107 protein-coding genes, 1 tRNA gene and 1 other RNA gene (1 of these 109 cut by a window edge) are annotated in these 106,111 nt (G+C 59.9%); 61 read left to right on the top strand and 48 right to left on the bottom strand.

Translation table 11 applies throughout. From position 1 onward, the window contains the following. The 4 genes in view from ACUXUR_RS10380 to ACUXUR_RS10395 are tightly spaced (at most 3 nt apart) and all read left to right on the top strand, a layout consistent with a single transcriptional unit that may run on beyond the window. Positions 1 to 263: the 3' end of a purine-nucleoside phosphorylase gene (locus ACUXUR_RS10380; RefSeq protein ID WP_445502272.1), read on the top strand. 544 nt of this gene lie to the left of the window's left edge; 263 of the gene's 807 nt are visible here — the last part of the coding sequence; its start codon lies beyond the left edge, outside the window; it ends in the stop codon at positions 261 to 263. A gap of 3 nt (positions 264 to 266) precedes the next feature. Continuing rightward, positions 267 to 1,028: a deoxyribose-phosphate aldolase gene (gene deoC, locus ACUXUR_RS10385; RefSeq protein ID WP_445502273.1), complete on the top strand. Its 762-nt coding sequence runs from the start codon at positions 267 to 269 to the stop codon at positions 1,026 to 1,028. A gap of 1 nt (position 1,029) precedes the next feature. Continuing rightward, positions 1,030 to 2,352 (top strand): thymidine phosphorylase, encoded by a 1,323-nt coding sequence (gene deoA, locus ACUXUR_RS10390; RefSeq protein ID WP_445502274.1) that lies wholly within the window; start codon positions 1,030 to 1,032, stop codon positions 2,350 to 2,352. Next, positions 2,349 to 3,290 (top strand): 2-hydroxyacid dehydrogenase, encoded by a 942-nt coding sequence (locus ACUXUR_RS10395; RefSeq protein WP_445502275.1) that lies wholly within the window; start codon positions 2,349 to 2,351, stop codon positions 3,288 to 3,290. Before deoA ends, ACUXUR_RS10395 begins: the two co-directional genes overlap by 4 nt. 12 nt (positions 3,291 to 3,302) lie before the next feature. On the opposite strand, the gene ACUXUR_RS10400 is transcribed toward ACUXUR_RS10395, so the two are convergent. The 16 genes from ACUXUR_RS10400 to ACUXUR_RS10475 all read right to left on the bottom strand — a co-directional run bounded on the left by ACUXUR_RS10400 (position 3,303) and on the right by ACUXUR_RS10475 (position 21,926). After that, positions 3,303 to 4,070 carry a sulfite exporter TauE/SafE family protein gene (locus tag ACUXUR_RS10400; RefSeq protein ID WP_445502276.1) on the bottom strand — a complete coding sequence of 256 codons (768 nt, stop codon included), beginning with the start codon at positions 4,068 to 4,070 and terminating at the stop codon, positions 3,303 to 3,305. Between the two features lie 6 nt (positions 4,071 to 4,076). Beyond that, positions 4,077 to 4,925, bottom strand: coding sequence for a C40 family peptidase (locus ACUXUR_RS10405; protein WP_445502277.1), 849 nt, complete (start codon positions 4,923 to 4,925; stop codon positions 4,077 to 4,079). Between the two features lie 77 nt (positions 4,926 to 5,002). Continuing rightward, complete coding sequence (locus ACUXUR_RS10410) at positions 5,003 to 6,385, bottom strand: leucyl aminopeptidase family protein (RefSeq protein WP_445502278.1); 1,383 nt, start codon at positions 6,383 to 6,385, stop codon at positions 5,003 to 5,005. Between the two features lie 29 nt (positions 6,386 to 6,414). Further along, positions 6,415 to 7,326 carry a 2-dehydro-3-deoxygalactonokinase gene (locus ACUXUR_RS10415; protein WP_445502279.1) on the bottom strand — a complete coding sequence of 304 codons (912 nt, stop codon included), beginning with the start codon at positions 7,324 to 7,326 and terminating at the stop codon, positions 6,415 to 6,417. A gap of 48 nt (positions 7,327 to 7,374) precedes the next feature. Further along, entirely contained in the window at positions 7,375 to 8,004 is a 630-nt protein-coding gene (upp, locus tag ACUXUR_RS10420) for a uracil phosphoribosyltransferase (protein ID WP_445502375.1), read from the bottom strand. Positions 8,005 to 8,039: 35 nt separating this feature from the next. Beyond that, positions 8,040 to 9,293: a URC4/urg3 family protein gene (locus ACUXUR_RS10425; protein ID WP_445502280.1), complete on the bottom strand. Its 1,254-nt coding sequence runs from the start codon at positions 9,291 to 9,293 to the stop codon at positions 8,040 to 8,042. Positions 9,294 to 9,380: 87 nt separating this feature from the next. After that, entirely contained in the window at positions 9,381 to 10,643 is a 1,263-nt protein-coding gene (locus tag ACUXUR_RS10430; RefSeq protein ID WP_445502281.1) for a GTP cyclohydrolase II, read from the bottom strand. A gap of 128 nt (positions 10,644 to 10,771) precedes the next feature. Continuing rightward, on the bottom strand, positions 10,772 to 11,992 hold the full coding sequence (locus tag ACUXUR_RS10435; protein ID WP_445502282.1) for a phosphopentomutase: 1,221 nt from the start codon (positions 11,990 to 11,992) through the stop codon (positions 10,772 to 10,774). Positions 11,993 to 12,036: 44 nt separating this feature from the next. Continuing rightward, entirely contained in the window at positions 12,037 to 13,056 is a 1,020-nt protein-coding gene (locus ACUXUR_RS10440; protein WP_445502283.1) for a cation diffusion facilitator family transporter, read from the bottom strand. Between the two features lie 17 nt (positions 13,057 to 13,073). Further along, positions 13,074 to 14,702, bottom strand: coding sequence for an ABC transporter ATP-binding protein (locus ACUXUR_RS10445; RefSeq protein WP_445502284.1), 1,629 nt, complete (start codon positions 14,700 to 14,702; stop codon positions 13,074 to 13,076). After that, positions 14,699 to 15,862, bottom strand: a complete 1,164-nt coding sequence (locus ACUXUR_RS10450) for an ABC transporter permease (RefSeq protein ID WP_445502285.1) — start codon at positions 15,860 to 15,862, stop codon at positions 14,699 to 14,701. The genes ACUXUR_RS10445 and ACUXUR_RS10450 overlap by 4 nt, the downstream gene beginning before the upstream one ends. A 159-nt stretch (positions 15,863 to 16,021) precedes the next feature. Further along, complete coding sequence (locus tag ACUXUR_RS10455) at positions 16,022 to 17,134, bottom strand: microcin C ABC transporter permease YejB (RefSeq protein ID WP_445502286.1); 1,113 nt, start codon at positions 17,132 to 17,134, stop codon at positions 16,022 to 16,024. Next, a complete protein-coding gene (locus ACUXUR_RS10460) occupies positions 17,134 to 17,526 on the bottom strand; it encodes a DUF4260 domain-containing protein (protein WP_445502287.1) in 393 nt (130 codons plus the stop codon). Before ACUXUR_RS10460 ends, ACUXUR_RS10455 begins: the two co-directional genes overlap by 1 nt. Positions 17,527 to 17,541: 15 nt before the next feature. Continuing rightward, on the bottom strand, positions 17,542 to 19,404 hold the full coding sequence (locus tag ACUXUR_RS10465) for an extracellular solute-binding protein (protein ID WP_445502288.1): 1,863 nt from the start codon (positions 19,402 to 19,404) through the stop codon (positions 17,542 to 17,544). After that, entirely contained in the window at positions 19,401 to 21,245 is a 1,845-nt protein-coding gene (locus ACUXUR_RS10470; RefSeq protein ID WP_445502289.1) for an extracellular solute-binding protein, read from the bottom strand. Before ACUXUR_RS10470 ends, ACUXUR_RS10465 begins: the two co-directional genes overlap by 4 nt. Positions 21,246 to 21,383: 138 nt before the next feature. Further along, positions 21,384 to 21,926, bottom strand: a complete 543-nt coding sequence (locus ACUXUR_RS10475; protein WP_445502290.1) for a c-type cytochrome — start codon at positions 21,924 to 21,926, stop codon at positions 21,384 to 21,386. Positions 21,927 to 22,195: 269 nt separating this feature from the next. Here ACUXUR_RS10475 and ACUXUR_RS10480 point away from each other — a divergent pair, with 269 nt between their 5' ends. From ACUXUR_RS10480 to ACUXUR_RS10490, 3 genes are read left to right on the top strand one after another with little or no spacing between them, the layout of a single operon-like run. Further along, positions 22,196 to 22,939, top strand: coding sequence for a 3-deoxy-manno-octulosonate cytidylyltransferase (locus tag ACUXUR_RS10480; protein WP_445502291.1), 744 nt, complete (start codon positions 22,196 to 22,198; stop codon positions 22,937 to 22,939). Beyond that, positions 22,936 to 23,790, top strand: a complete 855-nt coding sequence (locus tag ACUXUR_RS10485) for a prephenate dehydratase (RefSeq protein ID WP_445502292.1) — start codon at positions 22,936 to 22,938, stop codon at positions 23,788 to 23,790. Before ACUXUR_RS10480 ends, ACUXUR_RS10485 begins: the two co-directional genes overlap by 4 nt. After that, positions 23,787 to 24,356, top strand: coding sequence for a GNAT family N-acetyltransferase (locus ACUXUR_RS10490; RefSeq protein WP_445502293.1), 570 nt, complete (start codon positions 23,787 to 23,789; stop codon positions 24,354 to 24,356). The genes ACUXUR_RS10485 and ACUXUR_RS10490 overlap by 4 nt, the downstream gene beginning before the upstream one ends. On the opposite strand, the gene nudC is transcribed toward ACUXUR_RS10490, so the two are convergent. From nudC to ACUXUR_RS10505, 3 genes are all read right to left on the bottom strand, one after another. Next, the gene (nudC, locus tag ACUXUR_RS10495) at positions 24,331 to 25,233 is read right to left on the bottom strand and encodes an NAD(+) diphosphatase (RefSeq protein ID WP_445502294.1); all 903 of its coding nucleotides are present in this window, start codon (positions 25,231 to 25,233) and stop codon (positions 24,331 to 24,333) included. The genes ACUXUR_RS10490 and nudC overlap by 26 nt on opposite strands. 4 nt (positions 25,234 to 25,237) lie before the next feature. Further along, positions 25,238 to 25,648, bottom strand: a complete 411-nt coding sequence (locus ACUXUR_RS10500) for an HIT domain-containing protein (RefSeq protein ID WP_116527394.1) — start codon at positions 25,646 to 25,648, stop codon at positions 25,238 to 25,240. Positions 25,649 to 26,262: 614 nt separating this feature from the next. After that, positions 26,263 to 26,433, bottom strand: a complete 171-nt coding sequence (locus tag ACUXUR_RS10505) for a hypothetical protein (RefSeq protein WP_445502295.1) — start codon at positions 26,431 to 26,433, stop codon at positions 26,263 to 26,265. Between the two features lie 36 nt (positions 26,434 to 26,469). Between ACUXUR_RS10505 and ffs the strand changes: the two genes are divergently transcribed. From ffs to recR, 4 genes are all read left to right on the top strand, one after another. Continuing rightward, an RNA gene (gene ffs, locus ACUXUR_RS10510) (signal recognition particle sRNA small type) lies at positions 26,470 to 26,566 on the top strand. A gap of 28 nt (positions 26,567 to 26,594) precedes the next feature. After that, on the top strand, positions 26,595 to 28,409 hold the full coding sequence (locus ACUXUR_RS10515; protein WP_445502296.1) for a DNA polymerase III subunit gamma/tau: 1,815 nt from the start codon (positions 26,595 to 26,597) through the stop codon (positions 28,407 to 28,409). Positions 28,410 to 28,424: 15 nt separating this feature from the next. After that, a complete protein-coding gene (locus ACUXUR_RS10520; RefSeq protein ID WP_445502297.1) occupies positions 28,425 to 28,745 on the top strand; it encodes a YbaB/EbfC family nucleoid-associated protein in 321 nt (106 codons plus the stop codon). 9 nt (positions 28,746 to 28,754) lie between these two features. Further along, the gene (gene recR, locus ACUXUR_RS10525; RefSeq protein WP_445502298.1) at positions 28,755 to 29,360 is read left to right on the top strand and encodes a recombination mediator RecR; all 606 of its coding nucleotides are present in this window, start codon (positions 28,755 to 28,757) and stop codon (positions 29,358 to 29,360) included. A gap of 15 nt (positions 29,361 to 29,375) precedes the next feature. On the opposite strand, the gene ACUXUR_RS10530 is transcribed toward recR, so the two are convergent. Beyond that, a complete protein-coding gene (locus ACUXUR_RS10530; RefSeq protein WP_445502299.1) occupies positions 29,376 to 30,956 on the bottom strand; it encodes a sensor histidine kinase in 1,581 nt (526 codons plus the stop codon). A 155-nt stretch (positions 30,957 to 31,111) separates the two neighbouring features. On the opposite strand from ACUXUR_RS10530, the gene dapD reads away from it, so the two are divergent. From dapD to ACUXUR_RS10545, 3 genes are all read left to right on the top strand, one after another. Continuing rightward, entirely contained in the window at positions 31,112 to 31,957 is an 846-nt protein-coding gene (dapD, locus tag ACUXUR_RS10535; RefSeq protein ID WP_445502300.1) for a 2,3,4,5-tetrahydropyridine-2,6-dicarboxylate N-succinyltransferase, read from the top strand. 3 nt (positions 31,958 to 31,960) lie between these two features. Then, the gene (dapE, locus tag ACUXUR_RS10540; RefSeq protein WP_445502301.1) at positions 31,961 to 33,124 is read left to right on the top strand and encodes a succinyl-diaminopimelate desuccinylase; all 1,164 of its coding nucleotides are present in this window, start codon (positions 31,961 to 31,963) and stop codon (positions 33,122 to 33,124) included. A gap of 100 nt (positions 33,125 to 33,224) precedes the next feature. After that, positions 33,225 to 33,815: a hypothetical protein gene (locus tag ACUXUR_RS10545; protein WP_445502302.1), complete on the top strand. Its 591-nt coding sequence runs from the start codon at positions 33,225 to 33,227 to the stop codon at positions 33,813 to 33,815. On the opposite strand, the gene truA is transcribed toward ACUXUR_RS10545, so the two are convergent. Genes truA through def form a run of 4 tightly spaced genes read right to left on the bottom strand, consistent with a single transcriptional unit; the run spans position 33,812 to position 36,508 of the window. Further along, positions 33,812 to 34,555: a tRNA pseudouridine(38-40) synthase TruA gene (truA, locus tag ACUXUR_RS10550; RefSeq protein ID WP_445502303.1), complete on the bottom strand. Its 744-nt coding sequence runs from the start codon at positions 34,553 to 34,555 to the stop codon at positions 33,812 to 33,814. The two genes, ACUXUR_RS10545 and truA, sit on opposite strands and share 4 nt — an antisense overlap. 1 nt (position 34,556) lies before the next feature. Next, the gene (locus tag ACUXUR_RS10555; protein ID WP_445502304.1) at positions 34,557 to 35,051 is read right to left on the bottom strand and encodes a GNAT family N-acetyltransferase; all 495 of its coding nucleotides are present in this window, start codon (positions 35,049 to 35,051) and stop codon (positions 34,557 to 34,559) included. A 9-nt stretch (positions 35,052 to 35,060) separates the two neighbouring features. After that, positions 35,061 to 35,993, bottom strand: a complete 933-nt coding sequence (gene fmt, locus ACUXUR_RS10560) for a methionyl-tRNA formyltransferase (RefSeq protein ID WP_445502305.1) — start codon at positions 35,991 to 35,993, stop codon at positions 35,061 to 35,063. Then, positions 35,990 to 36,508 (bottom strand): peptide deformylase, encoded by a 519-nt coding sequence (def, locus tag ACUXUR_RS10565; protein WP_047187655.1) that lies wholly within the window; start codon positions 36,506 to 36,508, stop codon positions 35,990 to 35,992. The genes fmt and def overlap by 4 nt, the downstream gene beginning before the upstream one ends. Before the next feature lie 84 nt (positions 36,509 to 36,592). Between def and ACUXUR_RS10570 the strand changes: the two genes are divergently transcribed. Then, positions 36,593 to 37,780 (top strand): DNA recombination protein RmuC, encoded by a 1,188-nt coding sequence (locus ACUXUR_RS10570; protein ID WP_445502306.1) that lies wholly within the window; start codon positions 36,593 to 36,595, stop codon positions 37,778 to 37,780. A 109-nt stretch (positions 37,781 to 37,889) separates the two neighbouring features. Then, a complete protein-coding gene (locus ACUXUR_RS10575) occupies positions 37,890 to 38,393 on the top strand; it encodes a YciE/YciF ferroxidase family protein (RefSeq protein WP_445502307.1) in 504 nt (167 codons plus the stop codon). Positions 38,394 to 38,450: 57 nt separating this feature from the next. Here ACUXUR_RS10575 and ACUXUR_RS10580 read toward each other — a convergent pair whose 3' ends face one another. From ACUXUR_RS10580 to yihA, 4 genes are all read right to left on the bottom strand, one after another. Beyond that, positions 38,451 to 39,182, bottom strand: coding sequence for a pyrimidine 5'-nucleotidase (locus ACUXUR_RS10580; protein ID WP_445502308.1), 732 nt, complete (start codon positions 39,180 to 39,182; stop codon positions 38,451 to 38,453). A gap of 197 nt (positions 39,183 to 39,379) precedes the next feature. Beyond that, the gene (argB, locus tag ACUXUR_RS10585) at positions 39,380 to 40,282 is read right to left on the bottom strand and encodes an acetylglutamate kinase (RefSeq protein ID WP_445502309.1); all 903 of its coding nucleotides are present in this window, start codon (positions 40,280 to 40,282) and stop codon (positions 39,380 to 39,382) included. 77 nt (positions 40,283 to 40,359) lie between these two features. After that, positions 40,360 to 40,728, bottom strand: coding sequence for a DUF423 domain-containing protein (locus ACUXUR_RS10590; RefSeq protein WP_445502310.1), 369 nt, complete (start codon positions 40,726 to 40,728; stop codon positions 40,360 to 40,362). After that, on the bottom strand, positions 40,725 to 41,381 hold the full coding sequence (gene yihA, locus ACUXUR_RS10595; RefSeq protein ID WP_445502311.1) for a ribosome biogenesis GTP-binding protein YihA/YsxC: 657 nt from the start codon (positions 41,379 to 41,381) through the stop codon (positions 40,725 to 40,727). Before yihA ends, ACUXUR_RS10590 begins: the two co-directional genes overlap by 4 nt. An 894-nt stretch (positions 41,382 to 42,275) precedes the next feature. Here yihA and ACUXUR_RS10600 point away from each other — a divergent pair. Beyond that, positions 42,276 to 42,524, top strand: a complete 249-nt coding sequence (locus ACUXUR_RS10600; RefSeq protein ID WP_445502312.1) for a hypothetical protein — start codon at positions 42,276 to 42,278, stop codon at positions 42,522 to 42,524. A 213-nt stretch (positions 42,525 to 42,737) separates the two neighbouring features. Here the strand turns inward: ACUXUR_RS10600 and ACUXUR_RS10605 are convergent, their stop codons facing one another. The 4 genes from ACUXUR_RS10605 to rpmH all read right to left on the bottom strand — a co-directional run bounded on the left by ACUXUR_RS10605 (position 42,738) and on the right by rpmH (position 46,895). Beyond that, on the bottom strand, positions 42,738 to 44,282 hold the full coding sequence (locus ACUXUR_RS10605; protein WP_445502313.1) for a CYTH and CHAD domain-containing protein: 1,545 nt from the start codon (positions 44,280 to 44,282) through the stop codon (positions 42,738 to 42,740). A gap of 166 nt (positions 44,283 to 44,448) precedes the next feature. Beyond that, positions 44,449 to 46,299 carry a membrane protein insertase YidC gene (gene yidC, locus ACUXUR_RS10610; RefSeq protein ID WP_445502314.1) on the bottom strand — a complete coding sequence of 617 codons (1,851 nt, stop codon included), beginning with the start codon at positions 46,297 to 46,299 and terminating at the stop codon, positions 44,449 to 44,451. Then, positions 46,292 to 46,741 (bottom strand): ribonuclease P protein component, encoded by a 450-nt coding sequence (rnpA, locus tag ACUXUR_RS10615; RefSeq protein WP_445502315.1) that lies wholly within the window; start codon positions 46,739 to 46,741, stop codon positions 46,292 to 46,294. Before rnpA ends, yidC begins: the two co-directional genes overlap by 8 nt. Positions 46,742 to 46,760: 19 nt before the next feature. Beyond that, positions 46,761 to 46,895, bottom strand: a complete 135-nt coding sequence (rpmH, locus tag ACUXUR_RS10620) for a 50S ribosomal protein L34 (protein WP_027314822.1) — start codon at positions 46,893 to 46,895, stop codon at positions 46,761 to 46,763. 279 nt (positions 46,896 to 47,174) lie between these two features. Between rpmH and ACUXUR_RS10625 the strand changes: the two genes are divergently transcribed. The 4 genes from ACUXUR_RS10625 (at position 47,175) to ACUXUR_RS10640 (ending at position 51,042) form a co-directional block, all read left to right on the top strand. Next, entirely contained in the window at positions 47,175 to 47,984 is an 810-nt protein-coding gene (locus tag ACUXUR_RS10625) for a TVP38/TMEM64 family protein (RefSeq protein WP_445502316.1), read from the top strand. Beyond that, positions 47,959 to 49,416: a dihydrolipoyl dehydrogenase family protein gene (locus ACUXUR_RS10630; RefSeq protein WP_445502317.1), complete on the top strand. Its 1,458-nt coding sequence runs from the start codon at positions 47,959 to 47,961 to the stop codon at positions 49,414 to 49,416. Before ACUXUR_RS10625 ends, ACUXUR_RS10630 begins: the two co-directional genes overlap by 26 nt. Positions 49,417 to 49,422: 6 nt before the next feature. Then, positions 49,423 to 50,862, top strand: a complete 1,440-nt coding sequence (locus ACUXUR_RS10635) for a sensor histidine kinase (protein WP_445502318.1) — start codon at positions 49,423 to 49,425, stop codon at positions 50,860 to 50,862. A gap of 103 nt (positions 50,863 to 50,965) precedes the next feature. Beyond that, positions 50,966 to 51,042, top strand: a tRNA-Arg gene (locus ACUXUR_RS10640). 130 nt (positions 51,043 to 51,172) lie between these two features. Here the strand turns inward: ACUXUR_RS10640 and ACUXUR_RS10645 are convergent. The 6 genes from ACUXUR_RS10645 to ACUXUR_RS10670 all read right to left on the bottom strand — a co-directional run bounded on the left by ACUXUR_RS10645 (position 51,173) and on the right by ACUXUR_RS10670 (position 59,950). Next, entirely contained in the window at positions 51,173 to 52,024 is an 852-nt protein-coding gene (locus ACUXUR_RS10645) for a class I SAM-dependent methyltransferase (protein WP_445502319.1), read from the bottom strand. 124 nt (positions 52,025 to 52,148) lie between these two features. Continuing rightward, positions 52,149 to 52,619, bottom strand: coding sequence for a cupin domain-containing protein (locus ACUXUR_RS10650; RefSeq protein WP_445502320.1), 471 nt, complete (start codon positions 52,617 to 52,619; stop codon positions 52,149 to 52,151). 477 nt (positions 52,620 to 53,096) lie between these two features. Next, positions 53,097 to 53,429: an SMR family transporter gene (locus ACUXUR_RS10655; protein ID WP_445502321.1), complete on the bottom strand. Its 333-nt coding sequence runs from the start codon at positions 53,427 to 53,429 to the stop codon at positions 53,097 to 53,099. Positions 53,430 to 53,541: 112 nt separating this feature from the next. After that, the gene (locus ACUXUR_RS10660) at positions 53,542 to 53,823 is read right to left on the bottom strand and encodes a hypothetical protein (RefSeq protein ID WP_445502322.1); all 282 of its coding nucleotides are present in this window, start codon (positions 53,821 to 53,823) and stop codon (positions 53,542 to 53,544) included. A 207-nt stretch (positions 53,824 to 54,030) separates the two neighbouring features. Beyond that, positions 54,031 to 56,553: a PAS domain S-box protein gene (locus ACUXUR_RS10665; RefSeq protein ID WP_445502323.1), complete on the bottom strand. Its 2,523-nt coding sequence runs from the start codon at positions 56,551 to 56,553 to the stop codon at positions 54,031 to 54,033. Positions 56,554 to 56,950: 397 nt separating this feature from the next. Continuing rightward, positions 56,951 to 59,950: a bifunctional diguanylate cyclase/phosphodiesterase gene (locus tag ACUXUR_RS10670; protein ID WP_445502324.1), complete on the bottom strand. Its 3,000-nt coding sequence runs from the start codon at positions 59,948 to 59,950 to the stop codon at positions 56,951 to 56,953. An 893-nt stretch (positions 59,951 to 60,843) separates the two neighbouring features. On the opposite strand from ACUXUR_RS10670, the gene ACUXUR_RS10675 reads away from it, so the two are divergent. From ACUXUR_RS10675 to ACUXUR_RS10700, 6 genes are all read left to right on the top strand, one after another. Then, positions 60,844 to 61,530, top strand: a complete 687-nt coding sequence (locus ACUXUR_RS10675) for a winged helix-turn-helix domain-containing protein (RefSeq protein ID WP_445502325.1) — start codon at positions 60,844 to 60,846, stop codon at positions 61,528 to 61,530. Positions 61,531 to 61,964: 434 nt separating this feature from the next. Next, positions 61,965 to 63,602 carry a methyl-accepting chemotaxis protein gene (locus tag ACUXUR_RS10680; protein ID WP_445502326.1) on the top strand — a complete coding sequence of 546 codons (1,638 nt, stop codon included), beginning with the start codon at positions 61,965 to 61,967 and terminating at the stop codon, positions 63,600 to 63,602. 60 nt (positions 63,603 to 63,662) lie between these two features. Next, on the top strand, positions 63,663 to 66,452 hold the full coding sequence (locus ACUXUR_RS10685; protein ID WP_445502327.1) for a hybrid sensor histidine kinase/response regulator: 2,790 nt from the start codon (positions 63,663 to 63,665) through the stop codon (positions 66,450 to 66,452). 2 nt (positions 66,453 to 66,454) lie between these two features. Beyond that, positions 66,455 to 66,946: a chemotaxis protein CheW gene (locus ACUXUR_RS10690; RefSeq protein ID WP_445502376.1), complete on the top strand. Its 492-nt coding sequence runs from the start codon at positions 66,455 to 66,457 to the stop codon at positions 66,944 to 66,946. Positions 66,947 to 66,995: 49 nt separating this feature from the next. Beyond that, a complete protein-coding gene (locus ACUXUR_RS10695) occupies positions 66,996 to 67,379 on the top strand; it encodes a response regulator (protein ID WP_047187635.1) in 384 nt (127 codons plus the stop codon). A gap of 19 nt (positions 67,380 to 67,398) precedes the next feature. Continuing rightward, entirely contained in the window at positions 67,399 to 68,097 is a 699-nt protein-coding gene (locus tag ACUXUR_RS10700) for a protein phosphatase CheZ (protein ID WP_445502328.1), read from the top strand. Between the two features lie 124 nt (positions 68,098 to 68,221). Here the strand turns inward: ACUXUR_RS10700 and ACUXUR_RS10705 are convergent, their stop codons facing one another. Continuing rightward, positions 68,222 to 70,375 carry a heparinase II/III domain-containing protein gene (locus ACUXUR_RS10705; protein WP_445502329.1) on the bottom strand — a complete coding sequence of 718 codons (2,154 nt, stop codon included), beginning with the start codon at positions 70,373 to 70,375 and terminating at the stop codon, positions 68,222 to 68,224. A 725-nt stretch (positions 70,376 to 71,100) separates the two neighbouring features. Then, the gene (fixJ, locus tag ACUXUR_RS10710; protein WP_445502377.1) at positions 71,101 to 71,721 is read right to left on the bottom strand and encodes a response regulator FixJ; all 621 of its coding nucleotides are present in this window, start codon (positions 71,719 to 71,721) and stop codon (positions 71,101 to 71,103) included. Positions 71,722 to 72,194: 473 nt separating this feature from the next. On the opposite strand from fixJ, the gene flgB reads away from it, so the two are divergent. The 16 genes from flgB to ACUXUR_RS10790 all read left to right on the top strand — a co-directional run bounded on the left by flgB (position 72,195) and on the right by ACUXUR_RS10790 (position 85,054). Next, positions 72,195 to 72,581 carry a flagellar basal body rod protein FlgB gene (gene flgB / locus ACUXUR_RS10715; RefSeq protein ID WP_445502330.1) on the top strand — a complete coding sequence of 129 codons (387 nt, stop codon included), beginning with the start codon at positions 72,195 to 72,197 and terminating at the stop codon, positions 72,579 to 72,581. Continuing rightward, complete coding sequence (gene flgC / locus ACUXUR_RS10720; protein ID WP_445502378.1) at positions 72,581 to 72,997, top strand: flagellar basal body rod protein FlgC; 417 nt, start codon at positions 72,581 to 72,583, stop codon at positions 72,995 to 72,997. Before flgB ends, flgC begins: the two co-directional genes overlap by 1 nt. A gap of 1 nt (position 72,998) precedes the next feature. Continuing rightward, positions 72,999 to 73,331, top strand: coding sequence for a flagellar hook-basal body complex protein FliE (gene fliE, locus ACUXUR_RS10725; protein ID WP_445502331.1), 333 nt, complete (start codon positions 72,999 to 73,001; stop codon positions 73,329 to 73,331). A gap of 10 nt (positions 73,332 to 73,341) precedes the next feature. Next, positions 73,342 to 74,136, top strand: coding sequence for a flagellar basal-body rod protein FlgG (gene flgG / locus ACUXUR_RS10730; RefSeq protein ID WP_445502332.1), 795 nt, complete (start codon positions 73,342 to 73,344; stop codon positions 74,134 to 74,136). A 24-nt stretch (positions 74,137 to 74,160) separates the two neighbouring features. Beyond that, positions 74,161 to 74,622 (top strand): flagellar basal body P-ring formation chaperone FlgA, encoded by a 462-nt coding sequence (gene flgA / locus ACUXUR_RS10735; protein ID WP_445502333.1) that lies wholly within the window; start codon positions 74,161 to 74,163, stop codon positions 74,620 to 74,622. Then, entirely contained in the window at positions 74,619 to 75,719 is a 1,101-nt protein-coding gene (gene flgI, locus ACUXUR_RS10740) for a flagellar basal body P-ring protein FlgI (RefSeq protein WP_445502334.1), read from the top strand. Before flgA ends, flgI begins: the two co-directional genes overlap by 4 nt. 62 nt (positions 75,720 to 75,781) lie before the next feature. Continuing rightward, positions 75,782 to 76,225: a MotE family protein gene (locus ACUXUR_RS10745; RefSeq protein WP_445502335.1), complete on the top strand. Its 444-nt coding sequence runs from the start codon at positions 75,782 to 75,784 to the stop codon at positions 76,223 to 76,225. Continuing rightward, positions 76,222 to 76,920 (top strand): flagellar basal body L-ring protein FlgH, encoded by a 699-nt coding sequence (gene flgH / locus ACUXUR_RS10750; protein ID WP_445502336.1) that lies wholly within the window; start codon positions 76,222 to 76,224, stop codon positions 76,918 to 76,920. Before ACUXUR_RS10745 ends, flgH begins: the two co-directional genes overlap by 4 nt. A 21-nt stretch (positions 76,921 to 76,941) precedes the next feature. Then, positions 76,942 to 77,451, top strand: a complete 510-nt coding sequence (locus ACUXUR_RS10755; protein ID WP_445502337.1) for a flagellar basal body-associated FliL family protein — start codon at positions 76,942 to 76,944, stop codon at positions 77,449 to 77,451. A gap of 74 nt (positions 77,452 to 77,525) precedes the next feature. Next, positions 77,526 to 78,269: a flagellar type III secretion system pore protein FliP gene (fliP, locus tag ACUXUR_RS10760; protein WP_445502338.1), complete on the top strand. Its 744-nt coding sequence runs from the start codon at positions 77,526 to 77,528 to the stop codon at positions 78,267 to 78,269. Between the two features lie 119 nt (positions 78,270 to 78,388). Continuing rightward, entirely contained in the window at positions 78,389 to 80,038 is a 1,650-nt protein-coding gene (gene fliF, locus ACUXUR_RS10765) for a flagellar basal-body MS-ring/collar protein FliF (protein WP_445502339.1), read from the top strand. Beyond that, the gene (locus ACUXUR_RS10770) at positions 80,035 to 80,685 is read left to right on the top strand and encodes a hypothetical protein (RefSeq protein WP_445502340.1); all 651 of its coding nucleotides are present in this window, start codon (positions 80,035 to 80,037) and stop codon (positions 80,683 to 80,685) included. Before fliF ends, ACUXUR_RS10770 begins: the two co-directional genes overlap by 4 nt. Before the next feature lie 2 nt (positions 80,686 to 80,687). After that, entirely contained in the window at positions 80,688 to 81,908 is a 1,221-nt protein-coding gene (locus ACUXUR_RS10775; protein ID WP_445502341.1) for a MotB family protein, read from the top strand. A gap of 173 nt (positions 81,909 to 82,081) precedes the next feature. Then, complete coding sequence (locus ACUXUR_RS10780) at positions 82,082 to 83,173, top strand: chemotaxis protein MotC (protein ID WP_445502342.1); 1,092 nt, start codon at positions 82,082 to 82,084, stop codon at positions 83,171 to 83,173. 125 nt (positions 83,174 to 83,298) lie between these two features. After that, positions 83,299 to 84,486 (top strand): flagellar hook-length control protein FliK, encoded by a 1,188-nt coding sequence (fliK, locus tag ACUXUR_RS10785; protein WP_445502343.1) that lies wholly within the window; start codon positions 83,299 to 83,301, stop codon positions 84,484 to 84,486. A gap of 58 nt (positions 84,487 to 84,544) precedes the next feature. Then, positions 84,545 to 85,054: a transglycosylase SLT domain-containing protein gene (locus ACUXUR_RS10790; protein WP_445502344.1), complete on the top strand. Its 510-nt coding sequence runs from the start codon at positions 84,545 to 84,547 to the stop codon at positions 85,052 to 85,054. A 23-nt stretch (positions 85,055 to 85,077) separates the two neighbouring features. Here the strand turns inward: ACUXUR_RS10790 and ACUXUR_RS10795 are convergent, their stop codons facing one another. Genes ACUXUR_RS10795 through motA form a run of 8 tightly spaced genes read right to left on the bottom strand, consistent with a single transcriptional unit; the run spans position 85,078 to position 90,931 of the window. Then, positions 85,078 to 85,752 carry an AprI/Inh family metalloprotease inhibitor gene (locus tag ACUXUR_RS10795; protein WP_445502345.1) on the bottom strand — a complete coding sequence of 225 codons (675 nt, stop codon included), beginning with the start codon at positions 85,750 to 85,752 and terminating at the stop codon, positions 85,078 to 85,080. A 58-nt stretch (positions 85,753 to 85,810) separates the two neighbouring features. Then, the gene (locus tag ACUXUR_RS10800; RefSeq protein ID WP_445502346.1) at positions 85,811 to 86,311 is read right to left on the bottom strand and encodes a hypothetical protein; all 501 of its coding nucleotides are present in this window, start codon (positions 86,309 to 86,311) and stop codon (positions 85,811 to 85,813) included. After that, positions 86,308 to 87,372: a flagellar biosynthesis protein FlhB gene (gene flhB, locus ACUXUR_RS10805; RefSeq protein WP_445502347.1), complete on the bottom strand. Its 1,065-nt coding sequence runs from the start codon at positions 87,370 to 87,372 to the stop codon at positions 86,308 to 86,310. Before flhB ends, ACUXUR_RS10800 begins: the two co-directional genes overlap by 4 nt. 16 nt (positions 87,373 to 87,388) lie before the next feature. Beyond that, positions 87,389 to 88,420 carry a flagellar motor switch protein FliG gene (locus ACUXUR_RS10810; RefSeq protein ID WP_445502348.1) on the bottom strand — a complete coding sequence of 344 codons (1,032 nt, stop codon included), beginning with the start codon at positions 88,418 to 88,420 and terminating at the stop codon, positions 87,389 to 87,391. A gap of 13 nt (positions 88,421 to 88,433) precedes the next feature. Next, the gene (gene fliN, locus ACUXUR_RS10815; protein WP_116530587.1) at positions 88,434 to 88,811 is read right to left on the bottom strand and encodes a flagellar motor switch protein FliN; all 378 of its coding nucleotides are present in this window, start codon (positions 88,809 to 88,811) and stop codon (positions 88,434 to 88,436) included. A gap of 11 nt (positions 88,812 to 88,822) precedes the next feature. Then, entirely contained in the window at positions 88,823 to 89,134 is a 312-nt protein-coding gene (locus ACUXUR_RS10820) for a hypothetical protein (protein WP_445502349.1), read from the bottom strand. Continuing rightward, a complete protein-coding gene (locus ACUXUR_RS10825) occupies positions 89,118 to 90,047 on the bottom strand; it encodes a flagellar motor switch protein FliM (RefSeq protein ID WP_445502350.1) in 930 nt (309 codons plus the stop codon). Before ACUXUR_RS10825 ends, ACUXUR_RS10820 begins: the two co-directional genes overlap by 17 nt. 2 nt (positions 90,048 to 90,049) lie before the next feature. Beyond that, positions 90,050 to 90,931, bottom strand: coding sequence for a flagellar motor stator protein MotA (motA, locus tag ACUXUR_RS10830; protein WP_445502351.1), 882 nt, complete (start codon positions 90,929 to 90,931; stop codon positions 90,050 to 90,052). Positions 90,932 to 91,131: 200 nt separating this feature from the next. On the opposite strand from motA, the gene flgF reads away from it, so the two are divergent. The 18 genes from flgF to ACUXUR_RS10920 all read left to right on the top strand — a co-directional run bounded on the left by flgF (position 91,132) and on the right by ACUXUR_RS10920 (position 105,789). Then, positions 91,132 to 91,857: a flagellar basal-body rod protein FlgF gene (gene flgF, locus ACUXUR_RS10835; RefSeq protein WP_445502352.1), complete on the top strand. Its 726-nt coding sequence runs from the start codon at positions 91,132 to 91,134 to the stop codon at positions 91,855 to 91,857. A gap of 8 nt (positions 91,858 to 91,865) precedes the next feature. Then, entirely contained in the window at positions 91,866 to 93,185 is a 1,320-nt protein-coding gene (gene fliI / locus ACUXUR_RS10840; RefSeq protein ID WP_445502353.1) for a flagellar protein export ATPase FliI, read from the top strand. Positions 93,186 to 93,278: 93 nt separating this feature from the next. Further along, a complete protein-coding gene (locus tag ACUXUR_RS10845; RefSeq protein WP_445502354.1) occupies positions 93,279 to 94,751 on the top strand; it encodes a flagellar hook protein FlgE in 1,473 nt (490 codons plus the stop codon). A gap of 30 nt (positions 94,752 to 94,781) precedes the next feature. Continuing rightward, positions 94,782 to 96,236, top strand: coding sequence for a flagellar hook-associated protein FlgK (flgK, locus tag ACUXUR_RS10850; protein WP_445502355.1), 1,455 nt, complete (start codon positions 94,782 to 94,784; stop codon positions 96,234 to 96,236). 3 nt (positions 96,237 to 96,239) lie between these two features. Then, positions 96,240 to 97,274, top strand: coding sequence for a flagellar hook-associated family protein (locus tag ACUXUR_RS10855; protein ID WP_445502356.1), 1,035 nt, complete (start codon positions 96,240 to 96,242; stop codon positions 97,272 to 97,274). A 17-nt stretch (positions 97,275 to 97,291) separates the two neighbouring features. After that, a complete protein-coding gene (gene flaF, locus ACUXUR_RS10860; protein ID WP_445502357.1) occupies positions 97,292 to 97,639 on the top strand; it encodes a flagellar biosynthesis regulator FlaF in 348 nt (115 codons plus the stop codon). Next, positions 97,636 to 98,058: a flagellar biosynthesis repressor FlbT gene (gene flbT / locus ACUXUR_RS10865; protein ID WP_445502358.1), complete on the top strand. Its 423-nt coding sequence runs from the start codon at positions 97,636 to 97,638 to the stop codon at positions 98,056 to 98,058. The genes flaF and flbT overlap by 4 nt, the downstream gene beginning before the upstream one ends. 15 nt (positions 98,059 to 98,073) lie before the next feature. Further along, the gene (gene flgD, locus ACUXUR_RS10870) at positions 98,074 to 98,469 is read left to right on the top strand and encodes a flagellar hook assembly protein FlgD (protein WP_445502359.1); all 396 of its coding nucleotides are present in this window, start codon (positions 98,074 to 98,076) and stop codon (positions 98,467 to 98,469) included. A 2-nt stretch (positions 98,470 to 98,471) separates the two neighbouring features. Then, positions 98,472 to 98,738 (top strand): flagellar biosynthetic protein FliQ, encoded by a 267-nt coding sequence (locus ACUXUR_RS10875; protein ID WP_047187604.1) that lies wholly within the window; start codon positions 98,472 to 98,474, stop codon positions 98,736 to 98,738. A gap of 125 nt (positions 98,739 to 98,863) precedes the next feature. Beyond that, positions 98,864 to 100,939, top strand: a complete 2,076-nt coding sequence (flhA, locus tag ACUXUR_RS10880) for a flagellar biosynthesis protein FlhA (protein WP_445502360.1) — start codon at positions 98,864 to 98,866, stop codon at positions 100,937 to 100,939. Further along, positions 100,936 to 101,688 (top strand): flagellar biosynthesis protein FliR, encoded by a 753-nt coding sequence (fliR, locus tag ACUXUR_RS10885; protein ID WP_445502361.1) that lies wholly within the window; start codon positions 100,936 to 100,938, stop codon positions 101,686 to 101,688. The genes flhA and fliR overlap by 4 nt, the downstream gene beginning before the upstream one ends. A gap of 6 nt (positions 101,689 to 101,694) precedes the next feature. Continuing rightward, positions 101,695 to 102,093, top strand: coding sequence for a hypothetical protein (locus ACUXUR_RS10890; protein WP_445502362.1), 399 nt, complete (start codon positions 101,695 to 101,697; stop codon positions 102,091 to 102,093). Positions 102,094 to 102,430: 337 nt separating this feature from the next. Continuing rightward, positions 102,431 to 102,577, top strand: a complete 147-nt coding sequence (locus ACUXUR_RS10895; protein WP_445502363.1) for a rod-binding protein — start codon at positions 102,431 to 102,433, stop codon at positions 102,575 to 102,577. A 10-nt stretch (positions 102,578 to 102,587) separates the two neighbouring features. Then, on the top strand, positions 102,588 to 102,932 hold the full coding sequence (locus tag ACUXUR_RS10900) for a flagellar protein FlgN (RefSeq protein WP_445502364.1): 345 nt from the start codon (positions 102,588 to 102,590) through the stop codon (positions 102,930 to 102,932). After that, positions 102,929 to 103,378 carry a hypothetical protein gene (locus tag ACUXUR_RS10905; protein WP_445502365.1) on the top strand — a complete coding sequence of 150 codons (450 nt, stop codon included), beginning with the start codon at positions 102,929 to 102,931 and terminating at the stop codon, positions 103,376 to 103,378. Before ACUXUR_RS10900 ends, ACUXUR_RS10905 begins: the two co-directional genes overlap by 4 nt. A 56-nt stretch (positions 103,379 to 103,434) precedes the next feature. Continuing rightward, the gene (locus tag ACUXUR_RS10910) at positions 103,435 to 103,818 is read left to right on the top strand and encodes a response regulator (RefSeq protein ID WP_445502366.1); all 384 of its coding nucleotides are present in this window, start codon (positions 103,435 to 103,437) and stop codon (positions 103,816 to 103,818) included. A gap of 61 nt (positions 103,819 to 103,879) precedes the next feature. Next, the gene (locus ACUXUR_RS10915) at positions 103,880 to 104,938 is read left to right on the top strand and encodes a protein-glutamate methylesterase/protein-glutamine glutaminase (protein WP_445502367.1); all 1,059 of its coding nucleotides are present in this window, start codon (positions 103,880 to 103,882) and stop codon (positions 104,936 to 104,938) included. Then, on the top strand, positions 104,935 to 105,789 hold the full coding sequence (locus tag ACUXUR_RS10920; protein WP_445502368.1) for a CheR family methyltransferase: 855 nt from the start codon (positions 104,935 to 104,937) through the stop codon (positions 105,787 to 105,789). Before ACUXUR_RS10915 ends, ACUXUR_RS10920 begins: the two co-directional genes overlap by 4 nt. The last annotated feature ends 322 nt before the right edge of the window (positions 105,790 to 106,111 follow it).

A 106,111-nucleotide genomic window follows, 5' to 3' on the forward strand; every position in this document is an offset into this window, starting at 1 on the left:
GGCTGTCCGGCCCGAGCTTCGAGACGCCTGCCGAAATCAAGATGGTGCAGGTCCTCGGCGGCGATCTCGTCGGCATGTCCACGGTGCCGGAGGTCATCCTCGCGCGCTATTACGGCCTGCGGGTTGCCGCGATCTCCGTCGTCACCAACCTGGCCGCCGGTATCGAAGGCGCTTCGCCCTCACACCAGGAAACCAAGGATACAGCGGCGGAAGTCTCTGAGAAGTTCAAGCGCCTCATCCGTTCCTTCGTCGCGGAGCTTTAAGAAATGTCTGACGCGCAAATTGCCCAGCGTGCCCTGCGCTGCCTCGATCTCACCGACCTGACGGATAATTGTACCGATCAGGCCATCGATGCGCTTTGCAAGAAAGCGCTCGATTCCCGCGGCCCTGTCGCCGCCGTCTGCGTATGGCCCCAGTTCGTGAAGCGCGCGCAGGAGAACCTCAGAGGTTCTCCTGTCCGCATCGCAACGGTGGTGAACTTCCCCGCCGGCGGCGAGGAGGTGGATCGCGTCACGGATGATGTGCAGGAGGCTCTCTCCGATGGCGCGAACGAGATCGATCTCGTTCTGCCTTATGGGGCGGTCCGCCGTGGCGATCTGGCGATTGCGACGGAAATGGTCGAAGCCGTGCGCGATCTCGTCGATCAGGGGCGGCTTCTCAAGGTCATTCTTGAAACCGGCGAGTTGAAGGATGCGCAGCTGATCGAAACAGCAAGCCGTCTCTCCATCGGGGCCGGTGCCGATTTCATTAAGACTTCGACCGGCAAGACATCTGTTTCCGCGACTCCGGAAGCGGCGGAGATCATGCTCAACACGATCAAGGAATCCGGGCGCAATGTGGGTCTCAAACCCTCGGGCGGCATTCGGACTGTTGCCGATGCGAGGATCTATCTCGATCTCGCCGACCGCATCATGGGCCCGGGATGGGCGACGCCGAAGACCTTCCGCATTGGCGCAAGCAGCGTCTACGACACCCTGATTGCAGCCATCGAAGGACGTGCAGGCGAAGCCGCCACCGGAGCTTACTGACATGAGCCTCCTTCCGCAGGAAATCATCCGTCGCAAGCGCGACGGCGGTACGCTGGATGCTGTCGAGATCGAGAGCTTCATCCAAGGGCTCACCTCTGGCGCTGTTTCCGAAGGCCAGGCCGCGTCCTTCGCCATGGCGGTCTTCTTTCGTGGCCTCTCCGTGCCGGAGCGCGTGGCGCTGACGCGAGCCATGATGCATTCGGGCGAGGTGCTAACATGGGATCTGCCGGGCCCCGTGCTCGACAAGCACTCCACCGGCGGCGTGGGCGACACGGTGAGCCTGGCGCTCGGTCCGGCTGTCGCGGCCTGCGGCGGCTATGTGCCGATGATTTCCGGTCGTGGTCTCGGCCACACGGGCGGCACGCTCGACAAGTTCGATTCCATTCCGGGCTACGTCACGCAGCCTGACATCGACACCTTCCGTCGTGTCACGCGTGAGGTCGGCTGCGCCATCATCGGTCAGACCTCCGATCTCGCACCGGCCGACAAGCGCCTCTACGCCATCCGCGACGTGACGGCGACGGTGGAATCCATCGATCTCATCACCGCATCCATTCTCTCGAAGAAGCTGTCAGCCGGCCTTCAGGGCCTCGTGATGGACGTGAAGTTCGGCTCCGGCGCGTTCATGGACAATGCGAAGGATGCGCGCGCGCTCGCCGAGAGCCTCGTGCTCGTTGCCAATGGCGCAGGCCTGCCGACGAGCGCTCTGCTCACCGACATGAACCAGCCCCTCGCTTCCGCGGCCGGCAATGCGGTGGAGATGGCCTATGCGGTCGATTACCTCACGGATCGTCGCCGCGAGAAGCGGTTTCACGAGGTGACGGTGGCGCTCTCTGCCGAGATGCTGGTGCTCGGCAAGATCGCCGCTGATATCGATGAAGCACGCGCGAAGATCGAGAACGCGATCTCCTCCGGCAAGGCGGCCGAGGTGTTCCAGCGCATGGTGACGGCGCTCGGTGGCCCTGCTGATTTCCTGGAGAACCACGAGAAACATCTCCAGGCAGCACCTGTGGTCCGCCCCATTCATGCGGAGCGTTCCGGCATCGTGCAGAGCATCGCCACGCGCGATGTGGGCGTTGCGGTTGTCGCGCTCGGCGGAGGGCGCACGCGTCCGCAGGATCCGATCGACCACGCGGTCGGCCTGACCCGGCTTGCCGAGATCGGCGAGACGGTCGCTGCCGCTCGCCCGCTCGCCATCGTGCATGCGCGCAGCGAAGAAGCCGCCAAGGCGGCCGAACGCATGGTGCGCGCTGCCTACACCCTCGGCGATGGGAAAGCTGAACCCGGAACGCTGATCCTCGAACGCATTGGAGCGAAATCGTGAGCCTGCTTGTCGCCGTCACGTGGGAAACGCAGCCCTGGGTCGAACGCTTCACGCGCCACTTGCCGGGCAGCGAGATCGCGGTGCTGGGCGAGGATTTCGACAGAAGCAGGGTCCGTTATGTCGCAACCTGGGGACCGAAACCGGGAAGCCTGGATGACCTGCCGAACCTGGAGGCGATCTTCTCGCTCGGTGCCGGTGTCGATCATCTGATGGGCTATCCCGGTCTTCCGGACGTGCCGATCGTGCGTGTGGCGCAGGACGATCTCACACATCGCATGAGTGAATACATGGTGATGCATTGTCTCATGTACCTGCGCGATCATGCGCGCTTTGCCGAGGCTCAGCGGGCCAAGCGCTGGGAGCAGGATCGCTCGCCGCCGATCGCAGCGGATGTGCGCGTCGGCATCATGGGTTTCGGCGTGCTCGGACAGGATGCTGCGGCAAAGCTCAAGATGATGGGCTTCGACGTGGCAGGCTGGAGCCGCACGCCGAAATCAGTCGAGGGGTTCAAGGTTTATTCGGACGAGAGCGGGCTCGATGAGTTTCTTGCACGCACGGACATTCTGGTGAGCCTCATCCCGCTCACGCCCGACACGCGCGGTATTCTCAACCGCGGCCTGTTCAGAAAGCTCGCACAGGATGGCAGGCTCGGCGGCCCGATCCTCATCAATGCGGGCCGGGGCGGCTTGCAGGTGGAGGCGGATATTCTCGCCTGCCTCGACGACGGAACGCTGAAAGCGGCAACCCTCGATGTGTTCGAGAAGGAGCCGCTGCCGGAGGATTCCGCACTCTGGGCGCATCCGGGCGTCACGATCACGCCGCACAACGCTGCCGTAAGCGAGCCCGAGGCGACGGCGCGCTACATTGCAAGGCAGATTCTGCGCCACGAGGCAGGAGAGCCGTTCGAGAACGTCGTTGATCGAGTGCGGGGCTATTGAAGGTATGGGGCGTCAGAACGCCCCATAGCCACGCATGCCGTCCCACAGCAGCTTGAAGGCTGTCACGGTGAGAAGGGCATAGCAGAGGCGGTAGAGCTGCTTCTGGTCCAAGCGCTCATGCAAGGCATATCCGGCCCATACACCTAGCGGGATGATGGGCAGGCACAACCCCATCAATGTCCAAAGCTCGGCGCCTGGTTTTGCGAGCGCGAGCCACGGCACGACCTTCATCAGATTGCCTGCCGCAAAGAAGCTGCTGCTCGTTCCGGCATAGACTGCTTTGGGGAGACCGAGCGGCAGAAGATACATCGCGACCGGCGGACCGCCGGAATGCGCCATCATGGATGAAACGCCCGATGCCGTACCTGCAATGACGGCTTTGGCCTTCGAGCGCGGGCGCTGCACGATCTTGCCGCCACCACGAAACCATAAGCCCGTGAAGGCCAGAGTGATGGTGGCGATGATGATTGCCACCACGCTGCGGTCGATCACCTTCAACAGCAGGAAGCCGATGGCCGTGCCGCAGGCAAGGCCGGGGAGAAGCAGGCCTAGGTCGATCTTCGACCATGTGCTCGGCCGCCAGTAATAGAGCGCTGCCATATCCATCAGCACGAAGAGCGGCGCGAGAACCGCTCCGGCGCTGATGGGGTCCATCACCAGCGACAAGACGGGGATGCCGACAATGGCGAGTCCGCCGCCGAAGGCGCCCTTCATGAAGGCGATGAGAAAGACCCCGAAGCCTGCCACGAGCAGAACGGACAGATCGGGCAGATAACTCATCAGCGATTACAGACGCTTGATCGAGCTGATCGGGCCGTAGCTCGTCCGGCGGATGCGTTCCTCCGCGACAGACAGCGGTTCGATCATGACGGTCATGCTGTGGCCGGTGGCATGGATGAAGTTCGTTTCATCCATCATCAGGCCCACATGGCCCTTCCAGAACACCAGGTCGCCACGGCGCAAGCCGCTGAGATCGGCCTTCACGTCGATGGCGGTGCCGAGCGCTCTTTCCTGCATGTCGGTGTCACGCGGCGCCTTGATGCCCGCTGCGGTCAGAACGGTCTGAACGAGACCGGAACAGTCAAGGCCAAGGCTCGTCCTTCCGCCCCAGAGATAAGGCGTATTCAGGAACCGCTGGGCCACGCTCACGTAATCAGCCTCACGCGCATCGATGGTGGCGAGATGCGCAGCATAGACCCAGCCGCCGTCGGCAATTTGTGCGTAATCGCCTTGCGTGCCCACGACGGCAACCTTCGAGTTCATGGTCAGAAGGTCGCTGTGCGGCAGCTTCAGGTTGGGGCCCGGATAGATGAAGGTGCGAATGGCCGCGACCTTGTGCGTCGCCTGCGGTCTAGGCTCGCCAAGCACGACACTCGGCAGATAGCCCACATAGCCGTCGTCGCGCAGCTGCACCCAGGCCCAGCCCTCGTGGTCGTCGTAAACCGTGACGGCTTCTCCAAAGATGGCCTGCGTGTCGACAGGGGCTTCCCGTGAGGGATGGCGATGGAGGGGGGCGAAGGAGGCGACAACGCGCTTCGCCGTTCCGGTCGTGAAGCGCTCGGCCTTGACTTGGCCGCGAAGCTTCTCGTCCGCCAGATCGGCGCGGAACGGGGTGATGCGGCGGTCGAAACTCATCGAGGCAGCTCCTTGTCACGGGTAGTGATAGTGTCTCCTAGCCGTTCCACAGCCAAAGCGCCAGCGACCGTTATCTCTCAGGAAGCGTAGCGCTTCTTCAGGAGGGCATAGATCAGGCGCGCGGCCTGGACCTCGCCGCCTTCAGGGCGGGCCGGGCGAGGGGCGTTGTTCCAGGCGAAGATGTCGAAATGCACATGCGCCTTGGCCTCGGAGACGAAGCGACGCAGGAAAAGGGCCGCCGTGATAGAGCCAGCCATAGGCCCACCCGTGTTGTTCATGTCGGCGTATTTCGAATCGAGCTGGCTCATATAGGGAGACCACAGCGGCATGCGCCACACGGGATCGTTCACGTCCATGCCGGTGCGGGTGATCTCGGCAGCGAGATCCTCATCATCCGTGTAGAAGGGCGGAAGCTCGGGGCCCAGCGCCACGCGGGCCGCACCGGTGAGCGTGGCAAAATCGACGATGAGATCCGGCTTCTCTTCATCCGCCAGGGCCAGCGCGTCGGCGAGGATGAGACGGCCCTCCGCGTCCGTATTGCCGATTTCCACCGTGATGCCCTTGCGGCTGGTGAGAATGTCGCCGGGGCGGAAGGCGTTGCTCGAGATTGCGTTCTCGACGGCGGGAATGAGCACGCGCAGGCGCACCGGGAGCTTCGCGCCCATGATCATGTCTGCGAGCGCCAGCGTTGCCGCAGCACCACCCATATCCTTGCGCATCAGCAGCATGGAGGAGGACGGCTTGATATCGAGGCCGCCGGTGTCGAAGGCGACACCTTTGCCTACAAGCGTGATGCGCGGTGCATTCGCATGGCCCCAGGTGAAGTCGATGAGGCGCGGCGGCGTCGCGGAGGCGCGGCCGACTGCATGGATCATCGGAAAGTTTTGCTTCAGCAGGTCATCTCCGACGATGCTGATGAAGGTTGCACCATGTGCTTCCGCAATCTGGCGCGCAGCGGCTTCGATGCCATCGGGTCCGAGATCGCTTGTCGGCGTATTGACGAGATCGCGGCTGCGGAAGATTGCATTGGCGATGCGCGTCACCTCTTCCGCATCGACGCCCTTCGGCGTGACGAGGCGAACGGATCTGTCATTGCGCTTGCGATAGCGGGTGAAGCTGTAGGAGCCCAGGATCCATGCAAGTGCGGCAAGCGTTGCATCCGGTGCGTCGGTTTCGAAACGATAGATGCCATCCGGCAAAATCGTCGGCAGCTTGCCGACGGCGAAAAGATCGCGCTGCCTGGCGTCTTCATTCGCAAGGCCGAAGGCCACGCCGAACAGGTTGCCGTCCGTGTCCGGCAGCAGGCAATGGCTTCCAGCCTTTCCCTCGAACCCCTGAGCCTTCGCAAAGCCTTGTGCCACCTTCGGTAGTTGCGAGGAAACGGTGCTCCATGTGCTTTCTGTCACGAGCCAGATCGGAAGCGAGTTCTCATTGGACGTGGCGAGAAGAGGGTGAGGCATGAGCTTTGACCTGAGTGGGAGTTGAGCGCTTAGCTCTGGGAATGCTGGCGCACGATCCGCGCCAGGCCGGCAAGCAGCGCTTGCTTGGGGTTCTTAAATTCCGTCTTGATGCCGTGGCGTGCGAGCGCGTGCGCGTAAAGATCTGCACGGTCCTGATCGGCGAGAATGGTGATGGAGGCAGGACGCCCAAATTGCGCAAGCGCGCCGTTGATCTCATCGCCCGTCAGGAGGCCGGAGAGATAAGGCGTCAGCAGATTGCTCGCCATGCGGCCCGAAACCACGGCGGCTCGCGCGCCGAAGAGCAGATGGAGCAGACCCACGCGCGCTGTGCCGTCAGCGCCACCGTTGCGCTCTGCCGCATCGAGGCCCATGTCGAAGCCCTTTTGATCTGAAGGCTCCGTGGCAGCGCGTCCGATCATGGAATGCTCGCGCAACAGCGCATACATCTCGCCCGTCAGGTAGGTGGCGAAGCGCTCGATGCGCCCGTCGCGCATCAGGATCCATTTGGGATGCGTGCCGGCCGAGCAGACGAGGCCGTTCTCGACGCCTGCGCCCAGCGCCAGCGTTTCCTCGCCACGCATCACGTCGGCTGCGCCGGGAGCGGGTTCGCAGAAGAGGCCAGGAATGATGTGAGCCTTTCGGCCATTGGCGAGATCGACCGGCATCAATGCTTTCGCGATCTCAGACGGGCCTGCAGGACAGGAGGCATAGGGTGCCTCCACCCAGCCTTCGCGGCTGCCGACCATGCCGACGAGCAGCACGGGGGCATTCGGTTCGGCAGCGAGCCAGTGCCCGCAATGCTTCAGGAAAACATCGCGATGCTGGCCCTTTTGCAGGGCGGAAACGCCCTCATCCGACGAGACCTGATCGAGAATCGTTTCATGCTCGATCAGATAGCCACGAAAGCGGGTCGTTCCCCAGTCGGCGACGATGAAGCGCAAAGCCTTAATCCAGTGTTTTACAAAGTCACACCGCTAACAGCGCGAGCGTTAGCGCGTTCCATACATACGGTCGCCGGCGTCACCCAGACCCGGCACGATATAGCCATGGTCGTTGAGCCTCTCATCGACGGCCGCGGTCCAGATATGCACGTCGGGATGAGCGCTGCGCAGGCGCTCGATGCCCTCGGGCGCCGCGAGCAGGCAGACGAAGCGGAGGTCCTTCGCGCCGCGCTCCTTCAGGCGCTCGATGGCGGCCACGGCCGAATTGGCGGTGGCGAGCATCGGATCGAGCACCAGCACCATGCGGTCGGCAAGATCGGACGGGGCCTTGAAATAGTATTCGACCGCCTGGAGCGATTCCGGATCACGGTAGAGGCCGATATGGGCCACGCGGGCGGCGGGAACGAGGGTAAGCATGCCATCGAGGAAGCCGACGCCCGCGCGCAGGATGGGAGCGAAGACCAGCTTCTTGCCGGCGATCTGCACGCCTTCCATCTTGGTCAGCGGCGTCTCGATCTCGATCCGCTCCATGGGCAGGTTGCGGGTGACCTCATAGCAGAGGAGCATGCCGATTTCGTTGAGGAGCTGGCGGAAGCCTTTCGTCGAGCGCTGCTTGTCCCGCATCAGGGTCAGCTTGTGCTGAACCAGCGGATGATCGACCACCGTCACGCCTTCCATGCTCTTTCCTCCCTTGGTCGTCGTATGCTGATTCATCAAAATACCGTTCCGTCACTGATGATGCTGAGAGGCGGCGAGCCGTCGCCACGCTTCTCCTTGGCCAATCTGCGCCCTGTCGCCCAGGTTCCGCCTTCGAGTGCCTTCGCGAGGGGAAAGTCCTCTGCGGAAAGCTCAAGCCGGGCACGGATCGGATCGGCAATGCGGTCCAAAAGGGCAACCGTCAAGGCCCGCCACTCCACGACGAGGAGGGAATCCACCGCATGTGCCTGTTTGGCCTCATCCGGGTTCTTTAGGCCGATGACCCTGGTATCGAGGAAAAGCCCGCCATTGCGGTATTCCGGCAGACCTGTGAGTCCGTTGATATCGGCAACAGTGTAGCCGGCCCATTCCAGAGGCTCGATGAGCGAATAGGAGAGCCACTGGGAGAGCTTATGGAAAGGGATGAGCCCTTTCGTGGCGTCCGGGGCCTCCACCAGCGGGTGACGCCAGGTATCGCCCAGATCGATGCCGCCCAAGGTGATCCGGCCGGGCCAGATGGGCCCGAGATGGGTGAGCAGTACCTCCAGGATCGAAGTGGCCTTGATGGCATCGTCTTCGGCGGTGGCCGCCAGCACGTCGACAAGGCCGCCGGGGCGGGGATCGTCCACCTGTCCGAAGATATCCGGGTTCGTCGCCACAGCGCGACCCAGGCGGTTGAGAAGGGCGGCGCGGCCTTCAAGACCCACGAGCGGGTTGTCTCCAGAGACCTGGAATCCCTCGGACAGATCCTCTGGCGTGAGGGCCATGAGCACATCCGCATCGACGCGGAACGGGTCCTCGGGCTTGCTCGAGAACGCGCCGCTCACGAACATGTCGAAGCTCGCGACGGCCAAGCCCTCGGAGCGAGCATAAGTTTCGCCCGTGCGGCCTTCCTGATAGCGCCATTGTGGCCCCGCTCCCGCATCGAGCAGCACGGAGACGATGGCCAGGTCGAAGGCCGAGCGCGCCATCTCTCCGGCATTCGTCCAGGGTGCCCCATGCATCACCGCATCCCAACGGTCATGTCCTCCCGCCGAGAAGTGACGCCAGCGGGCATGGAAGGGGATTTGGAGAGAAGGGTAGGCTTGGTGAATCGTGGCCACCACCTCGTCGGCGCAGGCTTCCAGGCGGCTCAAGTTCACCGTGAAATGCTGCAGACGGCCTTCAAGCCCCGCTTTCAGCAGTTGATGCGACCGTTCGCGCACCGCCGCAGCTTTCAGGAGCGTGCGGGCGGCTTGGGTCTCGGGAGAAGAATGTGGCTGGTCCGTCACGCAGGGCTCCGGTGCTCTTGGATCCAAGAGCGATAGCATAGTCTGATCTGGGCCAGCACTCTCGAGGCCGGCCGATTGCGGAGAAGGTTAAAAGCGCTCGAGATCCCGACCCTTCACCTTGTCCAGTTCCGCCGTGTCGGGCGCACCGTCAGGCGTGTAGTAACCAGCAGCCTTCTTGGCTTCGAGTTCCACTTGCGCATCCGGCGGCACCAGTTCCGGCGGAATGGGCACGCGCTCGACTACCTCGATGCCGGAGCCGGTGATGGCATCGTATTTCATGTTCGACATGGACATAAGCCGATCGATGCGGCGGATTCCGAGCCAGTGCAGCACATCGGGCATGAGCTGCTGGAAGCGTGCATCCTGCACACCCGCCACGCATTCCGTGCGCTCGAAATAGGTGGCTGCTGAATCGCCGCCTTCCTGCCGCTTGCGTGCATTGTAGACGAGGAACTTGGTGACTTCCCCAAGGGCGCGGCCTTCCTTTCGGTTATAGGCGATCACGCCGACGCCACCTGCCTGCGCTTCCTTCACGCATTCCTCGATGCCGTGCACGAGATAAGGACGGCATGTGCAGATGTCGGAGCCGAACACGTCCGAGCCGTTGCACTCGTCATGCACGCGGCAGGCGATGCGTGTCTTCGGGTCGCTCAAGCGCGCCACGTCGCCAATCACATAGACGGTCGTGTTGCCGATGGGTGGCAGGAACACGCTCATGTCGGGGCGCGTCACGAGTTCCGGGAACATGCCGCCGGTTTGCTCGAACAGCGTGCGGCGCAGTTCACCTTCCGTGCAGCCGAAACGTTCTGCGATGCCGGGCAGATACCACACGGGATCGACCGCGATCTTCGTGACCGAGATGTCGCCGGATTCATGCAGAAATCCGCCATCGGCCTTCAGACGCTTCGCGCCCATGGCGGAAAGGATTTCCGGCATGTTGAGGCGTGCCTTCGTGACCGCAATGCTCGGGCGAATGTCGAGGCCGCTCGCGATCTCATCCGCATAGACCTGTCCGACCAGATGGCCCCAGGGGTCGAGCGACACGATCTTATCCGGCTCGAACCATTGCGGATGCGGGCCGATATCCGCGGTGGGATGTGTGTTGTGGAGGTCTGGACGCGTGAGGGGATTGAGCGCGCGAGCCGAGATCGCCAGAGCCCGGTAGAGCGAATAGGAGCCGCCATGCGCGCCGATGACGTTGCGGTCACTCGGGTTCGTGACGGTGCCGACGATGGGCCCGCGCTCCTTCGGGTCCTTCGCGCCCCATTTGATCGGATGCCTGATGGTGCCGGTGTTCGGCTCAGGATGCGAGGTGAGCCGGATATGGGTCGAGCGGTTAGGCGTGCTCATGAATGATCTTCCACGCGAGAACGGGAAGACTCCCCCAACGATCGCCAGGAAAGTCTCCTTACGATCTATGGAAGACTGGGCCAAAGTTGCGCTGACGTCAACGCCTTAAGGCTGTCGCCCTGTCGAGCTTAAATCCAGGACGAACCTTTCTCTCCTGGCCTCAGGCCCAGATGGGCCAGGACGCTCGCGCCGATATCGGCGAAGCTCTCCCGCCGCCCCACGCTGCCAAGATTCACGGCAGGTCCGAAGCAGAGGATCGGCACATGCTCACGGGTGTGGTCGGTGCCAGGCCAGGAGGGGTCGTTGCCATGATCGGCGGTGATGATGACGAGATCGCCCTGGCTCAGCACGGCCTCGATTTCCGGCACGCGCCTGTCGAAGGCCTCGAGAGCTGCAGCGTAGCCCGGGATGTCCCGCCGATGGCCGAATTCGCTGTCGAAATCGACGAGGTTGGCAAAGACGAAGCCGCCCTCGGGCAACGTCTTCATCGCGTCGATCGCGGCGGAGAGGCACGCATCGTTACCGTTCGGCTTGACTTCTTGGCCGGTGCCGCGATGAGCGAAGATGTCGCCGATCTTGCCGACGGTCACAACAGCCTGGCCCGCTTTCGTCAGCGTGTCGAGAATGGTGTCCGACGGCGGGGGCGTCGCGAAATCCTTGCGGTTGCCGGTGCGTTTGAAGCCCGTCTCGGGCGTGCCGAAGAAGGGACGGGCAATCACGCGGCCGATCTTGTACTCGTCGCAGAGCTCTCGCGCGATTCCGCAGACTTCGTAAAGCCGCTCCAGTCCAAACATCTCCTCGTGCGCTGCGATCTGCAGGACGCTGTCGACCGAGGTGTAGCAGATCGGCTTTCCGGTCTTCAGATGCTCGACGGCAAATTCCTCGATGATGGCGGTGCCGGACGCATGCTTGTTGCCGAGGATGCCTGGAAGACCCGCACGCTCGATCAGCGCGTTCGTGAGCTTTTCCGGAAAGGCCGGCACGGTGTTGGGGAAGTAGCCCCAGTCGAAAGCGACTGGAACGCCCGCGATCTCCCAATGGCCGGAGGGCGTGTCTTTGCCCTTCGACGTCTCGACTCCGTATCCCCAGGCTCCCTTCAGCGCGCCCGGAGGGGCAAGGTTCGGCGGCAGGCGGCCCGTCGAGGCTTCGCAGGCAAGTCCTAAGCCCAGAGCCGACATGTGGGGCAGGTGGAGCGGACCCTGGCGCAATCCCGGTCGGTCGCCATTCCCTTTCGCGCAAGCCTCGGCAATGTGGCCGACGGTGTCGGCGCCGACATCGCCGTAAGTATTGGCATCTTCGGCTCCGCCGATGCCGACGGAATCGAGAACGATGAGGAGAGCGCGAGCCATGAAACCTGGTCCTTCAAGCCGTTCGAATCATGACTGATACGGCATTACGGTGAAAGTTGCGATCCTTGAGTTCCATGGGAGTGACCCCCATGAGCATGATCCTCGTGATGATGATCGTGGTCATCGAGATGGCATTCCCGCCCGTGATCCTGGGCGCCCGACGCATGGATTTCGATCTGTAGCGTCGCATGATCAATGCCGAAATGCTCCTTCAGCTCATGCTGAGTTTCGGCCAGGAAGCGGTCTCCAGGGTGTCCGCCGGGCATGACCAGATGAGCCGTGAGCGCCGTCTGCGTGGTGCTGATGGCCCAGACATGCACATGGTGAACACGGGCGACGCCAGGGCGCCCGGCCAGCGCTTTCCTCACCTCGGCTACCGCGATACCCTGAGGCACGCCATGAAGGGACAACTTGAGCGATTGCTTCAGCAAATCCCAGGTGCCCCAGATGATGACAGCGGCGATGACGAGGCTCAGCACCGGGTCGATCCAATGGGCACCGGTCCAGAGAATGGCCAAGCCGCCGAGCACGACGCCGAGGGACACGGCGGCATCCGCCACCATGTGCAGGAATGCGCCACGGATGTTGAGGTCGTGATGGCCGCTCATGAAGAGGAAGGCGGTAAAGCCGTTCACGACGATGCCGATGCCGGCCACGATCATCATCGTGCCGGCAGCCACCGGCGCAGGCTCGATCAGGCGCTGCACCGATTCCCATATGATGCCGCCGATCGCCACCATCAGCAGCAGAGCATTCAACAGCGCTGCAAGAATGGAGCTGGAACGCAGGCCATAGGTGAAGCGCTCCGACGCTCCGCGCCTTGCGAGGATCGCAGCACCCCAGGCAATGGCCAGCCCCAGCACATCGCTGAGATTATGGCCGGCATCCGACAGAAGCGCCATGGAATCGGCAATGAATCCATAGCCCGCCTCGATGGCGACGAAGGCGAGGTTCAGCGCAATGCCGATGGCGAAAGCTCGGCCGTGCCCAACCTCATGGGAATGCCCATCGTGATGGCCTTGATGAGCGTGGCCCGCCGAATGATGATGATGGTGTGCGCGCATGATTTTAATAGTGAGCGTCACTGCCTGACGGCGTTGGTCCCGACCGTCTCCAGGTTGAAGGCCGCCGCAAAGAGAGCCCGTGTATAATCCGTCTGAGGTGCGGCAAAAATATTCTCGGCCGACCCTTCCTCAACAACTTGGCCGTTCTGCATCACCACCACATGATTGGCGAGAGCGCGAACGACCTTCAGGTCATGGCTGATGAACATATAGGCGAGATGCCGCCGCTTCTGAAGATCGCGCAGCAACTCGACAATCTGCGCCTGCACCGACATGTCGAGGGCGGAGGTGGGCTCGTCCAGCATGATGAATTGCGGTTCCAGCGCCATGGCGCGGGCAATCGCGATGCGCTGACGCTGGCCGCCGGAGAATTCATGGGGGTAGCGGTCCATGGTGGCCGGGTCGAGGCCCACATCGTGCAGCGCTCGCGCCACCACGTCGCGGCGCTGGGAATAGGAGAGGCCTTTGTCCTGGACGAGCAGGCCCTCTTCCACGATCTCGGCAATCGACATGCGAGGCGAGAGCGAGCCGTAAGGATCCTGGAAGACTACTTGGAGATTCTTGCGCATCGGGCGGATGTCCCGCGCGCGCAATCCGTCGATCCGGTTGCCGAGAAAGACGATGGGGCCCTCGGACTGAACGAGGCGCAGGATAGCGAGTCCCAGCGTTGTCTTGCCGGAGCCCGACTCGCCGACAACGCCGACCGTCTCGCCCTTGCGCACGCGAACCGATACGCCGTCCACGGCCTTCACGTGACCGACGGTTTTCCGGAAGAAGCCGCGCTTGATCGGAAACCAGACCTTGATCGGCCCTGCCTCGACGATGGTCGGGGCATCCGCAGGCACGGGGTTGGCGCGGCCTTTCGGCTCCGCTGCCAGAAGCCTCTGCGTATAAGGATGCTGCGGATGATCGAAGACCTCAGCGACCGTGCCATGTTCGACGATCTTGCCGTTGAACATGACGCAGACGCGGTCGGCGATCTTTCGCACGATGCCGAGATCGTGCGTGATGAAGAGCATCGACATGCCGAGCCTTGCCTTCAGTTCCGCAAGCAACTTCAGAATCTGCGCCTGCACCGTCACGTCGAGTGCCGTCGTCGGCTCGTCGGCGATGAAGAGATCAGGCTCGTTGGCAAGCGCCATGGCGATCATGACGCGTTGGCGCTGGCCGCCCGAGAGCTGGTGCGGATAGGCGTTCAGGCGGCTCTCCGCATCGCGGATGCCGACGAGTTGCAACAGCTCCAGCGTGCGTGCTCGCGCCTCTTTGTCCGAGAGACCGCGATGGAGTTTGAGGATCTCGCCGATCTGGCGATCGATCGTGTGGAGCGGATTGAGCGAGGTCATCGGCTCCTGGAACACCATGGTGATGTCGTCGCCGCGCACCCGGCGCATCTCATCCTCGCTTAAGGCGATCAGGTCCTTGCCCTTGAACAGGATTCGGCCGGAGGGATGATGCGCGGACGGGTAGGGCAGGAGCTTCAGGATCGAGAGAGCCGAGACCGATTTGCCGGAGCCTGACTCGCCCACCAGCGCCACGGTCTCGCCCGGCTTGATGTCGAACGAGACCCGATCCACCGCCAGCATGTCGCGCTCGCCCTGGCGGAACGCAACTGAGAGATCTTGGACGGAAAGCAGAGGCTCTGTCATCGGAACGTCTTTCTCGGATCGAAGGCATCGCGCACCGCCTCGCCGACAAAGATGAGAAGGCTGAGCATGAGGGCGATCACGAAGAAGCCTGCAAGACCAAGCCACGGCGCCTGAAGATTGGCCTTGCCTTGCGCCAGCAGCTCGCCGAGGGAGGGCGAGCCTGGCGGTAGGCCGAAGCCGAGGAAGTCGAGGGAGGTCAGCGTCGTGATCGAGCCGTTGATGATGAAGGGCATGAAGGTGAGCGTCGCCACCATCGCGTTCGGCAGGAGATGCTTGAACATGATGGTGGTATTCGACAGGCCCAGAGCTCTAGCTGCGCGCACATATTCGAAGTTTCTCGCGCGCAGGAACTCCGCCCGCACGACGCCTACCAGCGAGACCCAGGAGAAGAGCAGCAGGATGCCGAGCAGCACGAAGAAGCTCGGTGTGATGATCGCCGAGATGATGATGAGAAGATAAAGCGAGGGAATGGCGGTCCAGATCTCGATGAAGCGTTGCGCGATGAGATCCACCCAGCCGCCATAATAGCCCTGCACCGCGCCGGCAAGGATGCCGATGATCGAGGAAATACCGGCAAGGATCAGGCCGAATAGGACGGAAATGCGGAAGCCGTAGATGAGACGGGCCACCACGTCACGGCCCTGATCGTCGGTGCCGAGCCAGTTCCACTCGATGTCCTTGCAGCCCGTGCCGCCATTGCGTTCCGCAATGGGGCGGCATTGCTCGTCAGTGAGCATCCAGGTGGGCGGGGCGGGAGCGGGAACGGGAAGGTCGAGATTATGCGTGCTGTAGGAGAAACGGACCGGGGCCCAGAGCAGCCATCCGTTATCCTGGATCTCCTTCGCGATCACGGGATCGCGGTAATCGGTCTGTGCCAGGAAGCCGCCAAATTTTTCCTCCGGGTAGTCGACGAAGGCAGGGTAAAGCAGCTCGCCCTTGTAGGAGGCGAGGATCGGCTTGTCGTTCGCGATGAACTCCGCGAACAGGCTCAACACGAACAGGACCATGAAGATCCAGAACGACCAATAGCCGCGCCGGTTCGCCCTGAAGTTCTGCAGCCGCCGCCGGTTGAGCGGCGAGAGCTTGACGAGACCCTGGCGCGGCAGGGGCGGCGCGACGGGTGCGGCGGCTGGAGAGGCGACGGGAACGTTCTCGTTCATCTCACGCCTCCCTCTTTAGTCGTCATCCCCGGACTTGTTCCGGGGATCCACGCCTTTGAGGCGCCGTGGTTCCCAAAACGTGGATGGCCGGGACAAGCCCGGCCATGACGGGCACATGTGATCTTGAGGAAGCAGATTGGAGAGGGGGAGCAAATCATCTCACGCCTCCCGCGTCTCGAAATCGATCCGCGGATCGATCCAGGTATAGGTGAGATCGGAGATCAGGTTCACCACCAGGCCCAGCAGCGAGAAAATGTAGAGATTGGCGAAGACCACCGGATAATCGCGGTTCACGATGGACTCGAAGGAGAGGAGCCCAAGTCCATCAAGCGAGAAGATCGTCTCGATCAGCAGCGAGCCTGCAAAGAACGCGCCGATGAAGGCTCCCGGAAAGCCTGCGATCACGATCAGCATCGCATTGCGGAAGACGTGGCCATAGAGCACCTGTCGCTCCGAAAGACCCTTCATGCGTGCGGTGAGCACGTATTGCTTGCGGATCTCATCGAGAAATGAGTTCTTGGTCAGTAGCGTCGAGGTGGCGAAGGCGCCCAGCGCCATGGCAATGATGGGCAGCACCAGATGCCAGAAGTAATCGGCAATCTGCATGTACCACGGCATGAAGTCCCAGCCCTCGGAGGTGAGCCCGCGCAGCGGAAAGATCTGCCAGAAGGAGCCGCCCGCAAAAAGAACGATCAGCAGGATCGCGAAAAGGAATCCCGGAATCGCATAGCCGATGATGACGACAGCCGAGGTCCAGATGTCGAAAGCGGTGCCATCGTTGACCGCTTTCTTGATGCCGAGCGGTATCGAGATGGCATAGGACAGAAGCGTCATCCAAAGGCCGAGGCTGATGGAGACGGGCAGCTTCTCCTTGATCAGTTCCAGCACCGAGATATCGCGGAAATAGCTCTTGCCGAAATTGAAGCGCGCATAGTCCCACAGCATTTTGAAAAAGCGCTCATGAGCCGGTTTGTCGAAGCCGAACTGCGCTTCCAGCTGTTTGATGAATTGCGGGTCGAGACCCTGCGCGCCGCGGTAGCGTGAGGACGAGGCATCGGCTGCGCCTCCACCCTGTGCTTGGCTTGCGCCGCCGACATCACCGCCCCCGCCGGAGATGCGCGATGTGGCGCTCGAATCCTGCCCTTGAAGCTGCGCGATGATGCGCTCCACGGGGCCGCCGGGAGCGAATTGGATGATGACGAAGGAGATGAGCATGATCCCGAGGATCGTCGGAATCATGAGAAGGATACGCCGTGCGATATAAGCCAGCATCAAGCGCCTGCGGATTTAAGGCCGATGCGGCCGAGATGGGTGTCGCTAAAGCCGGTGGCGTATTTCAGGCCATAGCCCAGAGCGCGGTCGAAGCCGACATGAGCTGCCCAGATGGCGGCGACGCCGAGGAGTGGAAGCGAGCCGAGCGCAAGCCCGGCCAGTCCCAGGATGGTAGGACCGATCGTGGAGTGAAGGGCATTGTAGGCCACGGAGCCGAACTTGGAGCCCGCCGCATAGGCGGCAAAGCTTACGTCAGGCACGAAGAAGAGAGCCGCATAGAGCCACCAGGGCTGGCTGGTCCGAGAAAAAACCCATGTGGCCGCCGCCAAGAGCACCAGGCCCTCAAGGCGCAGAAGCAAGCGGGGCGTGCCCGCAACGGCTCTCGTCGTCAAAGCTGTATCCAAACCTTATCCTCGTCCAATCCGCTTGGCCTTCTCGGCATCATACCACCAGGTTCCCGGCGCGCCGGAGCTGAAGCGTGGCTTCATCGCCGGGCGGGAGAACTGGTCCCAATAGGCAATCCAGTCGCTGGCCTTGAACCACATGGGTACCCAATAATGGCCTGCCCGAAGCACCCGGTCCAGGGCCCGGCATGCGATGTTCAGCTCTTCCCGGGTTGCCGCGTTGCCGATCTTTTCGATCAGGGCATCGACGGCAGGATGGTCGATGCCGGCGATGTTCTGCCCGCCCGGTGTCTTCGCGGCCTGGGAGCCGTACACCACGCGCAGATCGTCGCCGGGGGTCGTCGTGCCGACGAGAGCACGGCTTGCCATGTCGAAGTCATACTCGTTCATGCGCTGCTGATATTGTGCCGCATCCACGATGCGGGAGCGCGCATCGATGCCCAGACGCTTCAGATTGGATTGGAAAGGCTGGGTATGCGGCTGAAGGGAGTTCTGGAAGTCGAGGAACTCGATGGTGAAGGGTTGGCCATTGGGCAGCTTGAGAGCGCCGCCCTCACGCTTGCAGCCGGCCTGACGCAGAAGCTCATCAGCCTTGCGCAGCAACTGCCGGTCCTGCCCCGAGGCGTCCGAGACCGGCGGCACATAGGGTTCTCCGAACGCGGCGGGCGAGAGCTTTTCGCGGAAGGGCTCCAACAGCGCGAGTTCTTCAGGAGAGGGAAGGCCGGTCGCCTTCATGTCGGAGTTTTCGAAAAAGGACGTGGTGCGGCGATAAGAGCCGAACATGATGTTCGCGTTCGTCCATTCGAAATCGAAGGCGAGCCCGATGGCCTGGCGAATGCGGGGATCCTTGAAGGCTTCGCGCCTTGTATTGAAATACCAGCCCTGGATCGCCGCAGGAGAATTGTTGGGCAGTTCCTCGCGCTTCACACGCCCTTCGCGCACAGCCGGGAAATCATAGCCTGTCGCCCATGTGCGCGAGGTTGCTTCCTCGTGGTAGTTCAGCGTGCCGTTCTTGAAGGCTTCGAAAGCCACGGTGCGGTCGCGGAAATATTCGTAGCGCACGCGGTCGAAATTGTTCTGCCCCACATTCACGGGGAGGTCCTTCGCCCAGTAATCGGGCACGCGCTCGAACTCGATGAAGCGCCCCTGCTCGAAGCGGCTGACCTTATAGGGCCCTGAGCCGAGGGGAGCTTCGAGCGTTGCGGCCTCGAAATCCTTGCCCTGCCAATACCGCTCCGAAAAAATCGGCATGCTCGCGACGACGAGATGGAGATCCCGGCTGCGCTGGGGCGAAAACTGTACGCGCAGCACATCCTCGGCTTCAGCTTCGGCAGAGACCATCTGCATGAGAACTGCGCGAAAGACCGGGTGCCCCTTTCCCTTCAGGGTCATCAGCGAGAAGGCCGCGTCGCGGGCCGTCAGCTTCGATCCGTCGTGAAAGCGGGCTTCCGGGCGCAAGGCGAACCGATAGGTGAGCTTGTCGCCAGAGATGCGCACGTTCCTGGCAACAAGGCCGTACATCGTGTTCGGCTCGTCGGCGGAGCCTGTCATCAGCGTGTCGAAGGTGCTGCCCATGCCGGCAGCGCCATCGCCGCGCAGCACATAGATGTTGAGCGTGTTGAACGTATCGAAATTCTGGTTGCCGCCGGTCTGTTTGATCTGCAGCACAAGCGCGCCGCCTTTCGGCGCGGCGGGATTGACGTAATCGAAATGCCTGAAGTCGGGTCCGTATTTCAGATCGCCGAAGCTGGAGAGGCCGTGAGATTCCGTTTCACCATTCTGCGCCAGACCATGGCGAGGAAGAAAAGACAGCGCTGTCGCCGCGGCGCCGTTCTTGAGAATCGTTCTGCGGCTTAAATCCTTCATCGAGGTGCTCCGGTCTTCGCAGCCTTGGCTTCGTCGTACCACCACACGGTCGGAAAAGCAGAACCTGCATAACGTGGCATCACATCTGGATGGCTGTAGCGGTCCCACCGGGCCGTGCGCTGCTTCAAGGACGTCCATTGAGGCACGACGTAATCGTGCGCCAGCAGAACACGGTCGAGAGCCTTTGTGGCTGCAACCAACTCTTCACGATCCTTGGCGAAGATGACCCTGTCGATCAAAGCATCGACCGCCGGATCGGCAATGCCGGCGAGATTGCGCGAGCCCTCGCGTTGTGCCGCTTGGGAGCCCCAGAATTCGCGCTGCTCATTACCGGGTGATAGGGATTGTCCCCACAGGCCAGTGGTGATGTCGAAATCAAACGAGCGAGTCCGATTGGTGTATTGCACATCGTCGACGCTCCGGACCGTCACCTCAATGCCGAGGCGTTCGAGGACGGCCTTGTAGGGCAGGAAGACCCGCTCCTCATTGGGGCTGCTGCTCAGAAGCTCGACACTCAAGGGCTCGCCCTTCGCGTTGACGCGATGGCCGTTCTTGACGTTCCAGCCCGCCTCGCGCAGGAGACGGTCCGCTTCGCGCAGGTTGCTGCGGATCGCGTCATTCGTATCGTTGACGGGATTCTTGTACGGCATCGTGAAGACTGATGGCGGAACCTTGTCGCGCAGGGATTCCAGGATTTCGAGTTCCTTGCCTTCCGGAAGTCCTGACGAGGCAAGCTCAAGGCCGTGGAAGTAGCTTCCGACACGCTCGTAGAGGCCGTAGAAGACGGTCCTGTTGAGCTCTTCGAACGGGAAGGCGAGATTGAATGCGCGGCGCACGCGCTCGTCCTTGAACTTGTCGCGCCGCAGGTTGAGCACGAAAGCCTGCATGACGCCGGACGCACGGAGCGGGAATTCCTCGAGAACGACGCGACCCTCATGGCGGGCCGGGAAGTCATAACCCGTCGCCCAGTTGCGCGCGCTGTTCTCGGAGCGAAAATCGATGCGATCCGCCTTGAAGGCTTCGAGCAACACGGTTGCGTCGCGGTAATATTCGTATCGGATCTCGTCGAAATTGTTCTGTCCGACATTCACATTGAGGTCGGAGCCCCAATAATCCTTCACGCGTTCGTAGGTCGCATTGCGGCCGGTATCGAAATTCTTGAGGCGATAGGGGCCCGAGCCGAGCGGCGGCTCGAGGGTTGTCTGCGTGATATCGCGCTTGCGCCCATCTGCAGTCGCGCTTTCCCACCAGTGCTTCGGCAACACGGTGAGCTGCCCCATGATCTGCGGCAATTCGCGATTGCCCTTCTCATTGAAGGTGAACTTGACCTCGCGCTCGCTCAGCTTCTCTGCCTTGGTGACATTGGCATAATAGAAGGCATAAGTCGGGCTGTTGGTCTTCAAGGCCTCGAAGGAAAAGATGACATCATCCGCCGTCACCGGCTTCCCGTCGTGCCACTTGGCTTCCGGGCGCAGGCGGAAGCTGACGGAGGAATAATCCTCCGGATACGAGAAAGCCTCGGCCAGGAGGCCGTAAGCCGCGCTTGGCTCATCATAGGACGGAGTTGTCAGGGTTTCGTAGATGAGGCTCAATCCCTGTTCGGGGGAGCCCTTCACGCCCGCGACCACGATGTTGAAGCTGTCGAAGGTGCCCTGCGCCCCGAGCCGCACGAGCCCGCCTTTGGGAGCGTTCGGGTTCACGTAGTCGAAATGCTTGAATCCGGCAGGATATTTCGGCTCGTCGAGGAGGGCCGCGCCATGCCGCCACTGGGCTTCCTGGGCTGCGAGAGGGGTGAAGGCAAGGCAGGCGGCCAGGAAGCTCGGCAGAAGGGTACGGATCACAAGGCGTCTCCTGAAGGACGAGGCGTCTGTCGTCAGGTTACATTTTGTGCGCCCGGAAGCGAGCGCAAGGGAGAGTGGGCAAAACAAAAGCCGGGCACAAGGCCCGGCTTCGGTAAATTCTGGTGTGCCTGTCTGGCCTTACTGGGCCGGGAGCGGGACCGGATTGTCGGACAGGGTCCGCAGGTAGGCCAGCAGATCCGCGCGCTCCTTGTCCTGGGCAATGCCGGCGAAGGCCATGATTGTGCCGGGAACGGCCTTCTTCGGGTTGTGGACGAAGTCGAACAGCGCCTCATAGGTCCACTCGCCGCCATGGGATTTCATGGCCGAGGAGTAGTTGAAGCCCTCGTGCGAGGCCACCGGACGACCGACGACGCCGTAGAGATTCGGTCCGACCTTGTTCGGGCCGCCCTTGGTGAAGTCATGGCAGGAGGCGCATTTCTTGGCTGCAGCCTGGCCCTTGGCCGGATCGGCGCTGGCCAGGAGAACGGGGAGGGGCTGGGCCGGAGCGGCCGGAGCACCGCCTGCGCCACCGGCAGCAGCCTCTTCGGCTCCCGGGAGGTCATAGCCCGGAACGGCAGGCTTGTGAGGCGAGAACAGGCCGCCGGCGATGACATTGACGCCGACCACGAAGAGAAGCGTACCGAAAACGGCGCCCGCGATCTTATTGGTCTCGATATTCATAAGTGAGGCTCTCCTCGCCTTGGTACGGCGAAACCCAGCGCAAACAAAAACGGCTCCGCGGGCGGACGCCCGGGATACGCGGCGTTGCTTAGCCGTAGAGAAGGGGTTTTGACAATGGGGTTCTTGCAGGTTTTGCCGTTCCATTAGTCGCAGTTTCGTTCCCAAACGCCGGAGGAAGGGAGGAGGTCCCCGGCTTCATCGCCGCAGAACCCATGACAAACGGGACCTGCCTTGCTAAGGACGCGCAGCTTCTCTTCAAAGACTGCGCCATGTCCGATCCGCTCGTCCTCATTCCCGCCCGCCTTGCCGCCTCCCGTCTGCCGAACAAGCCCCTGGCCGATATCGCGGGCGAGCCCATGATCGTGCATGTCTGGCGCCGGGCCATGGAGGCCGGGGTCGGACCCGTGGTCGTCGCCACCGACTCGCCTGAAATCGCCGAGGTTGTGGTCCGCGCTCACGGCAAGGCCGTCCTGACCCGGACGGACCATGCCTCCGGTTCCGACCGGATCTTCGAGGCTGTGGAAAAGATCGATCCGGAGGGACGGCACGATGTGGTCGTGAACGTCCAAGGGGACCTTCCGACCATCGATCCGCGCGTCATCGCCGCCTCGATCACCCCTCTTGCCGATCCGGATGTCGATCTGGCGACCCTGGTGGCCGTGATCGAGCGCGATGAGGAGAAGACCAATCCCAACGTGGTGAAGATGGTCGGCACGCAAGTCTCGCCGGGCCGTTTCCGCGCCCTCTACTTTACCAGGGCCACGGCCCCTTATGGCGATGGCCCGCTCTATCATCACATCGGCCTCTATGCGTATCGCCGGAAGGCCCTGCAGTGCTTCGTCGGCCTGCCGCCGTCCCCCCTCGAGCGGCGCGAGAAGCTGGAGCAGCTGCGGGCCCTAGAGGCCGGCATGCGCATCGACGCGGTCGTCGTCGACGACGTGCCGCTCGGTGTCGATACTCCCCACGATCTGGACAGAGCGCGCGAGATCATCGCGGCCCGGAGGACAGCATGAAGCAGGTTATTTCATTCCAGGGCGAACCGGGAGCCAATTCCCACATCGCCTGCTCGGAGATGTATCCCGGTTGGGAGGTGCTGCCGTGCCCGACCTTCGAGGACGCCTTTGCCGCCGTGGACGAGGGCCAGGCGGGCCTCGCCATGATCCCGATCGAGAACTCGATCGCGGGCCGCGTGGCGGATATCCACCACCTCCTGCCGACATCGGGCCTCCACATCGTCGGCGAGCACTTCCTGCCCATCCATTTTCAGCTCATGGCGCTGCCCGAGGCCGATCTCGGCACGATCAGGAGCGTCTACAGCCACGTCCATGCGCTGGGCCAGTGCCGCAAGATCATCCGCAAGCTCGGGCTGAAGGCAAATGTCGCGGGCGACACTGCAGGCTCCGCGCGTCAGGTCGCGGAGTGGAAGGACCCGACCCGGGCTTCGCTCGCGCCTCGCATGGCGGCCGGCATCTACGGCCTGAAGATCCTCGCCGAGGACGTGGAGGACGAGGCGCACAACACCACCCGTTTCGTCATCCTCTCGAAGACGCCGCAATGGACCCCGGCCGGCAACGGTCCGACCGTCACCTCTTTTGTCTTCCGCGTGCGCAACCTGCCTGCCGCGCTCTACAAGGCGCTGGGCGGCTTTGCGACGAACGGCATCAACATGACGAAGCTCGAGAGCTACATGCTCGAAGGTGAGTTCCTGGCGACCCAGTTCTACGCCGAGGTCGACGGCCATCCGGAGGATGCAAATCTGAAGCGCGCCCTGGAGGAACTCGACTTCTTCTCCCGGGAATTCCGCATCCTCGGCGTGTATCCGGCAGCGCCCTTCCGCGAGAAGATCAAGGAAGCGGCTGAGTGACGATCGCGATCCGCGACGCAATCGAGAGCGATGTGGATGGCATCGCCAAGGTCCATGTCCAGGGCTGGCGTGAATCCTACAAGGACTTCATGACGCCGGAAGCGCTGGCAGGGCTCTCTGTTGAAGAACGGAAAACCATGTGGCAAGGCGCTCTGGCCCAGGCTGACCCTCGAACCAAATTGCTCGTGGCCGTGGCCTGTGGCGGCGAAATCGTCGGTTTCGCCTGTGGCGGTCCGATCAGGAATGAGGGCGCGGGTCTTCTCGCCACTGAAGCCGAGCTGTTTGCGATCTATCTTCTCGACAAAGCCAAGCGGCAGGGAATCGGGCGCAGGCTCATGGCTGGCGTGTTCGATCACCTTGCGGCCCAAGGCCTGGGCTCGGTAGGTCTGTGGACCCTGAAAGAGAACCTCCCGGCCCGCCGTTTCTACGAAGCGCTCGGAGGCCAGGTCGGACCCGAGCAGGTCTTCGACATTCGCGGTCAGCAGCTCACCGAAATCGCGTATCGCTTCGAGCCGATTCCGACAGACACTGCCCGAGGCTTCAGCCCTTCACCCACTCCCGGATGAGGTGATTGGCGATGGCGATCGGGGAGGGCGCTGCGAATTGCTCGTGCGTGCCCTCCAGCATGCGGCGCACATCGTCCTTGGTGAACCAGCGGGCGTCCTCCAGCTCCTCACGGTCAAAGTTGATCTCTTCGCTGATCGCCTCGGCGTGGCAGCCGATCATGACACTCGACGGGAAGGGCCAGGGTTGCGAGGCGAGATAGCGAACCTCGCCCACACGGATGCCAGCCTCTTCGAAGGTCTCACGGCGCACCGCCGCCTCGATGGTCTCGCCCGGCTCCAGGAAACCGGCAAGGCAGGAATACATCTTGTCCACGAAGCGCGGCTGGCGGCCCAGGAGGCATTTGTCGCCGCGCGTGACCAGCATGATCACCACCGGATCGGTGCGGGGGAAATGCTGTGCGCCGCAGGCTGTGCAATCGCGGCGGAAACCCGCCTGAGCCGCTTGCGTCGATGCTCCGCAATTGGCGCAGAAACGATGGCGGTTGTGCCAGTCGAGCATGGATTTCGCCATGGCGAGGATGCCGAGTTCGTCTGCCGGCACGAGGCCGCGAACGGCGATCGTTCTCAGATCCGTGACGGTATAGGTCGGATCGTCCTGGAACAGCTCCGCTGCCTCAGGCGCGGCCAAGGTCGCGATGACGGGGCGGTCCTGAAGGGTCCCGAGGAAGACCTGCTCCTTATGCGACGCCAAGCGGCTCAAGGTGGAGATGGACAGAAGCCCTGTTCCGGGTTCTCCCGCCCGGAGGATCGGCTGGTCCCCGGCCAAAAGAACCAGAGCGCTCGTCGAATCTTTCGCGGCATTGGCGAGAGCCTCGGGGTCTCGTTCCGCGCTGTGGCGAACGAGTGGATTCGTGATGTAGCTGATGGGGCGTGTCATGGGGTCAGGCTTCAGCAAAGAGAGCGGCGGCGCGCTCGATGAGGGCGGTTGCCGCGTGGTCCGGGTAGGGTTTGCGGGTGCCATGGCCCCAGACGGGTCCAGGCCATGCCGGATCGGAGCGGAAGCGTCCGATCACATGCACATGAAGCTGCGTCACGATATTGCCGAGCGCGCCCACATTCACCTTGTCGGGCTTGGACAGCTCCAGCATCACGCGGGTCGCGATGCGGATCTCCTGGGCCAGCTGGGCGTAGTGCTCCTCCGACAGATCCGTGATCTCGCTGACGTTCGGGATGCGGGGCACCAGCACGAACCAGGGAAAGCGGGCATCGTTGAGGAGCAGGACCGAAGAGAGAGCCAAGTCGCCGATCGGGATCGTGTCGGCTTCGAGCCGGGAATCGAGCTGGAATGTCATGAGGCCTATCTAGCCGAGGTTGCGGTGAGATGTCAGCCATGATCCCGGAGGACACAGCCGATCCGAGATCGGGGGCAGACCTGGGCGCGGGGGGCTGCTCCTTGCGGGGAGGGTTGAGGGTGAGGGGCGGAAAGTCGAAGCGTTGGGCCTGCTCCAGAGAATGCGAGGCTGCTACTGCGCCCCCCCTCTCCCGTGTGGGAGAGGGGCAGAGCTGAGGGCATGCCCTTTCCGGAGAAGGCACAACCCTCACCCGGAGCAGTGCTCCGACCTCTCCCGCTGGGGAGAGGTGAGACCTGCGCTTCACACGTAAGCTCCTCACCCCCGTCGCACCACACCCGCCCCTGCCCCTCCCCGCAAGAGGGAGGGAACGGACGAGGGTATGTTCTCACTTTGTTCTTGACAATGATCCTAATCCGAACTATGTTGCCTCTGTCCCGGCTCACCGAGGGGCGCGCTCGCGAGGCGTCGTGACTGTGGAGCCGGGGCACGGTCCTGCCGGATGAGCTGACCGCACAGCCGCCGGGCAGGAGGCCGCCCGCATGTCGCAAGCGACCGATGCGGTGTCCGCCTAAAGAAGCCGTGCGCGAGGAGCCGTTCGGTTCCACGCTTCCACCTCAGATCGAGCCGGACCGCTCCTCGCGCGACCCCTCGACCCATTCACCCTCGGGCCACCACGCCGCGAGGACGCTGCCGCGCGCCCGCAGGCTCTTTGATAGTTTCGGATCGTCGGGAGCTCGGGCTTCGATCGGCAGACCGGTGACGAACCCACAGGAAGAAGTTTCCAACTTGCGTTCTCAGCCCGAAACGCCCATATAGCCATTGGGAGGTTGGCGAGGGACGTCTCACTCGCCAACCGGGTCAGGTCCGGAAGGAAGCAGCCCTAACGAGACCGAACGGGTCTTCGTCCAGCCTCCCACCTTAAGAGTTTCCCAAAGCCTTGCAGCCGATGGACGACACCACAGCCGGCACGCCCCTGAACGACGAGCCGGCCCTGCCGGGTTTCCCGGCCGCGCCCGCACCCGAGGCGCAGTCTTCGCCCTATCGCGTTCTTGCCCGCAAATACCGCCCCCGCACCTTCGATGACCTGATCGGTCAGGAGGCGATGGTGCGCACCCTTTCGAATGCCTTCGAGACCGGGCGTATTCCCCAGGCCTGGATGCTCACCGGCGTCCGCGGCGTCGGCAAGACCACCACGGCCCGCATTCTCGCCCGCGGCCTCAATTACCAGAGGACCGACGGCACCGGCGCGCCCACCATTCACATGCCGGAACTCGGCGTGCACTGCCAGGCGATCATGGAATCGCGGCACGTGGACGTGCTGGAGATGGACGCTGCGTCCCACACCGGCATCGACGATGTGCGTCAGATTATCGACGGCATACGCTATTCGCCGGTCTCGGCCCGTTACAAGGTCTACATCATCGACGAGGTCCACATGCTCTCGGAGAAGGCGTTCAACGCCTTCCTGAAGACGCTGGAGGAGCCGCCGCCCCACGCGAAGTTCATCTTCGCCACCACCGAAATCCGCAAAGTTCCCGTCACGATCCTGTCGCGCTGCCAGCGCTTCGACCTGCGCCGCATCGAGGCGGACAAGCTCGTGGCGCATCTCGCCCGCATCTGCGCAGCCGAAGGCGTGCAGGCCGAACAGGAGGCACTCGCCGCCATCGCCCGCGCGGCGGAGGGCTCCGCGCGCGACTCGCTCTCGCTGCTCGACCAGGCTATTGCCCATGGCGCGGGCGTGGTGACGCCCGACACCGTGCGCGACATGCTGGGATTGGCCGATCGCACGCAGGTCATCGATCTCTTCGAGGCTGTGATGCGCGGCGATGTGCCAGCCGCTTTCGCAGGCCTTCGCTCGCAATACGATGCCGGCGCCGATCCGGCGGTGATCCTTTCCGATCTCGCCGCTTTCTCGCATGTGGTCACGCGCCTGAAGCTGATCCCCGAAGCGGCGAGAGATCCCGCGCTCTCGGAAATCGAGCGCACGCGCGGTCTCGATTATGCGCAGAAGCTCTCGGTGCGCACGCTCTCGCGCGCGTGGCAGATGCTGTTGAAGGGCATTCCCGAGGTGCAATCCTCCAACCGTCCGATCTCGGCGGCGGAGATGGTCCTGGTGCGCTTGGCCTATGCCGCCGATCTGCCGACACCGGATGAAGCCTTGCGCGCGCTGAAGGATGGTGCGCCGCTGCCCTCCGGCGGTCCTGCTCCTTCCAGGCCCTCCGGTGGTCCGTCTACGTCCGGGAGCATGGCGCTTGCGACGTCGCAGCCTCATCCGCAGCCTCGCCCTCAACCGGCGCCGGCCGAGCCGACGATGCGTTTGCGCCGCTTCGAGGATGTGGTGGCGCTCGCGGGCGAGAGGCGTGAGATCGTGCTGAAGGCCGCATTGGAGCGTGATGTGCGCCTCGTCCGGTTCGAGGAAGGTCACATCGAACTCAGTCTCGCTGAATCCGGCAGCCGCACCATCGCGAACGATCTGTCGCGCGCACTCCAGCAATGGACCGGTCAGCGCTGGATGGTCTCGCTGTCCTCCGAGGAGGGCGCACCCACATTGCGCGATCAGGCGATCGCCGCCGAGCGCGAACGCAAGGAAGGCGCAGCCAGCCATCCGCTCGTGCAGGCGGTTCTCACCAAATTCCCCGGCGCGCAGATCGTCAACGTGATCGAACGCGCGGAGAAGGGCGGCGAAGACGCCGAGACCGAATTGAGCGATGCCGATGTGCTGGCGGCACATGAGGCGGATGCCGAAGACGAAATGTTTTAACCGAGGAGCGCGGTCATGAAGGACATCATGGGACTGATGAAGCAGGCTCAGGCGATGCAGCAGAAGCTGCAGGATGCCCAGGCCGAGCTGGACAATCTCGAAGTCGAGGGCAGCGCCGGCGGCGGTGTCGTCACCGTGAAGATCTCAGGAAAAGGCAACCTCAAGGCAATCAGCATCGATCCGTCGCTCATGAATCCGGACGAAAAGGAGATCCTGGAGGATCTCATCGTCGCCGCGATGAACGACGCGCGGGGGAAGGCCGATCGCACTGCGCAGGAGCGCATGGAAAGCCTGACCAAGGGCCTTCCCCTGCCGCCCGGCCTGAAGCTGTTCTGAGGCTCTTGAATGGCTCAGCACGTTGCCGGTCCCGAGATCGAGCGCCTGATCCAGCTGCTCGCGCGCCTGCCGGGCTTAGGCCCCCGTTCGGCGCGCCGTGCCGCGCTGCATCTCATCAAGAAGCGAGATACGCTGCTCAACCCCTTGAGCGATGCCATGCGCGTCGCCAACGAGCGGATCGTGGTGTGCTCGTCCTGCGGCAATGTGGATACCTCCGACCCCTGCACCATCTGCCGCGATCCCAAGCGCGATCCGTCGATCCTGGTGGTGGTGGAAGACGTGTCCGATCTCTGGGCGCTCGAGCGCTCTGGTGCGGTCAATGCGAAATACCATGTGCTCGGCGGCGTTCTCTCGCCGCTCGACGGTGTGCGTCCCGAGCATCTGAACCTCGACCGTCTCGTCGCCCGCGCCTCCGAGCCCGGCGTGACGGAGGTGATCCTCGCGCTCAACGCCACGGTCGATGGGCAGACCACCGCACATTACATCACCGAGCTTCTCGGTCGTTTGCCCGTGAAGGTGACGAAGCTGGCCCATGGTGTGCCGGTCGGCGGCGAGTTGGACTACCTCGACGAAGGAACGCTCTCCGCCGCTATTCGGCAGCGCACGTCGTTCTGACCTGCATCGATGATCTCAGGCCGGGATCACGAGCCTGAAAATCGTTCCCCCTTCGCTTTCAAGCGTGAAGCGGCCGCCCAGCTGGGAGGCAAAGGCGCGGATCAGCTTCATGCCGAGCGACGAGTCGTTTTCCGTTACGCCCGATACGCCTTTTCCATTATCGCGCACCACGATCTCGATCTGATTGTCATAGCGCTGGGCGCCGACCTGTATCCGCCCGCCCCGGCCCGGCTCGAAAGCATGCTTGAAGGCATTCGTCATGGCCTCGGTGACGGCAAGGGCCAGAGGCACCGCGCGTTCGAGATCGATGGCGATCGGCTCGGCATCGAGATGATCGACCGTGATGCCGCGAGCCTGGGCGCCGTAAGTGGCCGAGATTTCGTCGATGAGGCGGTTCAAATAATCCCGCAGGTTGATCGTCCCGCCTGTTTCCTTGCGATAGAGAAGATCATGGATCAGTCCGACCGATTGCAGACGATCCTGCGTTTCCTGAAATGCGGCCTTCACGTTTTCGTCGGGAAAGCGACGCGCCTGCATCTGCAGTAGGCTCGATGTGACCTGCAGATTGTTCTTTACCCGGTGATGAATTTCCTGAAGCAGGGTCACCTTGTCGGACAGCGCCTCGGCGAGCTCCTCGTTCACGTTCTGAAGGAGTCGTTGGGCTCGCTCCGTCTCTTCGCTGAGACGGACGCCAAACCAAGTCAGCCAGCCGAAAGCTGCCAGGATGATGAATGCAATTGCGGCGCTCCAGTAAAGCCCTTTCGTCCAGGCCGAGAGCGCTGCAGCGACAGGGATGCTGGCCGTGACGGTGATGGGCCAGCGGTCCAGTCGCCGGAACGAGATGATCCGCTCGACTCCATCGATGGGGTCTATCTCGTGGTAGGTGCCTGTGCGCTGCGCTGCCTTGTCGATGAAGAGAGCCGTGTGACCCACGCCGGAATCGAGCTGTTCCTGCGTCAGGCCCGTGCGGGCGATGACGCGACCATCCCGCCCCCAGATTCCGAGAGTGACGTTCTCCGTGCCGGCATCCGCGCGCGAAAGATTTTGCAGAAAATTCGGTCTTAGCACCACCTGGGCCACGCCGTCGAACTCTCCGTTGAGATCCGAGATGCGCCGCGAGTAGGTATAGAGAAGTTCATTGCTGATGCGCCCGAAAATCGCGCCGCCTACGAAGCTCTCGGCTCCTGCGCGATGGGCCTTGAACCATGTCCTGTCCGCGAACGACACGGGCATGCTGGTTTGCGGGATTGAAGTGGCAACGAGGTAACCGTCCCTGTCGACGATAAGAAAAAGATCACTTGCAGTCGATCGGCGCGTCAGTCCGGAGAGAAACTCCTTGGCTTCATCCGTCTCGCTCAATGCGCCAATGCCGCCCTTCGAACGTGCATAGGCGATAATATCGCCCAGGAGCAGATCGCTCGTCTCCAGGGTGCGCTTGGCGTATTCTTCCATCAGGAGCGCGAGATCCTGCGTCGCGGCCTCGGCCCGGGTCAGCGCAGCCCGGTACTCGATCCATAGAAATGCGCCACGCAGCACCAGCACCGCAACAGCGAACAGAAATGCCGTGGCGTATAGAACGCTGCGGATGTCACGCACTGGTATCATGACAGAAGACGATTCGGTTCCGCTATCGCGGTCGGATGTAGGGCAGTGAAGACACTCTGCTAGGCTGTTGCTCTCTTGTGCAGGTGACAGGGCCCGATCTCGTTGCTAAGCAAGGCTCCAATAATCCTTTTGCTCCGAGTGAACCCATGTCCATGACCGAACTCGCCCGTATCATCGATGCCGCCTGGGAAGACCGGGCCAATATCAATCCCTCCACCACGGGCGCCGTGCGCGATGCCGTGGAGCAGGTCATGGAGCTTCTCGATTCCGGCAGGGCCCGCGTGGCGGACAAGGCCGGAGGCGGCGAATGGCAGGTGCATCAGTGGCTGAAGAAGGCCGTGCTCCTCTCTTTCCGCCTCAACGACATGACGGTCATCAAGGGGGGGCCGGGCGAGGCCACTTGGTGGGACAAGGTTCCCTCTAAGTTCGATGGCTGGGCGGAGACTGAGTTCAAAGCGGCGGGCTTCCGCGCCGTTCCGAACTGCACCGTGCGACGCGGCGCCTATATCGCGCCCGGCGTGGTGCTGATGCCCTCCTTCGTCAATCTCGGCGTCTATGTGGACGAGGGCACCATGGTGGATACCTGGGCCACTGTCGGCTCCTGCGCGCAGATCGGCAAGAACGTACATCTTTCCGGGGGCGTGGGAATCGGCGGCGTTCTGGAGCCGCTCCAGGCCAACCCCACCATCATCGAGGACAACTGCTTCATCGGCGCGCGCTCCGAGGTGGTGGAAGGCGTGATCGTGGGCGAAGGCTCGGTGCTCTCCATGGGCGTGTTCATCTCTGCCTCCACCAAGATCATCGACCGCAACACAGGCGAGGTCTTTGTCGGCCGTGTGCCCCCGTATTCCGTGGTCGTTCCCGGCTCGCTTCCCGGCAAGCCCCTGCCGGACGGCACCCCCGGCCCGTCGCTCTATTGCGCCGTCATCGTCAAGCGCGTCGATGCGCAGACCCGCGCCAAGACGGGCATCAACGAGTTGTTGAGAGACTGATCCATGGACACCTCACCGCTCTCTCTCGCCCAATCGCTCCTTCGCTGCCCGTCCGTGACGCCGGAGGAGGGTGGCGCCCTCTCTTTCATCGAGAGCGTGCTGAAGGCGGCGGGGTTTGAGGTGCATCGCCCGGTCTTCTCCGAGCCCGGCACGCCGGACGTGGAGAACCTCTACGCTCGCTACGGCACGGGCAAGCCTTACCTGCTCTTCGCGGGCCATACGGATGTGGTGCCGTCAGGCGATGTCAGCCGCTGGCGGCATGATCCATTCAGTGCCGAGATCGAAGACGGCGAGCTTTACGGGCGCGGTGCGGTCGACATGAAAGGTGGCATCGCGTGCATGATGGCGGCGGCGCTTGGCTTCATCCGCGACAATCCGGATTTTAGCGGCTCCATCGGCTTTCTCATCACGGGCGACGAAGAGGGGCCCGCCATCAACGGCACGGTCAAGCTCCTCGAATGGGCGAAGGGACGCGGCGAGCGCTTCGACCATTGCATTCTCGGCGAGCCGACCAATCCAAATCAACTCGGCGACATGATCAAGATCGGGCGACGCGGTTCGCTCACCGGCAAGATCGTGGTGGAGGGCAAGCAGGGGCACGTCGCCTATCCTCACCTCGCGGACAATCCGATCCCCGGCATGCTGCGCCTGCTGGAGGGGCTCCTGCGCGAGCCGCTCGATCATGGCACGGATCACTTTGATGCTTCGAACCTCGAGGTGACGACGGTGGATGTGGGCAATCCCGCCTCCAACGTGATCCCTGCCGAGGCGAGAGCTACCTTCAACATTCGCTTCAATGATCTCTGGACGCCCGAGAGTCTGGAGGCTGAAATCTCTGACCGCCTGAGTGAGGCGGCCGGTAACAGCGTTCGCTATACACTACGCATGGAGCCGACAAACGCCATTGCCTTCCTCACGCCACCGAACGAGTTTGTGGGCTTCATCGCCGATGCGATCGAAACCGAGACGGGTTTCCGCCCGAAACTCTCCACTACGGGCGGTACATCGGATGCGCGTTTCATCGTGAAGGACTGCCCGGTGGTCGAGTTCGGCCTCGTCGGACAGACCATGCATCAGGTCGACGAGCGCGTAGCGGTGGCAGATCTCAACCGGCTCGCCGCGGTCTATCGCAAAGTGTTGAACGCCTATTTCGCGCGTAACTCCTAGGGATAAGCGCGGCTTTATTGGACTAAAGTCGGAGTTCTTCTGGAACGTTTTGCGACTCCAGCCGGTTTCACGTGAGCATCCCAACCATGTGAGGCTGCTCATGATCGTCACGGCAGATGAGGTTAACCGCTCGTTCAGGGGAACGCTCGACCTGCTCCACAGCAGGGTCGAGGGGCTGAAATCCTTCGACATGAGTGAGCAAGGATTCTGGCGCTCGTTTACCGCGATCTGGCTGACGCTGCCTGCTTACATCGTCTCACTGGCATTCGAGCGCCTGCGCCTCGGTCTCCTGCAGCCGGATCGTTCCCTGCTCGACAATATCTGGATCGATCTCGTGGTGGCGCTCGGCCATGTAGCGAGCTTCATGGTGCTGCCCCTCGCCATGATCTGGATCGCTCGTCGCTTCAATCTGACGAAGGCCTATGCGCCATTCGTCATCGTGACGAACTGGATCACGGCCATGGGCCTGCTCGTGCTGTCGGTGCCAGCCATGCTCCTGTTGCTCGGATGGGCCACGCCATCGCTCGCCAGCGTCTTCAGCTTTGCCTTCGCCGTGATCATCGTGCGGATGCAATGGTTTGCTACCAAGGCGACACTGGGACTGTCGAATCTCCCGGCAATCGGCATCGTGCTGCTCGGAATCGTGCTCAATTCCTGCGTGGGGAGCATCACCCGCAGCCTGCTCGGTTAATCCGGATAATCCACTCCGATCAAGTAGAGTCCCGTCGGCGGCGCCATGGGGCCGCAGCGGGTGCGGTCTTGCGCCTCGAGAGCCGCGCGCACATCGTCCACCGACCAACGTCCGGCTCCGGCACGCTCCAGCGTTCCGGTCATCGAGCGCACCTGATGGTGCAGGAATGAGCGGGCGGAGGCGTAAATCCGAATCTCGTCGCCGATGCGCTCCACATCCAGCCGGTCGAGAGTGCGGATCGGGCTGTTCGCTTGGCATTCCGCCGCGCGGAAGGTGGTGAAGTCGTGTCGCCCGACGAGAAATTGCGCCGCTTCGTGCATCACGGCGGCATCGAGATGCCAGGCCACATGCCAGACGCGGGAGGCGTCGAGAGTCGGCGGAGCGCGGCGATTGAGAATGCGGTAGACATAATGCCGCTTGATCGCCGAGAGGCGTGCATGGAAGGTCTCAGGAACCGTCTGCGCCGAGATGACCGCAACGGGCGCTGGCCTCAGATGGGCGTTGATGGCGTCCCTCACCGTATCAGGCCGCCATTCTCTCGTGAGATCCACATGCACGACCTGATGGGTCGCATGGACGCCGGAATCCGTGCGTCCGGCGCAATGGATGCGAACCGTCTCGCCGGCAAAGCGCGCGATGGCATCCTCCACCGCCTGCTGGACGGAGAGTCCATTCGTCTGATGCTGCCAGCCTGTGAATGGCGTGCCGTCGTATTCCACGACCAGCTTGTAGCGGGGCATGTCATTTCAATTCTGCAAAGGCCCGGGCGTAGGACACCGGGCCATGGGCCTCTTTTCCCTTCTCGGAAAGAGCAAGGGCCTGGAGATAAGGCCCGTCATAAGGGGTTTTCAACGGCCTTGCCAGTTGGGAGGTGAATCCGAAGCGGTTGTAATAATTCGGGTCGCCAAGAACGACGACCAAGTCGTATCCGTCGGCCGTGAGCCTCTCAAGGCCTCGCCGGACGAGGGTCGAACCGACGCCTTGTTTCTGAAACTCGGGCGCAACTGCAAGCGGTGCCAGCACAGCGCCTTTGACAGGAGGCGCTTCGTGAAGAGTCAGATACGAAAAGGCGATATGGCCGGCAGGCTTATCCGCATATGCCGTAAGGGAGAGAAACAGATCCCCATCATGGTGCAGGTGGCGCACGAGGTCGGCTTCGATCCGTTGTCCAAAGGCAGCCTCGTAGATGGCATTAACCGCAGACCAGTCGGGGGCTTCCTCTACGCGGATACCCATGGACGAACCTCATAAGAAGCGGGCGCCCGGACCGATCCTCACGCCACGAAGGAATTCATCGAAAGCAACGGGGCCCTTGCCGGCGCGCTGAACCTGTATCAGGCGAACGGCTCCCTCGCTACAAGATACCGTACCATCGCTGTCGAGAAGTGTCCCTACGTCACCTGAGCCTTTCCCCAACGTAGCTTTCAGAACCTTCACCCGCTCCTCACCCTTACCGAAATCGGAGATGAAGAAGGCGCCGGGGAAGGGGGACAGGCCACGAATATGATCGTGCACCGCATGCGCAGGCTTGGACCAGTCGATCCTGGCGTCCTCGTTCTTGATCTTGTGAGCGTAAGTGACACCCTCTTCCGGCTGGGGCGTGAAGCTCAGGCCGCCCCGCGAGAGGGCTGCGAGTGCTCGGACCATCAGGTCAGCACCCAGCACCATCAGCTTGTCATGGAGCTCGCCTGCGGACATGTCGGGAGTGATCACGACCTTCTCGACCATGGCGACAGGGCCGGTATCGAGGCCTTCCTCCATCTTCATCACGGCAACGCCGGTTTCCTTGTCGCCCGCCATAATGGCACGCTGGATCGGCGCTGCGCCCCGCCAGCGGGGAAGGAGGGAGGCATGGAGATTGAGGCAGCCCAGTTCCGGCGCCTCCAGAATGGCTTTCGGCAGGATCATGCCATAGGCCACCACCACCGCTACATCGGCATTGAGGCTGCGGAAGGTTTCCGTCGCTTCTTCCGTACGCAAGGTCTTGGGCGTGAAGACGGGAAGGCCGAACCGATCTGCCATCTTATGGACGGGGGAGGGCTTCAACTCCATGCCACGCCCGGCGGCCGCCGGCTCGCGGGTATAGACGGCAACGACCTCGTGACCCTGGCCGACGATCTCCGCCAGCGTGGGCACCGCGAAGTCGGGCGTGCCCATGAAGACGACGCGCAGGCTCATGCTCCGGCCTCGCGCCTTGCAGCCTTCTTGAACTTGGTCATGACCCGATCCCGTTTGAGCTTGGACAGATAGTCGATGAACAGAACGCCGTTGAGGTGGTCGATCTCATGCTGCACGCAAGTGGCCAGGAGACCGTCCGCCTCCTGCTCGATCACTTCGCCCTGGAGGTTCATGTAGCGGAAGCGCACCCGATCAGGTCGCTCGACCTCCTCGTAATATTCAGGGATCGACAGGCAGCCTTCCTCGTAGACCCGCTTCTCTTCCGAAGCCCAGGTGATCTCCGGATTGATGAGCACCATCGGCTGGCGCTCGTCCTCGGATTTCGACACGTCCATGGTCACCATACGCAGGGGCACGCCGATCTGGATGGCAGCCAGGCCGACGCCGGGAGCGTCATACATGGTCTCCAGCATGTCGTCGGCCAGCTGACGGATCTCCTGCGTGATTTCCTTAACGGGTTCGGAAACCAGACGGAGCTTGGGGTCGGGGATGATAACGAGGGGTCTAATGGTCATGATCGCGGGAGATAAGGGCTTCTAGAAGGATGGTCAAATCGTTCGTGATATGTTCGGATGCCGCCGTCAACCGGAAGCATGGCCATGAACGATATTGTCCTGATCCTTGGCAATCATGCCCTCACCTGGGGGCATATCGTCATTGGCATGGCGGCTTTGAGCCTGCTGCTTCTTACCCTTGTGACCGTGCTGCTCCTGAAGACACGTCGGGAGAAGGCTCTGGAGGCAGTGCTTGCGGAGGAGCGCGCGCGTGAGATGGATGACAAGGTGGCCGAGCTCACGCGGATCCAGGCGGAGATGACAGGGCGCATGCAGACCATGGCCGAGGTTTTCGGCTCCCGCCAGAGCGACTTCATCCGCATGATCTCGGAGCGGATTGATGGACTCCAGCATCGGGTGGGGCAGGGGCTTGAAGCCTCGACGCGCCATCAGAGTGAGAACCTATCGAAGCTTAATGAGCGGCTCGCCGTGATCGATGCAGCTCAGCAGAACCTCAGCAATCTCACCGGCGAGATCGTCGGGCTGAAGGATATTCTCGCCAACAAGCAAAGTCGAGGCGCTTATGGCCAAGGACGCATGGAGGCGATCATTCGCGATGGGCTCCCTCCAAATGCTTTCGAGTTCCAGGCAACGCTGTCCAATCGAACGCGGCCCGATTGCCTCGTGCGTCTGCCAGGCGATGCCCGTGGTCTCGTCATTGATGCGAAATTTCCACTGGAAGGATTCACCTCCTTCCGCGAAGCAAGAGGGGAGGAGGCCCGTGCCCGTGCCGCCGCGAAGGTACGCAGCGACATGCTCGTGCACGTGAAGGACATCGCGGAGAAGTATCTTATTCCCGGCGAGACGCAGGATATCGCCATGCTCTTCGTGCCGGCGGAGTCGATCTATGCGGATTTAGCTGAGCATTTCGATGATGTGGTGCAGAAGGCGCATCGCTCCCGTATCGTCATCGTTTCCCCATCTCTTCTCACCCTCGCCATTCAGGTGATGCAGGCTCTCGTGCGTGATGCGCGTATCCGCGAGGAAGCGCGTGTGATCCAAGTCGAGGTGCAGAAACTTCTCGAAGACGTGAGCCGCCTCGACAGTCGCGTGGCCAAGCTCGATGCACATTTCCGGCAGGCGCAGGATGATGTGGCGCAGATCCGCGTCTCGACGGAAAAGATCGTCAAGCGTAGCGAGAGAATCGAGGCGCTCGAATTCGAGGATGGCGATGCTCAAGCTCGTGCCGAGATGCTCAGGCTTCAAGGACGCGACCTGCGCATCGTCGAATAGCCCGGAACCGCCTTTCCAAAGCGACGTTCTCCCAATTCTAGCCGACGCGCCACGCGAGTGCGGGCGCTTGCAGTTGGACGACGCCACATATCGGGAAGGAATATGCGCTATGGGTCTCTTGTCAAAGGACATCAAGTCGCTGGACGATCTCTTCGTTCACACCCTGCAGGACATCTACTACGCCGAACAGCAGATCACGAAGGCGCTGCCGCAGATGATCGAGCAGGCTTCCGATCCTCAGCTGAAGCAGGCGTTCCAGACGCACCTGGGTGAAACCCAGCAGCAAATTCAGATGGTCGAGCAGGTTTTCCGCATGCACGGCCATGATCCGAAGGGCGTGACCTGCCCGGCTATCGACGGCATCATCGACGAGGCGCAGGATATCGCCGGCGATATCGATGATCCGCAGGTTCTCGATGCCGCTTTGCTTGCCGCCGCGCAGGCCGTGGAGCATTATGAGATCACGCGCTATGGCACGCTCGCGGCCTGGGCCAAGCAGCTTGGCCGTGATGATTGCGCCGGCGTTCTGCATCAGATCCTGGATCAGGAAAAGGCCACGGATCAGAAGCTCAATCGCATCGCCGAGAGCAAGATCAATACGCGGGCTGCGTAAGATCGTCCGATTAAGAAATGGCCTCCTTCGGGAGGCCATTTTCATTGGGTGGGGACGTTACTTCGCCGGCAGTGCGTATTGACGCAGGAACTCCGCAAGATCGTTCGTAATGTAGTCGATGTCCGGCGTCTTCACCGCTTCCTGTTCGAAGCTCTCTCGGAAGGGGTCCACCGTCTTCGGTACGATCAGCGTCGTCGTCATGCCGAGTTCGTGCGGCACGGTGAGGTTCTTGGCGATGTCCTCGAACATGGCCGAGCGCGTGGGTTCGACACCGTGCTTGTCGAGGAAATGCTCATAGGCACGCCGCTCGGGCTTGGGGACGAAGTTCGATGCGGCAATGTCGAACACATCCTCGAAATGGTCGAGGATGCCGATCTTCTTCGCCACGTTTTCCGCATGCTTGCGGGAGCCGTTGGTGAGAATGAGCTTGCGGCCCGGCAATTTCTCGATGGCTTGCCCAAGGCTGGCATTCAGCTCGATGTCCGTGTGGTCGATATCGTGCGCGAAGTCGAGGAAATCATGCGGGTCGATATCGTACTCTTCGATCAGTGCCCGCAGGGTCGTGCCGTATTTATGATAGAAATATTTCTGCAGGGCCCGGGACGATATGCCGTCCAGACCGAAGAGTTCCGCGATGTAGAGGGTGATGCGCTCGTCGATCTGCGGCCAGACCCGCGAGGTGTGTGGGTAGAGTGTATTGTCGAGATCGAAGACCCAGGTGTCCACGTGCGAGAAGGCGCGGGAGTCGGGAGACGACAGGTGGTTTTCGACGGGCGGTTTGGCGTTCATGGATCCTTAGCGCATCGTGTGGAAAAGTGGCCCCGGTTTTCCGCATCCAACGATGCGCTCCTCTAGACAAGGAGCATCGGATGGATCCCAAAAGTGCAAGTCCACTTTTGGGTCCGATGCTCTAGAGACGGCAATGGGGCCGTGCGGCCCCACTGAGTAGAATATAGTGATGGTGTGAGGTCCCGAAAAGGGGGCGCTCAGCCCCGCCGGATCAGCGTGCCTGCGCCGTGATCGGTGAAGAGCTCGAGCAGCACCGCATGCGGCACCTTGCCGTCGAGGATGACCACGGCCTCCACGCCCCGTTCCAGGGCATAGATGCAGGTCTCGATCTTCGGGATCATGCCGTCGGTGATGGTGCCGTCGGCAATGAGGCGGCGGCAATCCTCGATGGTCATTTCCGGGATCAGATTCTTGTTCTTGTCCAGAACGCCCGGAACGTCCGTGAGGAGGAGAAGACGCTTGGCCGTCATGGCACCCGCAATGGCGCCCGCGAAGGTATCCGCATTGACGTTATAGGTCTGGCCGTCCTGGCCGATGGCCACAGGGGCGAGAACCGGGATCAGCTCGGCGCTGAGCACCTGGTCCAGAACCTCGCGGTTCACCTTCTCCGGCTCTCCCACGAAGCCGAGATCCACCACCTTCTCGATGTTGGAATCCGGATCCACGGCGGTGCGGGTCGCCTTGCGGGCGATCACCATGTTGCCGTCCTTGCCCGAGAGGCCCACGGCCTTGCCGCCCTCGGTGCCGATCCAGCCCACGATCTGCTTGTTGATGGAGCCCGCGAGCACCATCTCGACAACCTCGACCGTCGCCTGATCCGTCACCCGCAGGCCGCCCTTGAACTCGGACTTGATGCCGAGCTTTTCCAGCATCTTGCCGATCTGGGGCCCGCCGCCATGGACGACGATGGGCTTGATGCCCGATTGCTCGAGGAGCACCACGTCCTCGGCGAAATCCTCGGCCGCCGCGCGGTCCCCCATCGCATGGCCGCCGTACTTGATCACCACGACCTGCTGGTCATAGCGCTGCATGTGCGGCAGGGCCTGAACAAGCACCTCGGCCTGCACATGAACGTCGGGGAGCTGATTGGAATCGGACATAGGCGGCTCCAGCGGGTGGAAGGAAGACGAAACGGCCTGCGTTCTAGCTGAACGGCGGGCCCATGCAAACAAGGACTTCAGCCTCGGACGCGAAGAAGGGCTGATACCGCCACCAGAACCCAGCCGAGCATCAACAGGATGCCGCCCGTGGGGGCGGCTCTGGGGAAGAGGGAGATCCCGGCGAAAGCGCGACGGGAGAGATCGCCGCAGAACAGAACGAGGCCCAGAACGAGGATATAGCCCGCAACCTGGGCGACGGTCGGATGGAGAGCTCCCGTCGCGATCAGGGCCGCCAGGGCAAGGAGACCCGGGGCATGGAACAGGAGAAACTGCGCCGCGGTGGTCAGATTGCCGCCCGTGATGTGGGCCGCCGCTGCGGAAAGAGCGACGCCCAGAGCGCCGGAGAGACCGGCCAGAGCGATGAGGAGGCGGGTCGCCAGGTTCACAGAGCGCCTCTTTCGCTGAGCAGCCGGGCGATTCCGGCGCGCAGCTCGGGAATGCCGAAGCCCGAGCGGCTGGACGTCGGCAGGATCTCGGGGAAGGCTGCGGCGCGCTTCGAGATCTTCTCGGCCGTGTCGGCGATCCGCTTTTCCAGTTCGCCCTTTTTCAGCTCATCCGCCTTGGTCAGCACGATCTGGTAGGAGACGGCTGCAGTGCCGAGCGTTTCGAGAACCCCTTCGTCGACCGGCTTGATGCCGTGGCGGGCGTCGATCAGCACATAGACCCGGGCGAGGCTCGCGCGGCCACGCAGGTAGTCGTGGATCAGCTGCGTCCAGGCATGAACCTTCTCCTTGTCCACGGCGGCATAGCCGTAGCCGGGCATGTCCACGAGGTGGAAGCGGTCATTGATGTTGAAGAAATTGAGCTGCTGCGTGCGTCCCGGCGTGTGCGAGGTGCGCGCGAGCGTATTGCGCCCGGTAAGCGCATTCACGAGGCTCGACTTGCCCACGTTGGAACGTCCGGCGAAGGCGATCTCCACCTTGCTCTGGGGCGGCAGATTCTTCAGGGAATTCGCAGCCCAGATGAAATCCGCCTCGCCAGCAAAGAGCTTGCGGCCGATCTCGAGGAAGGGGTCGGTATCAGGTGCCGTATCTGTCATGAGGTCCTTATCGCTGCTCCGTGCAGGCTGTTCAAGACCGCAGGCGTCACAACGATGAAATGATAGGAAAGTGAGTGGGTTCGGAAGAGGGCAAGGGTCTTTATGGCATGCGCCATTGTCCCCGGGGCCGGTGGCGTTCCGAGGTTTGGCAGTCGAGGGGAGGCGCGAGGAGCGGTCCGGCTCGATCTTGGAAGTGAAGCGTGGAACCGAACGGCTCCTCGCGCACGGTTCTTTTAGGCGGACAGGCGGCGCGGTCCCAGCAACTGCCCGAAGCGGACACCGCATCGCTTTCAGCGGGCGGCTCCGGACCAATCCTGAACCCCGGGCACAGCCTGGGCCTCCCGTCACACGAGCCTGCGTTCACCTCCCGCACGGGACCGCTCCCGACCCCGCAGCTTACGACGCCTCGCGAGCGCGCCCCCGGCAGGTCAGGATGCAGCAGATGTAACTCAGTTTAGGCATATTGTCAAGAACAGAGTGAGAACATGTTCCGGCTGCACCCTCCCGCCTGCCGCAGCCTCTCGCGTCATCCCTGGCCTTGGGCCGGGGATCCCCCGCTGCGGTGCGGCGCTTTTCCAATCGAGATGGCCGGGACACGCCCGGCCGTGACGGTGGAGGATGCGGCTCAATGGCAGCAAATCCATTGACCCCTCACCACTCTTGCGTGTTATCTCGTTGCCGGAGCCGGGCACACCCGGTTCCGGGGTCTAGTAAGCCCCTCCAACAGCGGCCGGTATCGGCCGTGAACGATGCCTTCCCAGCTATGGCCGGGGAGGCGATGGCGCATGTCCAGGGCGAAAGCCTAAAGGTCATCGCGGCCGTCTGTTGGCGGTCTTACTACTCCCCGACCACCAGCACTGCTGGTGGTCGCTTCATCCTCAGGGGAGTGTCGTCATGGTCTTCCGCCGTAAATCCAAACCGCCGCTCACGGAAGCGGCCAGGCTTGTGCAGCAGGCCGTCGCCCTCATCCACGGCTACTGGCGTGATACATCTTACCGACCGAGCACGACCGATCTGACGATGTTCCGACAGCTGAAGGAGATGCTCTTCCGCAGCCACGGCACCGTGCGCCGCATCGCCATTCGCATGGAGCGACGCTTTCACGACGAGCCGGAAATCAACGAGCAAAAGTGGTCGCGCTGATTTCCCGTCAGGACGGTCCCCGGACCTGCTCCAGGGATTGTGCCGGGATCCATGTCTTGAAAACACCGCTGCAACAAGACGTGGATGGCCGCAACGAGTGCGGCCACGACGAGAATAGAGACGGCACAGAGAAAAAGACGCGGAATTGCCCGAGCCAATTCCATTCGCGGCAGGCCGGTGCTTGAACGCTCGCCCCGCTCCGAAGCCAAAGCCTCACACCCAGAACGGTTTTGCTTCGTCGAGCTTGTCGGCGGCTGCTTCGGCCTTGTCGAGGAGCTTGCTTCGCCGCCGGTCGATGCTTTCCGGTGACAGTGCCGACAGGGACGGAACCAGGGAGCCATGGACGGCAAGATCGTTCAATTCTCCCAGCAGCTCCTGCAGGTCCTCCAGGGCGCCCGACAGCTTCTTGCGGCGCTTCTGTGCCTTGTTGGAAGCGAAGAGCGAGCCGAAGAACTCGGCTCCATAGCGCAGTTTCTTGATGCGGATCCGCAATTGGTGGCGCTCCATGTCATCGACGTCGCGCATGTGCTTGGCGAGCTTGCGGATGCGCCGCCATCGCCGCGACAGCTCGGTGACGGCGAAGTCCCTGGCGGGGAGCTTCAGGGCCTTCTTCTGTCCGCCCTTGTTCCCGATGCTCCAGGCTCCGGCCTCGATCCAGGCCGCACTCCGCAGCATCTCGTCCATGAAGCGCGGCGATTCCAGGGTGTCGAGCAGATTTCTGTAGGCGAGCGTCCGCCGCTGCTCGATCTCCTTCAGGTCGGACGGATCAGGCCCGGTTTCGTCCGCAGTGCGCAGCCGTTCGAGAAGGACGTCGAGGTCGCGGGCTTCCCCCAGGGGCTGGCCTGCGCAGCGGAGAGCGTCCCTGATCTCCGCGCTTTCCCTGTCGGCCAGCAATTGGCTCTTGAACAGGGAGATCGCCGCTCTCAGCCGCCTGAGGCCCACCCGCATCTGGTGCAGGGCTGCGGGATCCTGCGTTTGCCGAACGAGGGTTTCGTTCAGCATCATCTGGGACAGGCAGTTCCGCGCGATGATCCGGAAGGCCTCGGCGCAGGATGCGTCCTGCGGCAGCTCGATCTTCTCCGCCTTGAAGGGGCAGATGGAGCCGTCCTCCATAAGACGATAGCCACGCTCGGATTTTGCAATGAGGGCGAGGCGCAATGAAACGGCCTCGCTCAAAGCGCGAGCGAAGGCGAAGAGAGCCGTAGCCTCTCCCCGTTTCAACTCGAGCTCGACTTCCGAGAAGGGGAAAGAGCGTCCGTCCGCTGAAGCCTCAGCCCGGTCCAGGGACATTTCGATGATGGCCCCGTCATGCTCGATCTCGAAGGCTTTGCGTTCCGTCTCGATGGTGAAAAGAGGCTTGATCGCTTCCCGGGCTGCTTTGTCAGGCAGCAGGGAGGCAAGGGGTGTTTCCGCAATCGCCGCGAAGTCGAGCGCACCGTCGACAGGAGTTTCCCATTCGCCGCGATCCATGGTGAGACCGCGCTCTCCGTGCCCGGCCTTGACGGTCTGAATGGCGCACCCGTTCTTGCTGCGGATGCGCAAGCTGATGCCGGCACGTCGCAAGGCCTGATCGTCCGTGTCGTAATAAACGGCATGCAGATGGCCGCTCTGGCCGGACAGGGACCGGGCATGGGCGAGGGCAGGATGTCCGAGCAGTGAATCGACCCCGCCGGAGGCAAGCTCAAGCTTGAGCTCGATCTCGCGCGGCTCCTTCTCCGCTGTGGGGGAGTGGCTGTTCTCGTGATCCTTGGCGCTCATGATGCTGCCGCAATTGCTTCATGAGGTGGAATATAGCGTCCGGGCAGTGGGATGGAACGGGCGCACGGACATCATGCGCGCAGTGCTGAAACGATGGATTGGCGTCGTGCATAAAAAAATCCCCGGGACTTAAGCCCGGGGATGACCACTTTGAGGTGGCTGGATCTCAGCTCTGGGTCGCGCTTCTGCGCGAGAAGGTCTTGCGCAGGTTGTCCCATAATTCGATCTTCACGCCGTTGCGCTTCATGATGAAGGCCTGCTGAGTGACCGAGAGCAGGTTGTTCCAGGCCCAGTAGATCACGAGACCGGCCGGGAACGAGCCGAGCATGAAGGTGAAGATCACCGGCATCCACGCGAAGACCTGCTTCTGCACCGGGTCCGGCGGCTCCGGGTTCATCTTCATCTGCAGCCACATGGTGAAGCCCATGAAGAGCGGCCAGGCGCCGAGCAACAGGAAATGGCCGATCACCGGCACGGCGCCCGGGTTGTAGGGCAGCAGGCCGAACAGGTTGAAGACGGAGGTCGGATCGGGCGCCGCGAGGTCGCGGATCCAGCCGAAGAACGGCGCGTGGCGCATTTCGATGGTGACGAAGAGCACCTTGTAGAGCGCGAAGAACACCGGGATCTGGATCAGCACCGGCCAGCAGCCCGCGACCGGATTGATCTTCTCCTTGCGGTAGAGCTCCATCAGCGCCTGCTGCTGCTTCATCTTGTCGTCGCCATAGCGCTCGCGGATCGAGGCCATCTCCGGCTGCACCGCCTTCATCTTCGCCATGGAGCGATAGGACTTGTTGGCGAGCGGGAAGAACAGAGCCTTCAGGATCACGGTCACGAGCAGGATCGCGATGCCGAAATTGCCGAATAGCTTGTAGAAGAAGTCCAGCACCTTAAAGAGTGGCTTGGTGATGAAGTAGAACCAGCCCCAGTCGATCATGAGATCGAAGTTCTTGATGCCGAGAGAATTCTGGTAGGCATCGACGGTCGCCACTTCCTTGGCACCGGCAAAGAGACGCTGCGTCGTCTCGACCGTGCTGCCCGGCTGGATGGTCTGCGCTGCCCCCTGCATGAGCGCGTTGTACGTGCGGCCTGCCTGACTCTGCTGCGAGGTGAAGGCGCCCTGATAGGTCATCGCCTGATCCGGGATGACGGTGGCGGCCCAATACTTGTCGGTGATGCCGAGGAAGCCGCCCTGCGCGCCGTCCCATGTCTTCTGGGACACGTTGGAGCCTGCAACAGGTGTTTCCTTGTCGAGAGCGTCGTATTTGATCTCCTGAAGGCCGCTGTCGCCCAGAACGCCGATCAGACCCTCGTGCAGCACGTAATAACCCAGCGTCGTCGGCTTGCCGTGGCGGGACACGAGACCGTAGGGCTGCAAAGCCACGGCCTCGGAGCCGCGGTTCTCGACCGTGCTCTTGATCGTGAACATGAACTTTTCGTCCACCGAAATCGTGCGGCGGAAGACGAGGCCCTGGCCGTTGTCCCAGGTCAGGGTTACCGGCGAGGAGGGGGTGAGCCGGTCGCGGTCGGCCGTCCATTCGGTGCTGGCGTTGGGCAGGCTGCCGGCCTGAGCGCCGAGCCAGCCGAATTCCGCATAATAGGGGTTCTGCGTGCCTTCCGGAGACAGGAGCACGATGTTGGCGCTCTTGGGATCGACGGTCTCGCGATAGTGCTTCAGCGCCACGTCGTCGATGCGGCCGCCGCGCAGGTTGATCGAGCCTGCGATGGCAGGCGTGTCGATGGTGACGCGCTTCGAATTGGCAAGAGCAGCCTCGCGGGACACGATCGTGGGGGCTGCCGGCGTGCTCGGCACCGTTCCCGGCACCGTCGGCGAGGCGCCACCGGCCTGGCTCGGGCTCGGGGGCGGATTTGGCGCGGTGGGGTTCACCTGCGTGGATTGCTGCTGCGCAGCCTGGCGCTGCTTCTCAGCCTGGGGAGCTGCAAAGAAATATTGCCAGCCCAGCAGAACCGCCAGCGACAGGGCGATGGCGAGGATCAGGTTTTTGTTGTCTTCACGCATGGGAATGTCCGCGACGCTCGCCTTTTAGGGGAGGTGAGGAGGGGAGGGGGCGATCAGAGAGGTGGGCGCTTTTCGGCTTGGTTACAACCCGTAGCGCGCGCCGAAGATCGTCGATGAGCACGTCGTAATCCGCGGTCAGAATATCGCGTCGGCCGATGATGACGACGTCCGCGTTGATGGTTGCGTAGTCGTGTGCCGCCGTGGGAAGGGCAGCTCGGAGCCGACGCTTGATCCGGTTGCGCTCGGTGGCGTGGCCAACCCGCTTCGTGACGGTCAGGCCGACCCGAAGGCCCGTTTCCGAGATGTCGGGATCAGAAGTCTCGCGCAGGCGGGCCTGCACCGTCATCCGCTCCGTATGAAAGCGGCGGCCGGAGGCCGCCGCGACGAAGTCAGGTCTTTTCGTCAGACGCCCGATGGTCACATCTGCGCGAGGCTCGCGCATCGGGGGTCCTTAAGGCTGCTTACGCCGACAGGCGCTTGCGGCCATGGGCGCGGCGAGCAGCAATGACCTTACGGCCGCCCTTGGTCGCCATGCGCGCACGGAAGCCGTGGCGGCGCTTGCGAACCAGCTTGCTCGGTTGATACGTCCTCTTCACGGCACATCTCCGGTCGAAAGGGGCAGCGGTGCTCGAAGGCTCGCGCCCGTCTGGTTAGATAAGGGGTTGCCCCCGAAACTGTCTCGAAAAAACGATCAGCGCCCCAAGAAGAGCGCTGTCAGCTTGCCGGGCTTATGACGGAACGGAGGGGCAAAGTCAACGCCGCTCTGGCCTTTATGCGGCAATCAGGCCGCTTCGCCTCCTCACATTGTCCTGAGAGGGAGGTTGTGGGCGTGAGATTGGGAGGCGCTATATAGACGCCACTGGCCGGGAGGAAGCGTGGCGGACAAGAATGATACACCTGAAGAGCGGGCAGCGAGCCTTAAACTCTCAAGGTATCTGCCCCTTGCGATCTTCCTGACCGCCATCGGAGCGGTCTTCGCCACGGGCCTCCACCGGTCGCTGAGCTTCGAATCCTTCGTCCATTACCAGATTCAGCTCCGGCAGATGGTGGCGGAGCATCGTCTGTCGATGCTGGGGCTTTACGCGCTCGTCTATGTGTCCGCCGTGACCCTGTCCCTGCCGGCCTCTGCCTTTCTGACGACTATCGGAGGCTATCTCTTCGGCTGGCTCCTGGGCGGCGCGGTCGCTTCCATGGCGGCGACCCTGGGAGCGACGAGCATCTTCCTGATCGCCCGGACCTCCCTCGGGCGGCCTCTCCTGAAGCGGGCGGGCTCCCGGATCCAGAGCCTGGCGGAAGGCTTCCAGAGGCGGGCCTTCTCCTATCTTCTCTTCTTGAGGCTGATGCCGGTCATGCCCTTCTGGCTGACCAATCTGGCCGCCGCTTTCTTCGGCATGCGGCTGAGAAGCTATGTGCTTGCAACCTATATCGGGATGCTTCCGGTCTCGTTCGCCTTCGCCTTTGCCGGATCCGGGCTCGATGAGGTCATGGCCAAGCATGAAAGGGCCCGTCAGCAATGCCTCGCGGCAGGCGGGACGGATTGCGCCATCGGCTTCGATGCCAAGAGCCTGCTGACGCCCGAGCTGATGGTCGCCCTGGCGGTCTTAGGAATTTTGGCATTGGCTCCCATTGTGATCAGATATGGTCGAGCAGGGGGCAGCCATGAAGACAAAGAAGGAAAAGCCTGATGAGACGTTGCGGCCCGACCTCTGCGTGATCGGGGCCGGATCCGCTGGCCTGTCCATGGCGGCCATGGCCGCGTCCTTCGGGGTCTCCGTCGTGCTCGTCGAGAAGGGCAGAATGGGAGGGGAATGCCTCCAGGCGGGCTGCGTGCCTTCCAAGGCGCTCATCGCTGCGGCCAGGCGGGTTCACGATGTTCAAAGGGCAGACCGCTTCGGGAGCGAAGCGGGCAAAACCGGGATCGATTTCGCTAAAGTGCACCGGCATGTGAAGAAGGTGGTTGCCGCCAGGGCTCCGCTCGACTCCGCGGAGCGCTATCGGGCCATGGGCGTGCACGTGATCGAGGCCGAGGTGCGGTTCGCCGGGACTGAAACGGCCCTGGCCGGAGGGCAGATCATCCAGGCCCGCCGCTTCGTGATCGCAACGGGCTCCCGCCCGGCCATTCCCCCGATCCCAGGCCTGGAGCAGGTCTCTTTTCTGACCAGCGAGACGATTTTCGATGTGACCGAGATGCCGGAGCACCTCGTGGTGATCGGCGGCGAAGCCGTCGGCCTAGAGCTGGCCCAGGCCTATCGGCGCTTGGGTTCCCAGGTGACCCTCATCGAGGGGGGTGAGCGCCTTCTCGGTGATGAGGACCCCGAAATGACCGCCGTCATCGAGCGTGCCTTGCTTCGGGAGGGAATCGCCCTGCGGGTCGGCCGGGCCGTCGAAAGAATCGAGCCGAGGGAAGGCGGGCGTGTGGCCGTCTTCCTTCACGACGAGCCTGAGCCTATCGAAGGCAGCCATCTGTTGATTGCGGCTGGCCGGCAGCCGGTGGTCGAGGGCCTTGGCCTCGATGAGGCGGGCATCGAGACCGATGCATCCGGCATCGTGGTCGACCGGCGGCTGAAAACGACCAACAGGAGGGTCTATGCCATCGGTGACTGCGCCGGCGGAGCGGGGGCGGGAGCACGCTTCACTCACATGGCGAATCACCAGGCCGGTCTCGTGATCCGCAATGCCCTGTTCCGGCTGCCGTCCAGGGTCGGGCAGGCCCCGATTCCCCGCGTGCTCTACACGGATCCGGAACTCGCAGCCATGGGGCTCACCGAGGCCGAGGCCCGGGAGAGGTATGGGGCCATCCGAATCCTGCGCTGGAGCTTTGCCGAGAACGACAGGGCCCGGGCCGAGGGGACAACCGGGGGCCATGTGAAGGCCATCGTGACGCCGCGTGGGACAATCCTGGGATGCATGATCGCCGGGGCTCATGCTGGCGAGCTGATCATGCCGTGGGTCCTCGCCATGGCGAAAGGATTGAAGGTTTCCGATCTTGCCGGCTTGGTCTATCCGTATCCCACCTTCTCCGAGGTGACGAAGAGCACAGCGGTGGAATTTCTGAAGCCTTCGGCTCAGAATCCTTGGGTGCGGCGAGTCATCGGATTGCTTCGCCGCTTGGGATAGGCGGGCATGAGCGTCGAGCGGCCACAATCGTTGGCATGGCGGATCCTGAGCCAGTTCGGGCTGTCCGCGCGCCTGCTGCTGTTGACCATCCTCTTCGTGATGATCGCGGAGGTGCTGATCTATGTGCCGTCGATCGCCAATTTTCGTCAGACCTGGCTGAACGACCGCATCGCTGCGGCGCAGATCGCCGCCATGGTGCTCGATGCCGCGCCTGAAGAGAGCCTGCCGGAAGACCTCGAACTGCGCCTCCTGCAAGGCGTCGGGGCTCAGGCGATCGCGCTGCGAGGCGGAGGGCGCAGGAGCCTCCTGGCCATCAGCGATGTTCCGCCCGAGGTGAGCAAGAGCATCGATCTGCGGGATGCGAAATGGATCGATCTCGTGAGCGACGCCTTCGATACCCTGTTCAATCCGGCAGACAAGCCGATTCGGGTCATCGGCCACGGCATGGGCGTCGACTTCGTCGAGATCATTCTCGATCAGCGCCCCCTGCGGGCCGCCATGCTCGATTTCTCCCGCAACATCCTGCTTCTGTCGCTCTTCATTTCTCTCATCACGGCGAGCCTCGTCTATCTCACCCTGCAATGGGTCATCGTGCGGCCCGTGCGGAGGTTGACCGGCAACATCGCGGAATTTTCCGGCAATCCGGAAGATGCCTCCCGCGTCATCCAGCCGACGGACCGGGCGGATGAGATCGGTCTTGCCGAGCAGGCTCTGGCGCGCATGGAAACGACCTTGGCCGACGAGCTTCGCCAGAAGCGGCGCCTCGCGCAGCTGGGCCTTGCCGTCAGCAAGATCAATCACGAATTGCGCAACATGCTGACCACGGCCCAGCTTCTGACGGATCGCCTCGAGCGGGTGAACGATGAAACCGCACAGCGGGTCGCGCCCCGGCTCGTGGCCACCCTCGACCGTGCCATCGCCTTCTGCGAAACGACGCTGGCCTATGGTCGCGCCACCGAGCCCCTGCCGCAGCGCCGGCTGATTCCCCTCGCGCCGTTGATCGAGGACCTGTCGAATCTGACGGATCTCGCACCGGAGGTCGGAATCGCCTTCAAAGCCCACGTGCCGGAGGATTTGATGGTCGATGCGGACAAGGACCAGCTCTCACGGGTGCTCGTCAACCTCGTGCGCAACGCGGTGCAGGCTTTGAGCCAGACCGGACCCAGCCAGGGCCAGCCCTGCATCGACATCAAGGCGAGTCGCGAAGGAAATACAGTTACCGTTCTCGTTGAGGATAACGGCCCTGGAATCCCAGAGCGGGTGAAGGCCGATCTCTTCACCCCCTTCCAGAGCTCCGCCCATAAGGGCGGCACGGGCTTAGGGCTCACGATTGCGGCGGAGCTGATCCAGCTTCATGGCGGCATGATCAGTCTCGACGAGGGTGAGGGCCACACCTGTTTCCGGATCACGATCCCGGATCGTGCCTCCGTTCAGGAGACGAAATGAGCTTTGTGCAAAATCTCTTCAAAGGAGGCTTGCCAAGCGCGTCGGAACCCTTTAAGTCACCCGCCTCGGCTGATGTTGCTTCTCGCAGCGACCTGCCGACCAAGCGCCCGTAGCTCAGCTGGATAGAGCACCAGACTACGAATCTGGGGGTCAGAGGTTCGAATCCTTTCGGGCGCGCCATTCCTTATTTTTTCTTCGCATATTTCCGGTTATAGGACCCACTCGTGGGTCGCGTCAGGACACGGCTTTCCGACCATCCTGTTCGAAGCCTGCCGGCGTGTCGAGGGTCGGAAACAGTGTCCTTCTGCAATCATTCCAACGCGCCTTGCGGCGACATGCGGCGGCCGATCATTTCGACGGGGGCAATGAGGCCCTGTTCCAAACCTGCAAGCATGTTCGCTATCTTCGTCGGGGCGTCCTGTCCCATCAGAATGTGAAGTCCGAGTGGGGGTGGGCCGCTCTCGGCCATCCTGGCGCGCATCCTCTGAAAGAACTCGATAGCGAAGTCTCGCCGCGCCCGCTCGGAGGCGATCTCAAAGCCAGCATCCAGCAAGGCTTGTCGGTAGGTTTCCGGTCTCTCGAGGAAGGAGGTCGCCTTGGTCGCGGCCCAAGGGACAGGGAAGGTGACCTCCCGATCTCCAGTCTGCATCACGTCGTAGATCGCGAACAGTCCTTCCGGTTTGAGGACGCGGTAGACGCCCGCACAGAGGCGCTGCTTGTCAGGGATGTTCATGCCCACGTGCAGCAGGGTGGCCCGGTCGAAGCTCTCGTCGGCGAAGGGCAGATCAAGCGCATTCGCTACTCGAAACTCTACCTGATCAGACAGGCCGACAAGCTGTGTCAAAGACGTGGCGACCTCGACATATTCCGGAGTGAGGTCGATGCCGACGACGCGGCATCCATATCGCCGAGCGAAGAACCGTGCGGCTCCGCCGATCCCGGAGCCGATGTCGAGCAGTACTCCACCAGCATTAAGATCAAGGTGATCGGCGACATCAGCGGTAGCCTCATGACCACCGATATGGAACTCGTCGATCCCGGCGAGGTCCTCCGGAGTAATGTTGGAGCGATCCCGACCCATGGCAGCGAGCCCTGCTACGATCGCCCTTTCCAATGAACCATGGGAGTAGTGCTGCGCAATCTCCCAACCAAGTGTCGTCATTGCCACCTCCGCACCGGCAGTGCCCGTGACCGGGCGCATCCTTCATGCCAGTCAGCGGGCTTGGACCGCTGACTGGCATGAGACTGAGCACCATTTTTGTGCCCTGGGCAAACTCAGATGCTCCTCACTGGGATTTGCTCGGGTCATCGGCCGGATTCACGTACTTGATCGCAAACGGACCTTCCGAGTCGATCTGCACCACGGCCTCGGTACTGGTGAACGCATAGTGGTTCATGTCGGCCGGGAGATCGACAAATCCGCCGCTGCTGAGCTTCTCGGCCTTTGCCTCATCGAGCTTATCGCCCATGCCGAAATGGAAATCGCCTGAGATAACGGTCACGCGCTCTGCCGTTGGATGGCTGTGGGCGGAAATCTTGTAGCCTGCCGGTGTCTTCAGACGCATCGTAAACGGCCCCTGTTTGTTGGGGTCGCCCGACAGCACAGCTATCTGGGCTCCTTTGGGCACAACGGGTGGGGCGGGCTCCCACTGAAGTTGATCGGCCCTCATGGCATGACCCGCCTTTTGATCTTGGGCCAGCAGAGGCGCAGAGGTGGTGGCAAGTAAAAGTGCAGTCATGAGCATGAGCGGGCGCATGGCAAACCTCCTTCGACGAACATGCTGAACTAGGTTGGCCTTTCGGCCTGGGCCAACGATCAGGGCCGGGAGAGGCTAGGTGGAGCCATGCCCTGCTGATGCGGCTCCTGAAGCCGCTCCCGGTCTGCCGTTCGCGGGGTACAACGCTACGCTGAGGCTCGTCCGGATGCCGCAGCGGTCATCACGGCCAAGTTCGGAGGTGGTTCCATGCTGAACCTCCTTTCCGAGCAATGTACCGATCGTGTCGGAATCGGTTCGCTGCCACGGGCAGCGGAGAAATGCTCTGCCTGTCCAGATGTGCTGTCAAGAACGACAATGCGGCGACCGCCTGCGGCTGCGTCCCTTGGATCCCGAAGGAGAAGGTCACGATCTCTCGGACTGCATTGCTTTCGAGCGGCTTCACACCCAGCGTTGTCAGCCTGATGTCGCCAAGGTGGCACGGACCGGTCCGTCGATGTTCTTCTTGAGGCTCGCCGGTCAATGCCCAGTCGAGCGAGAGAGCAGATTAATCACCAGGACCCCGGCGATGATGATTACCATTCCCAGCAGGGCGGCCGCATCGAGCTTCTGTCCATACAGAATCCATCCCGTGATGGAGACGAGAACGACTCCGATGCCGGACCAGATTGCATAAGCGACGCCGACGGGTATGGTCCGCAAGGCGAGAGACAGAAAGTAGAAAGCTGCCGCGTAACCCACAACGACCACGACTGATGGGACGATGCGGGTGAATCCTTCAGCAACCTTGAGGGTGGCCGTCGCGATCACCTCGAAGGCGATAGCGAGAGCAAGCGCGAGAGAGGGAGGCATGCTGGAGACCTGTTGGGAGCCGCGGAATGAGGTGATTGGAAAACGTCAGGGAAGCGTCCCATGGCAGTCAATTTGCACGAGACGGCCGTGGCTGCATCGGGGCAGGCAGGCCTCAGGGTTGCCGTTCTGACCGGAACAGGGACGCGGCAGAGCTTGGAAACATGCTGCGATGTCTGCCTCGAGAGTATCGCGCATCTGGAGCAGATACTTGCGATACGCCATCCGAAGGAATCTGCGCAAAGCTCCTCATGAGCCGATCACAAGTATCGACCGCAGCGTAGTTCTCGATCAGCGCATCGGCAGCCGAACTGCTAAGCCCCCAGGCCACAGCACTGTTGTCGAGATAAACCTTAAAGGTGCCGTCCTGAGTGGCTTTCTTCTCGGCACGTACCATGGGCAAGGCTCCTTCTGCGAGGCTGGAGAACCTGGGACGCTGCAATCACTGCGTGATGAATGCGGCTGAGCTCTCGGCAAAGCTCAAAAGATGAGCGATGCGGCGCCCCCTCGTCGAGACGACACTCCCGTATCAAGGCCGGCGATTGCTTCAGGAGAATCGTTTCGCCCAAGACGAACGGCTTAACCACCTGCTGATCGCTGCCTATCATTCGTCTTCAGGATAGGCGACCTCGTCACTGTCGACAGTCTTGAGGGTGAAATGGAACGTGGTCCCTTCCCCTGGAGCCGAGTCTGCCCAGATCTTTCCTCCATGGGATTCCACGATCGTCCTGCAGATCGAGAGGCCGACACCCATGCCGCTTTCCTTCGTTGTCGTGAAAGGCTTGAAGAGCTTGCTCAAGACTTCCGGCGCGATGCCTGAGCCTGTGTCCTGCACGCTGATCTGAACCATCGCTCCATCATGCGTCAACCTGGCGCGGATGCTTAAGTTGCGATTCTGAACGTCATGCATGGCCTCAACCGCATTGCGGAGAAGGTTGATCAAGACCTGCTGGATCTGCACGCGATTGGCGATGACATAAAGGCCGTTCGGTGGAAAGTCGAACTCGACCTGGACGCCTTTTTCCTTGGCCCCAACCAGCCCAAGAGCGCCTGCCTCCTCGATCAGCCGCTGCAATTCCTCGACCCGGTGCTCGCTTTCCCCGCGCGCAACGAACTCCCTCAGCTGCCGTATGACCTCGCCTGCCCGTAGGGCTTCCTCAGCGGCCTCGTTGACGGCCATCCTGACGATGTCGACCTGTTCGCCTTTCATGCGATCTAGGATCAGGTCACACCCCTTCAGATAGCTGGCAATGGCTGTCAGCGGCTGATTGATCTCATGCGCCAGTGTTGAGCCCATCTCGCCCATGGCGGTAAGACGGGACATATAGGCGAGTTCGGACTGCAGCTCCTGCATCCGCATCTCGGTATATTGACGCTCTGTCAGATCCCGGATGAACGCCGTGAAGAAGCGTTCGCCTTCCCAGCTCATTTCGCCAACCTGAACCTCCATCGGGAAGGTTGATCCGTCCTTGCGCTGCGCCACGGCCACGCGACTGCTGCCGATGATCCGGCGCTCGCCGCTCGTACGGTAGCGGCTGATATAAGCATCATGCTGCTCGCGGTAGGGCAGGGGCATGAGGAACTTGACGTTGGTGCCGATCACTTCATCCGGCTTGTAGCCGAAGACGTGCTCGGCCGTAGCGCTGAAGGAGCGGATGATCCCTTTCTCGTCCGCCACGATCATGGCGTCGGGAACGGTTTCGAGGATGGAACGCAGATGGGCTTCGCTTCGGAACAACTGCTCCTGGCTCGACTTAAGAGTGAGTTCCGCCAGCTTTCGGCCCGTGACATCTTGAGCCGTGCCGATTTTACGAATGGGTTGCCCCTCGTCGTCCAGCACGGTTCTGCCCGTCGCCGAGATCCAGCGCTCCTCACCGGTGTCGGCGCGAAGAATACGGAAGGTGCCGCTGTATGTAAGATCACTTTTTGCCGGATTTGCGAAGAACTTCCGCTCGATATGATCGCGATCCTCAGGATGAACGAGGGCGAGAACAGCAGCCTTGCTGATCGTTGCGTCCTGGCTCAGACCAAGAAGCTCGTATGCTTCAGGCGTCCATTGATGCTCACCTGTCAGAGCATTGAAATCCCAGATGCCCAAACCGGTGGTTTCAACAGCCAAGCGCAGGCGCTCTTCGCTGTCACGCAGCCTGTCCTCGGCTATTCTGCGATCATGGATGTCAGAAATGGTGCCGGCCCATTCCTGAACGTTTCCCGCATCGTCCAGCAGCGGTACGGCTCTGCAAGACACCCATCGGTAATCGCCGTCGCGTCCGAGAATCCGATGAACAATCTTCGCAGGTTGCATCGCGTGGATGGTTTCCTGCCAGGCGGAGATGGTGTGTTCACGATCAGCGGGGTGAATGATGTCTATCCAGCCGAGCGGCGCGCCAGCCACCGGCTCTCGACCGCAGAATTCATGCCAGCCCCAGCCCTCGATGTATGAACCTTCTGCATTCGCGCGCCAGCCGATAGCAGTACTGGTTTCAATCAAGGCGCGGTAGCGTTGCTCGCTCACGCGCAGATGTTCTGCGGCAGGTTTTTGCAGATGGGGATTGGGGTCTGTATCGGCCTTCTGCTCAACCTCGCATGGATCGCGCCGGTCAGCATGGGAAAGTCTCGCTTGCCTGAGCTCGAGTTCGCGGATCACGAGCCGCGAAAGGGCAAGCAGTGCCCGTGACTGTTCCGACGACAATCCCGCAGGACGGGGGCTATAGTCGAAGATGCAGAGCGAACCGAGAATGGGGCCGCTTTCTGATGCAATCGGAACAGCCGCGTAAAATCGCAGGTGCGGTTCGCCTGCGACATAGGGATTCTCGCTGAACTCGGGATGGCGAGAGAGATCGCCGATGCTGATTGATCCCACCGACTGGAGAGCACGGGCACAGATCGAGTCAGCCAAAGGCATCTCGCCTGGGATATTGCCGAGCTTGGCTTTAAGCCAAAATCGTTTTTCGTCAAAGAAGCCGATGGCTGCAACCGGACACCCGCAAATATCGGCAGCGAGTTGGACGACGTCGTCAAAGGCCGCTTCAGGCGCCGTATCCAGAATCTGCAATTGATGCAGAAGTGAGAAGCCTGGCGCCTCTTTCCTTTCGGAGAAACCGTCCCTGATTGTGTTGGAGGTCATGAATGGCCAGACGAGGCATGCTGTTGGTTGGATCAGATTGGCTGGCCCGGCTACCAAAGTGAAATGAAAAATTCAATATAAACATGATTATAGACAAGCTTGTCCGACAACAAGCCTGGAGCGGCCGACCCATATATGATGCGCTATATAATATCGGTATTGTCTTGGCAGCAGGTTCGAAGTGCTGTCCTCTCGTGGGGATCAGCAATGGGCGCTTTCCTTTCTCATCCCTTTCATGAATGCATTGTTTGTGCGGAAAACCGGGTCCTCTTTTCGCCGACGCGGCCCGCTGGGTCCGCACGATGCGCCGGAGCCTCGGACGAAAAGAGTGGAATCCCCTTTTGGGATTCGATCCGATGCTTCTTCTCTGGAGTAGCGCCTCGTGAGCGCTCGGCGTTCAACAGGCTTGGAGCAATGCTTGTCTTGCCGGCCTGGGATGGATGAGTTTTTGGTTCCACTGTGCTAGCAGGGCAGGGACCTCACAAGCCGGAACCGGCTTTGCATAAAAGTAGCCTTGGACGTGATCGCAGCCGAGATTATGCAGACGTTGCGCTTGTCCGAATGTCTCGACACCTTCCGCTGTCACCTGCAGCTTCAAGCTCTTCCCGAGACCAATGACGGCAGCAATGATGGCTTCGTCATCAGGGTCATTTTCGAGATTTTGAACGAAGCTGCGGTCGATCTTGATGTGATTGACCGGGAACTGCTTCAAGTGCGTCAAGGATGCGTAGCCGGTGCCGAAGTCATCCAAGGCGACATGGATATCGTGTTGACGGAACTCCCGCAGCATCTTGGACACATTGTCGGGGTTCCGCCCGAGAAGAACCCTTTCCGTGACTTCAACCTCAAGAAACTTGGGAGGCACCTTTATCCAATCAAGCGTTCTGAGCATGTTGTCGACCATGCCAGGCTGAATGAACTCTGCCGGTGAGAGATTGAGTGCGACACGGCCGAAGGGCAAGTCGTCATCGAGCCATTGACGCAAGTCCGTGACGACGATCGACATCAGCAGCTTGCCGATCTCCGACGCGAGTTCGTGATCCTCGAATGCGGCGCCAAAAGTTTCCGGCGTCAACATGCCCCGAGTAGGATGACGCCACCGCGCAAGAGCCTCGAAGCCCGCGATCTTACCCGTGCTGAGGCAGATCTTCGGCTGATAGAAGGGGACGATCTCATGGTTGAAGATGGCTTCACGCAGGCTCCTTACAAGAGAGACGCGCTTCTCGGTCACCCGGCGCATGTCCGGTGAATACGTGACGACCTGGTTCCGTCCCTGGGACTTGGCCTGATAGAGGGCGATGTCGGCATCCTTCATCAGCTCTGCTGGTTCACCGTCATGGTCCGGGAAAGCGGCAACTCCGATGCTGACGCGGCTGACCAAAGTGCGCTTCTGATAGGTGAAGGGCTGACGCAATGTCTCCAGGATGAGGGCGCCGAGCCGGGTCGAATTTTCCAGCTTCAAGGGCTCGACCACGAGGAGGGCGAACTCGTCGCCTCCAAGCCTCGCAACCGTGTCGCAATCGCGTACCATGCTTGAGAGGCGCACGGCAGTCTCTTTCAAGAGAGCGTCGCCGGCATCATGTCCCAAGGTGTCGTTGATGTCCTTGAAATCATCGAGGTCGATCATCAGCAAGCTGACAGATGTGCCATTCTGACGGGCATTGAAGAGTGCCATTTCAAGGCGGCGCAGAAACAGGCTGCGATTGGGCAGGCCAGTCAGAGGGTCATGATTGGCAGCGCGCCAGATCTCCTCTTCGGCTTCCTTATGATCGGTTATGTCGACGGTCACTCCGACAATTCTATCCGGCCCGGCCTTCTCGGCGCGTGCCCTGACCCACCGCAAGTGACCGGTCGGCAGAACGATACGGCATTCAACAGAATCGGATCCATATATCTCGATGCGATCGAAGAAATGCTGGATCTTCGGACGGTCTGCCGGATGAACGGTTTCAAAGATCTCCACATCGTGTCGAGCGGCAATTCCAAAGAGGGAGAGAGAATTCTCCGAGCGCTTGGTCCGTCTTGTCGTAGGGTTGAACTCCCATGCCACCATATGGGCGGCCTTGAGCGCGAGCTGAAGGCGCTCCTCGCTGTCACGAAGGGCTTCCTCCGACTGTTTGCGCTCGTGAATATCCATCGCGATCCCGAACCATTGTTCGATCTCGCCTGCCTCATTCCTGAGCGGCTGGCCTCGAACAATGAACCATCGATAGGTGTCATCGGATGCGCGACGAATGGGGATCTCGACTTCGAAGGAGTTCTCCTTGGAGAATGCCTCCTTCAAGAGGCTGAGGGCGTCGTCACGCCGGCTCGGATGGAGAATGGATGCCCACCCATGGCTGTTGCGCCTGTCACGCTCCAAGCCCGTGTAATCGTACCAGTACTCGTTGCAATAGGTGAAGCCACCATTCAGGTCGCTGAACCAGACAGCCTGTGGCGAGAGGAATGAGAGCGGCATCACATCCACGAGCGTCCGGAACCGGCCTTCGCTCTGACGGAGGTCATCTTCGGCTCGCTTGAGCTCCGTTATATCGCGCAACACACATAGGAGCGATTGAGGTTCTCCTGCGTCGTTCATGATGGGCGTGACGACGATGTCCCACCATTTCGGCGTCCCAGAATGTGTAGGGCAGAAGCCCTTGTAGCGTCCGATGCTCCCCGTCCTTGCGCTTTTCATCGCCTGAGCGGCCTCCTCGGCGCCCTGGGCGGCAAAGAAGGAGGCCCAGCTTCGCCCCTTAATGGAGTCGAGGTTCTCCATTTCCATGGCACGCATGCCGTTCTCGTTCATGGAGAGGAGGCGCAGATCGAGGTCCAAAACGGCAATGCACTCCCCGCAACTCGCGAGAAGATGCTGCTTGAATGTCTCGGCTTCCGCGAGTGCTCGGTCCGAGTGCTTGAGGTGGAGCTGGTTCAGGACAGCTCGAGCGAGACCCTGGAGGGCTTGTGCCTGTTGGTCCATGAGACCCCGCCGGCGCGCCTTGTAATCCAGCACGCACAATGTGCCGAGGGGAAGGCCCTCCTTTGTCCTCAGAGGTATGCCGGCATAGAATGAGATCCGAGGCTCGACGTCCAGAAGAGGATTGTTTTTGAAACGGAAATCCTTCCTCAGGTCTGGGATCACGAGAAGACCCGGCTGGCGAATTGTGTGAGTGCAAATCGACAACTCGCGTGGAGTTTCCCTCAGTTCGGTTCCATAAGCTGCCTTAAACCACTGCCTGTGCTCATCGACAAAGCTAATCAGTCCAATCGGAGCATTGCAGATGTGAGCCGCGATCCTGGCAATTTCGTCAAAGAAGCTCTCCGGTTCAGTGTCCAGAATCCGGAAACTCCGAAGCGCAGCAAGCCGGTCGGCTTCGCGCTGCTCTGGATAGAGATCGTTGTAAGAACTCTCTGACATGCGAAATACGCTCAGACTGGATGATATGATCTGCTTAAGCGATGTCGGAATCCAACCGACCCAACAGAATGGCATCATGCCTCAAGCAGAAAAGCTCGATCTGTTGTTCAGGATTGATCCGGGCTCAGACCGGTAAAATGGCGGGGCATCATGCCGGACCTTCAGTAGAAGGTATGCCATAGTGCTTCAATGACCTTATGCCTGAGGGCATAAATAACAGTCACTTCTCTAAATGGTATGTGCCGGCCCAGAAAGAGTCAAGAATGTATTAATAGTCTCTTCCTTAGAGGCATTAACTATATTTTGAAATACGGCACTGTACTGCGCCAATGTCATTCAACTCTGTCGAATGATGACCGCAAGGGGAGAGAGGCTGGGGCAAGATTGCGGCGTTAACAGGGTCATATGTGCCAGCTCGATTGGCTCGGCTCTGCATATGGAATGGCACGCGAATCGCCTCCAAAAGCGGGAGAAAGGAGAGTCCGATACCTCCAACGGAGTACGTAGCCTTCTAGGCTGAATTACGTAGCTTCTCGTTTCGCGAAATACGTAGTTATTAAATTTCATGACATGCCATTCTAAAGAGATGACAACCGGCTCTCTTAGGAAATCATGCTGCCAACCCGTTTAGTTGCAAAGAACTTTCCTAGACCTGTCCTGTTTAAGGAGAGCAGTGCCCTGTTTAGGAGCGGGCCTAGGAAAAAATGTTGATTCATTAACAGCTATTAACCTTCCCCCTCTTGACCCTCTGTCTCAATACGTATTGCCCCTCCAAACGAACAGGCATAGTTTCCAGGTGCCGAACAAAAAAGTATCCGCCAAATACGGCGAAGAAACGGCAAGGTGTGAATTGAGTTGAGTAAGTAATTTATACTAATGGCTGGGGGCCAGACATGTATATCGTTGTCGATGATCGACAGATAGTGACGTCAGGATATGTGGCAAGCTTCAAACGGGAAGGTGTATCTTCCATTGGCTTGTATTCGACCGAGTTCAGCGAATGGCTGGAATCGGCCTCTGACACCGACATGGAAGCAATCCAGGGCTTCGTTCTCGGTAGCTTCGAGCAGCGCGCGAGCTATGCTGAAAGCATTCGGCGCCATTCCAAAGCTCCCATTATTGCTTTGAGCGATGTGCGCTCTCTTGAGGAGACGCTCGAACTCTTCACTGCGAAGTTCGATGACGTTGTCCGCAAGCCCGTTCACGTGAGAGAAATCCTTGCTCGCTCAGAAGCTGTTTGGAGACGTGTGAATGCCAGCTCGGGAAAAGCGAGCTCGAACGAAAACGACCGGCTAAAGGTCTTTTTCGACGGGCGCGATCCTGAGATCGACGGTATCCCTCTCACGCTCCCGCGTCGCGAGCGGCATATCCTCGAGTATCTCGTGCGCAAGAAAGGGCACCGTCTGACGAAGAAGCAGATCTTCGATGCGGTTTATGGCCTCTACAGCGATGATGTCGAAGACAGCGTCGTGGAGGGGCATATCAGCAAGCTGCGCAAGAAGTTGCGTCAGCGCCTGGGATATGACCCCATCGATGCCAAGCGGTACATCGGCTACTCCTACACGGGCGCTGTCTCTTAAACACAAGGGTAACGGCCCCGCCGCAGGAGCGAACGGATGGCATCCGGCTCTGGCGGCTATGAAAAGCCGGTTTCAGGCTTATGGAAAAGTCCTCGTCGGTTCGCCCGGCGAGGACAATCGTAAGATGATGCTCAGTGGCCGGAATGCGCATGAGAAGACTCTGCGATGCCACGATCCCCCTAAACCCCAGGTTCTCTTGATGCGATCGCCCATCTGGCAGGCTCGGACCAAGCACCATAGTTGCTGAAAGCACCCCGCAAGCGAGATGACGTTTGGCCTGAAAGCCTAGAGGGCCCTATCCCGCATAAAGTCTCTCTCTTTCCTGCGGCGAAGCCAGCCTGACGCAAGGCAAGGCCACTAAGGTCGATCACGCTGAAGTCCAACTCTAGTCTGTCATTATGTCTCTTACGATCTCTCGCCGCCTTGGTTTGCTTGTGACTGTTGCTGTCATCATCAGCGCGCTCGCGGTCATTGCGCAGCTCTTCGTCATGAACAACGCAATCGTTCGTGAGAGAAAGGTATCCGTCCTCAGCCAAGCGGAAGCCGCTGCCTCTCTCGTGAAAGGCCTTGCCGAGCAGGCAGAAGCCGGGCGGCTGACGAAGGAAGAGGCGCAGGAGCGCGCAAAGGCGCTGCTTCGAAGCATGCGCTATGGCGGCAACGAGTACTTTTTTGCTTATGATTCCTCCGGCCGGATGATTGTTCACGGCAGCAAACCGGAACTTGAAGGAAAGGACTTGCGAGGGACAAAGGATGCGAATGGCGTCTATCTGCATGCCGAGCTGGTCGAGACCGGGCGGCGGGGCGGCGGCTATGTCAGCTATCAGTTCCCGCGTCTGGGTCAGGACAAGCCGGTGCCCAAGATCGGCTATGCTTACAACTTTGGTCCTTGGCAATGGATCATCTGCACGGGCGTCTATACCGACGACATCGATGAGGTCTTCTGGGCGAATGCCCTGAATGCAGCCCTCTGGTCGGCTCTCATGATCGTGGTGTTGATCGGGGTTGCCTGGTTCCTGTCTCGCGGCCTTGTCCTGCCCGTTCGATCCTTGATCTCGGCGATGGCTGCGCTTGCGGCTGGCGATACGAAGACGGCGGTTCCAGGAACCGAGAGGGCCGACGAAATTGGAACGATGGCAAAGACCGTTCAGACGTTCAAAACCGCCATGATCGCGAAGATCGAGGCTGACGAGGCTGCCCTGCAGGAGATGAGCACCAAGGCGCGGAGGGCCCAGCTTCTGGATGGGCTGACCCGGCAGTTCGAGCACAATGTGACTGCCATGACGCAGTCTCTCTCGGGTGCCGTTTCTCAAATGGAAGCTTCGGCTCAGTCCATGTCCGTGGTTGCGGATCAAACGAACCATCAATCGGTCGGCGTGGCGTCGGCGGCTCAGCAGACGATGGCCAATGTTCAGACTGTTGCCGCTGCCACCGAGGAGTTGTCGATCTCGATCCGCGAGATTGCCAGTCAAGCCGCCGACTCGTCGCGAATTGCCAATGAGGCCGTGCAGGCGGCACGGCAGACGGATGAGACGGTTCAAGAGCTTGCGCTGGCCGCGGATCGGATTGGAACCGTTGTCCAGCTGATCAACTCGATCGCCAGCCAGACGAACCTGCTCGCGCTCAATGCGACCATCGAAGCTGCCCGCGCCGGTGAGGCTGGCAAGGGGTTTGCGGTGGTTGCCATGGAAGTGAAGGACCTTGCAAGCCAGACCAGCAAGGCGACCGGAGAGATCGGGGCACAGATCGCCGCTATCCAGGAAGCAACGCAGCAATCGGTGAACGCCATTCAGAATGTCGCAAGGACAATTACCGAAATGTCCCGGATCTCGACCATGATCGCAGCTGCCATGGAAGAGCAGGGAGCCGCGACCGGTGAGATCTCCCGCAATATTCAGGAAGCTGCCCGAGGGACCGAGCAGGTGACGGGCAATATCGTCCTGGTGCAGCAGGGCGCTGGTGAAACGGGATCTGCAGCCAATCAGCTTCTTGGCGTAGCCCGTGAGCTTGCCCACCAAACGTCAAGGCTTGGACAGGAGGTTTCCACCTTCATGTCCGGTATCAAGGCTGCCTAGCGAGAGGCGTCGACCAGTCGACTGCTAACCAGTTACTCCAAAGAGAGAAGAGACACGGCAATGGACGACCTCCTCCTTGAGTTCCTTACGGAGACCAACGAACATCTTGAAACGGTCGACGTGGAGATGGTTCGTTTCGAGCAGGATCCGAACAACCAAGCGATCCTCAGCAACATTTTCCGCCTTGTGCATACCATCAAGGGAACTTGCGGGTTCCTCGGACTTCCGCGCCTTGAGGCGCTAGCCCATGCCGCAGAAACCCTCATGGGTAAGTTCCGCGATGGAATGCCGGTCACGACCTCGGCTGTATCGCTGATTCTGACGACGCTCGATCGCATCAAAGACATCCTGGGCGAGCTGGAGCGCCATGGCGTCGAGCCCCAAGGTGCCGATGACGATCTGATCGAGGCCCTCGACAGAATGTCGAATGTCGGGACCTTCATGCCCGAGCCCGAGGCGTCACCCGTCAAGCCAAAGACAGTGGGGACTCTTGTTCATCAGGTGCTTGAGCGCGAGTTGAAGCCCGGCGAGGTGTCTCTCGATGAGCTGGAGCGCGCTTTCCAGGAGGCTCCTGGACCTGACAGTAAGGCAACAAGCGGCACTCTCGTTTACCAGGTGCTGGAGAGAGCACTGAAGCCCGGGGAAGTTTCTCTCGACGAACTGGAACGTGCATTTCGGGAGACTCCGGGTCCGGATCAGATCGCGTCCGCCAAGCCGGCTGCGGCTGCGCCCCCGGCACAAGCCAAGCCGCCTCAGAAAGCTCAGGGTGCCGCGGAAGCATCGGAGCATGGCGAGAGTGGAGAAGGTGTGGCCGGCAAGGTCCAGACGATCCGCGTCAATGTCGACACGCTTGAGCACCTCATGACGATGGTGTCCGAGCTCGTCTTGACCCGTAACCAGCTGCTCGAGATCGCCCGTCGCAATTCCGAAGACTACGGATACAAGGTGCCTCTGCAGCGCCTCTCGCAGGTTACGGCCGAGTTGCAGGACGGCGTGATGAAGACGCGCATGCAGCCTATCGGCAATGCATGGCAGAAACTGCCCCGCGTCGTGCGCGATCTCTCGAACGAGCTCTCGAAGCAGATCGAGTTGGTCATGCAGGGAGCCGATACAGAACTCGACAGACAGGTGCTCGAGGTCATCAAGGATCCTCTCACCCACATGGTCCGCAACTCTGCGGATCATGGGATCGAAAGCCCTGCCGAGCGCAGGGCCGCCGGAAAGCCGGAAAAAGGTGTCATCCGCCTCAATGCCTATCATGAAGGTGGATCGATCACGATCGAGATCTCCGATGACGGCAAGGGCCTGAACTACGCCGCCATTCGAAGGAAGGCGGTGGAGAGAGCGATCGTCAGCGAATCCGAGATCGAGCGTATGAGCGACGCTCAGGTCGGCAAATTCATCTTCCATCCAGGTTTCTCGACAGCCGCTGCGGTGACGTCCGTGTCCGGTCGCGGCGTCGGCATGGATGTGGTGAAGACGAATATCGAGCTGATCGGCGGCACGGTCGATATTCGCTCGGAGCCAGGCCGGGGCACGACGTTCACCATCAAAATTCCTCTCACCCTGGCGATCGTCGCAGCATTGATCGTTTCGTCGCAGGACCAGAGGTTTGCCATCCCGCAAGTGGCGGTCTCAGAACTCGTCAGGGTGTCGCCCGGGTCGGAACACTCGATCGAGCGGATCAACGGGACGCCAATTTTGCGCCTGCGTGATCGCTTGCTCCCGATTGTTCCGCTTTCAAAAGTGATGCGTCTTTCTGATATCGAGGACGTGGACACCGGATTTGTCGTTGTCACTCAGGTTGCGCAGCAGCGTTTCGGCATCCTCGTCGACGGCGTCTTCCACACGGAAGAAATCGTGGTCAAGCCGATGTCGTCCAAGCTGAGGCACATTCAGCTCTTCTCCGGCAACACCATTCTCGGTGATGGTGCCGTCGTTCTGATCGTCGACCCGAATGGTCTTGCAAGAATGGTTGGATCAGGGGCGCAGAACAACGAGTTCCAGAACGATGCGGCACTCGGGCAGGCGATTGCCGCTGCGGAGGAACTGACGAGTCTCCTCGTCTTCCGCGGAGGCGGGGACTCCTTGAAGGCCGTGCCGTTGTCCCTGGTGACCCGCCTCGAGGAGATCGACGCATCGACGATCGAGTCCGCCAGCGGCCGACCTGTGGTGCAATACCGGGGCCGCCTGATGCCGATCGTCTCCTGTGACGAAGATCTTGAGATCAAGCGGCAGGGCTTGCAGTCCCTTCTGGTCTTCTCGGATGGCGAGATATCGATGGGCCTCGCCGTGGCCGAAATCGTCGACATCGTCGAAGACAGGCTCGAGGTCGAGCTTCTGGCCGAACGGTCCGATCTCGTGGGATCGGCTGTCGTGCGGGGCAAGACCACGGAGATCGTCAACATCGCCCATTACCTGCCTCTGGTTCTCGAGACATGGTCTCGCACGGATCAGAGAGCCAAGCAGGGCAAATCTCTGCTCCTCGTCGATGGGTCGAACTTCTTCCGCGACATGCTGGTGCCCGTTCTCAAGGCATCGGGATATCGTGTGCACACGGCAGCGACGGCACAGGATGCAGCGCGTTACCTCTCCAGCGGCGCTCAGCCCAATTTCATCGTGGCTGATCTTGAACTGCCGGGGAATTCCGGGTTTGCGTTCATCGCAACGCTGAGAGCTGATGCCCAGTACCGATCGATTCCCATCATCGGCCTGACGCTAAGGCCTGACCCTCAGCTGATTGCCTTGGCAAGACGCTTCAAGATTACGGAAGTCGTTTCGAAAGTGGACCGTCGAGGATTGTTGTCTGCTCTGGCGGAACTCAGTGGATCCCTTGAGGAGGCTGCATGACCATGAATGCCATGAATTCGGTTGCCATCGGCACACCCAAAAACTTCTCCCGGGAGATGGAGTTCATCACCGTCACCGTGGCGCGTCAGTTGCTCGGCCTTCCCATTGGCCGCGTCCATGACGTGTTCGTGGTCAGCGAGATGACCAAGGTGCCATTGGCGCAGGCGGAAATTGCCGGATTGCTCAATCTTCGCGGACGCGTCGTCACGGCTGTATCGTTGCGCAGCCGTTTGGGCCTCGAAGATGAGGGCAAGGCAGGGCGCCGGATGGCGGTCGGCCTCGAAAACCAGGGTGAGGCCTATGGCCTGCTCGTCGACGAGGTTGGGGAAGTGCTCAAGCTCGATCCCGACGAGATGCAGCCCAACCCTGTTCACATGGACCGCCGCTGGGTGAGCCTGTCCCAAGGGGTGCATCAGCTCCAAGGAGAGCTGATGATCGTCCTCGACGTGGATGCGGTTCTTGCCTTTGGAGCCGAGCGGGATCCTGTCCAATAAGTTTCGTTCTCATCAAATCCATTCATCACACTAAATAGGATACGCAACCGTGAGCCTAGATCTTTCTACCCCTGTTCTTGTCGTCGACGACTACCAGACGATGGTGAGAATTCTTCGGAACCTGCTCAAGCAGATCGGCTTCAACGACGTTGATGATGCTTCAGACGGACAGGCTGCGTTGGAGAAGCTCAGATCCAAGAAGTATGGACTTGTCATTTCCGACTGGAACATGGCCCCGATGACGGGATATGAGCTGCTCCAGCAGGTCCGCGCGGATGCCGAACTGGGATCTCTGCCCTTCATCATGGTGACTGCCGAAGCAAAGACTGAGAACGTCGTCGCGGCAAAGAAGGCCGGGGTCAACAATTACATTGTTAAGCCCTTCAACGCCGAAACTCTTCGGTCCAAGATCAGCGCTGTGTTCGGCGCATAGGCACATCGCGGTAAGAGTCATGAACCCACGTAAGAGCTATCGTATCGAGGCTCATATGGCCTCAGCTCCTCCTGACGAGGGAGCTCTCGATCGTCATAACGAAGTCATGTCCATGCTTGGGACGATCAAGGAAGCTATCGTGCCGGCAAAGGAGCTGTCTGCAGCGCTCATCGAAGAGCATCGCAAGGACATGCAGGAGGCTCTTCGTCTCAAGGTCGAGCTGGACTCGATCTATGAGGCGATTGAGCGAACCAAGCGTGAGATCGCAACGCTCCGTTATGCTGGAGCCCAGGGGCAGGAAATCAATCGCGTCACGGACGAGCTTGGTGCCATTGTGCTGGGTACCGAGACTGCGACCAATGCGATCCTGGCGGCTGCGGAAAGGATCGATGAGCTGTCAGGCAACCTGTCTGCGCGTCTTTCAGGCGGAGACCAGGAATTCGCCCGTGAAATCTCCGATCAGGTCATCAGCATCTTCGAGGCCTGCAACTTCCAGGACATTACCGGTCAGCGCATCAGCAAGGTCGTGAATGCGATGAAGTTCGTCGAAGAGCGCGTCCATGAGATGATCGAGATCTGGGGCGGACTTGAGAGCTTCAAGGATGTCGAGACTGCGGAAGTCGCGCGCGATGGTGACGAGGCGCTTCTCAACGGGCCGGCGCTTTCCACTGACAAGGGCATCACCTCACAGGATGCCATTGACGCTCTGTTCGGCTGAGTGCAGCCTTGTGAACGTGGATGCCCGATTGAGTTGGGCATCCACCTTCCATCAATGGATGGAATGACGGCAGGGAGCTCGCGCTCGAAGCGCTCCCGTTGCTCTGAAGGGCCCGGCTCGAGATTTAAGAGGCTGCAGTCCACAGGCGCTGAAACAGGTCCTTGACAGCCGTCGCTTTCAGCAAATCTGCGAGAGCGCCTGCCGATCGTTCACTGGTGGCAAGCAAGACCCCACCGCAGACGGTGCCGTGACCGGAGAACCGATAGCGGAGGACGTTGGCTGGCTGCAGCCCTCCCGTTGGTTGTGCCACAAATCCCTGGAGCGCGGTCGGTCCATCGCTTCGGCCGTTGTCTATGCTCATGCCGGAGAACTGGCCTTTGAGCACATGCGGAATGATCTGCAGCCTGCCATCTTTACGATAGCCGATCCCCAGCCGCGAACTCGCAATGGCCGCAGTGACCTTGGGATCGAAGTGCAGGAAGCCTTCGAAGGAAATGGGTCTCGCCCGGGTCGTGAAATGATCGAACAGGGCGATTGCGTGCAGGTTATCCAGGCACACGATGATGCGGCGATGATCATAGTCATGACCGTGAACATTCGTGCCTATCTGGAACAGGTTGGCGCCTTCAAGCCGCTCATGTGCTTCAATCCAAGCCGTTCCGGCGGTTGGCTCACGGTCATCGGGAATGGCAAGATTGTGCGCTCTGGCAGAGACAAGGTACTGGCGAGCCGATCCTGCCTCGTAGAGGTCCGAGCCTTTCGGGTCGACGATCCAACTCGCACCGCCGGTGGAATAGACGAAGGAGGTGCAATCGGAATGGCCATGTTCTGGGTGATGGCCGGCCAATGACGTGCAGAAATAGCTCCAATGGGCATTCCGCTCGTAATGGCGCGCCGTGATCAGGCCCGCATGCGGTAAGAAGAATACCTTTTTCCCGGTCGGATACGACAGCGCCGTGGCAAGTGCCTGATCCGAAAGCAAGGTCGTTCCGTAAACCGACAGCAGCCGTCGCAGCCATGATGCATGATGGTATCCTTGCGGCGCATCGCCGAAGGGAGGAAGCGATCCGGATGGGTCGGTGGCGGAAACGACACTTCGGAGCCCCTTCCTGAGGCGAGCGATCAGATCCTCGCGAAACTCGCGTGTCTCCGGCATTTCGCCAAGCATGCGAGCGAGGATGAGCCCGAGCGAGACAATCTCCAGACGGAAATGCAGGGACTGTTCGACAAACCCGCCCTCGTGGTCGATCAGGCGATCAAAGCCCTCCTGAATTTGGGGGAGGGCAACAGAGCTCCAGTAAGAAGCCAAGGGGAACTTGGGGAGTGCACGCGCTGCAGAGAGAAGAGCACTGGCGGCGTGAATATGAACGACCGAATGCGCAAAGACATTCTGGCTCACAAGCTGGACCAGAGCGAAGGCATGGCGCACGACCTCGGAAAAGAGAGTGAAGCTCTTTTCAAAGGCATCGGATTGTTGCGATCTTACGCTTAAGGAAAGGAGCGTGAGCAGCGCTTCGGTGCGAGCGGACAGAGGCAAGGGGTGAGCGCTGATCGGATCCTGAGCATGTCCCCAGGGATTGGCTCGCGACCATGAGACCGCAAGATCGATTGCGCGTGTGTGACCTCCGGCTTCCGCCTCGTTTGCAAGGTCGATAAGCCAGGAGAGAGACTGAAACTCCATTCTCCATGCCAAGGACTGGAATGGGTCTTCCATCCATTTCGGTGCCTCGGGAAGACGCCATGGCGGGAAGTTGCTGAGTGCAAGCTCGCCCGCGTTGACGGTCGTGCGTGCGCCCCACTGCACGGATTTGAGCTTGTGATGGAATGTGAAAGGAGACCGTAAAGCCTCAGGATCGACAAGCTGCTTGAAGATGGCAGCGTTGACTTTAGAGCCTCCGAAAGGCAGCTCGAGACCGAGCTTCGCCAAGGCTTGATAGAGGAAGGTCCGGGCATCGGGCAGATCGTCGCCTGAGATGTTCTCGAGCAGAAGCTCGTCTCCAAGGGACACTTCGAGCGGGCCGACCAACTCCATTCTGGCTTCAGCATGCGAGGTCTGAAAGCCGATCTCGATGCTTGCCGCTCCCGGCGGAGGAACCAGATCCAGCGTAAAGCGCCGAGCCTGTCGGTAGATGGGAATGTCGATGAAGGCTCCAATGGATGGCGCCACCACGGTATCAGGATAGGGAGGGGGGAGTTCCTCTCCTTTCGCGTCGCGATAAACGATGCGAGCCAGGGCTCCTTCGCCCCCCGGATTCTCATTGATGATCTGTCCGCGCACCAGGAGTTGATGTTCCGGACGCACTGCATATGGATACCAGACAGGCTCGGCGGTGAGAGTTCGCCATGTTCGGCGAGCGTTGAACAAGCCATGGACGCTCGTCCGATGCGCCCGATCAGTTTCGTTCGCACCACGATCCTGCAAAGAAGCCGGACGAGCAGCCTGAAACAGCTTCGGATTGCGAACGGTAAAGGGATGGGAGTTGCGCCAGCTCCGAACAGATATAGCTAGTTTCCTGGCGGGGGAGGGGACAAAGAACGTACAGGATATCTCACCGGACGGCGCAGGACCGTGGTGATCCGGGCCGCCAATGTACCAGCAGTGAGGATCAATCTGATTTCTTGTTAGGCCAGGCACATAGGCGAAATCGATACTTGACCCATCCTCCATGAGGAGATCGAAACCAACGGCCGCGAAATCGTAGGCAGCCCGGTTTTCTTCTTGCGGATTCCAATCGAGCTGAAAGCTCAGCTCGCACCAGCTGTCGTTGTCGAGGTCCTCGAAATTCAGGGTGACGCGCGACCAACGGTTGTTGTTCGAAACAATGTATCGAAAGCTGTCAGCCCCAGACAGCTCATCGGCATCCTTGTCGGCCGGGATCGGAAGAATGCATCTGGCGGCGGGCATAAGGCGGCACTCTCGTTAAGGGGAAATTTTCACGCTGATGCTGGTGCAGCCCGCGAGCCGGTTCATCAATGATCCGGCTCTGTTCCTCCTATGCTCGGTCAGTTGCCCGCCGTGGCCTCGATGAACAGGGCCATCCGAATCAACTCGGACAGGCTTCGCGCCTCCATCTTGGCCATGACATTGGACCGATGAATCTCAACCGTCCGGATGCTGATGTTGAGTTCGTGGGCAATCTCTTTATTGGTCTTGCCCGCGACCAGGCAGTCAAGGACTTGGCGTTCGCGCTGTGTCAGGGATTGGAGACGAGCCTGGGTTCTGAGGAGTTCCTGGCTCCGGCGAACGCTTTTCTCATCGCAGACGAGTGCAAAGCGGACGACTTCAAGAAAACGGTCCTCGCGGAACGGCTTTTCCAAAAAGTCGATGGCGCCGGCCTTCATGGCTTCGACGGCAAGAGGGATGTCCGCGTGCCCCGTCATGACGATGACCGGCACATTCAGGCCTCGCTCATTGAGGCGCCGGATAAATTCCAGCCCATCGATCCCCGGCATTCTGACATCCGTTACAATGCAGCATTGGCCTGGATCCGTCACCTCTCTCAGGAAAGCGGTCGCCGACTCGTACAAGCGGACGTTCAAACCGGCAGAGACCAACAAAAAGGAGAGCGCTTTGCGCACACCAAGATCATCATCCACCACATAAACGATTGCCCCGCTCGACATTGGGCATATTCTCCTGATCAGCAAATCCGAAGATGAAAGATAGAGAGTGCCTCTGGTCAGACTGCCCGATTGTCCAGGAGCCTGCACCCATGCCGCTTCAATTCGAGGTCGTAGACGGGTTGAACGGCTTCTTCAAGATCTGACACCAAGCGTCGATGTGCATCATGCGCTGCCCCCCGGCTTAGACGTTTCTGCTGAATACTAGGATCCTTCATGCCCGCATTGGGGTAAAAATCAATTGGCTGATATGCGGCATTGCATCGCTAGAACGTCCCACTCGATGGCATATTTGGCCGATATAACGTTTATGAGCGGGTTCCCGATTTTCTCTCAGCGGTAGTGCCCCGTTCATTCAGCACCGAGAAATTCAGGGCTGGCGCACCTCCGCCTGCCACGTGCCGAACCGGTCAGGTCAGCCTCATGCAAGGTTGCATGGGTAAATGCATCTTTACCATGAGTGCTTGGAGATCACCGTGACGTCACCCGTCTATCTCTTCGATTTGGCATCGCGGCAGGCGCAGTGGCTTGCAGCGCGTCAGTCCACGATCTCAGGGAACATCGCGAATGCCAATACGCCAGGATACCGCGCGAGGGACATCGAACCCTTTGCCGATGTTCTGGACAAGACCAAGCTGGCGATGGTCGCCACGAATGGTGGCCACATCGGCGTGGATGCGACGCGGCCCGAGGGGACGAAGGTGAAGAAGGCCGACACTTGGGACACCGTCTATTCCAAGAACTCCGTCAGCCTGGAGCAGGAACTCATCAAGGCCGGGGAAATCGACCGGCAGCATTCACTGAACACCAGTATCGTCAAGGCATTCCACCGAATGCTGATGTCTAGCGTGAGGACTGCATGATGATCGATCCTCTCATTGCATCAACAAAACTTTCGAGCTCGGGGCTGGAGGCACAATCGGCGCGCTTGAGAGTCATTTCTGAGAACGTCGCGAATGCGCAATCGACAGGGCGTACGCCGGGCTCGGATCCCTATGCGCGAAAAACGATTACCTTCAGATCGGAGCTCGACCGAGCTCTGGGCGCCTCCTCGGTTGCGGTGAAAGAGGTCGGGACGGACGACGCGCCTTTCCCTGTCGAATACGATCCCGGCAATCCTGCTGCGGACGAGAACGGCATGGTCAAGAAGCCGAACGTGAACATGCTGATCGAGATGGCCGACATGCGTGAGGCCAATCGCTCATACCAGGCGAATCTGCAGATGATGAAGCAGGCGCGCGCCCTGATTTCCGCAACAATCGACCTGATGAGAGGCTGATATGATCAGTGCAGCATCTTCGATCTCCTCAATGATTGAACGGCCGGTTGCTGTTTCTTCCACCCCGACGGCAGCCGTTAAATCCGTTGCTGGAGCAACGGCTGCCGGCGTTTCTCAGGTGAGCTTTGTCGACACGATGGCTCAAGTCGCCTCGTCCGCCATCGATACGCTGAAGACGGGTGAAGCCTCCTCGATCGCCGGCATCCAGGGAAAGGCGTCGGTTCAGCAGGTCGCTGAGGCGGTCATGGCTGCTGAGCAAACACTTCAGACGGCGATTGCGATCCGCGACAAGGTGGTCGCAGCCTATCAAGAAATCGCTCGTATGGCGATTTAAGGGGAACACCATGAGAGCGCTTGCGATTGCTGCAACCGGCATGAATGCTCAACAGCTGAATGTCGAAGTCATCGCCAACAACATTTCAAACGTGAACACCACGGCGTTCAAAGGCGCCCGGGCGGAGTTCTCGGACCTTCTCTATCAAGCCGAGCGTGCTCAGGCCGTCCCCAACCAGGCCGGTGCGAGCCCGGTTCCGGAAGGAGCCATGCTGGGCCTTGGCGTGCGTACCGCGGCCATCCGCAATCTGCATCGCCAAGGGTCCCTGACCGCCACGTCGAACCAGTTCGATCTTGCGTTGAACGGACGCGGCTGGTTTCAGGTGGGGGCGCCGAACGGCGACGTTCTGTATACGCGCGCCGGCGCCTTCAATAAAGATGCAACGGGGCAGCTCGTCACGCTCGATGGTTATACACTCAATCCCAACGGACCGATCCTCGTTCCAGCGGATGCCGTCGAGGTCAGCATCAACGAGTCGGGTGAGGTTTTCGCGAAGGTCGCCGGTCAGGCGCAGCCACAAAACATCGGCCAGATCATGCTCGCAAACTTTGCCAATGATGCGGGGCTGGAGCCGATCGGAAACAATCTGTTCCGTGAGACACTCGCATCCGGGGCTCCGAACCCTGGAGCGCCTTCGGATCCGGGTTACGGAAAGATTCACCAGGGCTACCTCGAGGCGTCGAACGTGGATGCGATCAAGGAGATTACCAATCTCATCACTGCACAGCGCGCATTTGAGATGAACTCCAAGGTGATTCAGGCGGCCGACGATATGGCCGGCACCGTTTCCAAGGGCATCCGCTGAGTTATTAAGGGCCGGGATCTGTTCATGAACGTATTGCTTCGCTTCGCAATGGCTGCCGCCATGCTTGCCGCCACGTGCCACACGGCTGCGGGTGAAGAGCGTGTTCTTCCCGTCCCGACGGTCACGATCTACCCCGGCGACATGATCAATGAGTCCATGCTCAAGGACAGGAAATTCCCTGAGAATTACCGCTTCCGCACGGCCGTCGTGGAGTCGCCCCGCGTTCTGACTGGCAAGGCGGCCCGCCGGACGCTGCTTCCTGGCGAGCCTATTCCTCTGAATGCCGTCGACGATCCAAAGCTCGTGACACGTGGAGTCCAGACGGCGATTCTCTTCGAGGAGGGGGCTCTGTCGATCGTCGGTGTTGGCATTCCGCTGCAATCCGGTGCGCTGGGCGAAACGATTCAGGTCAAGAATGTCGACAGCGGCAGAATCATCACGGGCCGTGTTCAGGCCGACGGCAAGATCAGGATCGGCATCCAATGATCTTGCGCGCGCTCCTGTTGGCTTTCGGTGTCCTTCTGTCAGCCCACGCTATGGCTGCCACGCGCATCAAGGATGTGGCTGGCGTCCAGGGCGTACGAGATAACCAGCTGATCGGTTACGGGCTGGTGATGGGATTGCAGGGCACAGGCGATACCCTCCGGAACTCGCAGTTTACCGAGCAGGCTCTGCAATCAATGCTGGATCGGATGGGAGTGAACGTCCGGGATATCAACCTGCGGACCAGAAATGTCGCGGCCGTTATCGTGACCGCTGATCTGCCCCCCTTCGTCGGTGCAGGATCCCGGATCGACGTGACGGTGACCTCGATGGGTGATGCGACATCGCTCAAAGGCGGCACTCTGATGCTGACAGCTCTGCAGGGCGGCGACGGACAGGTTTATGCGGTGGCCCAAGGCGCCATCGTCGTGTCGGGCTTTTCTGCCCAGGGGCAGGCGGAGACTTTGACATCGGGAGTGGCGACCGCTGGCCGGATTGCCAACGGCGCTCTTGTCGAAAGGGAGGTCCGGGGCGGCTTCGAGGCAGTCGGATCGCTCGCTTTCGAACTCAAGAACCCCGACTACAAGACCGCCACTCTCGTGACCGATGCCATCAATCAATACGCCGAGCGTCGATATGGCGTGCGTGTCGCCGCTCCGCGGGATTTCCGCACTGTCGTTCTTCAGAAGCCGAAGAATATTGCAGCAACCCGTTTCATTGCCGAACTGGGGGATATCGAAATCCAGCCCGATACGCCCGCCCGCATCGTCGTTGATCAGAGAACCGGCACAGTCGTCATCGGAAAGAACGTGCAGATTTCAACGGTTGCGATCACCCATGGAGCCCTGACGATCCGCGTCACCGAAACTCCGGAAGTGTCGCAGCCAGATCCGTTCTCATATGGGCAGACCGCCGTTGTTCCGCGCACCCAGGTGACGGCGGATGAAGAGCGGGTTCCTCTTGCAATCGTACGAGGTTCGGATCTTCAGACCCTCGTCAAAGGGCTTAATCAAATGGGCCTGAAACCGTCGGATGTGATCGCCATTCTTCAGGCGGTCAAGACGGCGGGGGCTCTTCAGGCTGAGCTGGTAGTTCAATGACGCAGTTTGAGAAAATCTTTGCAGTGCGGGCAGGTATGCTGGGGGCAGTCATCGGACTTGTCATGTCCGGACCTGTTATGGCGCAGGAGAAAGAGGGCGAGGCGAAGGGCAACGCCTATTGCGTCAATATCGCCGATGCCGCCGCCGATGCACGCTATGCTCTGCAAAAAGAAGCGCTTGCCAAGATGGAAAAAGAGCTTGAGGGACGGCTCAAGATCCTTGAGGCGAAGCGCGCCGAATATGAGGAATGGCTGCGCCGCCGCAATGAGGTTCTCCAGAAAGCCGACGAGACGATCGTGTCGATTTACTCGCGGATGCGTCCTGATGCTGCGGCTCTTCAGCTGACCAATATGGATGAGGAGATCGCTGCGGCAATCGTCGCCAAGCTCAATCCCCGGTCCGCCAGCGCCGTGCTGAACGAAATGGAGCCGGCAAGGGCCGCTCAATTGGCCAACATCATCACGGATGCTCCCAAGCGGGTTGCGAGCAACGGGAGGAAAGAGTGAAATTCATCATTGCAATCGCGAGTCTTTGCCTCCTTGCGGCATGTGCGACCCGGCCTGAGGAAATCGGGCGGGAGCCGATGATGACGCCGGTGGGAGCTGGCATTGCCGTCGAGCGTGAACCCCTTCCTCACGTGTTCAAGGGCACCACCAGCATTGCTCCAAATTCGACCTGGAGCAATGCGAGTGCTGATCTGTTCACCAGTCCTCGGGCCCGGCAGGTCGGCGATATCGTGACGGTCAATATCCAGATCGACGATAAGGCGCAGTTTGATAATGCAACCGACAGATCCCGCTCGTCATCGGTTGACGCTGGTCTCAACTACGGCTTCAACTTCAAGGGATGGCAAGCCGATGGCGACGCGGATATAGGGGTTGACTCCTCGTCCTCGTCGACGGGGCAGGGGAAAATCGACCGGTCCGAGAAGCTGCGCCTCTCCGTGGCGGCGGTTGTGACCGAGGTTCTGCCGAACGGAAACGTAATCATCAGCGGGTCGCAGGAGGTCCGGGTGAATTACGAGTTGCGGATTCTCAACATCGCCGGCATCGTCCGCCCTCGTGACATTTCTCCCCGGAACACCATCAGCTATGACAAGATTGCCGAGGCGCGCGTCTCCTATGGCGGCCGCGGACGCCTGATGGAGGTCCAACAGCCGGCTTATGGGCAGCAGATCTTTGACGCGGTGACGCCGTTCTAAGCAGGTCGAGAGGCGGGTCTCATGGCGACGAATCTGGCATTGCCGACAGCTTCAGGGCAGGCTTCTGCGAAAGAAGGAGCCAAAAATCTGATCCTGACGCTTGGACTTCTGACACTGCTCTCTGCCGTGGTAGGTGGAGGCTTTGGTCTATCCATTGTATCGAACATCGAAAAGAGGGTTGAGGAGAAGTACAAGGACACTCCTCAGAAGGTCTCGAATACGAGCCCGTATACAGGCGATATTGCGATCAAGAAAATGGCGCCGGTGGTGACCAATCTTGCCAATTCTGCGAGCGACTGGATTCGGCTTGAGGCATCTATTGTCTTTAAACCGGAAGACTCTTTGAATTCGGACGTTCTGGTTGCCGAGACTAGGCAGGATGTGCTGGCTTATCTTCGCACCGTGTCTCTTTCTCAAGTTCAGGGGCCGAGTGGTTTGCTTCATGTGAGGGAGGACCTGAATGAGCGCGCCAAGATCAGGTCGAAAGGAATGATTCAGGAACTCGTCCTTGAAACCCTTATCATTCAGTGAGCCAAAGAGGGCGAGAGAGCCAGCCAACTCAGAACGCATCATTTGAACACATCTTTACTACGGAATATTATTTTATGCCTGTCCGCCTTCTCGCCAAGAGCCTTCTCTTCCTGCTGATGACAGGCGCCGGCGCCTATGCTCAAGTTCCTGGTCTCGATGCGCTGCTGCCGGCGGGAGATGGGGCCGCAAGCGGAAGGATCATTCAGGTCGTCGTCCTGCTGACGGTGCTTTCCCTTGCGCCGGGGCTTCTGATCATGGTGACGAGCTTTACCCGGTTTGTGGTCGCATTCTCCTTCCTGCGCTCCGGTCTAGGGCTTCAGAGCACTCCGGCCAACATCTTCCTGATCAGTCTTTCTCTGTTCATGACGTTCTTCGTGATGGGCCCGACTTTCGACCGGGCTTGGAACGACGGCGTGCGCCCACTGACGGAGAATAGGATCACCGAGGCAGAGGCCTTTACCAGAACGACGGATCCTTTCCGCGAATTCATGCTGGCCCATGTGCGGCCCAAGGACCTGCAGACATTCATGGATTTGGCGGCCGCGAGCTATCCGAAAGTCAATGACGGGGAGAAGATCGACCTGCGCGTTCTTATTCCCGCGTTCATGATCTCCGAGCTGAGGAGAGGGTTCGAGATCGGGTTTCTCATTGCCCTTCCGTTCTTGGTCATCGACATGATCGTGGCGACATTGGTGATGTCGATGGGCATGATGATGATGCCGCCGACAGTCCTTGCCCTCCCGTTCAAGATCCTTTTCTTCGTCCTAATCGATGGTTGGAACATTCTCGTCAGTGGCCTTGTCAGGTCATACTTCTGACAGCCCCACACAGAAAAGCGGTCTCTTGACATTGCGCCTGCTGTCTAGGAGCAACCTTCACACAAGGTTGACCGAGCAGAAAGGTATCTCGACACGATTCATTTTCGCCGAGATCCTTTATGCCCGGTCGTCAGCATGCCGAAAGATTGTGGATTAGCCTGATGCAGCTCGGGGCCCGCCGGTTGGGAGCCCTGGCCGCCATCGGTCTTGCCGTGTTCCTGATGGTCGGTGTCGGCGCCTATTACCTGAGCCGTCCCGCGCAGGAGACCCTTTATACCGGACTGGATCGCGAGGACGTGGGCCGCATGGGCGCGGTCCTCAAGGATGCGGGAATTCCATTCGACGTCAGTTCCGACGGAACCGCGCTGCTGGTGAGCTACGGAAATACGGCTCAGGCGCGAATGCTTCTGGCCGAGAAGGGGCTCCCTCATAGTTCCAAATCAGGCTACGAGCTGTTCAATGATCTTGGCTCCCTTGGCCTGACCTCCTTCATGCAGGAGGTCACGAAAGTGCGCGCGCTCGAGGGTGAGCTTGCCCGTACCATCCAGGGGATGAAGGGCATCAAGGCTGCACGCGTTCACATCGTTCTGCCTGATCGGGGCTCATTCCGCCGTGAGCAGCAGCCGCCTTCGGCCTCGGTCGTCATCCGTACGTCTCCGGCCGACGACGCGTCTTCGGCTCAAGCCATTCGCCACCTCGTTGCTGCTGCTATTCCTGGAATGGCCGTTGACAAGGTCACAGTCATGAACACGGAGGGGACGCTCCTGGCTTCGGGAGACGATGCCGCCAACGCGTCCACCGGCAAGATGGCTAACCTTGAAAAGACTGTTGGCCTTGAAATCCAAGACAGCATCAGAAGAACCCTTTCTCCTTATCTCGGCATCGGAAACTTCGAAATCAGCGTCGCTGCTCGTCTGAATACGGACAAGGTGAGCACGAATGAGACCATCTTCAATCCGGAGTCCAAGGTCGAGCGCTCGACGCGGACCGTGAAGGAAACCGAAGTTTCGCAGAACAAAAGTGGCCAGAAACCGACGACGGTTCAGCAGAACCTCCCGGATGAAAACGTGCGCGGAGATTCAAGCGATAGTTCGAGCGAGGATAACCAGCGCCGTGAGGAGCTCACGAATTACGAGATTTCCTCCAAGACGATTCAGACCGTCAGTGACGGCTATTCAATCAGAAATCTTTCCGTCGCTGTTCTCGTCAACAGGTCTCGGATCACGTCTCTTCTTGGCGAGGGAGCGACACCGGCAGATGTCGACGCGAAGGTCACCGAGATCGAGCAGCTCGTCTCGTCCGCGGCTGGGTTCAACAAGTCCCGTGGTGACCAGATCAAGGTTGCGGCCGTGAGCTTCGTCGATGACGGAGGCGTGATGCAGCCGGTTCCCGGACCTTCAGTCGCTGAAATCCTGATGCGCCAGTTCGGCACGGTCGTGAATGCGGTGACCGTTCTTGCACTCTGTGCGATGTTGATTTGGTTCGGCTTGCGGCCTGCAGTCCGCATGCTCGTGGCCCGCCACCAGGCAGACCTCGAGATCCAGCGGGAGCAGGCGGCAGCATTGGCTGCGGCGGAGGCCAGCGAAACATTCAACCAGGAAGTCGAGCGGGCCGAGCCCACTCCCCAGCCGGCACTGCAGGAGGATCCGCTGCCGAACCTCCTCGGGCCGCAGCGGACCCCGCAGCGCAAGCTCGAGCAGATCGTCGAACTCAGTGAAGAGCAGGCCGCCGCAATCCTCAGGCAATGGCTCAACCAGGAGGCCGCATGATGCCGGGAGGAGTTGCAAATGTCATCGCGGACTTCTCCATTCCGAGCGCCCCCGAAGGATTCGGGCTTGGGATGCTGCGTCGGGTAAAGGCCGTTGTCGAAGAGGAGCCGGTGCAAGTCCAAAGCGCGCCGGATCGGCAGGCCGAGCTGATACGGGCTGCTGAAGCACAGGTCAGGGCGGAAGAGAGAGAAGCAGCACGCCAACAGCTCAAGGAAGTGCTGGACGCTGAACGAGAGAAGCATCGCGAAGAGCTGGCGGTTCAGCGAGAACTCTGGGTCGAGCAGGAAGCTGCGCAGCTCTCGGCCCAGATTATCGACACTCTCGGAAATCTCGAGCGAATTCTCTCGGACAGGGTCGCGCGAATCCTCGCTTCGATTATTCCTGAGGCCCTTCAGCAGAAAGCGCTTGCCGAGTTCAATGAGATTCTCGGAACGATACTCGCCGGTGAGATCTCCACGGTCCTGAAAGTGACAGGGCCTGAGGACATGCTGAAGACCATCCAGGCTCGCTTTGCAATCCGTGACGGTATCATCGAGTTCGTACCGAGCGATGATGTGGACGTCACCCTCGTCGCCGGCGATACAACCATACAGACGCAGCTCAGTTCCTGGTCGATCCGGCTGAAAGAGGCGCTCAAGGCAGAGTGACGATGCTCAATTCTGACAAGCATGAAATTATTATCGTCCGTAGAGGCGACGGCGGTGAGGAGACCACCAAGGGTGGCGCCTGGAAGATCGCTCACGCGGATTTCATGACGGCGATGATGGCGTTCTTCCTTGTGATGTGGCTCATTGGCATGACCGATGAAGCGACCAAGGTTGGCGTCGCCAACTATTTCAATCCGGTTCAACTGGCCCAGTCCACATCCAACAAGAAAGGATTGGACGACCCACAGAACGTGCAGCCTGAAAGCGAAACAGACAACAATAAGGAAGGAAGGGAGAAAGGAAGCGGCCAGGGAACGGGTGGCAAGTCACAGCAGTTGCAAAAGCCTCGTTTCAAAGAGGGGGCTCTCTTTCAGGATCCTTATGCGGTTCTGGCAAGAATTGCGGATGAGATCGAGGCCAATCCCCACGATACCCTGGGAGCAGACGTTACGCCCGGCGAAAGCGACGTTCCTGGTCTCAAGGACGGTGAAGTCTTCAGAGATCCCTTCGACCCTCTCTACTGGCAGGTCGCTCCGATCGACGAGCTGAAGACTGAAACGACTCCTAAGCCTGGAACGGCAAAAGCTGCTCCGTCCAAGGCCGAAATCGATGCGTTGGTTGCGACTGCTCGCAATGCCCAGCCAGATGTCCGCCATGTAGACAGGCCTGCAAGCGCAAATGCATCCGCAGATGCAATAGCTGCGCAGGGCACCCAGATGTCGCCGGTACCCGAGGTCCCGAGCGAGTCGCTGGACAAAGCTGCCGACCAGAAGGCCGCCGAGTTGAAGAAAGAGATCATGGATGCTGTCCGTGAGACCAGAGATCGGTCCCCAAAGCCGCAAATCGAGGTGCGGCGGACGGGAGCTGGAACTCTGATCAGCCTGACCGATGATTTCGACTTCTCGATGTTCACCGTCGGCTCTGCGGAACCGCATGCGAAGGTCGTCCATGCGATGGCCAAGATCGCTGCGATTCTGCAGTCGCGGCCAGGGAAGATCGTCATCCGCGGCCATACGGACAGCCGTCCATTCAAGTCCGCCAATTACGACAACTGGCGTCTCTCACATGCCCGTGCTCAGATGGCGCTCTATATGCTGGTGCGCGGGGGGCTGGATGAGAATCGGATCGTGCGGGTCGAAGGGCACGCGGATCGCGACCCGAAGATTCCGTCTGATCCCAAGGCCGATCAAAACCGCCGCGTCGAAATCCTGTTGCAGGAGTAGTGAAAGTGAACAGTCTTCTGAAGACTGCTCTTGCTCTCGTGCTGACGATTGTTTCGGGAGCGGCCATTGCGGAAAGCGAGCACTCATCGGAGGTAAAGCCGACGTATGATCCGCCGCGATCTCAGCCTGCGAACGCCGCAAGCCCTGTTCAGATGCTGCGGACCCTTCAACTGATGCAGGATCAGATCGCGCTTGGATCGACCGAGGCTCATATGGGCCAGCGTGGTCTTCTCACGATTCTCGACAGCCGTTTCATGGATGTGCCCCCGGAGATCTGGAGCGATGGGAAGAATATCCGTGCCGCTATCACATTTGTCCTGAGCGGCGGCAATCCTCAGATTCTCAGGAAGCTCTTGGAAATGAGCAATCCAGCCATCTCGAGTGAGGATAGGTCGCTCGTCGAGGGAACCCTCGCCTATGTCGAAGGACGTGAGGAGGAGGCGAAAGGAAAGCTCCTTTCGGTGAACGTTCAGTCGCTGCCACCCATGCTTGGGGCTCAACTGGCGCTGGTTCAATCCGCTCTCATTGTTCGAACAGATCCCAAAAAGTCTTCCGATCTTCTCGATTTTGTTAGGCTCCAGGCACCAGGCACACTTCTGGAAGAAGGAGCATTGCGGCGCCAAATCTTCGTGGCTAGTCAAACCGGAGAGATGAAGAAATTTCTTGCGCTGACCTCAGGATATCTGCGCAGATACCGTCATTCGATCTATGCCGGGAATTTCAGACAGCGCCTCGCCTCAGCCCTGACGCGGATCGATTTCGGAAAGGATCCGGTATCGTTTGACGGTGTCGTCGAGATGCTGATGGATCTTGAGCCTGATGCCCGACGCGACATTTACCTCTTGGCGGCTCGTTCCTCTATCGACCAGGGCAAGACCCGATCAGCCCGCATGCTTGCTGAAAAAGCCAAGGAGCTGTCCGAGGGTGATGTTGCGAGCGCCGCAAGAGCGAAGCTGTATCGTGCGGCAGCAATGATCGTTTCACCTGAGACGATTGTTAAGGCCGTAGAAGATCTTAAGGGAATCGACAGAACGAAGCTCACGGCAGGCGACGCGATACTCCTGGATTCAGCCCTCTCAATGGCCGGACATATCCGGGTGATGCCTGGAGACAAAGCGGCGGACAATTCGAGCAAGCCGCCTCCGCCTCCGTTGGATGTCAATAAGCAGCAAGCGCCAGAACAGCTTCAGGCGGTATTGAAGGCGCAGGATGCTCTTAGTCGCATCGACAAGCTGATCAAGAACCAGGCGTCGACAGTTCAATGAGCCCAATTGATATTCTGTCCAGAAGTTTCCCCAGGTCCGCCGACCCTCAGTCACTGCGGGATGGTTCGGCTACAAGTGAAGCTGTCGATGCAAACGGAATGCCCTCTGACGCGGGCAGCTTCGACATGTTGCTCGACGGATTGTCCGGGGGGCACCGTCGCGATGGAGAGAAGGCTCAACCCCTCGACAAGCGTGATGTTCTCAATCTCATTTCGGATTCCGGTCCGCTCAATGCTGCAGGTTCTGAGAGCAGCAACCCCGTTCTGGTGCTGCTGGAAGGGCTCTTGCCGCGCGTTCTGCCGCAGGCCACGTCAGGCGATTCTGATGACAACACGCCATCAAGTGACGCCTCCGGACAGCTGATCTCCCTAGAGACGCAGCCAATGCAGGATGACGGTGAACTCTTGAAATCTCCTGTACAGCAACGGCTTACGGTTGCTGTCCAGCACCAGGAGACACATTTTAAGCCTATCATTGAAGCATTTGTCGCTGAGGCCGACCTCAAGGAAGAGGGGCAGATGAAGAATGCGCCAGAATTTGCCTCCTTCGACAAGCTCGTGGGTCAGCCGTCTAAGGTGGCCCATGAGAGGCAACAGAACCTGACAAGATACCCTCTGCCGCAAGAGACAGTGACGCCCGCGGCTGAAGAACAGGATGAGGAGCAAAGTCTTGATAAGGGCCAGTCGTTGAATGCGACTGTCGAGCGTCTGGAAACGCGCAAGAACGCAGCGTCGAACCCGGCGCAATCCGAGGGCGCCAGCCTTCCCCCAGGGACGCTTCAGCGTCTCGCCAGCTCGGTAAGGGATGAGGTCCGTTCGATGGTCAATGAGGCCGCGGAGCACGCGGCAACCAGTGATCGGACATTCCCGATGCTCTCCATCAAGGCTTCCGATGGTGCTCTCCGAATCCTCAACCTGCAGCTTCATCCTGCGGATCTAGGTGTGGTGACAGTCAAGATGCGGCTTGCCGGCGATAGTCTCGAAATGGAGCTGCACACCGAAAGAGAAGAGACGGCGCAACTTCTCCGCCATGATTCCGAGAAGCTGTCCGCTCTTCTGCGCGGGTCAGGCTACCGTCCCGATGCAATCACCATTCAGGTGAACGGCGTCGCTGACCAGGATCGCGTTTCCGCACAAAGACAACAATCTGACATGCAGTTTCAAGGGCAGTCCTTCCAACAAGGCGGAGCGAATCAAGAAGGTCATTCTCGGAACCGGGACAAGCAATATGCCAGCACCAGAACAGAGCTTCCCAACAATCGAACGGAAGAACGCTCCCTGGGCAATCGCAATTCTGGCAGCGTGTACCTTTAGTCTGGCAAATTCAAACCAAGCTGAAGCTCAAACGGGCAGCCAGCTTTGTGAGAGAGAGATGCTGCGGGCCTCCGCGAAATACGGAGTTCCCGTCGGAATGCTGTATTCAGTCGGTCTGACGGAGACCGGTCGACGTGGATCTCTGCAGCCTTTCGCCATGAATGTGGAGGGGCGAGCCGTGTTCCCGAATAGCCTACCTGAAGCGGTTCAGCGTTTTGAGGAAGCCCGGCGCTCGGGTGCGAAGTTGATCGATCTCGGCTGCATGCAAATCAATCACCATTACCACCGGGATAAGTTCACATCCTTGGAAAGCATGCTGAATCCGCGGGACAACGTCGAATATGCCGCGCGCTTTCTGAGTGAACTCAAAGGCCGCCATGAGACCTGGACAATGGCCGTGGCGCGCTATCATGCGGGACCTGACAATGACCCGGCTCAGAAGCGCTATGTCTGTAGGGTTATCGCCAATATGGTCGCGACGGGTTTTGGTCAGTGGACCCCGAATGCCCGGACATTCTGTGCGGATGCTCCGGGCCTCAGGCCGGGCCAGACCGCTTCTGACGGTTGAACCAGGTGGCCGATAGAGGTCTGTTACCGTGACATCTGGAGCGAGGTGCCTGCCTTGCTGAGCGACCCGCTCAGGGCGGCTTCCGAACCTGTTAGCTGGGCGATTTCGGCGCCGCGAGAAAAGAGCACGATCCGGTTTTCGTTAAAACTCCACGAGTTCACTTGTCGGAGAGCCTCGTTGGAGCATCTAGAAACCGACGCCTTATAAAGGTCCAATGAAGCGACACTGGACAGCTGAATAAGGCAGGAATCTCCTTTGTGGTCCCTCGCTTTCCATGTCCCTGCATATGATGAAGCCCGACGTGGAGCGCTGAAGACGCCGGGTGGCGATTCACCTGAGGCTAGCACCGGGGCGGCGACTTGCGGTTGAGGGCCCTTTGGAACCGGAGCTTGCTCCGATACGATCGGTGAAACCGGAATGGCCGTCTCCGTGGGAGAGATAGAGGGGTGTGGGTCTGGGGGCAACGCAGTGAGGTGTTGATAGGGCCCTGTTTCAGCCAAGGACTTCACACCGCTTGAAGGAGCCATCACCTCAACAGCCTGGTCTAAGCCCGGGACCGTAACGACACGTACACCCGGGATCCGTCGACCCCAAGGTGACGCATATTGCGGGTAGCCGCGATACGCGTCGGGGTGTCCCCAGGGGCCTTGCGAGTAAAGACTATCGCTGGAATTGCAGCCTGCAAGGATGCCAACCATCGAAAGCGCAAGGAGCTTGGGAGCGGATCGTATCACGGTGTCGGCTCAATATCATTTCTCAATGCCGCAGAGAGGCTGCAGGGCAATAAGACGAGCGGAATCGCGGGGGGAGGGGCCTCAACCGCGCCGATGTGACGATCTCCGCAAATGAGCGAGGATCAAAGTCGCTTTCAGGGCTCTCGGAGAGCAGGACGCGGTTGATATGCACCCCGACAGAAAATTCGCCGAGGACGAGCTTGAAGTACACGCTGACCGTGTCATGTGCGAATTCCATATCGAGGACGATGCAGGGCGGATGGCCCAGCGCCGTGCTGATATCGGCCGCGCGGGCATAAGAGAGTGTGTCATCTTTGAAGAAAAGCTCTGCGGAAGACGACACGATCTCATTCATATTGCCGTGCAACTGTTTGCTCACATAAGACCGGATGATGTCTGAATCAGTCAGACAAAAGTCCGCTACGACATCTTTGATGTTGCAGGCCAGGACTTCTTCAAATGCATTCACGTCAAATTCTTTGTCGAATGACTCTGCTGCGCTGATTGACGGAAGACTTTTCATTTGGATCTCGTCAGGATGTAGAACAGGATCTGAGCGACGGCCTTGTAGAAATCTGGGGGAATCATGCGATCCACCTCAACATGATCGTACATGGATCTTGCCAGGGGCTTGTCTTCAATCACAGGAATGTCATGTTTTTCCGCAGTCTCGCGGATTTTCAGGGCAATCAGGTCTTTGCCCTTGGCAACCACGACAGGTGCACTTGCCTCGTTGCGTTCATAACGAAGTGCAATGGCATAATGCGTCGGGTTGGCGATCACGAAGGTTGCCTTGGGAACGGCTGCCAACATGCGCTTGCGGGCACGATCCTGAGCCAGGGAGCGCATGCGCGCCTTGACCATGGGATCGCCCTCCATCTGTTTGTACTCTTCCTTGACCTCCTGCGGCGTCATCTTGAGATCGCTCCGCCATTTGAGGCGGGCCCAGACCAGGTCGGCGGCCACGAGAACAATGGTTGCAATAGCAATGGCTGAAACGAGCCGCATCGCCATGGTCAGCATGAGTTCCGGAATAAGGGTCGGGTCACTGAACATGGCATTGAAGACCTTGGTTTGCTCCGATTTCAGAAGCAGGAGGGATACAATTGTAATTGCCCCGAACTTGAAGAGAGACTTGGCGAATTCCACCAGACCGGCGCGGCCGAAGATCCGTTTCCAGCCACCCATCGGCGAGATTCTGTTCCATTGCGGCCGAATTCGCTCGGACACGAAGGAAGGCATGTTCTGGAAGATTGAAGCCGCAAGACTGCATCCGGCGAGGATTGCGATGATTGGTATCAGGAACTGACCTATCTCAAGGGCCAGCGCCTGAAACAAGGCAGCTGCGTCCGCGCCCGAGTCCAGGCGAAAATCCTGGGGGCGATCGACAAAGAGAGAGAGCTTCTCCGTCAGGACTTTCGTGTTGTTTCGTGCCACAAATGTCAGAACGATGAGAATGCTAAGGATCGACGCGAACATGGGCGCCTCTCTCGAGAAGGGGATATTCCCCTTCTCGATGGCATCCCTGACCTTCTTGTCAGAAGGCGCTTCTGTTTTGCTTTCCTTATCTTCCGAGTCAGACATCGACTATCATCGGTGCTCAGACAAAGGACTCATCATCAGATTCTGAGTTGATGACGATCTCACCTCGTCCTGCCATATCCAGAGCGAGATCCGTGATGGAGCGTCGGGCTTCGGCAACATCTCTTTGCGACGACGGCTCGTTGCTGCTCAACTCGTGCTCGATCATGCGGCGGACGCGTGAAGAGAGAGCAGTCAGAACGACTTTGCGGAATTCCTCGTTCGTACCCTTGAGAGCCAGAACGACGCGGTCCGGAGGAACCTGATCGAACAGGGTCGTACGATCCCGAGGCGTCAACTTGACGATATCATCGAACGTGAAGAGGAGACTTCTGAGAATCTCCGCCGATTTCGGCCTGACGGCGGATAGGCTGGTCAGAACGTCCTCCATGTGATCGCGTTCCATCTTGTTGATGATGTCGGCGATCTTGGCGTGAGTGTCAGAACCAGCATTCTTCGAGAAGTTCGCCATGAAGTCCTCATGGAGTGTCCTCTCGATGTTCTTCATCGTTATATCGACGATCGGCTTCATGCTCAGCATGCGGCGCATCAGGTTATTGCGCAGGGGCTGAGGAAGTTGAGCCATAACCTTCGCAGCACAGGATGGCTTCACCTTGGATAGGATAAGCGCCGCCGTTTGGGGATGCTCCTTCATCAGGTAGGAAGCGATAGCACTTTCAGAGACCGTCGAGATACGCTCCCAGATGCTCCTGTTCGCATTTCCTGCGACTTCGCTCAGGATCTCGGCAATCTGTTCAGGCGTTAAAATCCCAGCCAGGAGCTTCTCGATATGGGCCACGCTGCCGACAACGTCTGCTCCGGTCGAAAAGTTTGAGGCAAACTCATCGATGAGGGTCTCTATCTGCGATGGCGATACGGGGCCAAGTTGGGCAGCAGACCTTGTGACAAGGCGAATCTCCTCATCGCTGAAGTGCTTCAGAATTCTGCTGGCTGCGGGTTTTCCCATCGCCAGCAGAAGCGTCGCGACACGTTCCGGCCCTTTCATGGGCCTTGTACCGCTGTTCGTCTTCACGGGAATGTTCGCAACCATGGTGAAAGCCGCTTCAGCCGTTCATATCATTGCTGGGAGGGCCGACGATCTCAGTGAGAGAGATGCCAAACCGGGAATTGTCGTCTTCCACGACGACAACTTCGCCGCGAGCAATCACACGGCCATTGACCACAACGTCGACTGGCTCGCCAACCCTGTGATCGAGAGGTACGATAGCACCGCGCCCAAGCTTCATCAGGTTCGAAACTGGCATCGTGGCCGAGCCAAGGACGACCTGAATTGTAACGGGAATCCTCAGGATGGAGTCGAGGTTGCGGCCGGCATCCCCTTTTGAGTCGCGCGATGCCGCGTTGTTGAGACTCTTGCCAAGCTCGCTTTCCTGCTGCCACGCAACCTTGTCCTGAAAGTTGTTTTCGAACGGATTTGACATAGTACAGAGCCTTACTGATTGGGAACGTGAGAACGGGGCTGCGTCAGCTCATTGGCAGAGCGAGTGAGTTCTTCGAGGCGTTGAGCGGCAGCCTGGGCTTCTTCAATTCGCGTGCCGAGGAGAGCGAGGGTCTCTCGACCTTCAGAACCGAAACTGGCAACGGCATTCTGAGCTCCCATCAAGGCCTCCCCGGTCTTGTCGAAGATCCGCTTGTACTCCGCGTGATACTGATCCAGACGCTTGAGCTTGCGATACATGACGGCAACCATGGCACTTGTCGTGACGAGCGCTATGAAAAGGATAATGTTAGCGAGCGAGGACATCGTCTAGAAATTCCTTCTCTTGATCGACTGGCTCATCGATCTTTAAAACATATGAACCATCTGCCTGTCCGATGTGACACCAGAAGAGCCCTTGCTGGTTGCCTTCGAGCTTGACCCGACTTCTGGGGGTTGCCTGGAGCTCGATGATCTGTCCGACCTTCAGATCGGCAATCTCACCAAGGGACAGGAAACGTTCTTCGAGAATGGCCGTGAGGGTGACTTCGGTCTTTTGAACCTCGCTGGCCATTTGCTTCATCCAACGCGGGTCACGACTGGTCGATTCGCCGGATACAACGCGAGACAGCGCTTTCCTCATCGGGTTCAGAGCCGATTGTGGGATGATGACGAACATCTCTCCACCTCGGTTGAGGGCCTGAAGGAGAAACTTGGCTGCAACGGCCTGATTGTTGCGACGACCGATAACGGCAAAATCCATACGGGTCTCGAGACGCTCCAACTTGAACTTCGTATCCGCTACGAGAGCGAACGAGGCTTGGAGCGCCTTGGCAACCTGCTCGAAAAGGACCTGGGCCATCCGCAGCTCGATGTTCGAAAAGCCTCGCGCTTCCTCAACCGGAGGCTCGGAGCCATCGGACCCGAAGAGCACCTCCACCATCGTATAGATGAAGTCGCGATCGAAGCCGATCAGAATATGGCTGTCCCAGTCTGGGGCATGAAAGATCGCTGCGACCGCATTGGCCTCGTACATCTCTAGAATTTCGCTGATTCGACCACTCTCGATGCCGCTCAGCGAGTAATACATGGGCGAGGCAGCCATGTGGCGCAGATGTTCGGCGCAGCTGGTCGACATGCGATCGAAGATCACGTGGAGCATGGGCAGGCGGTCAATGGACAGACCTGCCGAGTCCAGAAGCATGTCTCGAATATCGTTGGCACTATGCATGCCGCTCATGACTATGCTGCCTCCTTCATGTCTTCGGAACGACCGCCCGTCGTGGTAGCCGTTTCGACCTCATCGATGGTGGGGCGGCATTCCACCGAAATTCCCTTGCGGCCATGCTCGACGGCGATTTGCGGCAACGCACCATTCATGTAGGCGATCAAAGCCTGCTTCACGATGACATAGACGCGCGTCTGCTTCTCTCGGGTTGCCTTCACTTTGTTGGCGAGCGGAGAAAGAAAAGCATAAGAGATGAAGATGCCCCCGAACGTTCCGACGAGAGCGGACGCGATGAGCCCTCCAAGAATGGTGGGAGACTGGTCGATTGCGCCAAGAGCCTTCACGATACCCAGCACAGCCGCCACAATGCCAAGCGCGGGCAGGGCTTCTGCGACGGTGGAGATGGAATAGTAGGGTTTCGTGCGGTCACGCTTGAGCGCGGCGATCTCTTCTTCCATGAGAGCTTCGATCTCATGCGGGCGCGCATTGCCGATGATGATCAGGCGAGCGTAGTCACAGATGAAGAGGGTCAGGTCCTTGTCCTTCAGAACGCTCGGAAACGCCTTGAAAATTTCCGATTCCTCAGGGGTGTCGATGTGTGCTTCGACCTCATTACGAGGCTTGTTCTTCAGCTCTCTCAGCAGAGCATACAGAAGGCCCAGGATCGACAGATACTGTTCTCTCTTGGGAACGGTTCCCTTGATTGCTTCGAGGGAAGCCCGTCCTGTGTCCTTCACGAGCGACATGGGGTTCGCAATGATGAACGTGCCGATCGCGATGCCGCAGATGATGACGTATTCCCAGGGCTGCCAGATCACGGACAGATGCCCGCCCATGGCGACATAGCCGCTGACGAGAGAGCCGATGGCAACGACCAATCCGATTAAGACGCCCAACCTTGTAGTCCTTCGCGAGAGATCAATACTTAGAGATTTCCTAATCATGGAGGCTTGCGCGAAGCTGGGACGGGGGAGGCAAGCCTCATGCAAGGCTGTCCTGGTACAGCAGACTGGAAATTGACCAGGCTGCCCAGCCGACGCGTAGCGGAACAGTGACCTAGGTCGTGGGCGGCCGTCTGACTGGATGGAGTTTCCAGGTGCAATCCGCCCTCTATGTGTCATTGTCGGCCCAAGTCGCCATGGAGAAGCGTCTGGCGACCATTGCCAATAACGTCGCGAACATGGCGACCGGCGGATTTCGCGCTGACGAGATCAAATTCGAAGAAATTCTCTCCCTCGCCGCCAAGGACAATGTGTCGTTCGCGTCCTCAGGCCAGAGTTTCATCTCGCGCCGGGCCGGTCCTGTGACGAAGACGGACAATCCCCTCGATGTGGCGATCCAGGGCGAGGCCTGGTTTGCCTACCAAGGAGCGAGTGGCCCGGTTTACACCCGTGACGGACGCTTCTCCATGAACGAGAATGGCGATCTTGTGACTGTCGATGGCCATGCGGTCCTCGATGCCGGCGGGGCACCCATCACCCTTGACCCTCTGGCGGGCCCTCCAAGCGTCAGCCGTGACGGAACGATCACCCAGGGGGGCAATCAGGTTGGCATCCTAGGCCTCTTCAACCTGAGCAGCGACAGTCGCCTGACCCGGCAGGGGAGCTCGGGGGTCCTGTCCAGCATCCCTGGTGAGCCCGTTCAGGACTTCACATCGACAGGTGTTCAACAGGGCTACAGTGAAGGGTCGAACGTCAATCCTGTTCTTGAGATGACGAAGATGATCGCCCTGCAGCGGAATTTCGAAAGCGCTGCGACGACGATCCAGGAGAGTGAATCCACGTTGATGGATGCCATCCGGACGCTTGGTCCCAGCAGCTGATCGACGGCATGAACGCCCTAAGTGAACTTGAGAACGTCCTTCTTGACGGTGCTGGACGCCATCTGGTGCGGATCAGCGGCACCATTCGTGAGGTGACTCCCAGCTATTACCGGGTCGTCGGGCTCTCCCAATTCGTCAAGCTAGGCGACCAGGTCGGCTTCGACGCCAACGGGAAAACGCAGATCGGCGAGGTCGTTCGCATCGACAGCAATGGGCTTACGATCAAGCCCTTCAATGGACGTATCGATGCCAGGATTGGCACACCCGCGTTTCTGGTCAGCAATGCTGGCTTGAGCCCTGATCCGAGCTGGAAGGGGCGGGTCATCAATGCTCTTGGTGAACCGCTCGACGGGCAGGGTCCCTTGGTGCCGGGTTCCAGACCGGTGCATCACGACGCCGAGCCGCCCTCTGCCATGACACGGGCGAGGGTTCATAAGCCGTTGCATACGGGCGTGAAGGCGATCGATCTTTTCACGCCTCTCTGCCAGGGACAGCGCATCGGCATCTTTGCCGGATCGGGCGTGGGAAAGTCCACCCTTCTGACGATGCTCGCAAAAAGTGAGGGCTTCGATACGATCGTGGTTGCCCTCGTGGGCGAGCGCGGACGAGAAGTGCGGGAGTTCCTGGAAGGACCGATCCAAGCCAGCCTGCACAGAGCCGTGATGGTGGTTTCGACAGGTGACGAGAGTCCGATGATGCGGCGACAGGCACCGAGAACCGCCGTATCGATCGCCGAGTATTTCCGGGATCGTGGTGAATCGGTTCTCCTGATCATCGACTCCGTGACCCGCTATGCCCATGCCGCCCGTGACGTGGCACTTGCCGCAGGGGAGCCGGCTGTCGCCCGCGGCTATACGCCAAGCGTCTTCAGCGATCTGCCCCGGTTGCTGGAGCGGGCCGGTCCTGGAGAGGAAGGGAAAGGGTCCATCACAGGCATCTTCTCCGTTCTGATCGATGGCGACGACCACAACGATCCGGTTGCCGATAATATCAGAGGCACGCTCGACGGCCATATCGTCCTCGATCGCTCGATTGCCGATCAGGGCCGGTATCCTGCCATCAATGTCCTCGGCTCCATATCGCGTCTGGCGGACCATGTCTGGTCGCCGGATCAGAAGGAGCTGGTCCGGCGCTTGCGTGGGTTGATCGCTCGCTATGAGGATACGCGCGACCTGCGCATGATGGGCGGATACCAGCCAGGCACGGATCAGGACCTCGACCAGGCCGTCGTTCTCGTTCCAAAGATTTATGAAGCCCTGCGGCAGGATCCATCATCTCCCTTGAGTCGGGATGCCTTCATGGATCTCGCGCAAGCGCTCAAGGCGTGATGTCCTCATCGCATTCACGAGCACTCCATCTATCGCCCAGCTTCACACAAGCATCCTGGTGTTAGCTTCCCCTCGAATTCGTAGGAGTTGTACATGAGCCTCTATGGTGTCCTTCGCAGCGGCGTGTCAGGCATGAACGCTCAGTCGAACAAGCTGGGAACGGTTGCCGAGAATATTCAGAACTCGAGCACGACCGGCTACAAGCGTGCCTCGACTGAGTTCTCGTCTCTCATCCTTCCATCCAGCGAGGGAAACTATAATTCGGGATCGGTCACGAGCAGGGTTCGCTATACGATCGCCGATCAGGGACCGATTGCTTACACGACCTCGGCGACGGACCTGGCGATTTCCGGCAACGGTTTTTTCGTTGTATCGGATCCGGGTGGCGCCAATTACCTGACCCGCGCCGGCAACTTCGTGGTCGATGGTCGAAGCGGCAATCTCGTCAACGCAGCCGGCTTCACGCTCATGGGCTACAAAATTGGAGTAGATCCTTCTCTGAACAGCCTCGACGACGTCGTCCCAGTCAACATGGCCAATTTCGGCATGCAGGCGGCCGGTTCGACGGCAGGCACATTCAAGGGGAATCTCCCGTACGGCACGGTCGATGTGGCTGGTACTGCCTATCCCGGAACGCTGGCGCCTCCGGTGCCCGGATATGTCGATATCAAGATCTCGAATCTGACGCCTCGGGATACGATTCAGTTCTCTGTCGGCGGCGGCGCCACTCAGACCTTCAATGTGACCACCGAAGCGACCGTGGATGATCTGGTCGCTTCGATCAACACAGCCGTCGGCGCCGGCACGCTCAGCGGTGTTCAGGCATCCAAGGACCCGACCACCGGCAATCTCGTGCTGACGTCCGATGACCTGACCGGCGCCACGAACGTCACAGGCTCCTTTACGGATATGACGCCGGCCAAGAAGATTTCCTCTCTCCAGGTGTTCGACAATGTCGGAAATCCGGTGAAGATCGACATCCAGTTGGAACGAACCGGAGAGAGGACCTGGGAGATCGCGGTCTATAACGGCTCCACTCTGCTGGACGGGCCGACCACGATGACGTTCAGCGATCTTGGACAACTGGTCAGCCCTACATCGTTGAGCTTCGGCATCCCCAAGGGGCAAACCTTCACGCTTGACATGACGAGTATGACGCAACTCGCGGGTGATTACTCGGTCACGGGCTCGGCTAACGGCAACGGACCGTCTGCTGTGAAGAGCGCCGAGTTCGCCTCCGATGGCACGGTTTATGCCGTCTATGAGGACGGATCGCGTGTCGCCGCCTACAGAATTCCTCTGGCAACCGTGCCTAGTCCGGACAACCTCTCTCCTCGTGCAGGCAACGTTTACGAGACGACAGCAAGTTCCGGCGGTTATCAAGTCGGCTTCCCGGAAACCGGTACCTTTGGGTCGGTTACCTCTGGAGCGCTTGAGGGATCGAACGTTGATATCGGCACCGAGCTGACGGCCATGATCGAGGCGCAGACCAGCTACACGGCCAACTCGAAAGTATTCCAGACCGGTTCGGAATTGCTCGACGTTCTCATGAATCTGAAGCGGTAACGGTTTAGGTCATTCTCGAGAGCTCGAAACATGTCACTTTCGGTCGCCTATAATACGGCCCGCTCCTCACTGCAGGCATCTCAGTCGCAGATGGCGATTGTCTCCCGCAATACCGCTGGAGCGTCGGACCCCACATATTCGCGCAAGATCGGTGCTTTCGTCACGACGGGCGGTGCCGCTCGCGTAACGGTGCTCAGAGCCAGCGACAGGGCGCTTCTGAACAAGATGCTGGAGACGACTTCGGATGCAGCCACTCAGAAAGCGCTGCTCGAAGGACTCCAGAGGCTGAGCCAGACAATTGGCGACCCGGAGCTGGATGAATCTCCTGCCGCCCGGATTGGCGCTTTAAGCAGTGCCTTGAAGCAGTATGCAAATGCGCCTGACGATACCGTGCTGGCCCGCGGCTTCGTGAAGGCCGCATCGGATCTTGCGACAAGCCTGAATCAGGCAACGTCAAGCATCAACGCGATACGTCAGGAAACGCAGTTCCAGATTGCCGATTCGGTCTCCCGGATCAATGAAATCCTGGCGAAGTTCAAGATTGCAAACGATGAGGTAATGAGCGGATCCGCCCTTGGGCGAGACGTGACGGATGCTCTCGATACGAGAGACAGCCTCATTGCGCAGCTTTCCGAGGAAGTCGGAATCACGGTCGTTCCAAGAGCCGACAATGACATTGCTATCTATACCGATAGCGGGGTGGCGCTCTTCGACAGATTGCCGCGCAGCGTGAGATATGAGCCAATCGCTCTGGAGGCAGGAAAGCCTGGAGGGGCGATTCTGATCGATGGGATTCCGGTGACTGGAAGCTCATCTCCAATGCCCTTGAATTCCGGAAATCTGGTTGGGCTCGTCAAGCTGCGGGATGATGCAGCCGTCCAGTATCAGAAACAGCTTGACGAGTTGGCTCGTGGCCTGATCGCGGCCTTTGCCGAGTACGATAAAAGCGGGGCCGGAAAGCCGGACCGCGCTGGTGTCTTCACCTATAGCGGCGGCCCGAGCATTCCAAACCCGGCGCCGGAAGGTCTCGCCGGACTGATCAAGGTCAGCGATGCCGTTGATCCATCTAAAGGATCAGGCGGTAAATTCGAGCGTATCCGCGATGGTGGAATCAACGGTGCTGATTACACCTATGGTGACGGGACCGCGTCGTTCTCCACGCGCCTTTATCAACTGGTCAATGCCATGCAGGCGGACCGTACTTTTGATCCGAGCCTGGGACTGGGTGATAAGATGTCCTTGCAGGATTTCGCCTCGTCCTCAGCAGGTTGGCTCGAAGCTCAGCGCCAGGACGCGTCCCAGCAAGTGGCCTACCAGGAGACCCTGCTCGCACAGGCATCCGAGGCGCTCTCGAACTCAACGGACGTCAACATGGATGATGAGACGGCTCTCATGCTGCAGCTGGAAAAATCTTACTCGGCGTCCGCAAAGCTGATCTCCGTCATCGATCAGATGCTCCAAACGCTTCTCAATGCGGTGGGTTAAGACATGAAGACGACGTTCATCTCCTCCTCCACCCTCTGGAATTCGCCCAGATCCACGCTCGACAAGCTCCAATCCGAGCTTGTGAAGGCCAATAAAGAGGTCGTGACCGGGCGTCATATGGATGTTGGTCTGGCGCTTGGGCGCAAGACCGGGAAGTCGCTTTCTCTCCGTCAGGAGAGAGCCGCTCTTGATGCTTTGACCGACAGCAACACCTCGGCGACGCTGCGGCTCAAGTCGACCTCGGCCGCGCTCGACCAGGTTCGTACTGCGGGCGATAATTTCAAGAACGCCCTGATTGGAATGCATGTGGGAGCGCAGGACATTGCCCTCATCCAAAGCCAGGCACGGGCCAGTTTGGACAAGCTGGTCGGGAATCTGAACGAGAATGTCGGAAACCAGTTCCTGTTCGGCGGCGTGAACTCCAGAGTTCAACCCCTCAAAGCCTACGATGCCGGTCCTCGGGCCGCCATTAACAAGGCGTTCTTGGACTACTTCACCTTCCCGCAGACTGATGCGCAGGTAGCGGATATCACGCCCGCCCAAATGCAGGCTTTTATTGACGGGCCGCTCGCTGATCTATTCGAGACTCAGTGGAAGGGCACATGGTCCAACGCATCCGATCAGAACATCCAAAGCCTGATCTCTCCGACGGAGCGGGTCGAGACATCGGGCAACGCAAATGAGACCGCCTTCCGACAGCTGGCGATGGCCTACACGATGACCTTTGATCTCGGGATTGCAGGTCTCAACGATCAGACAAGAGAATATCTGCTCAACAGGGTCATCGGGACGCTCGGGGAGGGTGTTGCCGGAGTAACCGAACTCGAGGCCGATCTCGGGACGGCCCAGCGGAAGATCGATGACGCCAACGAGCGGATGAGCCTTCAGAAAACGTTCTTTGAGGAGAGGATCACGAACTACGAGGCCATTGACCCCGCTGAGGCGAAAGTTCGTGTCGACCAACTCTCGACTCAGATTCAGACATCGTACTCCCTGACTGCGCAACTCAATCAACTGAGCTTGATCAATTTCATTTAACGGCAGGAAAAGTGTAAATGTATCAGTTCTCCTATTCTGAAATCCTTGAGGATTCGCCGAAAGACTGCCGGCAACGCGAGTACGATCTTTTCGAGCGCGCCGTCGACCTCTTGCGTGCGGCAGAGGGATACCCGTCTCAATCTCCGGAAATGCTCGGCGCCATCGTCTATCTCCAGCGCCTTTGGACCTTTCTGATCAAGGATCTTGGACATCCCGAGAATGCATTGCCCGACAAGCTGAAAGGACAGCTGATTTCGATCGGTCTCTGGGTGATGAGGGAATCCGATCTCGTCGTTCGAGGCGAGCACAATAATCTCAATGCTCTTATCGATATCAACGTCCTCATTAAGGATGGCCTGAAATGACTGCGAAAATGCGTTTCTCTCTCAAGGCCGGCGAGCGGATTTTCATCAACGGCGCCGTTCTGACCGTCAGTCAGAAGGTCACCTTGAGCCTCCTCAACGATGCCCGCTTCCTTCTGGAGAGCCACGTGCTCCAGCTGGCGGAGGCTACGACACCGATGCGGCAGCTCTATTTCGTGGTGCAGGCGCTCCTCATCAATCCTCAGGAAGAGCAGCAGGGGATGATAGCCTTCCATAAGATCCATGACGCTCTGCTCGTGGTCACAACCGACGAGACCACAAAGGCTCAGTTGGGGAATATCGGAGATCTCGTCGCCCGGAGGCGGACCTTCGAAGCACTAAAGGCGATCAGGGGGCTCTTCGAGAATGTGGAGTCCCAGACTGCATCCACAAGCGCCGTGATGCCTGAGAAGGCTGCTTAGCCCGGGAGTCGAGAAATGAATGTCAGCTCTGTTACGTCTGCGGCTTACAGTCAGGGTACATCCGCTAGCGAGAAGACGTCGACCGTCAGCTATGACAACTTTCTGAAGCTGTTGATGACGCAGATGAAGAACCAGGATCCCACGGATCCGATGAAATCGACGGAATACATGGCTCAGTTGGCCACGTTTTCCCAGGTCGAGCAGAGCGTGAAGAGCAACGAGAAGCTCGATGCCCTGCTTTCATCCTTTGCCCTGTCTCAGGCCGACAGCGTGATCGGGCGGACGATATCCTCGGCCGACGGCACCATTTCGGGCAAAGTGGATTCAGTCATGATCGCCAGCGATGGCGCTGTCGCTCAACTGTCGAACGGATCCCGGATCCTGCTTGGCCCCGGCATCGTGATCAGCTGACAATGAACGAGATTGATGCTCTCGAGCTGGTCCGTGCGGCGATCTGGACCGTTATCATCGGCTCCGGGCCAGCGGTCCTGGCCGCGATGGTGATTGGCATCGTGATCGCCCTGATCCAGGCCCTGACCCAGATCCAGGAAGTCACACTGACTTTTATTCCCAAGATCATTGCCATCCTGGTCGTCACGCTCCTCACAGGATCGCTGGTCGGATCCCAGATCTATGCCTTCACGGAGTTGGTCTACGGACGAATTGTTACAGGGTTCTAGGACGTCCGAGGCCTCGAGAGGCTGCCGCGAAGGAGCGAAGGCCCAGCGAGACGCGAGGCGACCTTCGCGCAAGCTTCATGGCGCATGTGTCAGACGGATGATTGGCTCGCCGAAGGGAGAGACACATGGCGTCTAGCGACACGATGGTAAAGGACCGCGGCCGGGATCTGATGTTCGCCGCAGGCGTCGTCGTTATCCTTGCGATCCTGTTTCTGCCGATCCCGCCGCTGGCTATCGATATGGGGCTCGCATTCTCGATTGCCCTGTCGGTTCTCATCCTGATGGTGTCTCTGTGGATTCAGAAGCCTCTTGAGTTCTCTGCCTTCCCAACCGTACTCCTGATCGCCACTCTCCTTCGCCTCGCCCTCAGTATCGCCTCGACGCGGTTGATCCTTTCTCACGGTCATCACGGCGTTGATGCCGCTGGCCATGTGATCAGTGGCTTCTCCCGCTTCGTCATGAGCGGCGACTTCGTCATCGGTATCGTCGTCTTTATCATTCTGATTACCGTCAACTTCCTGGTGATCACCAAGGGTGCCACACGTATTGCCGAGGTCGGCGCCCGCTTTACCCTCGATGCGATTCCCGGAAAGCAGATGGCCATCGATGCAGACCTCTCTGCGGGGCTCATCGACGAGAAGGAGGCTCAGAGACGGCGACGTGAACTGGAAGAGGAGAGCGCCTTCTTCGGTTCCATGGACGGTGCCTCGAAGTTCGTTCGCGGCGAGGCTGTCGCGAGCCTGATCACCATCGCAGTCAACATCTTCGGCGGCATCATCATCGGCGTGACACGGCATGGCATGCCGCTTTCAAAAGCCGCCGACGTCTTCACGCAGTTGTCTGTTGGCGACGGCCTCGTCAGCCAGATCCCGGCGCTCGTGGTTTCCCTGGCTGCTGGCCTCCTCGTTTCCAAGGGCGGCACGCGCGGGCAGACCCAGCAGGCCGTGCTGGATCAGCTTGGTGCCTACCCGCGTGCGCTGATGGTCGCTTCCGGAATGATGTTCATCTTCGCCATCGTTCCTGGTCTGCCGATGATTCCCTTCATGATGCTGGGCGGCTTCATGGGGTTCGTGGCCTACAGCATTCCAAAGGTTCGAGCCGAGCAAGCGGCGAAAGAAAAGCTGAACCTGGAGCAGGAACAGAAGAAAAATCTCTTGGAGGCGAGCGATGCGGTGAAGGAATCGCTCAAGATCGCCGAGGTGGAGCTCTGCCTCGGCAAGCACCTGTCTTCCCATCTGGCGAGCTCCCACGGAGACCTCGCCCATCGCGTCAAGAAGATGAGAAAGAAATTCGCCCAGGATTTCGGCTTTGTTCTTCCGGATGTCAAACTCTCCGACAGCTTCATGATCCCGGCGAAGAGTTACCAGATCAAGATTCATGGCACGGTGGTCGCGACGCATGAGATCAGACCGGGCGACCTTCTTGTCGTTCTTGGCGACGGTCCGGTCCCGGATGTGCCGGGAGATGAAGTGCGCGAGCCTGCATTCGGCATGAAAGCTCTCTGGGTTTCGGATGCCTATGCTGGCGAGATCAAGCGCCAGGGCTTCACGGCCGTGGATGGGGCATCCGTTCTGCTCACGCACCTCAGCGAGGTTATTCGCAACAACCTGCCCCAGCTCCTTTCCTACAAGGATGTCCGCAATCTCCTGGACGGGCTCGAGCCCGAGTACAAGCGTCTTCTCGACGATATCTGTCCGTCCCAGATTTCCTATTCCGGGCTGCAGGCGGTGCTCAAGCTGCTGCTGGCCGAGCGCGTCTCGATCCGTAACTTGAGCCTGATCCTCGAGGCGGTTGCCGAGATCGCTCCCCATGCCCGACGGGCCGAGCAGCTGGTGGAGCACGTCCGGGTACGCATGGCGCAGCAGATCTGTGGCGATCTTGCCGAGGGAGGCGCCCTCAATGTGCTGCGTCTCGGAAACAAGTGGGATATCGCGTTCCATCAAAGCCTGAAGCGCGATGCCAAGGGTGACGTCATCGAGTTCGATATCGACCCACGTCTTGTCGAGCAATTCGGTACGGAGGCTTCGGAAGCCATCAAAACCCGCATGGGTCAGGTCAAGAACTTCGCCATCGTGACGGCGCCGGATGCGAGGCCGTATGTGCGCATGATCATCGAGCGCATGTTCTCGTCCTTGCCGGTTCTGTCTCATCTGGAGATCGCACGAGGCATCGAAGTCAACTCGCTTGGTACCGTCGCGTGAGCCAAGTAGTCTCTGACACAATCCTTGGGATCTTCCTCATCTTCTGCCGTATCGGCGGCTGTATGCTGATCGCGCCGGCATTCTCCAGCAACAGAATCCCGCCTCAGGTTCGGCTCTTCCTGGCCCTGACCGTGAGCCTGGCCCTCGCGCCCGTCCTGATGGATAAGATACGAACCGGGGTCGCCGGGCAGGCCCCGACAGTGACACTCACTTGGATCGCCTCTGAACTGCTGGTCGGACTGCTGATAGGGCTGCTCGGAAGAGTTTATTTCCTCGCCCTTCAAACGATGCTGAGCGCCGTATCCATGGCCATTGGCTATGGCGGCATGCCTGGAACGCCGATCGATGAAGCGGAGCCACTTCCCGCGATCAGTTCCCTGATTATGATGGTGGCAACGGCCGTCATCTTCCTATCCGACCTCCACTGGGAGCTCTTTCGTGGGCTGATCGCATCGTACTCGCGCGTGCCAGTCGGTCAGGGGTTCGCTGTCCAGACCTCTTTGACGGAGCTGGTCGACCAGGTCGGGGTCGCCTTCGTCCTGGCCCTGCGGATCAGCAGTCCATTTCTGATTTACTCCGTCATCGTAAACCTCGTGGCCGGACTCACAAACAAGCTGACGCCACAGATACCGGTCTTCTTCATTGCAACCCCCTTTGTGATGTTCGGGGGGCTGTTTGTCATGTACTTTGCCGCGCAGGATTACATTCTGCTCTTCATCGAAGCCTTTACGGCGTGGCTGCGGGACTGACGATTGATGAAACAGAGACTCAGGAAGATCGACAGACTGATCAAGGTCCAGCAGCACCTTCATAAAAGCGCGGAGCTAAAGCTCGCCAATCTCCGCCGCCAGGAAAGCGAGCTCAAGGCGGCCCAAGAAGAGACACTCGAAACGATGGGCGCTTCCGATGTGCTGCACGGTCTCTTTGTCGACATCCTGGCCAAAAGGCTGAAGACGCTGTCACTGGAAGAGACGCGGACGCAGACTGCCATCATTGAGCAAAAGGCGCTCACGGTTGAAAAGGCGCTCCAGGTCAAGCGCACGGAGAAAGTCTACTCGCGTCTCAAAGAGGATCATCGCCGGGGTGAGGAGAAGAAGGGGCTGATCGCTATTCTTGAGAGCATGGCTCAAAAGGACAGCACAAGCCTCCCGTAAGCCTCATGGTCTAGAGTCCGATTGAAGTGAAACAAGGAGGATCGCAATGGCGATCAGCCCCCCGTCAGACATTCTCAGCGAGGTTGCCAGAGCGGCAGATCCTGCGCGCTACCAGGCGGCCGCACAGAGCCTTATGCAAGGCGCAACTCCTGTCTCTGGACCGAGCTTCGAAGACACTGTTCGCTCTGTTTCCGTTCGCCCTATTATTAGCGGAGGGGCAGACGTTTATCAGATCCGGAACTCCCTTCGGAATGATGCTGAATCCGCTGCGGCCGCTAAATCGAGACGGACTGCGCAGGAGTTCGAAGCCTTTGTTCTCCAGAGCTTCGTTGAATCGATGCTTCCGAAGAATGCGGAGAATACCTACGGGAAAGGCAATGCCGGCTCCATCTGGAAGTCCATGATGGCGGAACAGATTGGCACTCAGGTGGCGAGGGCCGGCGGCATCGGAATTGCAGAGCATATCCTGGGCGCGAAGAAGTAAGAGAAGCTGCATGTTGATGAAATCATTGGACCGGCTTGAGGAGACATTGGATCTTGAGACAGCGGCCCTGTTGTCTCGTGATTTGAAAAATCTCGACGAGTTCAACCGCCGCAAAAGCCAAAGCCTTTTGGAGATCAGTCGGATGGTGAGAGCTGCCGAAACCCTTGCCTTTGACGGGATTGCCGCGAAGCGGTTCGAGAGGCTGAAAGCGAAGCTGGAGAGAAATCAGGAAATCTTGCAGCGTCACATGCGAGCGGTGCAGGAAATCTCGAGCATCATCTCAGGCGCTATTCAGGCTGCCGAGTCGGACAGCACATATTCGGCTCACATGGTGCGCGGGGGCTATGGTGCATGATCAGGAACGTCATGGCCGGCTTCTGGGTTTGTGCTGTCACGCTCGGTTCGTGCTACGCAGCTGTCACCTGGATGGTCGGCAGGGCGCCAGCCGAGGAGACGCCGCATTATGAAGGCTTGCAGTACAAGAAGCTCCCGCCCATGAACATCCCGATCATCGCCGAAGGCGCGGTTCAAGGTTATGTCATCGCAAACCTTGTGTTCACGGCCGATGCAAAGACTTTGCGGGAGATCTCCATACCGCCTGAAGCTTTCATTCAGGACGAGGTGTTTCGCTATGTCTATTCAGACGAAACACTCGATTTCAGGAAGTTGTCCCGGTACAATGTGAACGGGATGATCGGCAACGTCAGAGATAGAATTAATAAGCGCTTAGGTGCCGATATCATAAAAGAAATTCTGATCGAGAATTTCAACTTCATCGATAAATCCGACATCCGCTCCTGATCTGGCTACTTTAAAGAGTGATTTGAGGCCTTGCGACTACCAGGGATAATTCTTCCATGAGCTATTGCTTGATTGTTGACGATTCTCGGACGATCCGGAAAGTCTCTCGTGATATCGTCGAAAGCCTCGCATTCGAAGTTGCAGAGGCTGAGAACGGGGAGATTGGCCTGGCGAAGTGCCTGGCCAGAATGCCCGATGTCGTTCTGCTCGATTGGAACATGCCGATCATGGATGGCTACAACTTTCTCAAAGAGCTGAGAAAATCTCCAGGTGGTGATGCCCCCAAGGTTGTATTCTGCACCACAGAGAACGACATGGGGCACATTACTCGAGCGCTGGAAGCCGGCGCGGACGAGTATATCATGAAGCCCTTCGACAAGGACATTTTGGCTGCAAAGTTCCAGGGGTTGGGCCTCCTTTCGGAAACTCCCTCTGTGTGATGCTATGCCAGTGGATCGCCTCACACGACCTATAGCTATGCAAGCTCAGCCGATTCGCGTCATGATCGTTGACGATAGTGCGATCATCCGCGGGATGATCGCACGGTGGGTGACGGAAGCGGGAGGCTTCGATGTCGTCTGCACCGCGTCCAACGGGCGGATGGCTGTCGATCTTGCAGAGCGACATAAACCGGAGATTGTTCTTCTCGATATCGAAATGCCCGAGATCGACGGTCTGGCGGCGTTACCGATGATCTTGAAGGCTCACCCTGCCAGCAAAGTCATTGTCATCTCCACTCTGACACAGCGAAATGCGCAGATTTCCCTGAAGTGCCTGTCTTTGGGTGCCGTTGATTATCTTGCGAAGCCTGAAAGCGCGCGCGCTGTAGATGCTGCGGCAGAGTTCCGGCGCGACCTCGTGGAAAAACTGAGGGCTCTCGGCGCCCCGAAGCCGAGACAGTCCCGTCCGAGTCTTGTCCCTGTTCCGAATATCCCTGCTTCCCAGCAGTCTCCTCCGCCAAGGTCGAGCAACGCGCGGCCACAATGTCTTCTCATCGGTTCTTCAACCGGTGGCCCAAGGGCCGTCGAGCGAGTGCTGCAGGATCTCAAGCCTGTCCTTCCGAGGATTCCGGTTCTGATCGTTCAGCATATGCCTGCGATGTTCACGGCTGTTTTCGCCGAGCATCTGCAGACTTTGCTCTCGCTTCCCTGCCACGAAGCGAAAGACGGAGAGGAGATCAATGCGGGCACAGTACTTGTTGCCCCGGGTGGGCGCCACATGGGCGTCGTCTCCGTCTCGGGAAAGCCTATCATACGGCTCAGCGATGCTCCTCCTGAGAATTTCTGCCGGCCTGCCGTAGACGTGCTGTTTCGGGAGGCCGCTTCTGTCTATGGAGGGGCTGCAATCGCAACGGTGCTGACAGGGATGGGGGCCGATGGAACGAATGGAGCCCGTCATCTGGTCAAGGCTGGTGCAACCGTCATTGCTCAAGATGAAGCAACAAGCATTGTCTGGGGTATGCCCGGAAGCGTGGTGAAGGCTGGCCTTGCCCATGAAGTTCTCCCTCTGGATGCCATTGGCCGCTCATTGAAGGGTATGATTGCCGGAGCCTCACGATGACCGAGATTGAATTCGAAGCTCTGCGCACTTTCCTCAAAGCCCGGTCAGGGTTGGCCCTCTCTCCCGATAAGCGTTATCTCGTTGAGAGCCGGCTTGCTCCCGTTTGCACACGTTTCAAAGTCGAGAACCTGTCTCGACTCATTTGGGAAATCAAAGCAGGCCGGTCTCCTGCCCTCGAGAATGCAACGATCGAGGCTATGACGACCAACGAGACTTTCTTCTTCCGGGATAAGGCGCCTTTTGACCTGTTCCAGGATGTTCTGCTGCCGAGATTCCTCAAGGAGAGAGCCGCGAGCCGCCGCTTGCGCATCTGGTGCGCGGCTGCCTCGACGGGGCAGGAACCTTACTCGCTTGCAATGCTTCTCAAGGAAGCGGCTGCGCGCATGCCGGGGTGGCAGGTGGAGATCATCGCAACCGATATCTCGAACGAGGTGCTAGAGAAGGCGAGGGCGGGCGTCTATAACCAATTCGAAGTGCAGCGTGGTCTGCCGATCAGGCTTCTCGTCAAGTACTTCACGCAGAAGGGCGATCAATGGCAGATCGCACCTGAAATCCGCTCCATGGTGGATTTTCGCTATCTCAATCTCATCGAGGATTTCAGCCGGCTTGGGTCGTTCGACATCATTTATTGCCGCAACGTGCTGATCTATTTCGACACTACGATGAAGTCGAATGTGCTTCGCAGGATTGCACAGTTGATGACAGCCGATGGCGCTCTGGTGCTCGGAGCATCGGAGACGATCCTCGGCATCAGTGATGCGCTGTCGCTCGACCCGGCATACCGCGGGCTCTACACAAAGGCCCTTCCTGCTGGAGCGGCTCATAGAACGGCCCTGGCTGGAACGCGCTGAATGAGCTGGTCTGATCATATGATTCTGCAAAAGATCTGATCAGGCCGGACGCTGCAGAGATCGCTCGCCATCTCTTATGGCGAGTCAACACGTAGTTTGCTTCCGCGCGAGCGGGAGCCTTTTGTGCTGGTCGATTACTGTCGTTAATAGAAATTAAACAATAAAGTTCGCTCATTACTTAGTTTCTGTACTTGACGCCTCAGGATGATTCGTCCATAAACGGCTTCATGGATGCAGCGGGCGAGATGTTGAACGCACGATGCATCGCAAACGCACTATGAAGGCCCTTCGAAAGGGCATGGCATGACGCCGCTTCATTTTA

It is taken from the genome of Microvirga medicaginis (assembly GCF_052658925.1).

Coding starts and splice junctions, on each gene's coding strand:
- deoC (WP_445502273.1), top strand. CDS start 267: ATGTCTGACGCGCAAATTGCCCAGCGTGCCCTGCGCTGCCTCGATCTC.
- deoA (WP_445502274.1), top strand. CDS start 1,030: ATGAGCCTCCTTCCGCAGGAAATCATCCGTCGCAAGCGCGACGGCGGT.
- ACUXUR_RS10400 (WP_445502276.1), bottom strand. CDS start 4,070: ATGAGTTATCTGCCCGATCTGTCCGTTCTGCTCGTGGCAGGCTTCGGG.
- ACUXUR_RS10405 (WP_445502277.1), bottom strand. CDS start 4,925: ATGAGTTTCGACCGCCGCATCACCCCGTTCCGCGCCGATCTGGCGGAC.
- ACUXUR_RS10410 (WP_445502278.1), bottom strand. CDS start 6,385: ATGCCTCACCCTCTTCTCGCCACGTCCAATGAGAACTCGCTTCCGATC.
- upp (WP_445502375.1), bottom strand. CDS start 8,004: ATGGAAGGCGTGACGGTGGTCGATCATCCGCTGGTTCAGCACAAGCTG.
- ACUXUR_RS10430 (WP_445502281.1), bottom strand. CDS start 10,643: ATGAGCACGCCTAACCGCTCGACCCATATCCGGCTCACCTCGCATCCT.
- ACUXUR_RS10435 (WP_445502282.1), bottom strand. CDS start 11,992: ATGGCTCGCGCTCTCCTCATCGTTCTCGATTCCGTCGGCATCGGCGGA.
- ACUXUR_RS10440 (WP_445502283.1), bottom strand. CDS start 13,056: ATGCGCGCACACCATCATCATCATTCGGCGGGCCACGCTCATCAAGGC.
- ACUXUR_RS10445 (WP_445502284.1), bottom strand. CDS start 14,702: ATGACAGAGCCTCTGCTTTCCGTCCAAGATCTCTCAGTTGCGTTCCGC.
- ACUXUR_RS10450 (WP_445502285.1), bottom strand. CDS start 15,862: ATGAACGAGAACGTTCCCGTCGCCTCTCCAGCCGCCGCACCCGTCGCG.
- ACUXUR_RS10455 (WP_445502286.1), bottom strand. CDS start 17,134: ATGCTGGCTTATATCGCACGGCGTATCCTTCTCATGATTCCGACGATC.
- ACUXUR_RS10465 (WP_445502288.1), bottom strand. CDS start 19,404: ATGAAGGATTTAAGCCGCAGAACGATTCTCAAGAACGGCGCCGCGGCG.
- ACUXUR_RS10475 (WP_445502290.1), bottom strand. CDS start 21,926: ATGAATATCGAGACCAATAAGATCGCGGGCGCCGTTTTCGGTACGCTT.
- ACUXUR_RS10480 (WP_445502291.1), top strand. CDS start 22,196: ATGTCCGATCCGCTCGTCCTCATTCCCGCCCGCCTTGCCGCCTCCCGT.
- ACUXUR_RS10485 (WP_445502292.1), top strand. CDS start 22,936: ATGAAGCAGGTTATTTCATTCCAGGGCGAACCGGGAGCCAATTCCCAC.
- nudC (WP_445502294.1), bottom strand. CDS start 25,233: ATGACACGCCCCATCAGCTACATCACGAATCCACTCGTTCGCCACAGC.
- ACUXUR_RS10500 (WP_116527394.1), bottom strand. CDS start 25,648: ATGACATTCCAGCTCGATTCCCGGCTCGAAGCCGACACGATCCCGATC.
- ACUXUR_RS10515 (WP_445502296.1), top strand. CDS start 26,595: ATGGACGACACCACAGCCGGCACGCCCCTGAACGACGAGCCGGCCCTG.
- ACUXUR_RS10520 (WP_445502297.1), top strand. CDS start 28,425: ATGAAGGACATCATGGGACTGATGAAGCAGGCTCAGGCGATGCAGCAG.
- recR (WP_445502298.1), top strand. CDS start 28,755: ATGGCTCAGCACGTTGCCGGTCCCGAGATCGAGCGCCTGATCCAGCTG.
- dapD (WP_445502300.1), top strand. CDS start 31,112: ATGTCCATGACCGAACTCGCCCGTATCATCGATGCCGCCTGGGAAGAC.
- dapE (WP_445502301.1), top strand. CDS start 31,961: ATGGACACCTCACCGCTCTCTCTCGCCCAATCGCTCCTTCGCTGCCCG.
- ACUXUR_RS10545 (WP_445502302.1), top strand. CDS start 33,225: ATGATCGTCACGGCAGATGAGGTTAACCGCTCGTTCAGGGGAACGCTC.
- truA (WP_445502303.1), bottom strand. CDS start 34,555: ATGCCCCGCTACAAGCTGGTCGTGGAATACGACGGCACGCCATTCACA.
- ACUXUR_RS10555 (WP_445502304.1), bottom strand. CDS start 35,051: ATGGGTATCCGCGTAGAGGAAGCCCCCGACTGGTCTGCGGTTAATGCC.
- fmt (WP_445502305.1), bottom strand. CDS start 35,993: ATGAGCCTGCGCGTCGTCTTCATGGGCACGCCCGACTTCGCGGTGCCC.
- def (WP_047187655.1), bottom strand. CDS start 36,508: ATGACCATTAGACCCCTCGTTATCATCCCCGACCCCAAGCTCCGTCTG.
- ACUXUR_RS10570 (WP_445502306.1), top strand. CDS start 36,593: ATGAACGATATTGTCCTGATCCTTGGCAATCATGCCCTCACCTGGGGG.
- ACUXUR_RS10575 (WP_445502307.1), top strand. CDS start 37,890: ATGGGTCTCTTGTCAAAGGACATCAAGTCGCTGGACGATCTCTTCGTT.
- ACUXUR_RS10580 (WP_445502308.1), bottom strand. CDS start 39,182: ATGAACGCCAAACCGCCCGTCGAAAACCACCTGTCGTCTCCCGACTCC.
- argB (WP_445502309.1), bottom strand. CDS start 40,282: ATGTCCGATTCCAATCAGCTCCCCGACGTTCATGTGCAGGCCGAGGTG.
- yihA (WP_445502311.1), bottom strand. CDS start 41,381: ATGACAGATACGGCACCTGATACCGACCCCTTCCTCGAGATCGGCCGC.
- ACUXUR_RS10600 (WP_445502312.1), top strand. CDS start 42,276: ATGGTCTTCCGCCGTAAATCCAAACCGCCGCTCACGGAAGCGGCCAGG.
- ACUXUR_RS10605 (WP_445502313.1), bottom strand. CDS start 44,282: ATGAGCGCCAAGGATCACGAGAACAGCCACTCCCCCACAGCGGAGAAG.
- yidC (WP_445502314.1), bottom strand. CDS start 46,299: ATGCGTGAAGACAACAAAAACCTGATCCTCGCCATCGCCCTGTCGCTG.
- rnpA (WP_445502315.1), bottom strand. CDS start 46,741: ATGCGCGAGCCTCGCGCAGATGTGACCATCGGGCGTCTGACGAAAAGA.
- ACUXUR_RS10630 (WP_445502317.1), top strand. CDS start 47,959: ATGAAGACAAAGAAGGAAAAGCCTGATGAGACGTTGCGGCCCGACCTC.
- ACUXUR_RS10635 (WP_445502318.1), top strand. CDS start 49,423: ATGAGCGTCGAGCGGCCACAATCGTTGGCATGGCGGATCCTGAGCCAG.
- ACUXUR_RS10645 (WP_445502319.1), bottom strand. CDS start 52,024: ATGACGACACTTGGTTGGGAGATTGCGCAGCACTACTCCCATGGTTCA.
- ACUXUR_RS10650 (WP_445502320.1), bottom strand. CDS start 52,619: ATGCGCCCGCTCATGCTCATGACTGCACTTTTACTTGCCACCACCTCT.
- ACUXUR_RS10655 (WP_445502321.1), bottom strand. CDS start 53,429: ATGCCTCCCTCTCTCGCGCTTGCTCTCGCTATCGCCTTCGAGGTGATC.
- ACUXUR_RS10660 (WP_445502322.1), bottom strand. CDS start 53,823: ATGGTACGTGCCGAGAAGAAAGCCACTCAGGACGGCACCTTTAAGGTT.
- ACUXUR_RS10665 (WP_445502323.1), bottom strand. CDS start 56,553: ATGACCTCCAACACAATCAGGGACGGTTTCTCCGAAAGGAAAGAGGCG.
- ACUXUR_RS10670 (WP_445502324.1), bottom strand. CDS start 59,950: ATGTCAGAGAGTTCTTACAACGATCTCTATCCAGAGCAGCGCGAAGCC.
- ACUXUR_RS10675 (WP_445502325.1), top strand. CDS start 60,844: ATGTATATCGTTGTCGATGATCGACAGATAGTGACGTCAGGATATGTG.
- ACUXUR_RS10685 (WP_445502327.1), top strand. CDS start 63,663: ATGGACGACCTCCTCCTTGAGTTCCTTACGGAGACCAACGAACATCTT.
- ACUXUR_RS10690 (WP_445502376.1), top strand. CDS start 66,455: ATGAATGCCATGAATTCGGTTGCCATCGGCACACCCAAAAACTTCTCC.
- ACUXUR_RS10700 (WP_445502328.1), top strand. CDS start 67,399: ATGAACCCACGTAAGAGCTATCGTATCGAGGCTCATATGGCCTCAGCT.
- fixJ (WP_445502377.1), bottom strand. CDS start 71,721: ATGTCGAGCGGGGCAATCGTTTATGTGGTGGATGATGATCTTGGTGTG.
- flgC (WP_445502378.1), top strand. CDS start 72,581: ATGATCGATCCTCTCATTGCATCAACAAAACTTTCGAGCTCGGGGCTG.
- fliE (WP_445502331.1), top strand. CDS start 72,999: ATGATCAGTGCAGCATCTTCGATCTCCTCAATGATTGAACGGCCGGTT.
- flgG (WP_445502332.1), top strand. CDS start 73,342: ATGAGAGCGCTTGCGATTGCTGCAACCGGCATGAATGCTCAACAGCTG.
- flgA (WP_445502333.1), top strand. CDS start 74,161: ATGAACGTATTGCTTCGCTTCGCAATGGCTGCCGCCATGCTTGCCGCC.
- flgI (WP_445502334.1), top strand. CDS start 74,619: ATGATCTTGCGCGCGCTCCTGTTGGCTTTCGGTGTCCTTCTGTCAGCC.
- ACUXUR_RS10745 (WP_445502335.1), top strand. CDS start 75,782: ATGTCCGGACCTGTTATGGCGCAGGAGAAAGAGGGCGAGGCGAAGGGC.
- ACUXUR_RS10755 (WP_445502337.1), top strand. CDS start 76,942: ATGGCGACGAATCTGGCATTGCCGACAGCTTCAGGGCAGGCTTCTGCG.
- fliP (WP_445502338.1), top strand. CDS start 77,526: ATGCCTGTCCGCCTTCTCGCCAAGAGCCTTCTCTTCCTGCTGATGACA.
- fliF (WP_445502339.1), top strand. CDS start 78,389: ATGCCCGGTCGTCAGCATGCCGAAAGATTGTGGATTAGCCTGATGCAG.
- ACUXUR_RS10770 (WP_445502340.1), top strand. CDS start 80,035: ATGATGCCGGGAGGAGTTGCAAATGTCATCGCGGACTTCTCCATTCCG.
- ACUXUR_RS10775 (WP_445502341.1), top strand. CDS start 80,688: ATGCTCAATTCTGACAAGCATGAAATTATTATCGTCCGTAGAGGCGAC.
- ACUXUR_RS10780 (WP_445502342.1), top strand. CDS start 82,082: ATGCAGGATCAGATCGCGCTTGGATCGACCGAGGCTCATATGGGCCAG.
- fliK (WP_445502343.1), top strand. CDS start 83,299: ATGTTGCTCGACGGATTGTCCGGGGGGCACCGTCGCGATGGAGAGAAG.
- ACUXUR_RS10790 (WP_445502344.1), top strand. CDS start 84,545: ATGCTGCGGGCCTCCGCGAAATACGGAGTTCCCGTCGGAATGCTGTAT.
- ACUXUR_RS10795 (WP_445502345.1), bottom strand. CDS start 85,752: ATGGTTGGCATCCTTGCAGGCTGCAATTCCAGCGATAGTCTTTACTCG.
- ACUXUR_RS10800 (WP_445502346.1), bottom strand. CDS start 86,311: ATGAAAAGTCTTCCGTCAATCAGCGCAGCAGAGTCATTCGACAAAGAA.
- flhB (WP_445502347.1), bottom strand. CDS start 87,372: ATGTCTGACTCGGAAGATAAGGAAAGCAAAACAGAAGCGCCTTCTGAC.
- ACUXUR_RS10810 (WP_445502348.1), bottom strand. CDS start 88,420: ATGGTTGCGAACATTCCCGTGAAGACGAACAGCGGTACAAGGCCCATG.
- fliN (WP_116530587.1), bottom strand. CDS start 88,811: ATGTCAAATCCGTTCGAAAACAACTTTCAGGACAAGGTTGCGTGGCAG.
- ACUXUR_RS10820 (WP_445502349.1), bottom strand. CDS start 89,134: ATGTCCTCGCTCGCTAACATTATCCTTTTCATAGCGCTCGTCACGACA.
- ACUXUR_RS10825 (WP_445502350.1), bottom strand. CDS start 90,047: ATGAGCGGCATGCATAGTGCCAACGATATTCGAGACATGCTTCTGGAC.
- fliI (WP_445502353.1), top strand. CDS start 91,866: ATGAACGCCCTAAGTGAACTTGAGAACGTCCTTCTTGACGGTGCTGGA.
- ACUXUR_RS10845 (WP_445502354.1), top strand. CDS start 93,279: ATGAGCCTCTATGGTGTCCTTCGCAGCGGCGTGTCAGGCATGAACGCT.
- flgK (WP_445502355.1), top strand. CDS start 94,782: ATGTCACTTTCGGTCGCCTATAATACGGCCCGCTCCTCACTGCAGGCA.
- ACUXUR_RS10855 (WP_445502356.1), top strand. CDS start 96,240: ATGAAGACGACGTTCATCTCCTCCTCCACCCTCTGGAATTCGCCCAGA.
- flaF (WP_445502357.1), top strand. CDS start 97,292: ATGTATCAGTTCTCCTATTCTGAAATCCTTGAGGATTCGCCGAAAGAC.
- flbT (WP_445502358.1), top strand. CDS start 97,636: ATGACTGCGAAAATGCGTTTCTCTCTCAAGGCCGGCGAGCGGATTTTC.
- flgD (WP_445502359.1), top strand. CDS start 98,074: ATGAATGTCAGCTCTGTTACGTCTGCGGCTTACAGTCAGGGTACATCC.
- ACUXUR_RS10875 (WP_047187604.1), top strand. CDS start 98,472: ATGAACGAGATTGATGCTCTCGAGCTGGTCCGTGCGGCGATCTGGACC.
- flhA (WP_445502360.1), top strand. CDS start 98,864: ATGGCGTCTAGCGACACGATGGTAAAGGACCGCGGCCGGGATCTGATG.
- ACUXUR_RS10890 (WP_445502362.1), top strand. CDS start 101,695: ATGAAACAGAGACTCAGGAAGATCGACAGACTGATCAAGGTCCAGCAG.
- ACUXUR_RS10895 (WP_445502363.1), top strand. CDS start 102,431: ATGCTTCCGAAGAATGCGGAGAATACCTACGGGAAAGGCAATGCCGGC.
- ACUXUR_RS10900 (WP_445502364.1), top strand. CDS start 102,588: ATGTTGATGAAATCATTGGACCGGCTTGAGGAGACATTGGATCTTGAG.
- ACUXUR_RS10905 (WP_445502365.1), top strand. CDS start 102,929: ATGATCAGGAACGTCATGGCCGGCTTCTGGGTTTGTGCTGTCACGCTC.
- ACUXUR_RS10910 (WP_445502366.1), top strand. CDS start 103,435: ATGAGCTATTGCTTGATTGTTGACGATTCTCGGACGATCCGGAAAGTC.
- ACUXUR_RS10915 (WP_445502367.1), top strand. CDS start 103,880: ATGATCGTTGACGATAGTGCGATCATCCGCGGGATGATCGCACGGTGG.
- ACUXUR_RS10920 (WP_445502368.1), top strand. CDS start 104,935: ATGACCGAGATTGAATTCGAAGCTCTGCGCACTTTCCTCAAAGCCCGG.